This window comes from Bacillus sp. XF8 (genome assembly GCF_017498755.1).
GTDB classification, from domain to species: domain Bacteria; phylum Bacillota; class Bacilli; order Bacillales; family Bacillaceae_G; genus Bacillus_A; species Bacillus_A bingmayongensis.
The window spans coordinates 403453-518795 of the sequence record NZ_JAGDQK010000002.1 but is presented as its reverse complement, the minus strand read 5'-3'; the positions used below and the strand labels follow the sequence as shown (position 1 = coordinate 518795).

Below are 115343 nucleotides of genomic sequence, written 5' to 3'. Positions count from 1 at the left end.
GCTTACAGCACACGTTGATAAAAAAGGGGTAATCAAAAGTATTTCAGGAGATAGCGCTCAAAACTTACAACAACAAAGTGATTAAAAAAACCCTGTTAAACTATCAAAAGATGATGCAAAGCAATATATATATAAGAAGTATGGTAACGATATCACATTTATTGATGAAGCTGAAAGTAAGTTAGTAATTTATGTAGATGAGAATACAAAAAAAGCAACAACTGCTTATCAGGTAACATTTAGCGCTGCCACACCACAGTATGTATCTGGAACATACTTAATGAATGCTTTTAATGGTGAAATTTTAAAAGATATGGTACAAGAATCAAATTTAAAAGTAGATAAAAAATTAGTTCAAGTGTTACAAAACGACAAGAAAAAGAGTCTTTCTTCACTAACTGGTACAGGTAAAGATGATTCTGGAAATACTCGTACATTTGGAATTTCACAACAGAGTAATGGAAAATACGCATTAGCTGATTACTCACGCGGAAAAGGTATTGAAACATATGATGTCAATTATAAAGATATTACAACACAAGACTGGGCATATCCTGGGAATCTAGTAACAAGTGCTTCTACAACATTTAACGATTCTAAAGCTGTTAGTGCACATTACTTGGCAACAAAAGTGTATGACTTCTATAAAGATACATATAAGCGTAATAGTTTTGATGATCTTGGTAAAAAAGTAGTTTCTGTTGTACACGCATGGGATTCTACAGAAACAAATGATCCTAAACAATGGTTTAATGCACTAAGCTCTAACTCTAGTACGAGTAGCATGCTTGTGTATGGAGATCCTCTTGTAAAGGCATATGATGTCGCTGGACATGAATTTACCCATTCCGTTACTGCCAGTGAGTCTAAATTAAAATATGAAGGACAATCAGGAGCCATTAATGAAGCTTTATCAGATATCTTTGGTGTAGCTGTTGAAAAGTATGCAAACAACGGAACATTTAACTGGACAGTAGGTGAACAAGCAGGAGACGTATTTAGAGATATGGCAAATCCCTCTTCTCTTTCTACTGGCTTTGGAGCATATCCAGATGATTTTAAAGACTATAAAAACCTACCGCTAACTAGTGATGGTGATTATGGCGGGGTACATATCAATTCTAGCATTATTAATAAAGTAGCTTACTTAATTGCAAATGGTGGTACTCATAATAACCTAGCTGTTCGAGGAATTGGTGAAGATAAAATGTTTGATATCTTCTACTATGCAAATACAGATGAATTAAATATGTCATCTGATTTCAAAGAATTGAAAACTGCCTGCATTCGTGTTGCCACAAATTTATATGGGCAAACTCTTCTGAAGTTCAGGCAGTTCAACAAGCTTATAAAGCAGCTTTTATTGATTAATACTAGAATTAAAGTTTTAACAACATATCAATCGAATTATTCGCTTTAATAAGTTCCTTTTTAGAGAAAAATAAAGAGCTAACTGGATGTAGTTAGCTCTTTATTTTAAACAAACTATCACCCTATTATTCAAATTATCTTTCATAAAAACTTATAATAATAAAAAAATAATTTAATCCACCTTCGCTCCGTAACACCTCGCCACAGCAATTGCCTGCGTTATATCCAATCTCACATTTTTTAATTCAAATTCCCTAAAATCGATTCTATCAATTACTGCTCCCCTTAAGTCTGCCCCCATAAGCTTTGCTTTCCCTAATTGGGCGCCCGTCAAATCAGCTTCTACTAAACGAATACCCTTTAACTTTTGTTTATTTAAATTTGTATACAATCAATCTCCTGCTACAATTGTCAAACCGTCTAAGTTTGCCTCTTCAAAATCAGATCCTGTCATTTTACATTCTTCAAATTTTGTCACAAATAAATTCGCTCCAGAAAAATTACAATTCGTAAAGGTCGATTCTATATAAATAGAAGCATTAAAGAGAGTACCTGTAAAATCACACTGGATGAAATTACAATTTTTTAATTCCTCTTCTTTTATAGCAACATCTGTAGCTTTGAAATAAAATTTGTTCAAAAATACCCCACAATCTAAATTTTTACGATAAATAAAAAGAATACATTTTGAAAAAAGATTGATCAAAATGTATTCTTCTCCAGCAGATTTAAGTGTGGTTTTTATAAAATAGTTGAATCATTTCTACCTATGTTGTTCCACAATCGCGCCCGATTGCTGAAGATCAAAACTACCCCAAGGGTATTCGCCGCAAACGTTTGTGCTTTCGCATTCCACTTTCGGATAACTTCCTCTCCTTGGGATTGATGATTCTTGAGCGTTTCTTGCCACGCTCGATCCCATGAGGTGTAATCCTAATATTGACAATTGTCATAACACTCAACTCCTATTTTTTGATTTACTTGCTTGCACTCGATTCTTTCAATTGCCCTGAATACCGGAGCCGCAGACTCATAAATACTAAGAACAATGCAATGACCGTGAGGAAAACCCCGAGCAGTCGAAATCCTGCGAAGTTGAACGCACCTCCCATGATGATGCCTGTCAACAGTGAAGATAGAATCGTACCCAAGTATCTCAAGGTATTAAATAGTCCAGATGCAACACCAGCAATTTCTTTTGGAGAACTTTTAAACAAAGCCGCCTGCATACCCACAGCGTTCAACCCGTTGCTAAAACCGAATGCAGCTAACGCCAAGCTCACACTGATTACCGGTGAAGTTTGAGTCAATGTCACGATCCAGACCGAACCCAATGTCATCAGTATTGCGGATACGATCAATGCGGGTCTGGGTCCTGATTTATCGACCCATTTTCGAAATGACATGTCGTGTGTAACCGTTGCTGCCGGTCCGTCCTTAGGAATCATCTTCCAAGCTAATAGAAAGCTTGCCACTATGAACGGAATATTGACGATAAAGATCGCAGGCCAGTCCCACCATTGGATCAATACCCCGCCGGCAAAAGGTCCTATAGCTGCCGCACCGGATAGGAAAATCGACAAACCTGCCAGTGCAGTCGCTTGCTTTTCCGTAATATGAACGCGTACAATAGCCGTTCCAACTGCAACCAGCATACTAGTTCCGATCGATTGCACGATTCGGGACACGATAAGCCATCCAAAATTCGGAGAAAATGGAGCCAGTATAGAAGAAATCAAGGATACAACTAGACCGGCCAGAAATATCTTCCTCCGCCCGAATAAATCACTAGCCTTACCCATTACAGGTTGGGCGATAGCACTGGCAATGTAAAAAGAAAAAATAATCCAGGATACATCGGTAAAATCAATGCTATATACATGTTGCAACCTGGCAATAGCAACAGAAATCATTGATGAATTTAATGGGTTTAATAATATCCCAAGTCCAACGGATATCATTAACCACCTGCTGCGAGCATTCATTTTTGAGCCCCCTTATGTTTGTTATATTGTTATCTTACTTGAAAATTTACATTCTCTCCAATGCATTTTATGTTATGATATCATTGATCCAAAGGAATGATTGGAGAGTGAAAAATGGAACTTCTTCAACTGCAATATTTTTTGGCGGTAGCTCGATTGGAACATGTAACCGAAGCTGCACGAAGTCTGCATGTTACGCAATCGTCGCTAAGCAAAACGATTCAACGCCTGGAGGAAGATTTGGGGGTCCCTCTATTCGATCGATCAGGGAGGAAACTGCGATTGAATGAGTTTGGAAACAGATTCCTTCGCCGCGTGGAAAGGGCTTTGTTTGAATTGGAACAGGGGAAGCAGGAGATTAACGATTTGTCCAGTGCGGAATCTGGTACACTCGAGTTGGCGGTTACAGCCGCAAGCACATTACCCCAGATTCTTCGGGAGTTTCGTAATAAGCGGCCCAATATCCAATTTCATGTGCAAATGCTGACCACACAGGAAATGGTTACGCTTTTACATCGAGGAGAGGTCGATTTCTGCTTGTCCTCGCCTCCTGTACAAGGGGACGACATTGAATGCCAAGTTGTCTTCATTGATCCCATTCTTGTAGCTGTTCCTATGGGACATCGTCTGGCAGATCGAAGCAGCGTAGCCTTGACAGAACTAAGGGATGAATGTTTTGTCGGTGTAAAGAGAGGCTACGGTACTCGCGATTTAGTGGACTCTGTATGCAAATCGGCTGGATTTGCACCTAAATATGTATATGAGGGAGATGAACCTACACGGCTGATCACTCTTGTAGAAGCCGAAATTGGCCTTGCTTTCATACCAAGCACGGCAAAGATTTCATGGGATAAGATCAAATATCTGCAAGTTGAGGATCACGAATTGGTACGAGAAATCGCTTTATTATGGCATAAAAGTCGGTACATGTCGCAGGCTGCTCTGGAATTCCGCGAGGTCGTTCTGGACTATTTTGAGGCGAAATCCAAGCAGAACATTTAATCATACTGCATGAATCAAACTGATTCGTTTGGCCATCAAGTTAAGTATTGAGGACAGTTGGTAATACCGACAGATTAGGGAACATCTATAGATATCGGACAGACACCGAATTTAGATATGGATGAGGAACTACAAGTAGCATGGTGAATTCGGACTGATAAATCAACGAGGTCGACGTAAGAGTATGTGGACCAGGAGCGGCTATTATGCCTATAAAAAGCGGAAAGAAATAGACGAGACAAGACACTTAATGACTTGATCCCGGTTGAGTACAACAATTACGACGGTAAATATGGTTGATGCAGGAGATGAACTTACGTTCCCGAATCCGCCGCAAGCATCGTTGCAACTATAGTTCATCTGTAGAAGGTCGGGTTGCAAAGAATCTCTTACGGCAAAACTTTAAGGCAAGTGCCCTTAATCAAAAGTGGATAACGGATGTAACTGAATCCGAGTAGGCGACCACTGGCTGTATCTATTGGCATCAAAGATTTGTTCAACAATGAAATCGTAGCTTACCAGATAAGTTTGCGTAACGACAATCAGCTTGTCCTTCAAACGTTTACTAAAGCTTTTGAAAAGACGAAAGACGTGACTGGTTTGATCGCTGTTAACGATCAAACCAATCACGTCTTTCGCTTACCACTAAGTCTTTGAGGAGCTTATAACAAAGTTATTCCTCACAATTATGAATAAATTGGACTAGAATATTGGTTTATAGGCTAAAGTTGAGTTTAATAATTTCAATTAATTCAAATACATAAATAAACCGTCCCTTATATGATTGAATAAAACCATAAACGAGAATTAAACATATCTGAACCTTTGTAATATCGGTCAACTTAACTTCTTTAAAAACCTTCATCACTCCATTAAAAAAGGCATTTTACGATAAATTCTTTATAAGGGAAAAAACCCCTTCTTCCCTGAGTACATTTCTTTACAATTCCACACAAAAAATTAACATAAATATCTAATTTTGTTTGGTAGTCTTATTCAATTAAATGGCCCGATTATTGAAGAAGTGACAATTACTATCGAGTATTTCCTAATGATATTTATTGTATTTTATCTTTGGAATGTGCAATATTATTAATTCCCATTCAAATGATAGATTAGTTGCACAACGCCAGAGGAGAACGTTCTTGTATTAACCATTTTTAAATTCAATCTCTGTTTTATATCAATAAACAACGGTTTTCCTTCTCCCAAAATAACAGGGTGAACAGATAATCTAAATTCATCAACAAGCCCTAAATTGATAAAAGTTGTAATAAGACTTGCTCCACCATATAGCCAGATGTCTTTACCAGGCTTATTCTTTAATTTATTTACTTCTTCAAGAATATTATCATTTATGAATATTACTTTATTATCGGTCCCTTTTTGCGTTCTGGAAAACACATATTTTTCTTTACTATGAATTAATTCCCAAATTTCTTTTTCAGTATCAGTATCTTCAATTTCTGGAGTAAATTGTCCCCATAAATCGTAGCTTTTTCTTCCATATAAAATAGTATCAATTTGATTTAAGAAATTAATAAACCCCATCTCAGAGTCCATGATACACCAATCAACTTCCCCATTTTTCCCTTCAATAAAACCATCTAAAGTAACTGCTAAATCTAAAATTATTCTTCTTGGTCTTACGTTATTGGACATAATTCTTCCTCCCTTTAATCATTTAGATATTGTTTCTCCCGCCAAGTTTTTTATATTTTCATTATTTGCAGCACTTATTTCTGAATAAAGTTACTGATGTTATTAAACTAACCTGCTCTTTAACTTAATAACAATTATCTCAAATTTCCATTATTTCCACAATTAGTTATACAAGAATGTAGCCCAATACATAAAGAATGAGCACAATTCTTGCTACAGAATTGCGCCCGAGTGCAGAAGTTACTTTTTTAGGAGGTATTGTTTAAACCCTTAAGCTCATCGAAATCTGCCGGTCTACAAACCCAAATTCTAAATATAATTTGCAATCGCGCCTCATGAACTGACCTAGGATCTCCAATCAGCTAGTTTTCTTTACCTGCTTGGTGAAAGCTGCTCTCCAGGAATCTCCTGTAATTTTTCAGTATGAACGAACATGTTCGCTGTTGGCATTTGTACTTGATTCTTATGGAATATAGACATTAGTTCAAACCTTACTTGCCTGGAAGTTTCAAAATACTCTTCAGGTTTAACCAAGCCTATAATACAAAATTCGTATCCAACATATTTAAGGTTTGGATTTAAGTCTGTAATACCAATATATTGAAATGGTTCAACAGCCTCGTCCTCTATCCTATATAGGCTTTGATCCAATTTTTCATTGCAGATAACACTTACTTTTTCTAACAATTCCTTTATTCTTGTAGGATCTTCCTGATAACTTACCGTAATCCGTTCAATAACCCGCATCCGGCCTTTATTAAAATTTTGTATCGTTCTAATCTCTCCATGTGGGATGGTAAGGAGTTTTCCCGACCATTCACGAATTTGCATAAAGCGAATACTGATTTCCTCAATGGTACCTGAACTTGTTCCGTTAAAAGTAACAAAATCGCCGACACGAAACTCTTTGTCCGTTAATCTTGCGAACCCTAATATAACATCTTTTAGCATCTGTTGTGCAGCAAAACCGACGACAACTCCGGCAATCCCTGCACCTGCAAGAATACCTTTTATATCTACAAATTGACTAATTAGATAAATAACAAGGCTAATCATAATTCCATACCTAAAAATTGATCGAATTACACTTTGAATCGTCTGTTCTACTTCTTCATCAAAAAAACTTGACTTCCTAAAGAACCAATCAATAATACGGTTTATGACAAAGGAAAAGGTCATGAGAACCAAAGCAAATAGTGTAAATCTTAAAAGTAAAAACTTCCTTACATAATTAAAAAATTCCTCAGTAAAAGTTAATAAATCCATCCATCCACTTCCTTAAAAATGAAAATTTCATGCAAAGCTGATTTATTGTAAATACCTTTTAATCATCTCAAAATTTCTTCCAGGATCATCTGTTACTTTGACCTTAAATATTGTTTCCTTAACTGTGTATTTTGATTTTTATTCCCAGTTCATCTTCAACAATCTGGCCCTTTAGCGGAGTAACTTTATCGCTACTCAACGGTTCCTTAATCCGCCTTTCAGTTCAGATCTTCTTTTCACTTTTCACTATAAAAACACCACTTTAGATAAACAGATCCAAAGGGGTGTTTTTATAAACGTCGCGACTTTATTCAAACTTCGCGTCTTTTTTATAAACACCGTGACCTTATTTAAAAGCGACAACATCACGAAAATCTATTTCTATATACTCTTTATTTACAAATTCACTCATGCTTTCCCTCCAAATTTCCAAAAAGAAAACCCACTTCGGCAAAAGTGAGGTTTCTTTTTATATAATATGTTCATCTAACCAAGAAATCAAATCTTGGAATACTTCATCTCTATTCACTTCATGGAACATTTCATGCCTTCCATTTTCATATAGACGAAGTGTTACATCTTTTACACCACATTTTTTATACATCTCGTATACTTCTCTTACACCTTTACCCATATCTCCAACTGGATCACGATCTCCAGAAAAAATATGTATCGGAAGGTCTTTAGGCGTTTTTTTATATTCCTCTAGTTTATTCACTTCAAGCACACCATTAAATAATTCACGGTAAAAACTCGTTGAACAAATAAAACCACATAATGGATCTTCTATGTATCTATCAACTTGATTTGTATCTGAAGAAAGCCAATCAAACTTTGTCCGATTCGGTTTAAAGTTCGAATTAAAATTCCCAAATGATAAAAAGTTCAACATTGGACTTTTTGTTTTTGCACCGCGAAGCTTCATTTCAATCGTTGCTACTTGATGACCTATTACACCTAAAAATCCAGGATTTCCGCCTGTTCCAGAAATGAGGAATCCATCATATAGTTCACCGCGCAGTTGCACAGCACGCCTTGATAAAAAAGAACCCATACTGTGCCCTAATAAAAAGAGCGGACAAGTATGTTCATTACGAATCAGTTCCGATACAAAGACTACGTCAGAAACAGCCTGATTCCAGCCAACATTAGGTTCAAAATGACCATAATCCTCTTCTTGTTTTGCTGTTTTTCCATGTCCCCGATGATCATGAGCCATCACACCATAACCAGCTTTCAATAAGGCATCAATGCATTCTGTATAGACACCAGCATGTTCCGTCATACCATGTGCAATCTGTACAATTCCACGTGGTTCATTTTCCGGCAGCCACTTACGTAAATAAATTTCCGATCCATCCAATGCCGTAACAAAGCTTTCCTGTATGTCCATTTTGACACCCTCCAAATCCATTATGTATACCTTTATAAAATGAATGAGCATTCATTATTCTTACTATGTATTATATGCAATTGTTTCCATTATGACAAACACTGTATTTTTTATTTATCAAATGATTCTCTTGACGAAAATAAAATAAAATTATATAGTTACTTACATAAAGTAATTTATATATTTTAGGAGGTTTCACTTATGATGCCATCATTATTTTTAGCACACGGCTCACCAATGCTTGCTATTCAAGATACAGATTATACACGTTTTTTAAAAACACTTGGAGAAACATATAAACCAAAAGCAATTGTTATTTTTACAGCACACTGGGAAAGTGAAGTATTAACCATTTCATCTTCAGATGATGAATATGAAACAATTTATGATTTTGGCGGGTTCCCTCCCGAATTATATGAAATAAAATATAAAGCAAAAGGTTCTTCAACCATTGCAACAATGCTAGAAACAAAATTTAAGAATAAAGGGATTCCAGTTCGCAAAGATACAACTCGAGGATTAGATCACGGTTCATGGACACTACTGCATCGTATGTATCCAAAAGCTGATATACCTGTCGTTCAAATTTCAGTACATCCTTTCCTTCCCGCAAAAGAGCAATATGAAATTGGACAGGCGATTCAAGGACTTGGACGAGAGGATATTTTAGTAATCGGCAGCGGTGTTACTGTGCATAATTTACGCGCGCTTAAATGGGATCAAACAACGCCTGAACAATGGGCTGTCGAATTCGATGACTGGATTATAAATCATATGCAAAATAACGATAAAGATGCATTGTTTAACTGGGAAAGTGCTGCTCCTCACGCACATTTAGCCGTTCCAAGAGCAGAGCATTTTGTCCCTCTTTTCATCGCTATGGGAAGTGGTAATACTGACGGAAAAGTCATTCATCGTAGCTATGAACTTGGAACATTAAGTTATCTTTGCTTTCAATTTTAATTGATTTCAACCAAAAAGGATGAAGCACCACTCGCTTCATCCTTTTTGGTTTATCCAGCATTAACGCTCTATATAATTCACCTCATTAACTAACTTTCAAATGCTCTTTTTCTGATATCTCGGCGCTTTTACTATTGAAATATACCCAAATGCAGGCCATGAATAAAAGCGATGCTGTAGAGAAAAATACATATTGAAATCCAGCATGTGCAGCAATTTGTCCACCGAGTACTGGTCCAATCATATTCCCTAAAAACTGAAAGGATTGATTATAACCAAAGATACGTCCAGTTACATGATGTGGTGTATGTTGTTTTAGTAGAGTTTGTACGGAAGGTAACAATCCAGCTTGTGCAATCCCTAATAGAAAACGCAGTATTAATAATTGCCAAGCAGCTGTCACAAATGCTTGAGGGATAAAGATAATTCCTGCAACAAACAATGCTACAATTAAAGTTTTTTGAGGACCAATATGATCCGATAATCTTCCTAGTTTAGGAGCTGCTAAAATCACAGCTAAACCTGTCGCAGACATCACTGCCCCCGCAATTATTTCAATATGAGCTGTATGAGGACCCGCTAAATGTTTCACATACAACGTAATAATAGGTTGTATTGACATATTTGCAAGTTGAATCATAAAAGTTGCTACAAATAAACTGATAATAAAGTGTTTTGCCGGAACCATCGTCCATACTTTTTTTGGTTGCTCTTTTTTCGCTTGAACAGAATGATTCGATTCATGTAAGAAGAAAAAAACAATTAAAAATGAAAGAAATAAAAAAGCACCCGTTATAAAAAATACGTGGCGCATTCCGATTAATTCAGACAAATACCCACCAAGCATTGGTCCAAGTAATGAACCACTTACACCGCCAGTTGATATAGTAGAAATCGCCCAACCTGAATGTTCTTTCGGTGTTTCTGCTGCAACGAATGTCATTGCAGTGGAGAGAAAACCAGATACAGCTCCCATTAAAAAACGGAGTGCAACTAATTGATACACATTTGTGACAAAACCCATGAGTGTCATAATAATCGCCATCCCAAGGCTTGCACGAATAAGCATCAATTTCCGTCCATGTATATCACCGAGTTTCCCCCATATTGGCGATACAATCGCGCCCATTAAAAAAGTTACACCGAATGCAATTCCCGACCACTGTGCAATTTCGGATGTACCCGTTACGCCTAGATCCTCAATATAAAAGGATAAGAATGGTATCACTAAGCTCATACCTGCTGCCGTAGTAAAACAACCGAGCCAACAAATCATTAAATTTCTTTTCCAGCTGGCCATTTTTACACCTTCTTTCTTAGATACCCATTCTACACCCTTCCGTTAAAAAAGTTTAGTAATATGATTCAAAGCTCAAACATCATTCATTTAAAGGAAATTTAAGAAAAATAAAAATTGCTAATAGAGGGATATACCTTTATTAGCAATTTTTATTTTTAACTAGAATGTACTGTATCTTCTATCATGAACGATTCGAGTTTATTCAAAATTTGTAGCAATTTATGAATCGCTTGCTCCATAAATTCACCATAAGATATCCCATTTGACATAGAAACTAAAAACTCCTCCGTACGATACGTCCTATTTAATAAAGCCTCTTGCATTTGAATATCTTTCGGAATCCTTGATATCACTTGTTCGCAACATAAGCCGATTGCCAATAAATAAGCAATTGGAGGTAAAACGTGATCTCCAAATTCAAAAATAAATGAAGTCTTCAAAAGTGGATTTAAATAGGAGTATGTTTCATTTTTAAATTGTATATCTTCAAAAAATGGATGCTGATCATACTCTTCTCGAATTCTCAAAAAGTCTGTTATACAAATCTCTCCATGATTCTGCACATATTGTATTAAACTCGTTTCAAATAGATGAACCCCATATGTAGATAAAACAACTTGGTGTATTCTTTTTACATACTGACTTGCAATTTCTTGCTTTAATTCTAAACTTATATCCTTATTACGTAAAATAGCTTGAATACAAGTGATTTCAAAGTAGTATGCCAAAATTTCATTTAGTAATTGAGTGCTATCGTCAAAAAATGTATGTCCATAACTTTGATTAAAATACGCATGTCCTAACTCATGACATAATATAAATAAACTATCTACATCTTCATGATAATTAAACAAAATTCTACTTTCTTTTATATTTGGAAAGTAGTATGTTTTATTCACTTCAATTTCATTGTACACTTGTACAAAATCATATTGAAACATTTTTTCAATATGATTAATCCAGCGCTCTTGTCCGATTTGTTCTAAACTGCTGAGTATTATTTCTTTTGCTTCATCAATAGAAATGACACTTCGTTCTTCTTCATTATAAGCTAAAAAATCAGCATGAATTTCTCCTTTTGGATTTGGAAATATGAGCGATAAACTTTTCGTAATAAGAGCATGGAAATTCTCCTGTAATTTCTCCTCAAATATATGTAACGTCTCTTTCTTCACTCCAAATACTTCCAGATAATATTCAGGTGTTTCCATAGATAAATATGCTTGCTTACTCTTTGTAAAAAACTGAAGAATTTCATTTCCTTTGCTTTGCAATAACTCGTAAACTCTTCTCTGCAATTCTTTCTTTTCCTCATAATTCTTTAAGTCACGCATCATCCCGAAAATTTCAGATATAGCATATGTCTCACCTTGATAGACAATTTTAAGGTCTCGAATGATTTGTAAGTACCGCTCATACTCTGTTGTATTTCCCTCCTGTTCTTCTAAATCATGTAGAAGTCTAACAAAATCATGATACCTATCCTCGAGTTCCAAAATAGACAATTGATTCATATGAAGTAAAATGTCGAAAGCTTGATGCATAGATAAAATATCAATTTCAATTACTTTCGGAAGTATAGCTCCTTCAGCATAAGTTATGTTAGAAATTTCATCTATCTTACGCTTCATTTTTTCTTGTTGTAGAGGCATAATTGTTTGCAGCGATTGAATAAATGGATTGCGGGGAATGAACTCGTCATCGGCTGAAGTACGGAAGTTTATAAAATCGAAACTATACGCGCTTTTCATTGTATGCTCATCATTGGCTATATCAGCAAATATAATTCGACTAATAATAAGCGAAACAGCTAAACCTTGAATAATGGTTCCTCTATTTTCTCGAATCACATATTCTGTATCGTAATTTTGAAAACTATCCTCAAGTATTAAAGCACTATCATTGCTATTACTTACATGCAATACTTTTACAAAATCATTATGGTATCCCATTAGAAAATACTTAATTTTCTCTTCATCACAATAATTCATGATGTCTTTATGTAGTTGTAACGAAGATTCATCAAAACATCCAAAAATATAACTTATCTCATTTAATTTTAATTGTAATAAATCATTAATTGTTTCTATTTTCTTATCAAACACTTGAACTTTTACATAAGGATCCATTTTACCCACTCTCTCTTGGATAACATGGATTTTTTTCTTTTTAATATCGTCTGTTTGAAATATCGTTTGTGCTCTAATATTTTTAGGATGAACCGTATCAAAATCAATTACAATAATCTCACCAACACCAAGTTTCGATAGCGTCATGCACAATGTTGCTCCAATCGTACCAACTCCGATAACAACAGCCCTTATCTTCTTCATCTTATGAACAATTGTATCTGCATGTTTAGTGTGATCATGGGTACTGAAATAGTTAAAATTTCTAAGATTAAATAACTGTTCTTCTTTATCTCCATCACAACGCTTTTCATATAGAAGTTGATTCTCATTTATAAACTGAATAATACTTTGTAATTCTTCATCATCTATTCCATTCATGTTCTTCCATGCATATATTTCTTCACGAACATCCCCTACAGGATTCTCTAAAATTTTTAATAATGACCATAGTTTTTGGAACTCATTTACTTCAATAATACGCTCTTCCCCATCATAATAAACAACTTCATTTTTGTTAGGATATCCCCTAAAATTTAAACTTGTTTTCAATCTCATATTCTTCTCTCCATTTCATTGAAAAAGAAGGTGTTTTCACACCTTCTTCTTTTTAAAACTAGCATAATAATAAACAAACACATTGATTCTCTCGTTGCGTAGCTTTTTTAATTTTCACAGTTAGTTTCATTTGAAGACCCCCTTTTCAACATATTGGTAATACAAGGATATATTAACAATCATTCTTCACTAACTTCAACTCAATTCCACATATTCAGAATTTTCAGAGGTTGAGAAAACGCTTTCTAATGCCTATTACTTCTTCCGTTCTACCATTTATTTCCCAATTAAAAACCATTGGCACAATAGCGTTTTATATTTTATCAAATGAAATATTTTATTCCGAAAATATAATATTTCCAAAATATTTTACTTCAAAATCATTATTCTCTATCTGTTAAAGAATTGAATCAATACCACATTTTTCAAGTTGAAAATAAAGTTTATAGAAGACCGTTATGTAACGAATTGACAAAATGATAAAATACAATGTCAAGGAGAAGTGGTGATATACATTTTAATTTAAAAGAATCTATTAAAATACTGGAACGAGCACCACATACATTGGAGTATTTTTTTATCTGGTCTATCGGATGAGTGGATATAATGTAATGACATCGATGGAACCTGGAATATTTCAGAAGTAATTGTTCACCTCATTGAAGGGGAGAAAAATAATTGAATACTAAGGTTGGAAATGATTCTTCAAGAAGATAAAAGTAAATCATTTCCAACATTTGATTGTTATTCTTGCCTAAATGAAGCTTGCGAAGGCTCAGTAGAACAAAAATTACTTCAGCATTAAAACTCCGCATTTTCAATTTTCTCCCCTATGTTTAGGTATTACTTGTGCACGACAGCTCTTTTCATAAAATTCAAGCGGACCTGCTTGACCAATAATTGCATATTCATAACCAATTTGCTTCATGTCAGACAAGCATTGATGTAATAATTCTTTCCCCACACCTTTTACACGATTATGTTTAGCTGTTCCCATTGGTCCAAACAGTCCTTTTCTTCCTCTTACAATATCATAACAAGCAAAACCGATAATTTTTTCATTTTGCTTTGCAATATAAATTGGTGGTTCTTTATATTCTTGAAAACCTTTACTCACCGTTTCAATCCATCGTTCACCAAATTCATACTTAACAAACTGGAGAAGCTCTTCTAAATCAGATTGAGTTACTCTTCTAATGTTATAAATTTGGTGATTCATCATTGATATTTCATCGTTTTTCAAATTCACAATCATATCTCTTGGTACTGATACAATCTGTAAAATACTTTGTTTCACACCTTCACTTATTACATTTTGAATCTCCTCATCTAGCTGAAGAATCGCGCTTAAAACATGGCCTTCATTTACATATACTTGATTAAACTTTTCCATCTTACGCTTAGCTAATTGTAATATTTCTATTGTTTTATAAGAAACTTTATATCCTTGTACTTCTATATATCTTTTATCTTGAGAGTCCGTTTGTTGTAATTGTACGAATTTCGTTACAAAATCTATCCCTATATAATGAAATAAACACATATGCAATTCACTACAAACCCCTGTTCCTTCTTTATAAGCTCCTATAAATAAATCTAACGGACGAATGATATAATCATTATATTTAGATTCTTTGCTTGCAATTTGAAACATTCTATCTACTCGTTTTGTGAACTGGAATTCTCTCATACGTATTCTCCCTTTTACAGCAACTTTTTAAATATATACTTAACTCCCGTATCATCAGATTCTATATCCCATTCAATATCCATCTCTTTCGTCATAACTGCAATAATGGATAATCCAATTCCCGCACCTTTATTTGGCGAATGAGTATTTTGAAAACCTGGTCCATGGTCAACAACTGTAATTGTTTTTTCCTCATGGTTTACATATACTCCTATAAATTTCCCATCATCTGCATGCCTAACTACATTTTGAATTACATTATCTATAATTCTTTGAAACCAATTTTCATCAATATTCCAAAACAAATGCTTTTCTGGAATCACAATGTCAACCTCAAAACCTTTCTCATCTAATATGTCATACCATGATGCAACAAGCTTTCTCATTAAACGTGTCATATCCATTCGTTCTGGATGATATGGATATTTCTTTGCCGTTATTAAAGAATAAGATAATAAATTCTCAATTAATTCTGCCACATAATTAATTTTTTCGTCCATTAGCATCATTGTTTGATACCCTTTTACCGAAATAACTTCTTCTTTCAATGAATCTATTTGTGCACGCATTATCGTTAATGGTGTCCGTAAATCATGAGAAAGATCTGCAATTAATTTTCTACGAAATTGTTCCTCTTCCTCCTCCTTCAATCGACTTTGCTGTAAAGCCTCTACCATACGATTAAACGACTCTTCTAATAAGCCGATCTCGTCTTGCTTTGATATAGAAATTTTTGACGGAAGTGTCTGGTCTTGCGGAAGTTCCATTGCTTTTTGTAGCTTTAATAATCTTTTTCTAATCTTAAGAAAAAAGATGATAGAGAAAATGATAAATACCGTAAAGCATCCAATAATAACCATTTCAAAAACAATTTCATATCTTTCACGTATTTGAGCAATTGGTGCCTTTACATATTTCCTCGGAATTTGAAATACCATAAATGCCCCTTGCTTCTCTTTTCCAATATAAGATACAACTGTAAATGGATCCCCTTCAAAACTCCTTTTCATAAATGCAACTGCATCACTTGCACTCCACTCCTGTGGAATATTTTGTTTTTCAGGAATTTGAAGGTTCGTTTTCCCTTGACTATCTAACCAAAACATTGATCCTTCTGGATATTTTTCTTGAAACTCTCGAAAGGTTCGCTCAATTCCTTCAGGATTTTTTTCGTGTAAATCTGTCGCTTTATTTCTCCATTCCTCTTCTATTTGCACACTCGAATACGCAACATTAAAATCTTCTATCCACTCGATATATTTAATGAAGAGAAACGAACTGAGTGGGACAATGAGAGGTAACATTATAATCGCTATAAATATGATAAATAGATATTTTCGTAACAGTGATGTACTTTTTATCATACTTTACACCGATAGCCTATTCCACGTATTGTTTCTATTATTTGAGGACTACTTGGATTTCTCTCTATTTTTTCGCGTAAATGACGGATATGAACCATCAATGATTTATCCCCTTCTATGTAGGATTCATTCCATACCGCCTCAAAAATTTGTTCTTTCGTTAATGTACGATTCATATTCTTCATCAAATAAAAAAAGATTTGATGCTGCTTTCCTGATAAAACAATTTCTTCACCCGTGTCTGTATCAACAATCCGGTATTCTTTCATAAATACTTTTAAATGTTTCACATGTTGCACTTCTGCTCCATCTTTGTTGTACCGCCTTAATAAAACTTCAATACGTGCCATTAACTCTTTTGGGTGGAATGGCTTTATTATATAATCATCAGCAAATGTTAATCCATATATTTTATCTTCTAATGTTGTTCTTGCAGTCAGCATAATAATAGGGGTATCTGGATATTCCCTTTTAAACCGTTGACCAAGTGTAAAACCATCAAGACCTGGCAACATAACATCTAAAACAATAACATCTGCTATTTCACATACTTCATTCGTACCATTCTCTGAAGTAAACCATGCAACTTCATACTCTTGTTTTTGCAGTTCTCTTTTGACCCATTCCCCAATCTCGAGATCATCCTCAACATATAAAATGTGTGTCATTTTTTCACCTTCATATATAAATTTAACCTTTCTCTTCCATCATAAGGAATACAACACGATTTGAAAACTAGTACACTCCAAAATTAGGGAATACTGTATAAATTTAAACAAATCTTAAACTCTTCTAACATTATCATTAACCTTTATTTCCTATACTTGATTTGAGGTGATAGGAACATGAATTATATTTTGAAAACGACAGGGTTAACAAAAAGATATCGAAATGATTATGTAGTACATAACGTAGATTTAAAAATTCCAAAAGGAGAGATTTATGGATTTCTTGGGCCTAACGGAGCTGGTAAAACAACTAGCATTCGCATGTTATTAGGCCTTATTAAACCAACGCAAGGAAAGGTCGTGATATTTCAACAGGATTTGGCTAAAGAACGCTTATCCATATTATCTAAAATTGGAGCTCTCGTTGAAAATCCATCTTATTATGCCCACCTAAATGCCATTGAGAATTTAGAGGTTTACCGGATTTTAAGAAATGCTCCGAAAGAAAAAATTGAGGAAGTGCTACAAATTGTCGGTTTACAACATGCCGCCAAACAAAAGGTAAAAGAATATTCATTAGGAATGAAACAACGGTTAGGAATTGCCATTGCCTTACTTGGTGATCCGCAGCTATTAATTTTAGACGAGCCGACAAATGGACTTGATCCAGAAGGGATTCATGAAATTCGTATGCTAATTAAACAACTGGCAAAAGAAAGAGGAATTACCATCCTTATCTCTAGTCACTTATTAAGTGAAATTGATCAAATGGCAACTTATGTTGGAATCATCGCAAAAGGAAAGCTTATTTTTCAAGATAAAATAGAGATATTGCGCCAGCATGCTCAGCATTCTATTACACTCATGACAGACAAACCGAATGCAGCTTGGAAGCTCATTCTCGCTAAAGGGATTCCTTCTATGCAAGAGGAGAATCAAATTATTCTATCAAATGTATCAAATGAAATTATTGGCGAAATTGTAAAAACACTTGTAACACATAACATTTCTGTATTCCGAATTGAAGAAAATAAAAAGTCACTCGAAGAGATATTCTTACAGCTTATAAAGGAGGAAGAGACACATGTACAAACGCCTCTTTCAATCTGAGCTTTTAAAAATAAAAAGGAAGTGGATTTGGTTTTTAATCTTTTTAGGACCAATAGGTGTTATTTCTCTTCAAGCATGTAACTTTTTTCTTCGTTATGATTTTTTGACCAATAAATATGCGAAGGACTTATGGAGCGGCCTCATTTCTGAAGCTCAACCGCTTGCTCTCACAACTCTTATATTAGGAATTACGATTGTTACTTCTTTAATTGCACACATAGAGCATCATTCTAGTTCATGGAAGCATCTCTTATCCTTACCTATTAATAAACAACATATTTTTCTAGTAAAATTCATACTGGTATTTTTTCTGCTTACTGTATCTTGTTCTTTATTATTGATTGGCATAGTTGGATTGGGCTTATCATTACAATTCGATGCTTCAATTCCATGGCTTTCTATATTTAAAATGAGTTTCTATCCTTATTGGTCGGCACTGCCAATTGTAGCGCTACAACTATGGATTGCTATCATATTTCAAAACCAAAGTATCGCATTTACAATCGGACTTTTAGGAACTATTTTTACAATGTTTTCAGTAGCTCTTCCCAATTGGTTCATATGGAGATGGCCAAGCCTACGTATTGACTGGGGGTCTCCACTTCTATGTGTAGCAATAGGCCTAATCGTTGGTATATGTATGTTATGTATTGAAACAGCAGATTTTATTAGAAGGGATGTGCATAAATAATGCTTTGGCTTAAAACCATACAAGCTGAATTTTATAAAATTAAAAAAACCAAAATATGGACATTACTATTTTTAAGCCCGATTTTAGCAGGAGTAATAGCTTATGCAAATGCCTCAAACTATTCCGATTATAAACATTGGGAGTTGATTTATAATATCATGATAATGGTACATGGTATGTTGCTTCTTCCATTATTAACAGGCATTTTCACTGCATTTATTTGCCGATATGAGCATTCAAACGGGGGATGGAAACAACTTTTGGTGCAACCGATAGCAAGGTATCATACCTATATAACAAAATTTTTCTTTGTTCTCTTATTTGTAGGTACAATGCAAATTCTCTTCATTATAAGCTATGTTGGTGTTGGACAACTTTTACATATATCTGGTCCATTCCCTCTCATTCCTACAATTAAAAGTATTATAGGCGGTTGGATTGCTACTCTACCTTTAATTGCCTTACAATTATGGGTTTCAACCATCTGGTCTAGCTTTGCAGCACCGATTGCTTTAAATGTTATAGCTTCCATACCCGCTATGATAATTGCAAATTCTGCGAGGTTTGGTCCCATCTATCCATGGTCCCAACCTTTTCTCGCAATGCTTCCTAAGGAAGGCTCTGGACTGTTTTATATCTCTTTTCAAACATTAGTATTTGTCGTAATTGGGAGCTTTGTGATTTTATTTATAGGTGGCTTTGTTCATTTTATGAAAAAAGCATATTAATTTTTTTATACAAATAACCCAAAACTGTTTCAAAACAGTTTTGGGTTATTCAGCCTAACTAAACATACAAATTATATCCATATATAATAGACACAATTATTCCAACTACAAATATTCCAGGCAATAAATTTGCCACTTTAATCTTTATAAATCCAAGCAAATTGAGTCCAATTGCGAAAATCATAATTCCACCAGTCGCAGTCATCTCTACAATAAACTGATTCATTAGCCTTTCTGGTACAAAACTATTAATTTGCGTCGCAAAAATCGCAATACCTCCCTCATATAAAATGACTGGTATTGCTGAAAATAGTACACCTATTCCAAGCGTTGTCGTTAAAATAAGAGAAATAAATCCATCAATAATTGCTTTTGTAAATAGCACATCATGATTTCCACGAATACCGCTATCTAAAGCTCCAAGTATCCCCATTGCTCCGATAGCAAAGATTAGTGTAGCTGTTACAAATCCGAGGGATATACTACCTTCTCCTTTTGAGCCAACCTTTTTTTCTAACCAATCTCCTAAACTCTTTAATTTCTCTTCTAACTCCAACCATTCTCCAATCACTGCACCAATGACAAGACTTATAATTACAACCAGAAAGTCTTCACTTTTCAGTGCCATTTGAAGACCAAGTACAGTTACAGCTAAACCGATTGTATGCATAACTGTCCCCTTCATGCTTTCTGGAATATTGCTTAATAGTTTACCTAATATAGTACCAATTATTATACAAATTCCGTTCACTACTGCTCCTAATATAACCATTATGCCTTCTCCATCCTCTTCAACCATTATTTTTTTAATTTTTATATCTACCATACAACAAAATACAAGGAATTTTAACAGAATTTTCTAAACTTTATAAGTGAAATTGAGTTATGTATTGTATTCTTTCATCGTTTCATGTTACCGTAATATTGCATACACCATGAGAGGAGCTCTCAATACATGCCTATAATCTAACAGAAGTATCTTTCATCCTACATATCATGTCTAGCATACATAAACTAAACTATTAAGCACTTACTCATTTTCTTACACATTATATGAAACTCTTATCAGCAGATTTTCTAAAAGTCAGTCATTATATAAAAATGAAAAAAGGAAAGATAACTATGACACCTTTATTTAAACGATTTATTTTAATAGTAATTCTTATTACACCGATTGTTTTATTGATAAATAACTCCTTTACATCAAAAGCAAAAGATGCAGCTGGAGTAGAAAATAAAAAAGACAAAACAAAGACAACTGAAAAAAAGAAAAAAGAAAATCCTGAAATTACACTTACTTTCTCTGGTGATACAATGTTTGATTGGCAATTACGCCCGGCTATTCAAAAGAACGGTGCTGATTATCCATTTCAACATGTAAAAGATGAAATAACAAAAGCTGATATTTCCTTTATAAACTTAGAATCTGCCTTTACAACACGTGAGAACAAAATTCCTGGCCAGCGATTTTGGATTAAAAGCGATCCTTCCACTCTACAAGCAATTAAAAATACTGGATATGATATTGTCAATATTGGTAATAATCATACGCTTGACTATGGACAAGATGGGCTTATGGATACGATATCTCACGTAGAAAAACTGAAACTTCCTTATATTGGGGCTGGAAAAAATGCGGATGATGCATACACATCCAGGGAAATCACAGTAAAAGGAAAAAAGTTCAAATTCCTTTCCTTTGTTCGTTTTATGCCTGACTTTACCTGGGTAGCTGGTAAAGATAAGCCAGGTGTTGCAAATGGATATGATATCAATCTAGTAACAAAAACAATTAAAGAACAAAAAAAAGACGCCGATTATCTGATTGTCTATATGCATTGGGGCGTTGAAAAATCAAATAGACCTGTAGACTATCAAAAACAATATGTACCGAAAATAGTCGAAGCTGGTGCTGATGCGATTGTTGGAAGTCATCCACATTGGTTACAAGGATTTGAATACTACAATAAGGTTCCTGTCGCTTATTCGTTAGGAAACTTCTTGTTCCCTAACTACATAAAAGGAAAAAGTGCTGAAACAGGTGTATTAACCCTTACCTTTAAAGGAAAAGACGTACAAATGTCATTTAATCCTTACATCATTCGTAATGATCAAATTTCACCAGTCACTCCTGAGGAAAAGAAAAAAGCATTACAATATTTACAAACCGTTTCAACTGATATAGAAATTGATGAAACTGGAACAATTAAAAACAAACGTAGTTAGAAAAAAGGAAGCTTTTTCGTAAAAAGCTTCCTTTCTTTTTGTATATTAAATTAACAGATCAAACAAAACAGGATTTTTATTTAGCTCCATAAATTGAATATTATTTTCTTGGAAACGGGTAATTAATGGTTCATAATCTTCTTTATGTTTTAGCTCCACCCCAACAAGTGCAGGCCCATTTTCTTTATTATGTTTTTTAATATACTCAAAACGAGTGATGTCATCCTCTGGTCCTAAACCTTTATCAAGAAATTCTCGCAATGCTCCTGAGCGCTGCGGAAATTCAATAATAAAGTAATGTTTTAATCCTTCGTAAATGAGAGAGCGTTCTTTCATTTCTTGCATTCTATCAATATCATTATTTCCACCACTTAACGTACAAACGACAGTTTTCCCTTTAATTTCGTCCTTATAAAAATCGAGTGCCGCAATTGAAAGAGCACCAGCTGGCTCAGCAACAATTGCATTTTTCTTGTACAATTCTAAAATTGTTGTACAAATTTTCCCCTCAGGAACTAGTACAATATCATCCAACACTTCTTTACAAGTTTCAAAAGTTAATTTCCCTACTTTTTTAACCGCTGCCCCATCAACGAAACTATCGATTTTTTCTAGGGCCACATTTTCATTTTGTAAAAAAGCTTCCTTCATCGATGCTGCACCCTTCGGTTCTACACCGATTACTTTTGTCGTAGGGCTCACACCTTTTACATATGTACCAATCCCCGATGCTAAACCACCACCGCCAATTGCTGTGAAAACATAATCAACTGGTTTCTCCATATCATGTAAAATTTCAACAGCGACCGTCCCTTGCCCTGCAATTACAAATGGATCATCAAATGGATGAACAAACGTCATGCTATTTTCCTCACAATAGTGCTGTGCTTCCTGAAAAGAACCATCAAATGTATCACCGACTAATACAATTTCCGCAAAATCGCCGCCAAAGAACTGCACTTGTGATACTTTCTGCTTCGGTGTTGTGGTTGGCATGAAAATCTTAGACTGAATCTTCAATAAATTACACGTATAAGCAACCCCTTGCGCATGATTACCAGCACTCGCACATACAACCCCATTTTGTAATTGTTCTTTCGATAAACTTTGAATTAAAGTGTAAGCACCACGAATTTTAAACGAACGAATAACTTGTAAATCTTCTCGCTTTACATACACATCACATTCATACTTCTCAGACAAAACCGAATCACGCTGAAGCGGTGTTTTATTAACGATATCCTTCATATGATTATGAGCCACAAGGATATCTTCGATTTTCACTCTCTCCCTTACATTTTGCACCATCTCGTATCATTCCTTATCTCTTTTTATATAGATTCAATCAAAATTTTGCATTTTTAGCACTGCACCTGTATTCGCTGATGTTACCATTTGTGCGTAGCGTCCAAGCCATCCTGTTTTCACCTTTGGCTCTGGTTTTTTCCACTCTTTCCTGCGCTTTTCTAGTTCTTCATCACTAACTCTCACTTCAAGTAAACGTTCCTCTACATCAATACATACAATATCCCCTTGCTCGAGAAGTGCAATTTCTCCACCAGCAGCAGCTTCTGGTGAAATATGTCCTACTGAAATACCTCGTGATGCACCTGAAAAACGGCCATCTGTTAACAGTGCAACATCTGCACCTAATCCCATACCTGCAATTGCTGAAGTCGGCGCTAACATTTCCGGCATACCAGGTCCACCTCTTGGTCCTTCATAACGAATAACAACAACATCTCCTTTTTTTACTTTCCCAAGCATAATACCTGCAAGTGCCTCATCCTGGGAACCAAAAATGACACATGGTCCTTCAAATCGTTTTACCTCTGTTGCACCACTTTTAATGACAGCACCATCTTTGGCAAGGTTTCCTTTTAATATACGAAGGCCTCCTTCTTTACTATGAGGATTTTCAAGAGAGTGAATGACTTCTTTATCCTGAATTTTTGCTTGAGCAATGTTTTCTCTTAGTGTTTGACCAGTAGCTGTAATACGGTCGAGATGGAGGACCCCCTCTTTTCTACTTAACTCTTTTAAAATAGCACTAATACCACCCGCACGATCAATATCTTCCATATGCCAATTAGAAGCCGGACTTACTTTGCATAAATGTGGAACGCGCCTTGACACTGCATCAATTCGGCTCATATCATAATCAAGCCCCGCTTCCTGTGCGATTGCTAGCGTATGTAATACCGTATTGGTTGATCCTCCCATCGCCATATCTAATGCAAATGCATCATCAATCGCTTCTTCTGTCACGATGTCACGCGGTTTAATATCTCGTTCAATTAATACTTTTAATTTTTCAGCTGCCTGTTTAATTAGTTCCTCACGCCTTGGGTCTGTTGCTAAAATACTGCCATTCCCAGGAAGCGCAAGCCCTAATACTTCGCATAAACAATTCATTGAATTTGCGGTAAACATGCCTGAACAGGAACCACAAGATGGACAACCATGATCTTCAATATCCTTTAACTCTTCTTCTGAAATTCTCCCAGATTGATAAGCACCTACCCCTTCAAAAACGGAACTTAAGTCGACTACTTCTCCTTTTGATGTTTTCCCTGCAGCCATTGGGCCACCGGAAACAAATACGGTCGGAATGTTAACACGTAGTGCTGCCATCATCATACCCGGTGTAATTTTGTCACAGTTCGGAATACAAATCATCCCATCAAACCAGTGTGCATTTACTACTGTTTCAACTGAATCGGCAATAATCTCGCGGCTTGGGAGCGAATAACGCATACCAATATGTCCCATCGCGATCCCGTCATCTACCCCAATTGTATTAAACTCAAATGGTACCATTCCTGCCGCTCGTACAGCTTCTTTCACAAGACGACCAAATTCATTTAAATGTTTATGACCTGGAATGATTTCAATAAAAGAATTACAAATCGCTACAAATGGCTTATCAAAATCCTCATCTTTTAAACCAGTTGCTTTTAATAAACTTCGATGTGGTGCTTTGTCAAACCCCTTTTTAATCATGTCACTTCTCATCTTTTCAAGTCCCTTCTTGTTCATTTTCCTCTATCTATTTTCTACTATTTTTTTACTAAGTCTTTTCCCTCTGGCTGCGGAATCCAAGTCATCATCTCTCGTAATTCTGCTCCTACTTTTTCAAGCTGATGATTTTGCTCTGCCTTTTTCATCGCATTGTACGCCTTACGCCCTGCTTGATTTTCTAAAATCCATTTCTTTGCAAATTCTCCTTGTTGAATCTCCGTAAGAACTCGTTTCATCTCTTTCTTCGTTTCATCTGTAACAATTCTAGATCCTGTTACATAGTCACCAAACTCTGCGGTATCTGAAATAGAATGGCGCATATTCGTTAAACCGCCTTCGTACATTAAATCAACGATTAACTTCAGCTCGTGTAAACATTCAAAATACGCAATTTCTGGGCGGTATCCACCTTCTGTTAACGTTTCAAAACCCGCTTTTACAAGTGCAGTTACCCCGCCGCACAGTACAGCCTGTTCTCCAAATAAATCCGTTTCTGTTTCCTCTTGGAATGATGTTTCAATTACACCTGCACGTGTACAGCCAACCCCTTTTGCATATGCAAGAGCTACATCAAAAGCATTTCCGGTCGCATCTTGATGAACCGCAACTAAAGCTGGAACCCCATTTCCTTCTTGGAATACACGACGAACAAGATGTCCAGGACTTTTTGGGGCAACCATCGCTACATCTACGTAACTTGGCGGCTCGATTTGTCCAAAGTGAATATTAAATCCATGTGAGAAAAGTAACATTTGTCCTTCGCGAAGATTCTTTTCTACTTCATTTCGATATACATGCGCCTGCTGTTCATCCGGTAGTAACACTTGCACAACATCTGCGGTTCGTACCGCTTCTGAAACGGACATTACTTCAAAACCATCTGCTTTCGCTACATTAAAAGATTTTCCAGGACGAACACCAACTACAACACGAACACCGGAATCACGTAAATTTTGTGCTTGTGCATGACCTTGTGATCCATAACCAACTACCGCCACTGTTTTCCCTGCTAATACCTCTAAATTTGCATCTTGTTCATAATATGTTTTCATTTTTCATACACTCCTTATAATTTATTTACTTGCAATACATCAATTAACTTTTTTAACTGATTTACGAGCAGCGTTGCTTCATTTTCGGTACAAACTGCTGTAAGTTTCATTTCCGAAACATCTCTTGTTTCTCTTTCATTTAAGTCTAAAGAAGAAATATTATAGCCACGCCGGGCAAATATCCCACTTACTCTTAGTAAAACACCAGGATCATTATTGACAACGAGAGAAAAAGTATGACTCATTCTTCCCACCTCTTCATAATCATTTCATGATTCCCTTTATTAGGAGGAACCATCGGAAATACGTTTTCGCCCTCCTCTACACAAAAATCAACAACAACGGGTCCTTGATGACAAAATGCTTCTAACATGACTTGTTTCGCTTCAATCGGATTTGTAGCACGCAAACCTTTTACTCCGTATGCTTCTGCTACTTTTACAAAATCAGGTGACCCAATCTGTGATTCAGATAAGCGATTTTCATAGAACATCTCTTGCCATTGCCGTACCATGCCTAAAAATTTGTTATTGATAATAAAAACTTTCACTGGAATATTATTTTCAGCAATTGTTTGCAATTCTTGAATGTTCATTTGAAATGAAGCATCTCCTGCAATACAGACAACTGACTTATCCTCAAAGGCAAGCTGAGCACCGATTGCTGCAGGAAATCCAAATCCCATCGTTCCTAGTCCACCAGATGTAAGAAATGTTCGAGGTTTCTTCGCCTTATAAAAATGCGCTGCCCACATTTGATGCTGCCCAACTTCTGTGGTCACAATTGCTTCACCATTTGTTAATTCACTTACTAAATGAATCACGTGCTGCGGCTTTAATTTTGATTCATTCTGTTCATATGAAAGTGGGTATTCTTCTTGCCACGCTCTTACTCTCTCTACCCATGCATCAGTTTGACACTCCACTCTCATATTTCTTAGCATGTGTAACGACCGCTTCACATCCCCTACAACCGGGTATTCTACCGTTATATTTTTATGAAGTTCAGCCGGATCAATATCGATATGTACCTTTTTCGAATGAGGTGAAAATAACTCTAGCTTTCCTGTGACTCGGTCATCGAAACGAACTCCAAATGCAAGAAGCAAATCACATTCCGTTACTGCCATATTTGCAGCATACGTCCCATGCATACCGAGCATTCCTAAAAACAGTGGATCTCCCGGCGGATAAGCGCCGAGTCCCATTAAAGTCGAAACAACTGGAATCCTGTTCTCTCTTGCAAATATTAGAAGCTCTTCGGATGCACCTGCATGAATGACACCGCCGCCGATATATAGTAGTGGGCGATTCGCTTTTGAAATTGCCTTCGCCACACTCTCCAGCTGCATCTTGTCTGGTTCGATCCGTGGCTTATAACCTGGAATTTGAACTTCCCCTTCGAAAAAGTTCGTTACAATAGAATTTTGAACATCCTTTGGAATATCAATTAATACTGGGCCTGGCCGTCCGCTTTTAGCAATATAATATGCCTCTTGCAATATACGTGATAGCTGATTTACATCTCGTACTTGGTAATTATGTTTTGTAACCGGCATTGTAATTCCCACAACATCCGCTTCTTGAAATCCATCTTTTCCAATGAGAGGTGTCGCTACTTGACCGGTAATTACGACTAAAGGAATCGAATCCATATACGCATCTGCTAAACCAGTAACTAAGTTTGTAGCTCCTGGTCCGGAGGTAGCAAATACTACCCCGACCTCCCCAGAAGCTCTCGCATATCCTTCTGCACCATGAATTGCAGCTTGTTCATGACGTGTTAATACATGTTTTAAGCCACTGCCATACAGTGCGTCGTAAACTGGTAAAATAGCTCCGCCCGGATAGCCAAACACTGTTGTGACACCTAATTTCTTTAAACATTGAATCACATGTCCGGCACCTGTTACTTTTTTTACTTCTCCGCGATATGCTTCATCACACACTGCATGTTGCTTTACCATTTCACTAACTCCTTCCCCTGTTTGTTAAGCTAAGCTTTCTGCTAGTCCCGGAACGCGCACTCCTCGCTCTCTCGTTAACTTTTTAAATTCTTCCGTTAACTGTTTTGTTACTTCTCCTGGTTTTCCATTTCCGATTTCTCTTGAATCCACTTTTACAACTGGAATTAATTCCGCTGCAGTTCCTGTTAAAAATACTTCATCTGCTACATATACATCGTGACGAGTAAATGGTCTTTCTTCACAAGGAATATTTAGCCGTTCACAAAGTTCAATGACACTATTTCTTGTAATCCCTTCAAGAGCCCCTAAATATGCAGGTGGCGTTACTACTTTTCCATCTTTCACAACGAACACATTATCTCCTGATCCTTCACAAACATACCCTTGCTGATTTAACATAAGCGCTTCTAGCACACCTGCTTGTGCTGCTTCAATCTTTACTAATACGTTATTTAAATAATTCATCGACTTAATACGTGGATCCAGTGCATCTGGCATATTTCGGCGAGACGCAACAGATACAACGCTAAGACCGTTATCATAAAATTCTTGCGGGAACAACTTTAATTGTTCAGCAATGATGATGACACTTGGTTTCGTACAGCTTCTTGGATCCAGTCCTAAATCCCCTTTTCCTCTTGAAACAATTAATCTAATATATGCATCTGCATATTCATTTTTCTGTAGTGTCTGTAAAACCGCTTGCTCCATCTCTGCGATTGTCATCGGGATCGTTAGTAAAATCGATTTCGCAGATTCATATAAACGCTTTAAATGCTCTTTTAAGCAAAATACATTTCCGCCGTAGCTACGAATCCCCTCAAATACGCCGTCTCCATATAAAAAACCATGATCGTAAACAGATACAACAGCCTTTTCTTTTTCTACTAATTCCCCATTCATATAGATATACTGGTTTCCCATCCTACATCGCTCCTCTTTTTTATCTCTTTATGTGCAACCCATATTTTTTATCGATTGCTGAGAAGAATATATTTTATCTAAATCTTCTGTAAATTAACTATAAAAATATCCTCGCCTCAGCAATCGATTTTCTACAAACGTGTAGCAATCCATTGCTGAGACGAGGGAATCGTGGTACCACTCAGCTTTCTTATACTTCTCGCGAAATACAAGCTCTGTAAGTCCTATTAGACTTTTGTTCTTTTATCGTGAACAACTCCGCTGCTTTCTACTCAGTTTTTTCGAAGGCAGTGCTCTGAGGTGATCTTCAACCGATACAATTGTTACCACCCTCTCAGCCAAGGGGCAGCTCTCTGAAACAATTTATATCGTTTACTCTCCTCTTCTTTGCATTCTTCTATTCTCTTTTCTAAAGTAAAAACTCTCGCCTCAGCAATCAATCACTACATCATAGTAGCTTTGATTGCTGAGGCGAGAGTTTCGCGTTACCACTCAGCTTCCTTATACTTCTCACGAAATATAAGCTCTATAGGTCCTGTCAGACCCTCGTCCATTTACCGGAGACGATACCGCCGCTCTCTACTCAGTTTCCCTTTCGCAAGCGATGCTCCGAGGTGATCTTCAATGATTCGATCGTTGCCACCCTCACAGCCACGGGGTAGCTCTCTGAAACTTTCATAATCATCTACTTTCCTCTTCTTTGCACATACCATATATAAAAGTTAGAAAATTCTTAATTAACTTTTAAGTTGTTACACGTATTATAGGACTTTGTTCTTTTCATTGTCAACATGTTTTTCGAAAATTTATATTTTAAATTATAATCCGAACATTTTAAGCTAGATATTTTTTATCAAAACAAAAAAAAGGAATAAATCTCAATCAAACACTCATATATTACTTAAGGCTTGTCTATTCACATAAGAAAAGACAGCTTCATACATATGTAAAATTATTAAGGAGATGATGTGAATATGTTAAAAGGAAAAATCGCATTAGTTACTGGAGCAAGCCGTGGAATTGGACGTGCTATTGCAAAACGTTTAGCAAGTGACGGAGCATTAGTTGCTGTTCATTATGGAAATCGTAAAAGTGACGCGGAAGAAACAGTGCAGGAAATTCAAGCGGATGGCGGTTCAGCTTTTTCTATTGGGGCAAATCTTGAATCATTGCATGGTGTAGAATCTCTTTACAAATCTTTAGATTCTGAATTACAAAACCGTACTGGTGAGACTCATTTTGATATTTTAATAAACAACGCCGGAATTGGTCCTGGAGCTTTCATCGAAGAAACAACTGAAGATTTTTTCGATAGAATCATTTCCGTAAATGCCAAAGCACCATTCTTCTTAATACAGCAAGCATTACCTCGATTACGTGATAAAGGGCGTATTATTAACATTTCATCTGCTGCAACACGAATTTCTTTACCCGATTTCGTTGCCTACAGCATGACAAAAGGTGCAATTAATACAATGACTTTCACGCTAGCAAAGCAGCTTGGAGCAAGAGGGGTAACAGTTAATGCGATACTACCAGGCTTTATTAAAACAGATATGAATGCTGAACTCTTAAGTGATCCAATGATGAAACGATATGCAACTGAAATCTCTGCTTTCGGCCGTTTAGGAGAAGTAGAAGATATTGCAGATACCGCTGCATTTCTTGCTTCCCCTGACAGCCGTTGGGTTACTGGTCAATTAATTGATGTGAGCGGTGGTTCTTGCTTATAAAAAAACATATAGTTTCAAATCTTTTTTATTGCGCAATAAAATAATTTATATAATACTAGATAAAACATATCTATTTAGGAGGATTACAGCAATGACAGAAAAAACATACGAACTCGCAACCTTTGCAGGCGGCTGCTTTTGGTGCATGGTAAAACCATTTGATGAACTTCCAGGCATTCAAAAAGTTGTTTCAGGCTATGCTGGCGGCCACATCCCAAACCCAACATACGAACAAGTAAAATCTGGAACATCTGGACATTTAGAAGTTGTTCAAATTACATTCGATCCTTCTATTTTCCCTTATCAAAAATTACTAGATTTATATTGGCCACAAATTGATCCAACTGATGATGGTGGACAATTTTTTGACCGCGGTCCATCTTATCGCACAGCTATTTTTTACCACAATGAAAGTCAAAAAGAGCTAGCTGAAAAATCAAAGCAAACACTAGCAGAAAGCGGTATGTTTAAAGCTCCAATCGTAACAGAAATTCGGCCGGCGGCTCCTTTCTATGAAGCAGAAGAATACCATCAACATTTTTATAAAAAGAATCCTGAGAAATATGCTCAAGAACGTAAAGAGTCTGGTCGTGAAGATTTTATTAAGGAAAATTGGCAACAGAAATAATACATGGACACCTTTAAGGCCGATGAAAAATTGTTTCATCGGCCTTTTTGTATTTCAGTATAATAATTAACTTCTTACTTATTTCATTTCATTTTTCAACTGCAACGCGATTAAACTAGCAAAATCATGCACAAGTGTTGCAGCTAAAAGAGATGTGATTTGCGCTTGATCATATGGCGGTAATACTTCTACTAAGTCGAAACCAATATAATTAAAACCACTTAATGAACGCACCATATTTAACGTCTCTCGACTATTAAATCCTCCCACCTCTAACGTCCCAGTACCAGGCGCACAAGATGGATCTACAAAATCAATATCAAACGTTAAGAAACATGGCGTATCACCAATCGTTTCTCTCATTTGCTGAAGAACGCTTTCAAAACCACGATCACATAATTCGGCTGTTGTAATGACGTTATATCCCAAATCATTACTAGCTTCTATATCACCAGGGTGATTCAATGTTCCTCGAATTCCAATTTGGAATACTTTGTCTGGTTGTAGCAATCCCTCCTCATGCGCACGTATAAATGGTGAACCATGCCAATATTTTTCTTCATAATATGTATCCCATGTATCTGTATGTGAGTCAAAATGAATCATTGCAACTGGGCCATGAACTTTTGCTGCTGCACGAAGACTTGCTAATGTAACTGAATGATCTCCACCAAGCCCTATTGGAATAATCCCTTGCTTCATTAATCCAAAAACAGCTTCTTCAATTAAATCATAGCTGCGATGAATATTATGTGGGATAACAGAAACATCCCCAATATCAATCGCATTTGTATCATCAAACGGGTACACATGATGAATTGGATGATATGGAAACAGTGTCATAGATGCTTGACGAATAGCTTGCGGAGCAAAACGCGCACCAACACGAAAAGAAGCAGCAGTATCAAAGGGCATTCCTAAAATAGCAACCTTTGCTTGCTCATTACTTGATGATAATCTCATAAATGTACCTGTCGTACAAAACTCTGGTTTTACATCTGGCGTTAGTGGATATTTCATTCCTTATTTCCCCTTTATAAACATGATTTTTACATCCAAAAGAAAATTCTTAATATAAAGCAAGATTATTTTTCTTTTATACATGCAAAAATCATGCCAAGTAGAAAGTGAAGTATTATCCATTAAGCATTCCTTACCTTTGTCCATTCTATCTATGCAAATTTGAATAGCCCATGCCTTACAGCATAAAAAGGACGAAAAATAGTTTTTATGACAGAGTCTATAACATTTAGGATTATAACTAAAGATGATTTAGGGATTTCTATCCATCATAAAGAGACAAATTATATCCATACCGGTAACTCCCAAGCACTCTTTACCCTTCAAACTATTTCAAAAGTAATTACACTTGCACTTGCTCTTCTAGACCGTGGTGAAGACAGAAATCATTCATTTACTTCCAATGTTTTCGAATCTGTTCGGTTAATTTTGGATATTGATGAATCCAACATATAATCGTTGTATGAGCAATGGTAAATCCTCTTTTCCCCATCTTTCCACCGAATTATAGAAATTCAAAGTGTACTGTAGGTACTATTTTACTATTAACAACATAACATTAGGTTGTTAATATTTCTACTTGAATAGATTTTACTTTTTCATACTGACCACGTTCTTTATTTATAAATATTTTTTGTGTATACAATGACAGTATTTTTTGCACCAAAAACAGAGATGCTTCAGTTCATTGGACTATAATGCATTTATAAGAAAGAATTCACAATTCCTATAAATACATATTTTTTGGTCATTTTCACTCTACTCTCTAGTAGTTCCTGTATTATGAATTTTGATATGTGTATTTACATGTATTTGAGCCTCAGATAAAACATGAGGCCAATTTTCTTTTACTTTTTTCCATTCTTTATATTGATATGCTCTAGCGTATAAAGACAAACCAATCGGATCGATTTCATTCTTTTGCATATGACGAAACATACTCATCAACTCTTTATCGAGTTTTTGTTTCATTGCGTCCTCTAATTTTATAACTTCTTGTTTATGTTTGTTAGAATGTTTTATAAGTTTTTCATTGATTTTCTCTATAAGGGCTACATTCATATATATATCGATATTGAATACGAATTTTCCTTTGTGATAGTCAACATTTATTTTTCGTTTTGCACCTTGCACTAACACAGAAACATTAGGCTGTTGCTTGTTTTGTAAAGGATCAAGGAAAAGATGTAATATCATACGCCCTTTATTTTTATTGTTATTTATAAGATTAAAGAATCCCACATCTTTTTTAGAAAACTCCGTTACATACTTTCCTTGATGGTCTAAAAAGGCTATTCCTATTGTATCTATTTCGTTGTTTTTTCTTTTAATTATTGGAACCGTTTGAGTCATTCCTTGTTCATTTTTTTCTCTTATTAATTGTTGGATTGTAGAAGAGACAGATTCATTATTTTGAATAGAAGATTCTATTACATCATTTACATAAGTAGGAAGAGGTGGTTTATCTGGCCTTTTAATGTTAAAGATTTGTTCTATTGAACCATCAACAAGCACCACTTTAGCATTAAGTGTACTGTAAGGGTCACGAGAAGAGGAATCCAGTTCCTTCATCCAATTCTCCTTTTGAGCAAACTTTTTCCCAATTAAAATAACCTCAGCTTTAGACGATGTAACATAGCCTGTTAGTTTCGTACTAATTTTGCTAAATCCATTATACACAGATGATGCCTTGACCAAATACTCAACCGTATTTCTTTGTTTTTCATGATGAAAAAGTGGTATACTTGTTCCCACCATCATTTCGCCGTTAGAAGTTCTATCCAGTGCAATTAATAAAATTAAAGTAGCCTTTTCTAATGGTATTCTTTGACTACAACCAATTAAATATATACAACAAATCATAATCCATATCCCTCTGCGAATCATAGCTGTTTCCTCCTAGTAACCCAGTTAATAAGAGTGATGTAAATAAAAAAGAACACTGGAAATAAAATAAAAAAAGTACTATTTAAATTATCCATAAAAGAATAAATGAATAAAAGTTGGTTAACGTCTGGATTAAAAAACATAAATATTAAGATAATAAAAAAGATGAAACTAATAATACTCCAATTGCGTGAAAGTCTTTTAAACACATTCGTGACAGAGTATATACTGAAAAACAAATAAGGATATACGGTAGTAGAAAATACAATTAAATAGTAGGCAATATAAATGATTTCTAAGCGTTCTAAAAAAGAAAAACGAATACCCTTTAATAATTGAAAGACTGGCCAGATAATTTCTTTTACACCTTCTGGACTAAAGTAGACATAGCAAAAAAGAGTAACATATAAGTATAAAAGCATGGTTCCTGTATTAGCTATAACAATACCTATTTGGGCTTTCTCTTTTTTTTGTAAAAGCGGATATATAAAGTATACAATTTCTAATCCAGCGTAAGGGGTAACCGTTTCTTTTACAGCTTGTAAAACAGGATATATCCCATCTTTTAAAACGGGTAAAAGGTGTAAAGGATGAAAATTATGTTTTAATGCAAAGATAAATACTAACGGCATCCAAGCAGTGAAAAAGAACACAATTATAGAATACCTAGTAATTGCTTGTATTCCATTCCATGCCAAAATATAAAACGGAATTAATAATAAAATGGCAATTTGATAAGAAGGAGTAGAAGGGAAAATCCATATTTTCACAACCTCGATTGTTTTTAGTATCGTATTAAATCCAGCAAAAAATAAATAAAACGCATATAAAATAATAAGTAATGTCCCTAACCATTTGCCAAAGTAACGTCTAAGAATTTGAAAAAAATTCATATTAGGATTTGTTTGAAAGATTGAAACAATCAGTATTCCAATTATTGAGGAAATTATCCAACCTAAAACTATAGAAACCCATCCATCTGTTCCTGCGATATTTGCAATTGGGCTTGGCATTGTTAACACACCAGATGCTATTTGTAGTGAGTGAATAAACACAATATATTCGAATAATGTTAGGTTTCTAATAACGCTATTCCTCATCGGGATCACCTTTTTTCGATTCAACATCTTTCCTCTTTTTTTGTTTTGGTTGACCTGTACTAGAGCGCATTGTGAGCATAGGAATAGGAAATCGTACGAAAGCATCTTTTAAATCTTGTAGACGAAATGGAGCAATTGGAATCCCGTACGGTGTGCCATAAGAGGTTAATGTAACAAAATGTGCTAATAAGATCATCAATCCACTCACAATCCCCACAATTCCATAAAAATAGGCAAGTAGCATCATAGGAAATCGTATGAGACGAATACAGTTTGCTAAATCATAATTGGATATTATAAATGATGCAATAGCAGTAATAGATACGATAATTACCATAACATTACTCACAAGGCCTGCCTGAACAGCAGCTTGTCCAATTACAATCCCTCCAACAATCCCAATAGTTTGTCCGATAGGCTGAGGTAACCGAATTCCAGCTTCACGAAGCATTTCTAATGTAAGTTCCATAATAAAGGCCTCCATTAAAGGGGAGAAAGGAACTTTAATTCTCGATGTCGCAATAGACATGTATAAATCTAAAGGAACTACTTCAAAATGAAATGAAACCATCGCTATATAAATAGCAGGTAAAAACATCGCTATACAAAATCCTACAAAACGTAATAAACGTAAAAATGAAGCAACCAACCAATTCATATTGTAATCATCTGGAGTCTGAAAGAATCCAATTAAATTCATAGGAATAATCATTACACTAGGAGAACGATCAATTAACACAGCTACTTTTCCATCAAGTATATGATGCGCAATAGCATCTGGACGTTCACTTAAATAAGCTTCTGGAAACGGGGTCCAATTTTGCTCCTTTGTAAAATTGGATAACTCTCCAATACTTAAGATGGTATCCGTTTTAATCTTAGATATTCTGCTCTCTGCCTCTTGAATAACACTCTCATTAGCTACATCTCCTAAGTAAATCAAATATACAGAAGTTGCTGCTCGCTCTCCTACCGTTAACTTTTTGATTTTCAATTGAGTGGACGAAATATATCTTCGAATCAACCCCATATTTTTTGAAGCATTTTCAATAAACCCATCATGAGAGCCTTTAATTGTAGCCTCTGACAAAGGTTCTTGAATAGATCTTTCTGCCCATCCTTTTGTATTAATGATTAACGCTCTCTTTTCTCCCTCCATAAACAGTACACTTTGTCCTTCTAATAAGCCTTCGACAACTTCATCCCATGTATACACTATTTTTGTATAGGCAGCAATGACATGAGAATCGAATACTTGTATGGTTTCATGAACATGCTTTAATAAAGGTGTAATAACATTATCTCTTAATGCTATACCGTCTGTTAAGCCTTCAAAATAATATATCACTACATTGGTGTCTGTTTTTAATGTTAAAGGATGCTCAATGAGATCCGCACTGTGATCAAAAATTTGCTTCATTCTATCTTTTTGATCTTGTAAGTTATTTGTTTGAATTTGTTCATCACCTTTAATACTTTTTGCTTCTCGATTCTCTTGGGTTGCAGACATTGTATTCACCTAATTTTTTTTCGTTTTCAATTCAGTATTTGTATTATTTTTTTATATTGGAAATTTATACATAAATTTTATTTTATTGGAATTTGAGCATGACCTATATGATAAAAAGTGAAGTGACTAATGTCTAAGTACTCTTTTACTTCATTTGTAGTCATATTGATTTCATGCGTGCTAAGTTTTCTCCTAAGCTTACATTTCATTAGAGTTAACGAATCCACTGCCGTTATATTTTATAAACAGAAAAAAGGAACCCGTTATGGATTCCTTTTTTCTGCTTTACAGCCCTTTTTCATGTAGTGAGGAATAAATAAATTGATTTGCACTACAATCATTATACATCTAAATATTATAAATTTTAATTTAGTCCCAGGTAATCATTGTTAGATGATTGTTGTAACATCTGTAAAAGGCTCTTTATTACATAGATGCGTTTTTCATAGTGTTATAACCCATCATAATAGAGGTATACCTTTTCGAACATAATAAAAAGAAGAATTCACCATGGATTCTTCTTTCATTTGAATTACAATCATATTTTGTTTCTATATTTACCTCTTTCGCAATAAGTTATTTTCTCAATCGCTCAATAAAATCATCTAATTTATCAAGCGATTTCATATTCTGATTACACGCTATACTATCTTGACAAATATAATTTCCTTTTTTAACAAAAGTACCTGGTACATCCCCTTTTATTTCAACTAGAAACATACCTACTTCTTCATGCCCATGGCACAATGCACAAATGCCTTTTTTATTTATACTTTGGAACGTTCCTTGCAAGCCAACAAACTTATTCTTATTTCTTGCTATAATAAACTTTCTGCCCGTTCCTTTATCAATCCAACCTAGATACGACATTTCTTTCATATTTATTGCTTCCATTTCAGGAAGCTTCAATTTTTTAGCCTTAGGAAATAATTTTTTTAACATTTGCTGCGTAACTTCCTGAAACGGAATGACATACGGATTTAACTTGAATAAAAATGCTTCCGCATCCTCTCTATTTTCAACCGTCAAAATCGTATCAATTAATTCTTTTTGTTCAACAGTAAGATTTTCAAAAACATGTAACACTTTTTCTATCGCAAGAGACTTTAGAGCAGCAATAACACCTCTATCATTTGCTGTTGCATGCCCATTCGCTAGAATATGAGCTTGTGATTTTATAAAATTATATTGATCACTTCTAATAAACGCTTCCATTGTTATCACTCCATATAAATTGTTAATCTCTTATTATTTTATACAATGAATTCATTTTATAAAATGCAGAAAATAATTTAGAAACAAAGTTTACATAAAAAGCACTGATTATTTCATATGAAATAATCAGTGCTTACGTCATTTTTATTTAGAATACACTATTTTTTTAATTGTTTCACTCGAAAGAAAATATTCTTCAGCTAATTGATGAATAGATACTCCGCTTTTAAATGCATATTTAATCGCTCGATTCCGCTCATCAAGTTGCTTTCTTCCTCCAGATCGTGTACCCCATTTATAATGTGTATTTTCCTGTTTTGGAATATAGATTGTTTCACCTTGCACATACTTTTGAATTTCTATAATTAAGTTTTCCGGTAAAACAGCCGCTGCTTTTACGTATTTCATTTCTGCTCGCCCCTTATTTTTTATGGTTCATTTCAATAAGGTGCAAAGCCAAATATAAAAGAAATGATACGAGCTCATTTTGGCGATTGTATATTACTTGTCTACCTCACGCAAAGTATCGCCATTTTCATACTTGGCTTTGCATGAGACGCTGCAGTGTCTGGCAATTGTATTGTAATCGCCATATCAACACCTCCTAATATACCTTTTGATTCTTATTATATGACAACTTTTTCTTTCTTGCATCCTAATGATTTTTAAACAAGCAGCAATTTATTCTTTTTGATATAATACATACGAATGAAAATGAAAAATATTGTGAGGTCGCTTTATGAAAAAAAGAATCATTACTTCATTAATTATACTAATCACTCTTCTTATCTTACTATTCGGAGCCTATAAACTCATGAATTCACGATCGTATCAATTATTTGGTGAATTAACAAATCGAGTAGAAACAAATCAGAAAGTCGTTGCTCTGACTTTTGATGATGGGCCTACAAAAAATGTAGAACAAATATTACCACTCTTAGATAAATATAATGCTAAAGCTACTTTTTTTGTAATTGGAAATGAATTAGAGAAAAACTTACAATTAGGACAAACTATCGTACAGTCCGGACATCAACTTGGAAATCATACGTACTCTCATAACCGAATGGTTCTCAAAACACCTTCTTTTATTAAAGATGAAATTGAAAAGACCAATACACTCATTCGTAAAACAGGTTATACAGATCAAATTGATTTTCGGCCACCAAATGGGAAAAAATTAATTGGTCTACCCTATTATTTAAACAAGCAGCACATCGAAACAATTACATGGGATATTGAACCTGATACTTATTATGTTTCTACTTCTGATAAAGTAGACTATGTAAACAACAATGTAAAACCAGGTTCTATCATTTTGTTACATTCTATGTATGATGATTCAGGTAATGCCTTACAAACTATTGAAGATATTTTAGATTCTTTATCTAAAAAAGGATATCAATTTGTTACAGTAAATGAATTGCAGAAAAGATAATTTAAAATTATCCATTCAATAAAAAGGCCCTAACATATGTTAGAGCCTTTTCTATTTCTTTTTATCCCGCATTAACGGGCAGTAAGCCCCCCCACCTCAAAATTTAGCGAAAGCAAAGAAGTTAGGTGGAGGATCAACCGCCCGTAAAAGCCCGATTGGTGCGGGCTGATAATCAGTGGGGGATGAAGAAAATCCCCACTGATTAAAGTTTCACTTTATATAATTCCAATCACATCTAAAAATACGATAATAATGGCGATTGGTGCTACATAGCGCAGTAAAAACAACCACAATACAAATAGTTTATATCCTTTGTTTTTACTTACTCCCAGTTCTTTTATTAATACATCCTTCTTCATTTTTAACGGCACGAAGATTGCAACTAATAATACGCCAAGCGGCATCAGAACGTTACTTACTGCAAAGTCTGCTAAATCAAAAATGGTTTTTCCAAACAGTTTCATATCACTTAACACACCATATGATAGTGCCGATGGAATCCCAACAACAAAAATTAATAATCCAACAATCAATGCCATTTTTTCGCGTTTCCCTTTACCTTTTGTTGTTAAAGAAGCAACGCTAATTTCTAACATAGAAATTGCTGATGTTATAGTCGCAAAGAAGAATAGTAATAAGAAAACAATGAAGAATAGTTTTCCGAATGCCATTTTGCTAAAAATAGCTGGCAATACGATAAATAGTAATCCTGGTCCTTGAGACGGCTCCATTCCAAATGCAAATACAACCGGGAAAATTGCAAGTCCAGCAAGCAATGTAATAACGAGTGTCAAAGCAACAATTGAAAATGCGGAACGCGGTAAGCTTTCTTCTTTCGGTAAGTACGAACTATACGTTACCATTACTGCTACCCCGACAGATAACGAGAAGAACGATTGTCCCATCGCGTATAAAACAATCTCAGACGTGACATGTGAGAAATCCGGCTGTAAGAAGAATCGTACCCCTTCTCCTGCTCCATCTAATGTAAGTGCACGAACAATTAATACAAAGAATAAAACAAATAGTGCTGGCATAAAGTATTTATTTACCTTTTCCACACCGTTTTGTACGCCTTTACTTACGATAAAAATAGTAATAAGAATAAATAATAGCTGTGATCCAACTGCTAAATATGGATTGGAAATGATTTCACCAAATGTTGCTTCATATGCACCATTTCCTTCCCATAGTCTCCCTGTAATTGCATTCCATAAATATAATAAAATCCATCCTCCGACAACACTGTAGAAAGAAAGTAATATGAAACATGTTACAATTCCTAATTTACCAAGCCACGGCCATAATGTTTTCGGAGCAATTTCTCTATACGCATCAACAGCCTCTTTTTGTGTACTTCTTCCAATCACAAATTCTGCTAATAATAAAGGTAAACCAATCAGTAAAGTAAAACCGATGAAAATAAGAAAGAACGCACCGCCCCCTCCAATACCGGCCATATATGGGAACTTCCAAATTGCGCCAAGACCAATTGCTGAACCTGCTGCAGCTAAAACGAAACCTAATTTCGATGTCCATTGCTGTGAATTCATCTTTTTATCTCCTCTCTTCTTCTATTTTTTCCTTTTATTACATTTCATTCTTAATCGTATTGTTCTAGCCTCTTCCCTTTCTAATACAACCACTTCCTTTCAAAAATAAAAAATCGCCCCTACAAAACGTAGGGACGATGAAAATATCGCGGTACCACCCTAGTTGTGAAGAATACTAAGAAACCACCGAAATAAAAAACGTCCCTACGTAAAACGTAGGGACGATAAAATATCGCGGTACCACCCTAGTTATGAAGATACAACAAGAATAACCCTAAAATAAAAAACGCCCCTACGTAAAAACGTAGGGACGATATATATCGCGGTACCACCCTAGTTGTGAAAAAATTCTTCACCACTTTATTTGATAACGGTATACACTACCGTCTTTCATTTCCTCACAATGTGAGATTTATGAAAGATGCTCCAGGACGAACTTCATGAATAATCTATATACTGATTCACACCAACCATCAGCTCTCTGACATAGGGAGATTTTCACTACTTTACCCTTTCATTGCTCAACTATATGTTTTCCGAATTGATTACTATCATTTTTATCACACATTAAAAATAGTGTCAACTAGTTTTTTGAATATTTATGTATCACAATCTTATTTTTTCACTATAAAAATTCAAAATATGACTTTTCTATGAATACTATTGCACCACTTACGTTTTATACTTTATTAAATACACTGACAGGTTTATAGTAATATAGGATGATTGTAACAGAGTACGAGTAGGAGGAAAGGTTTTGTCTACTTCAAAAGTTTTAAAAGGGACTGCTTTACTAAGCGGTGCCACAATGATTTCGCGTATTTTAGGTTTTATATACTTCTTCCCTTTTCAACTTTTAGTTGGTGAACAAGGGGTTGCATTATATGCATATGCATATTCTTGGTATGGTATCTTACTTAGTTTTTCAACAGCTGGTATTCCAATTGCTGTATCGAAATTTGTTGCTAAGTATAATGCACTGGGTGACTATAATACAAGTAAAAAACTATATAATTCTAGTGTAAAAATCATGATGCTTATGGGGTTCGCCGGATTTTTAATCTTATTTATCGGAGCTCCTTATGTATCTCAGTTTATTATTCGTTCAAAAACCCCGGATCCGGGGTTTATCGCTGATGTAACACTTACAATGCGAGCACTAAGTTTTGCGCTCATTATTGTCCCAGCGATGAGTGTCACACGTGGATATTTCCAAGGATTTCAACATATGAAACCAAGTGCTGTTTCTCAAGTTGTAGAACAGATTGCACGTGTCGTTTTCATTTTAGTTGGTAGTTTTATCGTTTCAAAATTACTAGGTGGGTCTGTTGCTTCTTCCGTTGCAGTTGCTACATTTGGAGCGGTTATTGGAGCAATTGCTAGTATCTCCATTTTAATCATGTATTGGAAAAAATATAATCATTTAAAACCACCTACAGGCGAACTAAAAACAAGGTCTTCAAACGTTTCATTAAAAAACATTTACATGGAGCTACTTCGTTACGCAATCCCAATTGTTTTCGTAGGGATTGCCATTCCACTTTATACTTTAGTGGATCAATATACAGTTGCTGATGCACTAAGAGCAATTGGAACACCGCTTGAAACAGCAAACGCAATTTTTGCTTATATAACGAACTATGCTCAAAAATTAATCATGATTCCCGCTTCACTCGCGACTGGATTTTCACTTACGATTATTCCAGCGATAACAAAATCATTTACAAGCGGAAAGCTAGAGGAATTACAAGAACAAATCACAAAGATTTTCCAAGTTTTATTATTCTTTACAATCCCTGCTGCATTCGGACTCGCTAGCATCGCATACGATGCATTCCGCATGGTGTATATGAGCCCCGATACAGCTTTAGGCGGATCTCAATATTTAATTTCTTATGCACCATCTGCTGTATTAAGTGCAATTTTCACTGTTTCTGCAGCTATTTTACAAGGGATTGATTATCAGCGAAAAACAATGATTGCCTTCTCCGTTGGTATTCTTGTAAAAGTTGTAGTGAATACGCCACTTCTATACTTATTAGGTGGACATGGGGCGGTGCTTGGAACTATTCTTGGATATCTCGTTTCTGATATCATTATGCTATATTGCATCGTCAAGTTTGCAAAATTTGATATTGCAGAAACAGCTAAAACAGTATTTCTTATTACAATTTACTCTGCAGCAATGTCCGCTGTCGTAATGGGATTAAAAGCGATTATCGGATGGCTCATCCCTGGACAACCTTATATCGAATCACTATTAATCGTTATCATTTGCGGCGCGGTTGGAGGAATTGTCTACCTTTTATTCGTATTAACAAGTGGCCTTGCTTCGCACATTCTCGGTGATCGTATTCAACGATTACCTGTACTAGGAAAGTTCATAAAATAAAAATAAGAGATGTAACTTTACGAATAGTTACATCTCTTATTTTTTATTTTGCATACTGAATACGCTTTTGTTGTTCGGCAATATTGCATTCAGGAGCATATGTACGAACTAATTCCAATACTTCTTGGACTAATATCTCCAATTCTCGCACGCTATGCTCTGGATTCCCAATCAATATATTCGTCATCCGCTCATATAAATTTGTAGGTTTCATATTCATTCTTTCAGTATTGTAAGACATCCACTTAAAAGATGGATGATGCACATATATTTTATTTAAACCGAATAAAACGCCAAATAAATCTCTTTGGACCTCACAAATGACATCATAAAGCATAAGCCAATCGTTTCGTTTCAAAAGTGCCTCGCGATTATGCCATCGGTTACTTAACCAAAGGTTTTCTGAAATCATTCGGTTCGTTAGTTTTTCCGGATATATCGCAACTCTATCTTTTAGCTCATTCACTTTCATTTTTCCATACAAACTAACACCATCAGCAACGGATGATGTAATACATTGTTTCTCATAATTTATATCATATTGATCTACAACATCTGAAATAAACCTTTCTACTGTCTCTGTTAAAAAGTTACTGATTTCTAGTTTAATTCCTTCTTTCGTCAAATACGTTTCCGACCATTCTTCCTCTTCATACGGATGATAAGATAATATAGTTCCATCAATACTATGAATCGGATGTTGACGATCTTCATCCTCTGGTGGAACTGACCAGAGAATATGTAACTCAATGTCCGAATGTTCGTCCTCTAATTTTCTTGCTACAGACCCTGCTAAAATAATAGCTTCTACTTTAGAATTTTGCTTATAAATCTCTGCCATTTCTATTGCTTTCTCTATTAACTGCATTCTTTTTCTCCTTTCACCTCATTTTATTATTTCTATATCAAACTTCCATTTTCCTTTTCTTACAAAAAAGAGTATGCACGACGCATACTCTCTCAATATATATTATTCAAACAACCCCATACTCAAATATCGTTCACCTGTATCAGGTGCAATACATAATACTTTCTTACCAGCACCTAATCGTTTCGCTATCATGATTGCGGCATAGACTGACGCACCTGAAGAAGGTCCTACTAATATTCCCTCTTGCTTTGCTAGATTTCTCATTGTACTAAGTGCTTCTTCATCCGCGATTTGAATGATTTCATTATATATTTCCGTATTTAAGTTTTTCGGAATAAACCCTGGGCTTGTTCCAACTAGTTTATGAGGCCCCGGCACACCACCAGATAACACAGGAGAGCCTTTCGGTTCCACTACCGCAATATATAAATTTGGTAGTTTCTCTTTCAATGTTTCCCCTGTGCCAGTAATGGTTCCACCAGTTCCAGCAGTCGCTACAAACGCATCTAACTCTCCATCCATTTGTTCATAAATTTCAAGAGCTGTTGTATAGCGATGAATATTCGGGTTTGCTGGGTTTTCAAATTGCTGCGGAATAAAACTGTTTGGTATTTGTTTTTGTAATTCTACCGCCTTCGCAATTGCTCCTGGCATTCTTTGTTCTGCCGGCGTCAAAACAACTTCTGCCCCATATGCCTTAAGCAAATTAATCCGTTCTTTTGACATATTATCCGGCATAATTAAAATGGCTTTATATCCTTTCGCGGCTGCATTCATTGCTAAACCAATTCCTGTGTTTCCGCTCGTTGGCTCAATAATGGTATCACCTGGCTTAATAAGACCTTGCTCCTCCGCCATATGGATTAAATTATAAGCAGCGCGGTCTTTCACACTCCGAGACGGATTAAACATTTCAAGTTTCACATATACGTCTGCTGCATCTTCTGGAACAAATCGTGATAATCGTACGACAGGTGTATCTCCAATTAATTCTGTAACGTTGTGACATAGTCTCATAGCGCATCCCCTATTCTATAATGATTTTCGATCGCTTGGCAGTAACCATGACGTAAGTCCAATTAATGGTAAACAACTACATAATACCATAATAAATTGCAAACTATACACGTCTGCTAATTTTCCAAGAACAACGGCTCCTAATGCTCCAAGGCCAAATGCAAGACCCACAATTAACCCTGACACCATTCCAACTTTTCCCGGAACAAGTTCCTGCGCATACACAACAATAACACTAAAGCTACTAGAGCTAATAAAACCGATACATAGAAATAACGGTACAACCCACGCTAGAGAAACATGTGGTAATAAAAGTGCAAGCGGTGCAGAACCTAGCATTGAAAATACAATAATAGTTTTCTTACCAAATCGATCTGCTAATGGTCCACCAAAGAATGTACCTAGTACCCCAGCAATCATAAAGGCAAATACGAAGTACTGTGCATTTTTAATAGATAAACCGTAATGCTCGATTAAATAAAACTGATAGAAGTTCCCAATGCCAGCTCCATACCAAGAACGAACAAAGGTTAAGAAAACAAGAAGAACAATTACAAATTTAATATGCGTACTAACAATTGCATTCTCAGCTTCAAGTGCAGCTCGTTTCTTTCTTCGCACCGCACCATTTATTAACTCATTTTTGTACCAATTTGAAACAAAAATTAATAACACAATGCCTACTGCCGCAAAACCTGTAAATCCAAGTGCTCCCATTTGGCCAAGCGGAACAAAAATTAACGCTGTAAAAATCGGTGCAAGAGAATTCCCTGTATTCCCTCCTACTTGATAAATGGATTGCGCTAACCCCCGCTTTGCACCAGCAGCCATATAAGCAACACGTGCTCCTTCAGGATGAAAAACAGCTGATCCTAATCCAATAAATAAAACAGAAATAATAACGATAATAAAGTTTGGCGCAAACGCAAGCCCAATCATTCCAAGCATACTTGAAAACATACCCAGCGGTAATAAAAATGGCGATGGCTTCTTATCTGAATACATCCCAAATACCGGCTGCATAATTGATGACGTCATATTTAACGCAAATGCAATCCATCCTACCTGCATATAGGATAAATTCATCGATTTTTCCAAAATAGGAAACAGTGCCGGTACAACAGCCTGCATCGAGTCATTTAAAAAATGACCGAAACTAATCGCAAATAAAATACGATAAATCGTAGGTGAGGCTACTGTATTTCCCTTTGAAACTGCCTGCATATTTCACTCTCCCCTTTCCTAAAAACAGAAGATATAACTAATTAACATTACACTTACTGTAATAATTTCTGATTTTTAAATATTTTCTATTCTATAATGGTTTTATCTCTTTTTCCAGCAACACAACTTCGATTTCATATTCGCGCCTCAAACAATTGCATTTATATAGGTTTTATAGGAATTAATTGTAGAAATTTTCTTTCTCTTCTTATATACTGAAATACAGATGAAGGGAAAGGATGGAAACTATGAAGAAAAAGACAAAAGGGATAGTTGCACTCTCACTCACGTTATCAGTATTTTTATCCTCATGTGGACAAAAACAAGAAACGACATCTAGCTCCGAAAAGAAAAAAATAGCTTCAAAGCAAGTCCTAAATATTGTAGAATCCGGGGAAATTTCCACGCTTGACTCATCGATTGCATCTGATGGCTTCTCTTATGCGGCATTAAATAATGTGATGGAAGGACTATACATGCCTGGCCCTGATAACAAACCCGTGCCAGGTGCAGCTGAATCTTATAAATTAAGCGAAGATGGAAAAATATATACATTTAAACTTCACGACTCAAAATGGTCAAATGGGGATCCTGTAACTGCACATGATTTCGAGTATGCATGGAAGCGCGCTGTCAATCCTGAAACTGGCTCTGAATATGCACACATTATGTTCGACATTAAAAACGCTGAAAAAATTAATAAAAAAGAACTACCAATCGATTCATTAGGCGTCAAAGCTCTCGACGATAAGACGCTTGAAGTGAAACTAGAGCACCCTGTACCATACTTTTTAGGTTTAATGGGGTTTGCAACATTTTATCCTCAAAATCAAAAAGTAGTCGAAGCACAAAGGAAAAATTATGGACTTGAAGCCGTGAATGCAGTCTATAATGGACCGTTCGTTTTAAACGAATGGAAGCATGATGTGAGCTATAAAATGAGAAAGAACCCAAATTACTGGGATAATAAAAACGTAAAATTAAATGAAATTAATGTAAATATCGTGAAAGATACTTCAACGGCTGTTAACTTATTTGAAAGTAAACAAGTAGACCGTATCATTATTAATTCAGAGTTCGTAGATAAATATCAAAAAGACCCAAGTTTAAAGAAAAAAGCACGACCTTCTATGACCTTTTTCCGATTCAATCAAAAACATCAATTATTAGCAAATAAAAATGCTCGAAAAGCTATCTCTCTTGCATTTGATAAAAAAGGCGTAGCAAACACGATTTTAAACAACGGCTCTTCTCCAGCAAACGCCCTCATTCCAAAAGGATTTGTAAAAGGGCCTAACAATAAAGATTTTCGCAGTACGAGTAATGTAAACCTTGAAACAAATGTGAAAGAAGCAAAAAAACTATGGGAAGCAGCAAAAAAAGAAACCAATATACAAAATGTTTCTCTTTCTATTTTAACAACTGATGAATCGAATGATAAAAAGATTAGTGAATACCTAAAAGGTGAACTAGAGAAAAACTTACCTGGTTTAAAAATTACACTAAGTCCTCTTCCAGTAAAAGCGTTCTTAGACCGGGAAGGAAACGGCGATTTTGAAATTTCACTTTCTACATGGGGTGCTGACTATCCAGATCCAATGACATTTTTAGACATGTTTGTAACAGATGGTTCCTTCAATAGAATGAACTATTCAAACGAACAATACGATGAATTGATTCAAAAGGCCGGCTCTTCTTTAGTAAATGACTTACCAGCAAGATGGAAAGCGTTTCAAGATGCTGAAAAGATTTTAGTTGAAGACGATGCCGCAATCGCTCCAATCTTCCAATCAGGACTTGTTTACTTAGAACGTCCAACTGTACAAGATGTTGTTGTTCGTCCATTCGCAGGAATTTACTCCTATAAGTGGGCTTACATAACGGAATAAAGAAAAAGGCGATCCTAATAAAGGATCGCCTTTTTCAATTTAAACGACAAAACGCTTATACTTCTCAAAATCGCTCGTCTTACATTCAAGTGAAATCTTCGTACCTTCATTTTCATAACTCGTTGATACAACATATGCATGATCATTGAAATAAGAAACAATTTGCCCTTGATCATACGGTATTAACATTTCACATTTTGTATACTCTTTGTAAATATGTGAACGAATCATTTCTACAAGTTCTGTAATCCCGATTTGTTGTTTTGCAGATAGATAAACTCGATCCTCCTGGGTTTTCGGGATTTCAACATCCATCATATCTGATTTATTATAAGCATAAATCGTCGGGATATTTTCAACCCCAATTTGTTTTAGTGTTTGGTTTGTAATCTCAATTAATTGTTCATAATTTGGGTTTGCATAATCGACCACATGAATCAATAAATCTGCCTCCGCTACTTCTTCTAATGTAGAACGGAATGCTTTCACAAGATGGTGCGGTAACTTGCTTACAAAACCAACTGTATCTGTTAATAAAAACGATTTATTATCTGGAAGTTCAATATTTCGCACTGATGTTTCCAGCGTCGCAAACAACATATCTTTTTCAAATACTTGTTTCTCTACGGAACCGTTAAAAATCTCAAGCATCGTATTCATAATCGTTGATTTACCCGCATTTGTATATCCTACTAATGAAACAACAGGAATTTCATTTTTCTTACGCTGTTTACGCTGCGTTTGACGCTGCGCAACAAGTGCTTCTAACTCTTTATTTAATACTGCAATCTGCTCTTCAATCTTACGACGGTCGAGTTCTAATTTTTTCTCACCGACACCTTTGTTTTTCGTACCAACACCGCCGCTTTGTCTTCCTAAAGATTCACGAAGACCAATTAAACGTGGCATCATATATTGCAGATGTGCTACTTCAACTTGCAACTGTGCTTCTTTCGTCTTAGCACGCTGCGCGAAAATATCTAAAATTAAAATGGTACGATCAATTACTTTACAATCTAAGTCAGCTTCTAAATTTCGAATTTGTGAAGGTGATAACTCATCATTAAAAATAACCATATTCGCATCTACTTCCTTCACAAAAGCGGAAACTTCTTCAATTTTTCCTTTCCCAATATAATGTGATGGATTAACGCGGTGTAAATTTTGCGTAACTTGCCCTACAACTTCCACATCACAAGCTTCCGCAAGGTTTGTTAACTCCTCCATCGAATATTCAAAATCACTTTCATTATTTAAATTCACTCCGACTAATATCGCTTTTTGTACTAGTTCTTCCATATATTAATTCCTCCATTTCGATTACGTAAAATAAAAAGCACAGGTCACTGCCTGTGCTTTTTGTAAACGGATGAGAGTACGACAAATAAACAAAAGAGAGCATCACTTTCCAATTGTTACATGGTCAATAAATCCCAAATGATATACGTATCCAAAGGAACATACACATATATCACATCATTCTATTTATAAAGGCAAAACAAAAAGAGGGCTATTCGTCCCTCCCTCTTTTCACATATCTGTTCAATAAAGGGTTCCTTTAAAATAGGCAGACCAATCCCGTTCACTCTGTACACAGACAGAGCCTTTGAGCGCTATTCAATTATCGGCACAAAGTATTGAGACGTAATCTGATTAAGATCAAAGGAGACCCCTCCGTTCATTAAAAGTTATCTACAGTTTAGCATATGTATGGTTGTTGTACAATGGGAATATGTTTTGTATTGGAATTTTTTGTTTTCGCATCACATTATAGATATGACTACATGTAAGCCTTTTTAATAAAGTGAAACTTTAATCATTGGGATCTTCTTGCCTGTAAAAGATAAATCAGCAAAACTTTCTGGACTTCTATTTTATTTCATGTTCTTCACCTTTTCTAGACCATATCACAACAGGAATGAGCAATAAGGCTAACGCTCCTCCAGCTAATGATAATGCTGCATAACTTGAATTCGCTACCACCATGCCGGACATCGCTCCCCCAGAAGCTCCTGCTAACGCAATTAAAACATCTACTTTTCCTTGTGTCTTTGCACGCGTTAAAGGTTCTGTTGCATCAACAATTTGGGCAGTACCACTTATTAATCCAAGGTTCCATCCTAAGCCAAGTAAAGAAAGAGCAATGACTAAGAATATTAAAGAATCGCTCGGTGCTATAGCAGCTAACACACCCGCGCTAAGTAATATAACCCCAGAAGCAATACTCATTGCCATTCGGCCAACCTTATCGACTAGGATTCCTGTAATAAGTGATGGAAGGTACATTGCTCCTACATGAAATCCAATAACAAGGCCGACTTCATTTAATCCATGACCATGGTGTTCCATATGTACGGGAGTCATCGTCATAATTGCGACCATAACAATTTGAGTAAGTATCATAACAATTGCCCCAACTGTAACTCCTCTTGTATTTTTTGTTGATTTCTTAGTTATCGAATGCCCTTTATTTGTCTGTTCCTGTTTATATGTTTCTATCATATTCGCTATCATTAATGGATCTGGACGAAGCATAACGAAAAGTACGAGACCCGCTAACAAAAACGCAGCTGCTGATAATAGGAACGGACCAGCAAGTTTAGGAATACCAATAGAGAGAGCAAAGTTCCCCATTACACCCACTAAGTTTGGTCCCGCTACTGCTCCAAAAGTCGTCATAACCATCGTAGTACTAATAGCAGTTGCCCGTTGCTTCTTATTCGCTAAATCCGTACCGGCATAACGAGCTTGTAAATTTGTAGCCGTACCTGCACCATATATGAGTAAGGAAGCAAGTAAGAGGATGATACTATTCGTTAAAGCTGCAAGTACAACCCCAATAGCACCAAGCCCCCCTACCATAAATCCTGTAGCAAGCCCGACCCGGCGCCCATACCGCTGTGAAAGCCTTCCTACTATTAAAGCCGCTCCTGCAGACCCCATTGTAAACATAGCCGTTGGCAATCCTGCGAATGCATCTGTCCCAAGCATTTGCTGTGCAAGTAGCGCACCTACCGTAATTCCAGCTGCTAACCCCGCACCACCAAACATTTGTGAAATACTTACGATTACTAACGTTCGTTTATATAGCTTTTGTTGTTCTTCTGCTGTATACATATGACTCCTTATTGAACCATCAACTTTATCAAGCATTTTCTCACCATCCTTATCAAAATCCCCTTTTTTAAATGTACTATGGTTAACGTTTCATATTCAATAGCATTTTCATCTGTTCTTTTAGTCCTAAAAGAGAAAAACAAAAAAAACGCCCTAAATACTTTGATTTAGGACAGTTTTTTCTTAGGAACAAATATTTTCAATTTATAAAACTAGTTTTCCCCTTGAAAAATAGGTTTTGTAATGAATGTAGCAACAGGACGTATTTTAAATACAACATACTGTGTAAATAATGCTATTAATACCCCATGTACAATTCCTGCAATTACATCAAGTGGATAATGTACTCCTACCCATATTCTCGAAAAAGCAACACCAAGCGCTAAGAAAAACCAAGTATATTTAAAACGATATGCAGATAGCAATAGTGTAGCTGCAATTACAACAGCTGATGTTGCATGATCACTCGGAAAAGAAGAATTAGCAGCATGCTCTACGAGTTGTGTGATGTTATGTGAGATAAAAGGACGGTCTCTATAAATAAACATCTCAATAATTCTATTTATGGAGTACGCTAAAGTAAACGCAACCATTGATTGAAAAGCCATTACACGAAAATTAGGTTTATTCTTTATCCATAACAGGGCGAGTAATAATATGAAAGCATATTGTACATATTCTGCAAATAGTATCATTACATTATCTATTAATGGATATTGCTGTACCTTATTATTTATAAAATTGAACCATTCATAATCTAAATCTTTAAAATTCATTACATAATCTCCTTTGATACTTTAGTCCACGCTACATTTTAACAAAATATACTTTAGTTATGTTTTTCTATTGGTTTTTTATCCATAAGTGATAATCTATTCAATTTTAAAAGGATTACTAACAATGTACTATCTTATTTTGTGACATTAACATTACATTTTTGTAAGGTTCTTTTTTCATTTTGATCGTTCTACTTATCTATAGTTTTATATAAAAAATTCAATGTTAACAAATACACTAAGATTCACATTTATTTTTAATAAAAAACAAAAAGAACTTGTGAAATTTTCACAAGTTCTCATTTACTATCCAAATGTGTATTTTACAATTTTTCAGCAAAATCGAAGAATAGAACTCAATATGACTTATTCTCAAGCTGTATATGTAGTATACGATGTACCAGCATACTTCTTTTAATTACTACATCTAGTTCATCATTTTGTGGCCGTACTCCATATTACTAAATAAAAATGAAAAAAGATGCCATTGGCATCTTTTTTCATAACATGTATCTACTATTATTTTTTATCTCTAGCCAAATTACTTTTATTTTTTCCATATAACATATAAATAACTAGTCCAAGAATCATCCAAATCATAAAGCGAATCCAGGTAATTTCAGGAAGGCTGATAATAAGATAAAATGAAAAACCAATCCCAATTAAAGGAATCAAAGGAACTAAAGGTGTCTTAAATTTTCTTTCTAAATCCGGTCGTTTTTTTCGTAACACAATGATAGATGAACAAATTAAAATAAACGCTGATAATGTACCAATATTAACCAATTCCGCCACTTCATTAATAGGAGTAACACCTGAAATAATTGCAGTAATAACTCCAATTATTAAAGTTGGACGATGTGGTGTCTTATATTTTGGATGTACTTTTGTAAACCACCTTGGTAACAAACCATCTCTACTCATAGCAAACCATATTCTTGAACCAGCAAGCATAAAGGAGAATAAAACAGATAAAATACCAGTAATAGCTGCAGCAGAAATGAATAAAGTAATCCACTTTAATCCAGCATCACTAAAAATTTTAGCTACCGGTGCGGCATTATTCAATGTATGGTATGGTGCCATACCTGTAATTACTAAAGACATCCCAATATATAGACATAACGCAATAACTAAAGAAATTACTACAGCTCTTGGTAAATCACGTTGTGGATTTTTTGCTTCTTCTGCCGCTGTAGTTAATGTATCGTAACCAAATACAGCAAAAAATACAAGAGCTGCACCACTCATTACACCATTGAAGCCAAAAGGCATAAAAGGATGCCAATTAGCAGAATCAATATAGAAAATTCCTACAGCAATTACTACTAAAATAATACTTAACTTAATGATAACCATAAGGGTATTAAATTTAGATCCCCACTCCATACCTAATGTTAACAAACCGGCAATAGCAAGACTTATTATCATTGCAATTAAATCTACTCTATGACCAGCACCTGTACCTGGAGCGCCTTGAGCCCAAACAGGAATATGAATTCCAATTTGTTGCAGCAATTCTTGCATATAACCAGACCACCCGATGGCAACTACTCCAACTACTAAAATATATTCGAGTAAAAGATCCCATCCAATTAGCCAAGCTACACCTTCCCCCAGTACAGCATAGCTGTAGGTATAAGCACTTCCAGCAACAGGAATTAATCCGGCAAATTCCGCATAACATAATGCAGCAGCTGCACTAGCTAATCCCGCAATGATAAAAGATAAAATAACTGCAGGTCCTGCGTGTTCAGAGGCCGCTACACCAGTTAATACAAAGATACCTACCCCAATAATACCTCCTAAACCAATTGCAGTAAGTTGCCACAATCCTAGAACTCGATTCAATCCACTACTTTTGCGACCTTCTTTTTGTAATTGGTCTATAGATTTCCTTCGAATGAAAGCGTTCATTCTATTTCCTCCTACGATGATTTTAATAAATATGTCGAATTTCAATTATTTTAGCACAATTATGTATTTTTATTCAATTCTTTTTATTACTAAATATGATATGAAAAATATTCCAAATTATAACATTACCAATATTCATATGTATTACTCCTTCTGTACAATGCTATAAGAATAAAAAACGCATATTTTTTCAAAAATCGCACATATTAACTAAAAACTACTATTTTCAATGAATTGGAGACCTATCTATTATGAAAAGAAAAATAATACCCTTAGTCATTGTTATATGTTTAGCACTTCCTTTGCAAACAAGTGCTTATACATTTCAAGAACTACCCGTTGCCTCAAAGTCTAAGCAATGGTATATCGAAATTGATAAATCTAGCAGCACCAATCCAAAGACTTTACAGCCAAAACAAGGCATTTTTGATACATACTACCTACTTGTAAAAAATATCGGTAAAGACGTATCTAATGTATCAGTTGAAATACGCCACAATAATCCAAAATCAAAATCCGCTTTCAAGCCATTCAACAAGTCTGATATGAGTGTGTCATACAGCCGAACGAGTTTTACAGAAATGAAATTCCCATTATATGAAGATACCAATTCATTTGAAGTTGTTATTAGCTGGGAAGAAAATCAATTTAGTTATAACGGTCACCCAGAAAAAGCAGAACAGCAATTTACACAAACATTCGTATTTCACGAACAGTAAGCTCTGCCATTTAGCAGAGCTTACTTATTTTTTTGTAAACATATATTAATCAAATTGGCGAATACTCGGAACAAGTAGCGCGATTGCTACTACTACAATGGCTGCAATGGCTAGAATAATAATTGTCACAACGCCCCCGATTATATTCGCCAACCAGCCAACGACTAAATATCCTAACGGTAATAATGCAAAAGACCCTAACATATCAAGACTTGCCACTCTTCCAAATGCCTCTTCTGGCACGAGTTCTTGCAAACTCGTTTCCCAAATTAAACCGAAAATCATGATCCCAAACCCTTCAATTGCCATTAATCCAATTAATCCGGGAGCCCAGGAAACAAACGGCATTATTAAAAGTGCCGCCCCACTAATAAGGACACCTCCATAAGCGAACAATCCTCGTCTATGCCATCTCTGTCTCCCGCCAAAAATAAGAGCTGCAACCACAGCACCTCCTCCAGAACATGCCATTCCAAGTCCATAGACGAAAGGTTCAAAGTGATGATGTACATTAAATAGCCATGGGATTAATACAACTATAATTCCTGCGTAACAAATATTAATAAATGAAAATGCTAAAATTGTAATCCATAACCATGGATGGCTTTTTAAGACAACAATACCTTCCGTAAAATCTTTTTTAAAATTCATTTTATGATCTGCTGTTTTCTGTACCTTTTTAGCTGTTACATCTTTTAAAAATAATAAACAAATAAATGACAGCAAATAAGTTAATGCATCTAAGCCAAATCCGACCCCAGCCGATGTGACCGAAACAATAAGACCACCAAGCGCCGGACCAATTAAACGGACACCTTGATTACTCATTTGTGTTAATGCGTTAGCTGCATTACGGATTTCCGGTACAAACACCCTCGCCCGCACTGCCGAATATGCAGGTTGAAATAATCCTTCCATTAGCCCATACATTGCTACTAATACATATAAAATAGTGATTGTTAAAGTTTCTTTAAAAATAAGTACCGCAAGAGTTGTCATTAATATGCATCGAACAATATCGGTAAATAACATTAATTTAACTCGATTCATACGATCAACGATTAACCCTGAAAACGGTAAAACAAGAATATTCGGCAGCATATACATAGCCATCGTCATTCCCATAACAACTGTTGAACCTGTTAACGTATATACTACTACCGGAAGAATTACCATTGTAATAGAACTTCCCAGAACGGAAAGCAGTTGACCAATCCATAAGAAAGTAAAAGGACGTGATTTTGTAACAGGTAACAATAAATTGCTTACATAACTCCCCTTATTTTCCGTTTGTATCTCTCCTTGCATATGTATCCCCTTCCTCTAAGCATCTTCCTTCTTTTTCCTTACATTATAACATTTAATTTTCTTTTTTTTCTTATAATTAAGACTTTTAATACACAAAACATCAATACATTTCAATATCAAATAACACTTATAAACGATCTATTTCTATATTTTTATTCAGATTAAATAGTTTTAATTTTCTAAATATTAACGAAGTACTTGATTTCCTAAAATATTTTAATTATTATAAAACAAATGTTACCAATAACTTCATAAACCAAACACTCTCGCCCAAAACGTGAGATAGAGGTTGCAGCGCTTATAAGTATTCTAAAGGAGACACAGAGATGTCGATGAGTTTAGAAAAAAGGAAGTGTTGCCGAAATTGATAAATTTCTCTGCATTTATCAATTGGGGCTGTTTTCGAATAGAGACAGAACTGTCATATATACAGACGTGTATGTATGAAGAGCTATCTACAAAAAAGAGATATCATTCTTTATATGATATTCCTTTTTTGGCGGTTTTTTTATTAGCTCCTTTTTCTGTTTCCCTTTTCCTGTAACAGCACCATCCTCACCTATTTGAGATGGTGTTTTTTGTTTTTCTTTGTGGTAACTACAGGAATATTGGGGATTTATACTTTTCCTCCCATATGTGTTTTACACACCTTTCCTGCTCTATTCATAAAAATGGACGAAAGAAGGAATTTATAATGGAAACAATTGTGCAAAAATTTGGTGGTACTTCTGTCGGAAGTATCCAACGCATTCAACATGTAGCAGATTTAATTATTGAAGAATATGAACGAAGTCATAGCGTTGTTACAGTTGTCTCTGCAATGGGAAAAAGTACAGATGAACTCGTTGCACTTGCTACCGCTATTACAGAAAATCCGAGTAAACGTGAAATGGATATGCTTCTAACAACTGGTGAACAAGTTACTATTTCTTTATTAACAATGGCACTGCAAGCAAAAGGATACGACGCTATTTCACTAACTGGTTGGCAAGCTGGTATTACGACAGAATCTGTGCATAGTAGCGCACGGATTACTGATATTAATACAGAACGTATTCAATCACATTTACAAAAAGGTACGATTGTAATTGTTGCTGGTTTCCAAGGATTAAGTGAGGAAAACGAAATTACAACACTTGGTCGCGGTGGTTCTGATACAACTGCTGTTGCATTGGCCGCTGCGCTTAAAGCGAAAAAATGTGATATTTACACAGACGTAACAGGTGTATACACGACTGACCCACGTGTCGTAAAAGACGCTTATAAACTCGATGAAATTTCTTATGATGAAATGTTAGAACTCGCAAACCTTGGTGCTAGTGTACTACATCCACGTGCTGTTGAATTCGCAAAAAATCATAACGTAGTTTTAGAAGTTCGTTCAAGTATGGAACAAGAAAACGGAACAATTGTAAGGGGAGAATGTAACATGGAACAACAATCAATCGTAAAAGGTATTGCATTTGAAGACAATATTACACGCGTAACAATTAAAGGATTAGAACAAGGATCACTTTCAACTGTTTTCTCTACATTGGCCGCTGCTCATATTAATGTAGATATTATTATTCAAAGCATTACAAATGAAGGCACTGTACATCTATCCTTTTCTATTCATTCTAATGACTTAAGAGAAACGCTAGAAGTATTAGAACAAAATCAAGAAGCACTTCACTATGAATCTGTAGAATATGAAAATCATCTAGCTAAAGTATCTATTGTCGGATCTGGCATGGTATCCAATCCAGGTGTTGCCGCTGACATGTTCTCTACATTAAAAGACGAAAATATTCATATTAAAATGGTAAGTACATCTGAAATTAAAGTCTCTGTTGTCATTGATCGCCTTCATTTAGTAGATGGTGTAGAAGCACTTCATCAATCGTTTATGGCCAAAATTGAACCATTAGTACAGATGAATTAAATTTATTTTCATAATAACAACAAAGAGCATAGTCTTTGTTGTTATTTTTTATCTAGCAAAATAGTATTATGTTACACTATTACATGTGAAATATTTTCCAAATATCTTTCTAACAGATTCGAAAAACATGTAAAGGTGGATCCATAATGAGAACAGAAAAAATCCTTTTAGTAGATGATGAGCAAGGCATACTAGATATGTTAGTACTTACCCTAAAGAAAGAAAGCTTCATTCATATAACAACCGCTCTAAACGGAACGGACACGTTAAATCTAGTTAAAAATTGTTCATTCGATATCATCTTACTCGATGTTATGCTACCAGATATAGACGGCTTCGAATTATGTAGACAAATACGAAACTATACAAATACTCCTATTCTATTTGTGACAGCGCGCTCTAGTGACTTAGATAAATTAACAGGTTTAGGGATTGGCGGGGACGATTACATAACAAAGCCATTTAATCCTTTAGAAGTCGCTGCACGAATTAATGTCCAACTACGTAGACAAAATATGATAAAAGAAAATCGCAATGAAGAAAATTTGAACCTACATTTTGAATCCTTTTCTCTATATCCTAGCGAGGGACTGATAACTGTAAACGGAGAATCTGTACATTGCACTGCTAAAGAACTAGAATTACTTACTTTCTTATGCACACATCCAAATCGAATTTTCACTGCTGAACAATTGTACGAACAAGTATGGGGACTGACTTCCATGGGTGATGATAAAACAGTAGTAATGCATATTTCTAAATTACGTAAAAAAATAGAAGAAGATCCTAGATCCCCTACATACATTGTTAATTTGAGAGGAATTGGCTATAAATTTATCCCGCATACTAAGGAGCAACAAAAATGAAAATCGGTTTCAGGCTAGGCTTTCATTTTATTCGTAGTTTATTTATCGGTACTTTTTTTATGGGGATCTTCATGGCAATCTTAATGGAAGGTATACTACCTCTTATTGGAATAAATAAAGATGACAAAGACACGGAAGCCCTTATCGTTTTTAGTCTATTTATATGTACTCTTATTTTAGGTGCTATTATATATGGATGGCATATCGGGAAACCTTTATTTCGAATGATTTCATGGATTAACCATCTAGCAGAAGGTTCTTACGTGACACCAGAAAATACGAAACAAATGTACAATAAAAAAACAGGGAAATTAAAAGGCCCTTATCGCTTATATAAAGATGTCTTTCTAAATATAGAACATTTAACAAACAGATTACGAGAAATAGAGAATGAACGAGAACAACTTGAGAAAATGAAACGCGAATGGATGGCAGGAATCTCTCATGATTTAAAGACACCCCTCACTTATATTACAGGGTACAGTGCGCTTATGCTATCGCCAGATCATAAGTGGAGTCAGGAAGAACAAGAGAAGTTTTTGCAAGAGATTCAGCAAAAAGGTGATCATATGAAAGAGTTAATTGAAGACTTAAATCTTTCATTCCGTCTTGAAGGTTCACAGATTCCATTAAGAAAAGAAGAAATAAACATTGTTGAATTTACTAGAAGAATGATAGCTGATATAACAAATGATCCACGGTCTGAACACTATCATTTTAGTTTTCAATCAGATGAAACAAAAATAATGATTCCCATTGATACAAAATTACTCTACCGTTCTTTACAAAACTTATTTATGAACGCCGTTTTACATAACCATAAAGGAACGAAAATTCATACCACTATCTCATTACAGGACGATGTACACATTATAATAGAAGATACTGGAATCGGCATGGATGAAATGACAGTTCAAAATCTATTTAAACAATACTACCGAGGTACAGCTACAAACGTTTCAAGTGAAGGCACTGGTCTTGGAATGGCGATCGCTCATAAAATTATAACTGCACACGGCGGAACAATTCATGTAGACAGCGAAATAAAGAATGGGACAACAATTCATATTACTCTTCCAATTTTATAGTAATTCTTATCGATCCAAAATATAGTTTGATTAAAGTAAGGATTCTTTTCGTTTCATTTAACAACATAAAATTTAATCCAACACTAAAAAAACCAATTTCTCTTTTTTTACACATGAGAAATTGGTTTTTTCTAGTTTTTTAGAAATTGAATCGGTCTAAAAATTTCAATCTGTTACCTATATTCAGCTCCCGAAAAAAACACCTATAAGGGAATAGATAATAATAGTTGAAAATAAAATTGTCATATGGAAAAGCGAAAAAATAAACAATGATTTTGCCCATTTCTCTGAATCCATTTTTTTATAACCATAAATACTTAAGGCAAGCCATAAAATGCTTAAAAGAAGTGATACTAACATAAGACCAATGCTTAATGAACCTAAAAGAACACTTATTATAATTAAAATAATTAAATACACATTCGTTTGTACATATGTCCTTTTAATCCCTTTCACTACTGGAAGCATTGGAACATTTGCAGCCTTATACTCATCATGTTTACGAATAGCTATCGCATAGAAATGAGGCATTTGCCAAATAATCATGATAATAAAAAGACCGATGATAGCTGGATGCGTTATATCAGGATACATAGCGGCCCAGCCAATGAGTGGCGGCATTGCCCCTGAAATACTCCCTATCTCTGTGTTATAAATTGTTCTTCTTTTACTCCACATTGTATATGGTACAACGTACAAAAATAAACCTAAAAATCCTAATAATGCTGCTAAATATGTAGTTAGCGCAAGAAATACTAAACCGGAGATTGTCATCAATATGCCAAGCCATAGTACCGTCTTAGGACTTATGTCTCCGGTTACAGTTGGTCTATTTTTTGTTCTCTCCATGATAGAATCAATATCACGATCATACAGATTATTAAATGCTCCTGCTGCTCCTATTATTAAAATCGAGCCGATTATAGCAAATATAATCTCCGGAATTTTTTCAAACGGGCTAAGCTTATATTTATATAGAGCCAATGTTAACCCTGCAAACATTGGAACCAAATTCGATTTAATAATTCCGGTTTTAACCGTTTGGGCTAAAATGTCCGATAGCTGTCGTTTCGAATTTGTTAATTCTTTTTTCCTTCGCATGACACCCCGTACTCCTTTTCATTAGATGTTTCCTACAATGTATATAGTATTAATATACTCCCCGGTATATTAATACTATATGATATCCATGTCAAGAGAAGAGGCTTTACGGTACACCGGTGAAGAGTAGCATAGAAAGATTAGAAAATCCTCAAACAAATAATTTATACAGCAAAAAATGCATTCTGAACAGATCAAAAATATTCATTCAGGATGTGTTTTTTATAATCGAACTTTATTTCTTCAAAACCACTTTATATTCTCATTACTCATCACGTTTTAATTCAATCGTCCCTGTCATAGACTGTGCTGTTAACTTTGTATCATTTTCTTTTCCACTTCCTATATGCCCTCTTACTTTATGGTCGTTTCCTTTTTCACCCGATGAAAGTGAAAATTCATTTTTGATTTGACCCGCACGTGTTGACAAGTCAACCTCTAGATTTGTTGGCTCTTTCTTAAAGTTTATATTTATATGAGATGATTCGGTTTTTATTTTACTTTCATTTTTTAGATTTGAAGCAGCGGATACATTCACCTCTCCCGTATTGTTTTGAATATCGAAGCTTCCCTCCACTCCCTGTAACGTAACCCCTCCTGATTTGGAAACTCCTTTTATATTGTTTCCTTTATATTCTTTTATTGTCATATCACTTGAATCGCTGTACAAATTCAATTGTTCAGATGCTATATTTTCACCTATTACCTTACCCGACTCTGTTTTAACATCTATTTTTTTATATGTTTTTTCAGGAAGGTATATATGTACAGTAGCTGTTTTAAAATTTACAATGGATGAAGAGTTTTCTGTAATAACTTCTAATTTCTCCCCAGTCTCTTTCATTTTTACATCTTTTATCTCTTCTATATCTACTCTAATATCTTTTTCTACTGTAGAATGAAGTTTAATATTTTCTCCTACTGTTTTTATATAAATCTCATTTATATTTTTTGCGGTGAACTGTTTGGAAACTGACGACTCATTCTTTTTTGTATCACATGCAACTAGACTAAGAATCATTAAGGTTATAAATGAACATACATATATTTTCCCTTTCATAACTTCTCTCTCCCTTTAACTACTTACTTGAATAATAACCGTAACCTTCCCATTTGCTGCAACTGTCCGACCAATGCGATACATAGTAATAAAATAGATAGCGTAATATACACAATCACATATGATGTTGATATTCCTAAAAAATCCACATATGGAAGATGGTTTATCGGTCCTAAATACCATAAAAGTATATACAGGACTTCAAATAATTTACGCGTCTTACTCCATACCCCAAGTGTCAACGCTAATGTTGGAATAAATACGATACCGCTAAGCCAAGAAAGTAAGAATGAAATATCTTCAATTAATATAAATTGAATGATAAGACCGCTGGAAATAATGAGGCCCACTATCATACCTGAGATCCACGTTGCAAAAAACTTATACAAGGGAGAACAACTTGAAGAAATAATTTGATCCGTACCATAGTATGTTTCTCTCGTCATCATCTGCGACCAAATGGCAATTGGCCAAATCATAATAATAGGTAGCCATCCTTTTGATATATCTACTGGACATATCAATCCAAATGCAATAAGCCCAATCGCAATTACGTACCACCAAATCGTAAAACCTTTTAACATAATCAATAGCTCAGCTACAATTAAACGAAACATATTAATACTTTTTGTTCTCATTATAGAAGTGAATATAAAAGAGTTTTGATTTTGTTGGTTCACAGCGATTGCTTTCATACTCCCCTCAAACCGCCTTACCTTTCCCTTTGCTTTAGGAAACGTACAAAACCTATTAAATACAAGGGAAGTTATCCAAATAAATAACAGCGCTATCCCAAGCCAAGTCAAACTTGTTACAAGTATTTCATCATTCCAAGTTACTCCATCCCAGTGAAATGTTTTTATCTTTCCTTCTACTGGGTTATAACCAAAACCTCCGCCACCAGCTCCTCTTAAAAATTCATACTCTCTGATTGCATCATGTATCATATCTGAACGAATAATCCCCAAACCAAATATATCCAAATAGCGATTTGGGACTTCAAATGACATAATTGCTAATAAAACCCATAAGAAAAAGAATACAATATTGCCTATTACACCTTTCAAACCAGGAAAGACATCAAAAAAAGTTGTCAATGCCGTAAGAAGAACTAGCGAAGGAAATACAATATAAAAAAGTGGATACAAATAACTACCTAATTGAAATGAAAGGTCTTCCCCACGTATAAATTGCATCGCTATAAAAGCAACGATACATACCGTCTCAATAGCTACTAAAACAATAAAATTAGAAATCGTTTTACTAAAAATATATTGAAATTTACTTATAGGTGAAGCTGCAATTAATTGTCCTACTCCTAGCTGTTGATCGTCTGAAATTTGACTTCTTAACATATAAAAACCAAACAACCAAATAAACAAAGTAGACGTCATTGCTCCCATTCCACCAAGCCAATTTGAATTATATACACCTCTAACACCGCCAAGATAAAATATTTCATATCCTGCTGAAGCTGCTGGTACACAAGCATATCCAAAAAGAGTGGTTAATCCGATTACAATTAAAAATGGATAACTTCTCATTTGTCTAATTAAATTATTTTTAATAAAATAATATAGATTATATACATTGTTCAATTTTATGTCCTCCCTTCGAAGAAACATAATAAAGATAAGCATCTTCAAGAGAAGCTGCTATCATATGAGCCTCAGCATTAGGAGCATGATCTGAGACAATACGCGTATAAACCCCATCACCGCGATGCATTGCGCTACTTACGATATATTTTTTTTGAACACTATGTAACTTAGAAGTTGGTATAACCCATTCCCATACTTTTCCCTCTACATGTTTTAATAGCTGTTCAGGACGCATATGCGCTAGTACATTCCCTTTTGATAATAGAGCAATATCAGTCGCAATCGATTCAATATCCGTTACAATATGTGTCGATAAAATCACAATTCTATCAGAAGAGAGACTAGATAATAAATTTCTAAATCTAATTCGCTCTTCAGGATCTAATCCTACTGTTGGCTCATCTACAACCAGTAATCTCGGGTCATTTAATAATGCCTGTGCAATCCCAACTCTTTGCCTCATTCCACCAGAATAACCACCTAATAATCGTTTCCGATCATTCGTTAAGTTCAGCGCTTCAAGCAGTTCATTGATACGCTTTTTAGAAGAATTCATTGATAAACCTTTCATCGCTGCAATATATTCTAAAAATTCTACTGCATTCATATTTGGATAGACGCCAAAGTCTTGCGGTAAATATCCGAGCTCTGAACGTAACAACTTCGGTTTCTTTTGAATATTTTCCCCATCCCATATTACGCTACCAGTCGTCGGTTGTTCAATTGTGGCTAGTATACGCATAAGTGTAGACTTCCCCGCACCGTTCGGGCCTAAAAGCCCTAACACTCCCGGTTTTAAATGTAAACTACAATCATTCAATGCTATTTTCCCGCCGTATTTTTTTGTTACATGGTCAATTATTAATTCCATCACATTTCCTCCTAACCTTATGAAACAAGCATAAATTTTTATCATTTACGTTTTCTTGTTTTCATTGTAGGCGGTGAAAGTAAAATCTAAGTAAAATCTAGAGAAAATTAGCTTAAAATATACAGTGAAACTTTAATCAGTGGGGGTTTTCTTCATCCCTTGTTGATTATCAGCCCGCGCCAATTGGGCTTTTACTGTCAGTTAATGCGGGATAAACTAGGAAATAAAATTCCAAAAGCTCAATTCGTGTTCAAAAAAAAGATTCCAAAACAGATTATATTTGAATCTGTTTCGGAATCTTTTTTTACTCTTTATTCCCTTCAACAATAACTCTTAAAAACCAAAGTACAGGAGGTAATAAAAAACCTACTAACAACCAGAACATTCCTATTTTTTCCTTCGTAAAACTCTTTTCAATTATATAATAACATGCGGTGATGATACCTATTGAGATATATGCAAAACCTATGATTTGATCTGTTTGTTCCCACATACATATTCTCCTTATACTTTTCCTCATATTTGATCATATGTATAATAAAGTGAAACTTTAATCAGTAGAGAGCTTACCGCCCATTAATGTGCAATAAAATTCAAACATCAAACAAATTTATATTTTCTCAAATACAAGTAAACATGTACTATTTGGTAATGCCATTTGTTCGCCTTGCTCATCATACAATGTAACTTTTGATGATAAATGTTCTATGTAACCTTCTAAAAGATACTGCTTCGCTTCGATTACTTTTACATTCTCTGAACCGATAACACTCTCTACAAAATCAATATATTCTTGAAGTGTGAATACACCAAACTGTTCCTGCACTTCGTGTGGGTACGCTTCCTCCCCCCACGTGTATGTATATAAAAATTCCATTGCATCATTAACCGGCATCCTTACCCGATCTACATCTAATATATTTAACCTAATTTGTCGTCCTTTGAAATCACGTTGATAGTTTTTTAAGAAAGGTATTGCGGTTTCATCATGAAAATGCAATTCACACCATTCTTCACTTTCTGTTTTTACTCCATCACGAATAATCCAACGTCCACCAGGGGTCAATACTTGAAATACACTCTTCACCAAACGTTCCATTGTTGCAATATTAAACTTCTTACCTTCTGTTTCTCCATAAGAAAAGATCTCATGATTCACTGAACCACAATGAACTGTAGAAATACTTTCTGGATGAAACGTTTCTGCAAGATGTAAAGCATCTCCTAATGTAACTTCCCAGGCGTAGCCTTTTTCGTATTTATCATTTGTTAATTTCTCAATTACATTTCGCGATAAATCTACCCCAATAACCGATTTATTCGGATAAGTCTCTTTGAATTTATTCATCATCGCACCCCCACCAGGGCCAATTTCTATTATTGTATCTCCCACTACATATGGAAGAACTACAGCCTTATCATCGACGCTACCATTCATATGTGAAAGATATTCTTCTTCATTTTCCAAGCGATCAAATGCATCCCGGCGCAATCCAAATATTTCACATAACATCATGACAGCTTGTTCATAATGAGCATTATTTTCTTTTTTACAAGCTAAACAAAATTCGATGAGCGTTTTTCCAACTTCACTTGTTCCAAAACCAATTGTTAATACATTTTCAGTTTCCTTTAATTCAGGATACATTTCTGATTTAGGAATTTGACTCATATTTAGTAATTCTACTACGGACACACTTCGCAATACTTTTTCAATTGCTCGTTTCGTATAAATATTTAAGTATTTTTCTCCATCTCTCTCATAATACAATGCGTCCATAAGAGGCTGGAAACTGATATGATCTATATTCTTCTGAGTAATATGTTGATAGGCTAATGCAAATACTTTCACGAATTCTTCGAAACTAAAATGAGTTAATGCTGCTTCTACATACCAAAGATCATAATTAAATAGAACTGTAAACATTCCTTCTAACCTATCATTCATAATTGAATCATACTCTTGAATAAAATATGTATCGTTAGGTGAGGCATTTGTACGTAACTGCCGAATTCTTTCCTTAACACTATATTCAATCAGGTCTCCGTAAAGTATTTGTTCAATACGTTCATATACCTCTTCTTGTACTCTTTTCCATAACTTATCAGACACCCCAGTAATAATACATTCATTTAAAACACGAAGCATTTCACGCAGTTCATCTTTTGGAATTACACCTTGTTGCCATAATCTTACTAATTCGTTATGAGAAGTCATGGATACTTCTCCTCGTAAAACTTGTCCTATTAATCCATGTGTACGAATGAGCGTAAACGTTACATCATCATATGGAAAATAGCGTCTATAAATATAAGCTGAATCTTCGTTATGTGCTAAAAACGATACTCCTAAATCCTTCCACTTCTTGCGCTGCGTTACAGAACCACACTTCGATACTTCACTCCAACACAATACAGTTTCTACACGAGCACGAATACCGTATGAAACATTCATCTTTTCTAAATGCCTTAGCGTTCGTTCCACATACTCTAATACACTTCGGTAATTCCTTTCTATACTTACTGTCCCATATTCCTCCAATAAAAACCCCAACCATATATTTGCTTCTTTCGTATACATGTTTCCGTTTCGTGCTTCTTCTATTGCATGTAAACTATGTAACATACTTTTCTCCCCTTTTGGTTATCTAAAAAACGTTCTGTCACAGACATCTATAAATGAAATGCGTAACCTGTATCTTAATTGGCTAATTACTACATACATGTTATTTCAAATTCCAGTCTACCATACAATTAGCTGTTATTTTTTGATAATGTACGTATTTACGAAACGTAAAAAACATCCAAAAATATCATGTGCCTCTTTTCCTCTGCTCTACCTTCAGAAAAAGATATCCTTTGATATTTCGGATGTTTTTTAAATCTTTACACTTCAAAACTAATGAATAAGTAAAGCTAGTTTAAATCATTCTTTTTGTAGACTTATAAATCGTCAATCCTCGTTCAAAAAGTAGTTCCATTCATTCTTCATTAAAATAAGTGAATATTTTCCTTCTTACACGCTTCACGCATATCATCAGGCCACACAGAAGATTGAACTTCACCGATGTGCGCCTTACGTAAGAAATACATGCACATTCTGGATTGTCCAATACCGCCACCAATTGTAAGCGGAAGCACGTCTTCTAAAATTCCTTTATGGAAATCGTACTCACGTTTGAAATCTTCACCTGTCTTCGTTAACTGTTCATCAAGTGATTTACTATCAACACGAATCCCCATTGATGATAATTCAAATGAAGATTGTAGTACTGGATGCCAGAATAAGATGTCCCCGTTTAATTTCCAATCATCATAATCAGATGCGCGTCCATCATGTTTTTCACCAGAGCGAAGTGCATCGCCAATTCCAATAATAAAGACTGCACCATGTTCTTTCGCAATCGCATGCTCACGATCTTTCGGTGTTAACTCTGGATATTTATCTTCTAATTCTTGAGATGTAATAAATACGATTTCTTCTGGTAAGAATTTCCCAAGGAACGGATATTTTTCAAACAAATGATCTTCTAAATCTTTGAATATTCCATAAATTGTTCGTACAGTTTCTTGTAAGTAATCTACTGTACGCCATTCTTTTTGAAGGATTTTTTCCCAATCCCATTGGTCAACATAAATGGAATGTGTTGCATCAAGTTCCTCATCACGGCGAATTGCGTTCATGTTTGTATATAAACCTTCACCAACTTCATAACCATATTCATGTAATGCAAGTCGTTTCCATTTCGATAGTGAGTGAACAATTTCTAGTTCTTCTCCTGAATGAAGCATATCAAATTCAATTGGGCGTTCTACACCGTTTAGATGATCGTTTAAACCTGATTTTTTCGTTACGAATAGTGGTGCAGATACGCGGAATAGTCCAAGTCGTTTTGCTAATTGGTCCTCAAAAAATGTTTTAACTTCCTTAATTGCGATTTGTGTCTCTCTTACTGTCATTAATGATTGATACATGTTGGTTTCCTCCTAAAATGTTTGGATGTAGTGGAAAGAAGCCAACAAAAAAAGCCCTTCTTTCCCAAAAAACTGGGACGAAAGGCTTTGGTTCCGCGGTACCACCCAAATTAGCAACAGAGGTTGCTCACTTATTCAGTACGGAGAATGAAAAATCTCGATACTGTTCTTCTTGTAACGGCGAAGTTCCCGGCTAAGTCTACTTTCCTCTAAAGGATTTCGGTTAGCGACTCCAGGAGGTTCTTCATAACAGGCTTCGTATCAGGCTCACACCACCCCTGACTCGCTTTGACTACATCCTACTACTACTCGTCCTTTCACAGTCGTTTTGTTGTCACATCTCTGAAACATTTTATTAATGATTATTCTATACAAAAAAATAAGAAAGTCAACAAAAAGTTTAAAAATATTTTTCAATTCTTTATTTTATGGCTTTATCGATTCTTTAAAACCTTATGAGAGTTAGCGATTCTTTTGTGGTTTCAATCCCAAAAATGCTTTACTCAAAGTAACCATCATGTATATCACAAAAAGGATGATTGTCCGAAAAACAGAATCTACTGTATTTCTCATATTTTAAATTCCTTTACTACATTTTTTATATTTCGTATGTAGTAATGTTCTACAAATCGAATAGATCTATACAAATTTTAATAATGATTCATAATGCAACAAATTTCTGTCCATTTTGTGATATACTATAACATTCTGGTTGTTCGTCTTATAGGCAACTGATAAGAAGTAACATAGTCATGGATTAAAATTTTATTTCAAAGACATTGACTACTATCGAAGTAGATTTTCTATAGAATAGTAACGGAGTGATGATATGAGTAAAACGAAAGCAAAAGCAAAAAAGGGAACAGGACAAGGAACAGGTAGTAAAGGTTGGAACCGTTGGCAGTCTAGCGCTAAGAAAAAAAAGAATGCCAAACCTTATAAAAGTAAAGGTACTAAAAAATAACTAAAAAACATGGTAGTAGCAAGTAATCCGAAACATGATAACTAGCGCTAATAGCCACTTACTTTAAACGAAGAAAAATGTGATTATTACGTTCCTAATGAAAAAAGCTATTCTTTCGCATTTAGGAAAGAATAGCTTTTTATTTCCTCTAAACCCTCCAACGGTTACCATGTTAGATCATAAGAATATCCCGAATTTCTTCCTCCGTAATTGAAGACAACTTCTCTTGTCCTGGCTCAATGATTTCTGCAATTAAATCCTTCTTTTTTTCCTGAAGCTCATGCATTTTTTCTTCAATTGTGCCATGTGCTACTAATTTAATAACTTGCACAGTATTTTTTTGTCCCATTCGATATGCACGGTCTGCCGCTTGCTGTTCAACAGCAGGATTCCACCATAAATCGTACAGTATAACCGTATCAGCACCCGTTAAATTAAGTCCGGTTCCACCAGCCTTTAAAGAGATGAGGAATAACTCACTTTCTCCCTTATTAAATCGATTGCATAGTTCTACACGATCAGCTGATGGTGTATTCCCATCTAAATAAAAATACGGGACAGCTTGACGATTTAACTCACGTCCAATAATGGAAAGCATCTTCGTAAATTGTGAAAAAATAAGAATTCGCTTCCCTGTACTTCTGCACTCCTCAACAATTTCGAGTAGCTGTTCAAATTTGGCTGAGCTCCCCTTATAATCATCAACAAACAACGCCGGGTGGCAACAAACTTGCCGAAGCCTCGTTAAACCAGCCAAAATTCTAATTTTATTTTTACGCAATGTATCTTTGTCTAAATGTTTTAGCGTTTCTTCTCTTAGCTTTGCTAAATAAGCTGCATAAAGTTTTTTTTGATCTGGTAGTAGTTCAGACGATTGTAAGTGCTCTATTTTCTCCGGTAATTCTTGCAAGACATCTTCTTTTAAACGACGTAATACAAACGGCTTCACCCGTTTTGCAATGTTTTCACGCCTCAAGTCTCCAAACTCTTTTCTTCCTGGAAGCAATTCCGGGAATACTACATGAAAAATGGACCAAAGTTCCTCTAATGAATTCTCTACAGGAGTTCCGGTCAGTGCAAAACGATACTCTGCTTGAATCGTTTTCACTGCCTTTGCAGTTTGCGTCGTATGATTTTTAAACGCTTGCGCCTCATCCAAAAATAACGTATGAAATGGCTGTGCATATAGCCTTACATCTCTTCGCAATAAAGGATATGACGTAATAATAACGTCAAACTTTGTAACATCTTTTAAAATATTTCGGCGCTCTGTTTGATTTCCATCGACGATAACAGCTCGTATATCAGGACCAAATTTCTTTAGTTCGCTCAGCCAGTTATAAACTAAAGAAGACGGCGATACGACTAATACAGGTAGTTTCTTATCTCGAATTTCAGGCAAAACGGAAGCGATAAAAGTAATACTTTGCAGCGTTTTACCAAGTCCCATATCATCTGCTAATATGCCACCAAAACGATAATATGCGAGTGTCTTCATCCATTCAAACCCATATTTTTGATACTCTCTAAGTACCGTAGTTAAGCTGTCCGGTACAGTAAACTTTAGATTTCTAGGATTTTGAATGTTTTCCACCAATTTTTGAACTGTTTGATCTACACTCAAAACATTTCCTTCCTGAAGCGAACTCATCCATTCCACACTGCGAATTAGTGGTACATCCACTTCCTCGCCTTGTAATATGTCTTTTCGAATACCCGATTCCTTTATAAACTGATTGATTTCATTAAACTCCTTACTCTCTAATGATAATAATGAACCGTTTGCTAATCGATAATACTTACGTTTCTCTTCAAGTGCAGCCAATACATTTTTAATATCAGATTCAGGAATCCCCTTTATATCAAAACGGAATGATAACCAATCTATTCGGTCTTTCCGCCTTACCCTTATCATAGGCCCGCTATTCCCTCGATGAATTCGTAACTTAATAGCAGTTGTCGCATAAATCTCCAGTAAACTCTTTAACTTCGGAACGACATGATATAAGAAATTATATTCTGCTTCCTCATTATGCATAAAATAACCACCTTCTGTCTTCGCGAAGGCACTATTATTCATAATTTCTAAAATTTCTTGTTCTTTTTTCTCATCTCGATTGAAAACTGATGGTTGTCCATCCCCTTCTAACGGATTGATAACAACATTTCCATATTGGAATTCTAGTCCGGCAAGCAATCGATTCTTGACTCGATCTAAAAACAACTTGGCTTTAAGAGGTGTTTTTTCAATACGTTCCGATACAACCTCATCAATTCGGACGTTTCCAAGCTTCATTAAACCTGGCACTACTTTCGCTACAAAATGCTCCATTTTCCCAGCTGGAATATGACATTGATTACTTCGAGACCGATCCATCATTCTCTTTAATTCAATAAGCCGATTACAATCTTCCGCATTTAGACGATATAATCTTCCTCCAAAAAGAGCATAACTATATGTATCCATTACTTGAACTTGTTGTAACCCATCAATCTGAAGTGTATATCCTCCGTTACTGCTTTTATTGAACTCAAACTCTAGAGGTAATAGCTCTTTTGAAATATATATTCCATGGAATGAATGTTCATCATATTCAAACGTTACAAGTGGAGTAGCAGAAAGCAATGTAAGAATATGTTCCCATGAAGCAGGTGGAATTAAAATCATCCTTTCATCTTGCTCGGAATTCATTTGCAACGATTCTACATACATTTTTTCATTTCGATACATTTGAATCAACTGTTGAATAACAGCATCTGTTTCCGGACGAAAGCTATAAGCATCTGGCGTGTAGGTAAAATCATTTGAACATATGAAAGGCTCTCTTTGTTCCACTTTATTAAGAAACTCTCTAATCTTATATACAGGATATAGCTTCTCAATCTTCACCTGGATCCCAAACAAAGCTCCCCCGTTTTTTGAAACAACTGGAATACAAATAAATTCCACATCAAGTATCTTTCGTGTATCAAATCGATGCTGCTTACTTTTCGGACGCAGTGGCTTATCATCAAATAAATCCAACATTCCATTCGCTAATTGAACATCTTGAGACATACTATTTATGGAAACGCTAGACTCCAATGATTTTCCTGTTCGTTTAAAATTATTGATATATAGTAATACAGCTGCGATATGTTGGCAATATGAAGCAAAAGAAGCTAACGAGGGACAACTGCATTTCCCAACAATATCACCATTGTCAGCAGTTTCTATCGTGACATAAAAATCTTCATTCCCTTTCACCGTCGCTCCGCAAATATTTCTCTCAGCATCATAATCCGTAATATTCACTTTGTTTGTCCTATAATACGCCTCACCTTTTTTATATGAGGTTTTTCCGCACAACTGGTTAATTATTGTTTTATTCAATGTAAAGCTCATTATTTGGACCCTTCCCTAAAAATAATCATTCTCCACTCTATATGTTATATAAAAAAAACATTAAAATACAAACATTTCTAATATCCCTATCTACTCTCATACAACATTTTACATGTATACACATCAATATAAAATAACAATTACTTAAAAAAACAAAAAGGATTGCGTCCTAATAACGCAATCCTTCTCTTATATGATTTCTCTTAACCCTTTAATTGCTTCATATCCAAAATACATCCCAAATCCAACTAAAACAATTCCCGCAAAAATAGAAATCCATTTCATCATACGGTTATTTATAAATCTTCTTCCAAAATGAATAGAAGTCGCCATAAATAAATCCCAAATCATAATCCCAACAAATATTGTAATACTGTACAATAGCGCCTGTTCTTTTCCTACAGTACCAATCGCACTTGTCAAAACCGCCCCATAAATACCAATCCAAAATACAATATTAAGTGGGTTAGAGATTGCAATTAAGAATCCTGAAGCAAATGATTTCATCGGATGTTCTCTTTCTCCATCCTCTTTGCTTTCCACTTGCTTAGAAGCATCCTTTATGCTTTCATACCCAAGATACAGTAGCGTAAAAAAACCGAATATCCAAATGATCAATTTCGCAGCAGGTGTTGTTAAATAGACGGAAACCCCAAAATAAATTAAGAGCATCATAATGACATCTGCTGACATCGCTCCTACTCCAACAAGCCATGCACTTAAAAAACCATTTTTGATTCCTTTATTAATTTGAGCAACATTGATAGGTCCAACAGGTGCTGAGAGAGAAATTCCAAGTAGTAAGTAACTAAAAATTGTGCTTATCATTTTTAATTCACATCCTTACTTATGTACTCCACAGTATTTTTTACAATTAATTATAACCTTTTATTACCATTAAATAAAATAAAATTCAGAATTTAAGAACAAAAAGAAGACGCCCATTTCTAAGCATCTTCTTTCTTATTCCATCTCCATCAACCGCTTTGCCTCAAAATACAATACTTGGATAAACTTCTTCGTGTTAATTCTCGTATGCCCAGATGTTGTTAGTTCTTCTTTTGTCATTTCTGTCATACGCTTACGAACAATTGTAAAGTCAAAAAATTTCGGAGCATAGCTTTCAAATTTCGGATTTGAAAAATCAGTTAAACCAAGGGAAGCTAGATGATTTAAAGATTGATAAATCGCTCGGCGCACCCTTTGTTCTGAAGCTTTTCTTTCTTTATCAATTTCTGCTTCAAAGGTACTTTCTCCTAATTTTTTAACCGTAATATGGTGAAAAATATCTTTTAAAGCCGGAAATCCGTATGCAAAGGTTTTCTCTTTTTCTTGTCCACATAAATATTCCAGCATACTAAGTAAATCTTTACTTCCATTTTCTCCTGCAATCCCGAGTTCTGATAATAAAAAGCGTCCTGAGTCCGTTATTTTTTTCTCTTCTACTACCGATTCATTTCGCACTTGCGGTTGTTCCCATTGAAAAACGTTATTCAATGATTTTTGGATATCTTGTATGGATCGTTCCAATCGAATGCGTTCCATCACTTTTCGCACAACAGATACAACTTCAATCTTATTCAATGGTTTTGTAATATAATATTCAACCCCAAGTGAATAGGCCTCTCCAATCAGTTGCTTTGATTCTACTTGAGAAATCATAATTATTTTCCCTGTAAACGAGGGTGCAATGTGCCGAACTGTTTCGATTCCATCACGAATCGGCATTAGCAAATCAATAAATAATATATCTACCTTTTTAAAATTCAATTGATCTACTTCAACGAAAGTGCCATCTTCAACTTCTCCTACTACTTCTCCAAGATCTTCATCTTCAATGATTTGTGATAACATGGAGCGAAATACTTCGTCATCATCTACAATATAATAAAACACCTTATGCCTCCTCCCTCATTAAACTACACTTCGGTAGCCTTACAATAAACTTACAGCCTCTTTCATAATCTCCGCTCTGAAGCGTTACTTCTCCTCCCAGTTCCGTCACCATTTCCTTTATATAGGAAAGACCAATTCCTGTCGACGGTGTTCCTGTTTGATCATATTTTGAAGTAAACCCTGGTTTAAATACTAGCTCCTTATACTTTGGTGTAATACCAGGACCATTATCTATCACTTCAAATATCACAGTTTCATCTCGTTGATTAGCCGTTATCGTAATTGTACCTACATTTTCAATTGCTTCAACAGCATTTGCAACTAAATTATTTAAAATCGACAATACAGTATAAACATGGTATTGCCCATGCTCACCTTCTATCTTTTTAGAAAATGTTATTCCTTTCCCTAATAGCTGAGCGTACTTCTCATTTATCCTGACAATCATTTCAGTAAGCTCATGACCTTCTATGTATTCAGAAAGATTTTTATCTAATAAAAGTTTTGATAATCCCGCAAAAATCCTTTGATTATCTTTTTTTATTTCGTGTACTTCTCCAGCAATTTTCAACACTTTTTTACTATGCATTTCTATGCTACTTGCATCATTACTAGCTTGCAAATTCCGATATAATTGATATGCTTCTTGTGTAATTAATTCTGCATTTTGAAGTGTCTTTTTTAAATGAACAGATTCCACATATAAATTAGAAAGATGCATCAACATTTTTTCATTTTCTTTCCGAACCTGCGCTTCTTTTAATCTTGTTTCATATAAACTCATCATATTTAAGAACCCAAGGGCAAAAAAGCTTCGAAAAACAGCGATAATAATCAGTTTATTTACTTCTGAAACTGTGATCGTTGTACCAAGTACCAAAAAGTGATTAAAAGCAAGTTCTGACATACTTGATATAATTTCAATTGAAATACCAAAACATCCTATGATGAACGGTTTTTGATGAAACCTATTTACTCTACATAAAGAAAACAGACTTCCATAAATAAAATAATAAAAGAAGACTGGATAACGCAAATAAAAAGACTCTGCTAAATCAAAGGTTCCTTGCAACATCCAATCAAGGCTAATTCGAAATATGGCAACGGATAGCCCAACGAGTAAACCTGCTACAATAGCTGGTATTCTCCGTAAAAACAATAGTAAAAAGAAAAAAATCGGTGTCCCAAAACTAACACGGAATGTATCATTAAACGGATGAAAATTCAGTTCTCCAGCTATTGGAACAATTAACACTAAAATGATTAAAAGGGACATATCTTTCTTCCACAATTGATTCCAATTCAAAGATGCCACTTCCTATTTATGAATTATATTTACAAAGAAAGCCCGCTTATCATATAAACGGGCTTCATTTCTATAGCGTTACCTGTTTTGCTGCTTTTACTTGTCGATATACAGGATGCCACATTGCTTCTTTAACAGCTTTTCTGATATCGTTATCACTGAGTTCCTCGCGAGCAACACCTTCAGCAACTGCTGCTTTGGCTACTTCAACTGCTACTATCTCTGAAATGTTACGGAGTTCTTCTACTTCCGGAAGAATAGGTGCTCCTGGCTGACTCGTATCTACCATGCTTGCTACTGCTTCTGCCGCTGCTGCAAACATACCATCTGTCATTACACTCGAACGAACAACAATTGTTCCAAGACCAAGCCCTGGGAAGATCAGCGCATTATTGGATTGTCCAATTACATACGTAACACCATCATATGTAACTGGCTCAAATGGACTTCCAGTTGCCACTAACGCTCGTCCTTCTGTCCAATGGATTAAATCTATTGGTTTTGCTTCTGCAAGTGGTGTTGGATTAGACATTGGTAAAATAATTGGTCTGTCTACATGAGAAGCCATTTCTTTAATTATTTCTTCTGTAAAGGCTCCAGCTACCGTTGATGTACCAATTAAAATTGTTGGCCTTACATGCTTTACAACTTCTGCAAGTCCAATTGTTTCATTTTGTTTCCACTCTCGCACTTCTGATTCTTTACGAGCGTATGGATTTTGGAAATCCAGAAGATCCTTCATGTTATCTGTAAGTAAACCATTTCGATCAATGCACCAGAAACGCTCATTTGCTTCTTCTTCTGATAAACCTTCGCGAACCATTGCATCTCGCACTTGATCAGCAATCCCGATTCCAGCTGTTCCAGCACCAAATACTACAACACGATGTTCACATAAAGGAACATTAGAAGCTTTCACTGCTGATAATACAGCTGCAAGTGAAACTGCACCAGTTCCTTGAATATCATCGTTAAATGTACATACATGATTACGATATTTATCTAAAATTTTACGTGCATTACGTGAACTAAAGTCTTCCCAATGTAGTAATGCTTTTGGGAACTTGTTACATACAGCTTTTACAAATGTATCGATAAATGTATCATAGGCCTCTCCAGTTATACGAGGATGACGGTTTCCAATATAAAACGGATTATTTAAAAGATCCTCTCGGTTCGTTCCTACATCTAAAATGACAGGTAATACACGACTAGGATCGATTCCAACCGCCGCCGTATAAACAGCTAGCTTTCCGATAGCGATATTAATACCTCCAACGCCCCAGTCACCAATTCCTAATATTCCTTCTCCATCTGTTACAACGACCAGATCAATATTTTCAGCCGTTGCACCAATATTAGAAAACGCTTCTTCAATACCAGAAGGATCATTAATGGATAAATAAATTCCACGCGGTTTGCGATACTCATGACTATATCTTTGAATGGCTACACCAACAGTTGGCGTATATACAATTGGAAGCATTTCTCGTAAATGATCTGTCAATAGTCGATAAAATAATACTTCATTTCGATCATGGAGTGCTGTTAAGTATACATTCTTTAATAAGTCATCTGGCTGTGAACTAAATTGTTCATATGCACGGCGCGCTTGCTCATCTAATGTTAATACCGCTGGCGGTAATAGCCCTTTTAATCCTAGTTCTTCTCTTTCTTCTTTTGTGAAAGCGACACCTTTATTTAAAAGTGGTGTTGCTAATACTTCTACTCCTCTTAATGTTGTTTCTAATGCGCCATTAGAGGAAACCGTAAATTTACTCATACCATCCCTACCTTTATTCATATATACCACTTCTATATTGTAAACAAAAAAGAGGGGAATGTCCCCTCTTCTTTTAATTTTTCTTTAGAAGAGCTGCTCCCGCAATCCCCGGATGTGTCATTTCATATGGATCTAAAATTAAATCTAATTCTTCTTGTGATAAAACACCATTTTTCACACAAAGCTCCCTGACAGACTGTCCTGTCGCAATTGCTTCTTTCGCAACGCGAGCTGCTGCTTCGTATCCAATATGCGGATTCACAGCCGTGATAATACCAACGCTTTTCTCAACATATTCTTTCAAGCGTCCCTCATTCGCTTCAATTCCTTTTAGGCAATTATCTGTAAAGGCACGGAAACCATTATTCATAATGCTAATCGATTGAAGTAAATTAAAGACAAGTACTGGTTCCATAACGTTTAGCTCTAATTGGCCTGCTTCTGAAGCAAGGCAAATCGTATGATCATTACCGATTACTTGGAACGCGATTTGATTAATCACTTCCGGCATAACAGGGTTTACTTTCCCTGGCATAATAGATGAACCCGGTTGACGAGCTGGCAACATAATTTCTGCTAATCCAACACGTGGGCCTGACGCCATTAAGCGAAGATCATTTGCAATTTTAGACATATTCATCATACATACTTTCAGCGCAGCTGATACTTCCGTATATGCATCTGTATTTTGCGTTGCATCTACTAAATCTTCCGCTCCAACAAGAGGTAGCTCACTAATTGAAGCTAAATGTTTCACTACCGCTTCAATGTACTCTGGATCTGCATTTAATCCTGTACCTACTGCTGTTGCTCCCATATTTACTTCATATAAATGTTGACGAGATTGCTGAATTCGTTTTATATCGCGTTCAATTACACGAGCATATGCTTTAAATTCTTGTCCAAGACGAATTGGTACAGCATCTTGTAAATGTGTGCGTCCCATTTTAATCACATGATCAAATTGCTCAGCTTTTAATTCAAACACATCATGCATATAACCCATCGTTTGTAGTAATACTTCTAATGCATTTAATGTTGCAATATGAATTGCTGTTGGAAATGCATCATTTGTTGACTGTGCCATATTCACATGACTATTTGGGCTAATATAATGATAGTCTCCCTTTTCCATCTCTAATAATTCAAGGGCACGATTAGCAATTACCTCATTTGCATTCATATTCATTGAAGTTCCTGCTCCGCCCTGAATTGGATCGACGATGAAATGATCATGCCATTTCCCGTCAAGAATTTCTTGTGCAGCTTCGGCAATAGCACCGCCTTTTTTCAATTCCAATCTTCCTACATCTATATTAGCAAGTGCAGCTGCCTTTTTAACAATCGCAAATGCTTTAATTAAACCATCATGAATTTTATAGCCTGTGATCGGGAAGTTTTCTACAGCACGCATTGTTTGCACTCCGTAATAAGCATGCATTGGTACTTCTTTTTCACCTAAAAAATCTTTTTCAATTCGTACATTTTTTGTAGTTTCAGTTAATGTTGCCACCATTACCACTCCTTATCTATTTCTTATGCTGCTTCTGTTTGTTTGACAGTTTCTACATATTGTTTTGCTTTCTCATGATCAAATTCGCCTTCCCATTTTGACATAACAATAGCTGCTAGTGCGTTTCCTAACACGTTGACAGATGAGCGAATCATATCTAAAATGCGGTCAATACCAGCAATTAAGGCAATACCTTCTAATGGTAATCCCATTGAACCTAATGTTGCTAATACAACAACAAATGAAGCACCTGGAACCCCAGCCATACCTTTTGACGTTAACATTAAAACGAATAATAATGTAACTTGCTCCGTTAATGACATGTGTACACCGTACATTTGGGCGACAAACAATGCTGCTAATGCTTGGTAAATGGCCGAACCAGTTAAATTAAATGTATACCCTGTTGGAATAACAAAAGAAGCAACCGCCTTCGGACAACCGAACTCTTCCATTTTTCTCATAATATTAGGTAAAACAGCTTCTGAACTTGCTGTTGTAAACGAAAGGATAAGTTCTTCTTTTAAAATTTTCATTAATGTAAAAATGTTTACTCCTACCATACGTGCATTAATACCTAATACAACAATAACAAATAGTATAACAGTTACATACACAGCTAGCACTAATTTTCCTAAAGGAAGTAGTGTTGCCACACCAAACTTCGCAACCGTAACAGCAATCAGTGCAAATACACCAAACGGAGCAAATTTCATAACTTGGTTTGTGACCCAAAACATCGCTTCGAGCACACCTTCAAAGAAATTAAAAACTGGCTTTCCTTTCTCACCAATTGCTGCAACTCCTAAACCAAATAGCACTGAGAAGAAAATAATCGGTAATAAATCACCTTGTGCCAGTGATTCAAATACGTTTGTCGGTACAATGTGAACAATCGTTTCTGCAAAGCCTTTTTTCTGCGTTGCATCAGCAGTTTCTTTGTATGATGAAATATCACTTTGTTGTAGGCTATTCATATCAACGCCCGTTCCCGGATGGAACACGTTCGCTGCGATTAATCCCATTAAAATTGCGATTGTCGTAATAATTTCAAAATAAAGAATTGTCTTACCGCCCAGCTTTCCAAGCTTTTTCATATCCCCTACACCAGCTACCGCAACAACCAGTGCTGAAATAACAATTGGTACCACAATCATCTTAATTAAATGAATAAATATATCCCCAATTGGTGTGATATAAGAAATCGCTGTTTTATTGCCATAAAAGATTGCCCCTACTACAATCCCTAAAACAAGTGCAACAAATATTTGTGTTGCCAATCCGAATTTTTTCATATTATTTTCATCCCCTTCATGCGAACGCTTTCAATTTATAATGATAAAAGCTTACTCACATGATATAGGCGAACCTACAAAATCAGACAAAAACCTACAAGTTTGTCACAAAAGATTTGAATTTTTTTCTCTAAATATTCATTGACACATTCTGACGATAAAGAAATAAAATAGTATTGGTAAAACATCAGATTATTTTGTATAATCTAAAAGATACATTTATTCAAAACTAATTGAAATGAAAAGGAGTGGATGTTATGAAGAATCATACAAAAGATTTCATTATAGATCTTCCTTTTCTATTTCATTTTCTCGTAAAGGAGCAAAGGCATTCGCCTCTGCTCCTTTTTTATTGCACCTTGATACGCAAAAATGCCACATGAGCAAAGTAATTAGGTCAGGAATAAACTACCTATAAGAACCCAATATGATGAGGACTAATTCTCAGTGATGGTTACGGACCCCACTGAGAAAAACTTTGCTTTAAATAAGGAGTGATGATAATGAAGCCATACAATCGTGTTTTAATTAAACTCAGCGGCGGCGCTCTAGCTGACCAAGATGGAAATAGTTTCGGTTCCAAACGTTTAGAACATATCGCAACTGAGATTTTATCAATTGTCGATTTAGGTATTGAAGTTTCTCTTGTCGTTGGCGGGGGTAACATTTTCAGGGGCAATTTAGCTGAGGAATGGGGGATTGACCGCGTGGAAGCGGATAATATAGGGACATTAGGTACAATTATGAATAGTTTAATGCTACGAGGCGTACTCACAAGCAAGACAGATAAAGAAGTGCGCGTTATGACATCTATCCCGTTTACAGCGGTGGCAGAGCCCTATATTCGTTTACGAGCCGTTCACCATTTAGAAAAAGGATATATCGTCATCTTTGGCGGTGGAAATGGGCAACCGTTCGTTACAACAGATTACCCAAGTGTCCAGCGAGCAATTGAAATGAATAGCGATGCGATTTTAGTCGCAAAACAAGGTGTAGATGGCGTCTTCACAAGTGATCCGAAACGAAATAAATCAGCAAAAATGTATCGGCATTTAAATTATAATGATGTTGTTCGGAACAACATCAAAGTGATGGACCAATCAGCCTTATTACTTGCTCGTGACTATCATTTACCAGCTCATGTTTTTAATTTCGATGAACCAGGGGTTATGAAGAAAATATGTTTAGGTGAGCATGTTGGCACATTAATTAATCACGAATTAACAGAACTCGTAGACGAAAAATAGCTTTCTCCAACTACTGTTGTATAGGTGTGGTATTTCGCCACACCTTACACTTTCTAAAAAATACTATCATAACGGTATATAAAAAATAACACTCCTATTATCCACAATTCATGAAATACTCTTATACTAACTGCTACTAATACCATTGCTAAAATCACAAATTCTGAAATACAACCCTCGGAGCTTCAATATCATTATTCATAAAAACTACATCTGCACATTGCTTTGGTGCGTGCTCTTCCATGTACATATGACAAGCCGCATGATATCTTTGTAAAAACATTTCCTCTGCCTTCTCCTTATTCCCAAAGGCTTTCGCTTCACGACTTGAACCACGTTCTCTCGCGATTTCAAAATCCGTTTCTACAAATATTTTATAATCAAATAAATGTTGAAGCTCTTTTTTTAATAAAAAAGTACCATCTATTATAAATACCATATCTTTTGAAGCGAGTATGGATTCCGTTTTAATATACATATCCGTTTCTAAATCATGTGATTTCATCACATATCGCATATCTCCATCAGGTCCTAACGGAATCAATAATCGCTCAGCAAATGCTTTATAATCATGAGCATCTTCATAATATCCTTTAGCTGATTCTTCTCCTTGTGAATATCTAACTATCCTTGGATTGTGGAAATTATCTATACTCGTCCGGATTACTTTTCTTCCTTGCAAATGAATTTCTTTCTGCAACTCATTTGCAAATGTTGTTTTCCCTGAGGCTGTTATACCACTAACACCTACTCTTATAGGATGATTTAATTGAAGTATGAACATACGCTCTACAATCTCACGAATAGCAGTTTGACGATTCACTCCAATTCCTCCTCAACCATCTTTATTTATCCTTCAAAGGATATTTTAATTGAAAAACACGGTTCTGAGTGTGAAATTTCATATAGTTTATTCTCGCTTTTTAAATGTTATATGGTTTGAACAATTAAAATAATACTCTAAATGGTATTACTTTCAACACATTAACAATAGATGTTGAATACCTAAATTGAAGGATAGTTTCAGTGGCTATTTTGGATATAAAAAAAACAGAATATTAGGAAACTCATGTTAGAATAAGTATATTGAGATGATGACGATACTTATTCAAGAAAAGTTGTAGGAGGAGAAATGAATGGATTTACATATTACAAAAGAATTAAGTGGAACGGATAAAAATTACATTAACAATCAGCTTTATGAATATAACTTAAAGCATTTCCCAGTAGATTTAAGAGGCAGATACCAAGAGATTCATTTATTTCTTAAGGATGAAAACAGTAAGATTCACGGAGGAATATTAGGTGAAATTTGCTGGAATTGGTTAGAGATTCATACTTTTATGATTGATGAAGACATACGTCAACTAGGATATGGAACTAAACTCTTATTAGAAATCGAACAAATAGCTTTAGAAAAGAATTGCGACTTCATAAAAGTAGATACTTTAAGTTTTCAAGCATTAGATTTTTATAAAAAGCACGGTTATCAAGTGTTTGGTGTCCTTGATAATGTCGGCAGAGACTTTAAGCATTACTATTTAAAAAAAGACTTATAGATTATTTAGGCTTGGACTGAAAATATCCTACAATAAAAATTAAAACGCTCCGAGTTTATTCTCTGAGCGTTTTTGAATGCTAATTCCTTTGTTATTTCTACTAAGAATTACAATATTATTTCATTTTTCTATTAAATAAATTCCTCGCATCATTATTTCTGTCAAACTTATAGATGGCAATTAAAAAGAAAGCAATCGCAAAAATGAATAAAATTAAAATGTTTAAATATAAATCTGTAAACTGCATACCTTGCTGTAACTTTGCCACTGTGTCTAGTAACCAGCGCTGCGGCAGAAAACCAGCGATTTTTTGTGCAGAGGCTGGCAGAAGTTGAACTTTTAGCAAAAGATACCATCGCTAACGATAAGCCAATTGCGATTAAACCAAACAGCAGGAATACTCCAACTAGGACCATTCACATTGACATGGAGTACTTGGATCATAAATATAAAATAAAAAACACCTTCATAATAAAGCGAAGATGTTCTCTTTTCCAATACTACATATATAACTATATAATCGCCTTCAATCCTTCTAACACCAACCCAATCATAAAACCACAAACAGCACCATTCACTCGAATCCACTGCAGATCTTTACCTACGTTATTTTCAATCATTTCAATTAGCGTTTTATCATCTAACTTATCAAGATTTTCTTGCACAAGTTTTCCAATCTTAGAATGATTGTTTTCAACAAGGTTTACAATTTGCTTTTGCAACCAGTCTTCCATTTTTTGAACTGTTACTGGATCTTCTTTCACTTTGTTCATTTGTTTCGTTACAAACGGAAGAAGATATTGATCTGCAAATTCTTCTTTTTTAATAAAAGCAACTGCTTTTTCTTGTGCTTGTCCTAACAATTCCTTTATCTTCTCAGCAGCATTCCAATTTTCAATCCAATTTTCTTTCCACTTCTCTAGTTCTCGTAATACTGCTTCATTTTCCTTAACATGAATAAGTTCTTGACGAATTTTCATTAATATAAGCTGTCTTGTACTATTATCAGGATTTTGTAAGCTACTGATATTACTAATTACAAACTTCTGTAAAATCCCTCCAATTTTATCTTCATCCACAATATTCATGAACGATTTAAGAGTAAACTGCAAAAATCCATCTACCTTTATATTTTCCATCGCTTTCATTCCTAAGCTTCCAAGCTGATAACGAGCCTCCTCTTGGGCCGTCCACTCTTTCGCTTTGACTAACATATAATCAAGTGTTTTTTCATCGTATTCTTGCACAACCAATTGATCAATAAGCACTTGCAGTATATTTCCTGTATTAATCGTATGTAAATATGTTTTTAATTCTTTTTCAATTACAATAGCTAACTTTCCGGTATCAATTTGAAGAATCGCTTTTTCAGCAATTGTAACAATCCCTTTTTTCACAGCATCGGATTGTAATTCTTTTTCTGCAATCTGCAACACCATTTGTGATAACTGCATTTCTTTCACTTTACTTGTTATACTTTCCTTCGTTAGCCACTCATTTTCTAGTGTAGAAATGAGCCCTTTTGTAACCCGTTTCCGATTTTTAGGGAGCAGCGCTGTATGCGGAATTGGAATCCCCATCGGATGGCGGAATAACGCTGTAACTGCAAACCAATCAGCCAGTCCACCTACTAATCCCGCTTCAAATCCACCTTGTATAATCTCTCCTGCTATCGTTCCTTGAAACGGGATTGTTGCAGCAAAGCCAATTCCCATCACCCCAAGTGAAATACCCGCTAAATATTTTGACTGTAATGACATTGTATATACACATCCTCTTATTATGTAAAATGAAGCTTCTTAATTGTATTCGATTCATATTAGTAACTCTTTATATTTTATAAAAGCTTATACCTATACTATAATGAACCACGTTAAAAATAACAAAGAATTTTAGCATTTATTAGAATGACTAATTAAATATACAGTAAATTGAACTGCTTTTCATCTAATCTTAAAGGTAATCTTATTTAAATAAAAAGGAAAGATTACAGTGTATTTAGATGAAGAAGGGTATATATTAGAAACTGGTGATAGTGTAAAAATACCAGCGTATTTAAAACATAAGTGGATAAATAATTTTAATCAAAATGCAGTTGTCTTATTTTCAGTTACCCCACCTATTTTCTAATACATTCAGCTCAAAACACAGTAAAAGGGCAATACATAAGTAATATGTATTGCCCTTCTTTTTTGCAGCAACGTAATTATGATATGGTCAGAGATTCGGCAATTGGTCCAAGCACGAGCACAGGCAAAAATGTTAGTGCACCGATTATAAATATAGTACCTAGTAAAATCCAACCAAATAACTAATCGTCAGTTTAAAAAGTTCCTAAAGTGGATTAAGCGATTTATTATTTGGCTGTAAAATCTACATTGAGCTATTCTGATTGTTAATGTACTCCTCTAAATGATGGTTGCAAAGAGAGATAAAATAAGAAGATACCGATTCATACAATCTATAAAAACAGCAACACACTTACATCAGTTTGTGTATGTTGCTGTTTTTTTTCGGAAGTAACAAAATACCTGTACTAATCACAGCAAAAATAAGTATCTGCTGCATAGACAGACCGAATAATAACGGAACTTGCTCACTTATAAGTGAAATGAATATATGAGCAATCCCTTCTACAATTAGAAAATAACTCATGTATTTTCTAGTTCCTAATCTCTCGTTTTTTATCCACAGCCATCCCATTATGCAGATTGCAATCATAATTTCATACATATATATAGGATGATAGGAAAATTTCGAATCATACAGTTTCATTCCCCACGGCATTGTAGTGCTCACACCAACGTGCTGATGAAATAGAAAATAAAAAATAATCATACTGCCAATCCCAAAAGGAAGTGCATCTAGTAAAACGAAAAGTGAAAAATTAACCTTTTTCCTTCTCCATATAACATATCCACTAGCAATCAAGCAACCAATTATAATGTGTTGGGCACTTCCTACAGCGAGTAACGCTTGCCATGGTGATTGAAATGCCCAGCCTGGATTCAAAATTGTCGGCATAAATTTCCATGTTAGTACGATAATAAAAACTCCATTTGTTACTGCATCCATTATTCTCTCATATGGGATACCTTGACTTTTCATTTTTAATTTCATGAACATAAGTCCAAATAAACTTCCCACTATAAGAGAAATCGGCTGTACTTTCACCATCCAGTCCATCATCATTAGGATGTCCCCTTTTACTTCTCAATTAATTGTTTAAATTTCTTTTCTAATTGATCTGGAGGTAATACTCCTCGTGTTTGATCTACAATTATCCCATCTTTATCAACAAAAAACGTTGTTGGTAATGAAACAATTTTATAATCAAGTCCAGCCACTCCATCCATATCTAATAAAACTGGGAACTTAAATCCGAAACGATCTGCAAACGCCTTTGCTTCTTGTACTGGATCCCCAATTGTTGCATTTACCGCAAAAATTTCAACGTCTTCTTTATACTTATCATAAAGACGAACTAAATCTGGCGCTTCCATTTCACATGGTCCACACCATGATGCCCAGAAATTAATAATGTACGGTTTTCCTTTTGCATCATTTAATGAATACAGTTTCCCATCTAGTCCTTTAAGTGTAATTTGCGGTGCTTTAAATCCTACTTGAGGTAATATTTCTTTCTCTTGCAGCGTTGCTTGTTTTGCTTTCCGTTCTTTTTCTTCTTGTTTTGAATTGTAAAAATTAAATCCTGCCCACAGAAGTGCCCCCGCAAGTATAATTGTAATTAGTTTCTTCACTTTCTCTCCCCCTATTTTTAAAATCCTGTAAAGCCATCAAATAATCGAATAAAGAATGCTGTAATTTTCGTCATTTGATTCGTATAAAGTAAAACTCCGGTCAAAATCATCATACCGCCGCCAATTTTCATCATGACACCAGCATATGTAACAATCCATTTTACCTTACCTATAAAAAATGCCATAACAAAGAATGGAACCGCAAAACCAAGTGTATAAGCTGTAATATAAAGCAGCGCCTCATCTGGGTTTGTCGCACCTAACATTAACACTGCGGAGAATATCGGACCTACACATGGTGTCCACCCAGCTGCATAAGTCATACCGACAAAAATAGATCGAATATATCCAGTCGATTTACTTTTATAATGAAATTTCTTTTCTGACATGAGCCATTTCGGCTGAATGATCCCTGCCATAAACAAGCCCATGATAATGATAAAAATTCCACCGATTTGTTGAATCAGCCTTTGATTAGATACAAATGTTACACCAATCCAACTTACAGATAGGCCTAATGCGTAAAATATGACGGAAAAACCAATTATGAAAAACAATGTGTGTATCAAGGCTGATTTTTGCATCATACCGCGATTTTCTTTTAAATCTTGAATAGAAACACCTGTAATATACGATAAATAAGATGGATATAGTGGCAGCGAACATGGTGATACAAATGAAAGAATCCCTGCGCCTACTACAAGCCATATTGTTAAATCTGCTGCGTTCATTTTATTCCTCCTATAAAACACTACACGAAGTAGTGTTATGGATTAAAAAAAGAGGCTATATGCACTCTCCGATAATAAGTACAAACGAAATGAGGAATAGCCCCATTGTCACATAAACTGAATTTGTATGTAACGGCATGCTAAGCTTTATAGATGACGAGCTAACAATTTGCTCAATACGCAAATTGATTGCCGTCTTCGCAAAAGAAGCTGTTATAAACGGATTAGATGCTGTTTTTATTTTAATTAATTTTAACAATGCACTACTTAATTCAAACGATGATTTCATTTGATCCATCGCATATTTGTCCGCCAATAGCTCCTGATACGTATGATAACGCTGTAACATCCCTTTCAATACCGGAATATACATCATTCCTTCAGCTAACACCGTAAAAAGAAACAATTTTAACGGATCACGATTTTTTTGATGATATTCTTCATGCAAAACAATCGCATCAATTTCCTCTTCTGCAAACGATTGAAACACACCTTCTGAAAGAACAATCTTCGGCTGAATCAATCCAATTGTAAACGCCGTAACTTCTAATGATGGCAACAAGTACAGTTGTTTCTCTTTACGAGTAATCTCAACTAGACTTCGCTTTAATCTTTGGCTATAGAAAAACTGCCGCCACACTCTTTTACACACAATAAATAAGGTGAATAATAACAAGCCCCCCATTACGATGCGAATGATCGATAATTCTCTCATATGCTTTTGCAACTCAAATAGACAAAACTGTGATAGAAAAAATGCCTTATTTCCAAAGAAAAATGGATATGTAACGTAATACACTAACATACCGAAAAAGAGAATGCCAATGATGCTTGCAAACAATACTAATTTTCGTATTTGCCACCTCATCATACTAGTCCTCTTTTTTCAGTTGATTTAGTTTTTCTTCTAGCTTTTTTATTAAAGTCGGGTCCGCCTGATCCAGCTCATCTAACATATGATTCACCACAAGGTTACCAAACTCCCCCATTAATTCCTGTGTCATTTTCTTTGTTTGATTTGATAAAAAGGATTCCTTCGTTTGTACAGCACGGTATACACCGCTTCTTTTTACCGTTTGTTTTTGTAAGTGTCCTTTTTCTACCAACCGATTCATCACAGTCATTACTGTATTAAAATTCACTGGAGATTCTTCACTGAGCTTTTGCTGAACTTCTTTAATCGTAATAACCGGGGTATTCCAAATAATCTCCATAATCTTCGCTTCGAGCGGTCCAAAGAAATGGTTTAATCCTTGTTCATTTAATTTATAGTTTTGGGTAAACATACTATGTCTCCTTTCACACTACGAATTGTAGTATAAAATAAACGAAAGGTCAAATATAGAATTACAATTTACTTAGACATTATTTCCTTAACTTGCAAAAAGTCCCCTTCTATTGAATCTCTTTTACTAAACTTCTATAACTTACATTCCTTCCCTTTATTCATGCATGCTTTTTCATTTTCATCTTTTGTTACAGAAGGAAAGAAACTTCTCTACAGCGAAACTTTATCAATAACCAAAATCTATTAGGTGGTGATTCATTATGAAATTAGCTGTAATTGGCGGAGGTTACTTTGAACAAATAGATCATTTCCATATAAATCAACGACTTATAGAGTTAACTGGGAAACAATCTCCAAGAGTATTGTTTATCCCAACGGCAAGCAATGATGATGAAGATTATATAAAAGACTTCAGAGAAACATTTGAAAAGCAGTTACAATGTAATGTTCACATTCTACGTTGTATAAAAGAAAGTCCTAACGAAGATAAAATAAGTGAAATGATCCATTTTGCTGATTTCATCTATCTAGGCGGAGGAAATTATATCAATATGCTTGAAAAGTGGAAAGAAAACAAAATAGATGAGAAATTAATAGCAGCCTTGCATAATGAAACATTCATTGCAGGATATAGCGCTGGTGCTATGTGTTGGTTTACAACTGGACTTCGTTCAAATTACAAAGGAGAAGGCTATATAGAAAGCCCCGGCTGGAATATGGTAAACAAACACTTCTGTCCCCATTACAATCAACCGGATAGAGCGACTGCTTTCCATCTATTCTTACAAAACTATGCATGTGATATAGAAGGAATTGCTTTAGAGGATAATTGCGCTCTTTATATAACAGAAAATTCCTTTGAAATTATCGGGGATCCAGAGAAAGCCTGGGAATTCTATATGAATAATGGAAAACTCATGAGACACCATTTTGATGTGACTTTGAAAAGTTATTTATGAGTTCGTTGTACTCATACAAATGAAAATGTCCCTAAGCCTTCATCTTAGGGACATTTTCATTTACTTTCTAACTAACAAGACGAGTAATTCGCTTCTTCTGCCACGAAAGCTTATAATACCCGTATTGTAAAATTAAACTTACAATAAATGCTGCTGGATAGCCAATCCATATACCTTCTATACCAAGATCCGTATGGTATGATAAGAAATAAGCAACTGGTACTTCTACAAGCCAAATCGATACAACACCGATAACGGTTGGCCATAGTACGGTTCCGCTTGCTCTCATTGTCGCACCAATAATTTGTGCATGACCGAAAATTAAATAGCTCCATAGTGTAATCATAACTAAACTATGCGCGATTTCAATTGTATCGGGACTTGTGAGGAACAGTGATAGAATCTCTCTTGAGAACATGTAAATAAGAGCGATTAATACACCGCCGATGATATAGTTCATCACAATTCCTGCTCGAACGACTTTCTGTAATCGATCAAATTGATTCGCACCAATGGATTGTGCAGCGAAAATGGATACTGTAATTCCAAGACTGACCGCTGGCATTTGTACATAACTTGCTACTTGGTTCACGACTCCATAGGCTGCGGTCGCATCAGAACCGAAGCGATTTACAAATGCAATTACTGCAATTTCAGATAACGAAACTAAGATCATATTGATACTTGCCGGAATACCGAGGCGTAATAATAACTTTAATAAATCCCAATCCATACGAAGATATTTCCGTACTGTTTCATCCAATTGTAATGGATGATTTTTCTTCTTTAAATAAATAAGCATAACAACAAATGTTATAACTGTTGATATTACAGAGGCATAAGCCGCTCCATAAACATCAAGTTTCGGCATTCCTAACCACCCAAAAATAAGAACAGGTAATAATAGCATGTTCAATACTGTACTAACTATTAAAAAATAAAATGGCGTTTTAGAATCTCCTGTCCCTCGCATAAATGTTGTATATGCAAAATATAAGAATAAGACTGGCATTGAAATAAATAAAATGCGTGCATAGTGTACACTCATATCAATAATGTTTTCTGGTGTCCCCATTAGACGCATAATATCCATGGCGAATATACTTCCTACTACTGCTAAAACGGCTCCAATAATAAATGTAAATGTGAGTGTTGTACCAACGACCGCTTTCACACGATCTTCATTACGAGCACCAAATGCCTGCCCGATTAAAATAGAACTACCCGAACCAATTCCAATTACAAATGAAACAAGTAAAAAGAACAATGGGAAAAACGCAGAAATGGCAGCTAAATCATTTACACCAAGCCATCGCCCTACTACTACCATCCCAAACAACTGTCCAACTGATTGTAATACATTACTTAAAAGTAAGGGAACTAAAAACATGGACATTGATTTCCATATCGGCTTCCCTTCCTTTTGTTGATCTTGTGATTCTACACCTTCTTGAATATTATCTGCCGGTGATTTCAACTTTCATTTCTCCTTTTATTAAGAGACTGCTCGGTTGTACCCGCGCTCTCCATATGGCTGTAATTCCTTCAGCCACTTCTCTTCTAATTTTTTCAATTCTTCCTTAGCATTAAAATACCCAGTCTCTTTCTTTTTCAAGACTTCTAACACTTCAAATTCAAAGGCATCTGCACCGTACTGCTTCCAGTCATCTTGTAAGGCTCTATTTGTATGAGAACCTACATTGAGTTCAAAACGTCTTCCACTCATTGTCTTTAAATTCATTGTACGCTCGACATACATTTTCTTATTTTTTGTATTTGTAATACGATAAACACCAGCTTCAATCTCTGTTTCTTTGTATAATTGTTTTAATTCTGCTCTTCTATTCATTTTCCTTTCTCCTTTCTTTATCTTCCCTTATAACTTGACCCAATATTTCCTTCCATCAGGTGTTCGATCTAGAAAACCGTATTCAATTAAGTATCTTCTTAAAGTTACAAAATCTGGATACACTTGTTCTAAAATTTGATTCACTTCTTTTTCTGTATACTTTTCACTGCTATCAAACTTTTTCACTAAATGTCTCAATATAATAAGTTTGCGTTTTTGTTTCTTCGGAAATTTAACAAGTGGCCCATCTAATCCTTCTGTAAAATGCAATTTCAGTACTTCATCATTCTCTTCTTCTGTAATGTTATATCTGTCATCCACCATTGTAGCTGTTCGATGAATTGGTAAAAATTTAGACTGCACTTTTGATTTTCCTTCTGATAATTCCATTAGCGCTAAAAACACCTTAGCCTGTTTCATCTTCTCTCGTAATGTAAAGCGATGATTTCGAATTGTTGATGTGCTTCCACCATCCAGTTCTTTCACAATTTCTTTATCATTTAAACCCATATAAAAAAACTGTACCATCTTCTTTTGTAAGTCAGTTAAACCTGTAAACTTCTTATCAAGACTTAATAAATAGTCGAACATAGATGTATGTTCCTTTTCAATATGCAACTGTGCGAATTTCTCTGCTTCATACAAAACATTGTAATCTTGATAAATAACACCTTTAATAAATTTTTCTCCACAAGCTAAACAAATGTATTCTTCTGTTTCCTTTTCAAATACATATCCATTTTTCAGTTCCTCAACTGTGGCTTCCCAAAAGCGCTCTGAAATATCACTCATACTAAACAATCCTCCAAATAGTTTGTTATTAATGCAAACAAATTACGATATCGTTTATCGACTTCATCATATTACCATAAACAATACAAACTTTTCAACATTATGTTTACTTATTTTATAAACAAATACAAAAACGTTTGTATTTGTTTGAAGAGAGGTGTTTACTTATGATATAAAATGAAAGAATCTTATCTTTTTACAGGTACTCCACTCCATTAATGAGAATTATCTTTTGATAAAAAATTCTAAGGGTATGTTTAAAACGCTATAGTAATCATTCAAAAACCTTTGTTTACTATAAAACCATTGGAAGATATAAAATGAACAGTGCCATATCTACGCGAAAATGATTTTGTTAAACATGGGACTCGTGTTCATTTTTTGAAAGAATTTTATAGTTAATTAAAAAAACAAAAATCTATTAAAAGATTTTTGTTTTTATTACACCCGATTATGTCACTTTATTTACTCTCCATTTCTATTGCCATATCATCATAAAAAAACAAAGGCTTATTGTTTCGTCACAACGTGGATCAAAGTCTTACTTACTTTTATGATTTCTTTTTTATTCGTTAGTGGGTTCCAATCCCCTTGAAATCCATTCGAATATTCACAACCATTCAAAGTGAAAAGACATACAAATAGTACACCTATCATCATACCTTTTTTATAACTTACTCTAAACCACCCTTAATATTAAAAACTAAACAGCATACACATTCCCTATCAAATCCCAAATAGAGATATCATAATTCACATTTTAAAATTTCACATGAATTCTCTGAGAACAAAATATGCAATTATTTAATAAAGCAAAATTTCAGAGGTGATTAGAAATGAAGTTCAAAGTTTAAAAAAATCCTGTACACGTATTTATCTTTATATTAGTAAGCATTATTGGATGTGCACAAATTTTCATTCAAGGTGATGATCATATTTATTTTAGTTGTATTATGCTATTGAATCTATTCAACTTTTTCTCTCTGTATAGATCTACTTATGAAATAACTAATGGTTCACTAGTCGTTAAGTACTTTTTTACAAATACTGAAATCCCCTTTGAAAATGTACGTCACATAAAATATTATGGAAAACAATTAGGTTCAAAAAAATGGACAAGACAACGATTAGAAATTATGTATGGACTATTTGATACTTTAACAGTTTGTTTGCCACAAGAAGAGGGAAAATTTATCAGTTTATTAAAAGACAAATGTCCAAACCTAAAAGTAATTGACAAACCTACCAATTAATCATATTAGCAAGTTTGTCTATCATATGAATTGTCAAACTTGCTAACTCTCTTCTTTACCTCTAATCTTTCATGACATTCTATACATTACGATTCCATCATTAATAACATTTTCTTAAAAAAACAACTATGCGAATTCACAGTACGTAAGGGTATCAGATGTACCTTTATTCTTTAATAAGAAAATAATCTTTGCGGTTAGTACTAATTAAATAACCTTTTCTCCCATTAATCTTCATGATTTTTCTATATAGTGAGTTAATCGCCTTTGCTTCAATATATTTACCAGTCACAACATTATCTTTATTTAAATAGGACAAAATTAGTGCCCCATCTTCTCTTTTATCACATTCTACACAAAACGAAAAAACACGCGTTTCATTTTCTACTTGGAGTTTCCCGTTTTCAGTATCGTAATGCCCTTCCTGTAATACAATACTTAAATCCCCCATACCATATTTTCCTAAATCCATATATATTTTCCCATGGCTATATTTATCAATATTCCAATCAAGCACTCTCACTACTTGACTTAGAACTGTGTTTATTGCAAGTTCTAAAGAATTCATTTAACTCACCTACCAACTATTATAATTAATTTTGTTTAATAATACGATAATCACTTCTTCTCGTATTAATAATATAAGTGTCTTTTCCATTGACTTTAATCGATTTTGTTAATATCCTATCAATTTCCTTCGTTTCAATATAAATTCCTGTTACTTCTTGTCTATCTGTCACCCAAGATAGTATTACTCCTTGCTCTCCATTAATTCGAGCATTAAAATGATCTCCTACCATTTCTTGATCTATTGAAAATTCTTTTGTATAAAAAGAAAGCATTCCCTTTTGAATAACCACCTTTTTTTTACAAAAACCTTTCTCCCCTAAATGATTTGCAATAACTGCTTGTTTCCTATCTCCTACATCATCAAACATACTCTCTAATAACTCTTCAAGCATATGCAATCCCCTTTTTCTTCAGTTAATTATTTAATTCTCATTCATAATACACTTAAATTTTACCATATTAGGTTAACGCTTCCGTTATTGTTTTTTAACTCTCTCTAAACTGAATGTATAGTAGATATAAAGTGAAACTTTAATCAGCCCGCACAAAAACAGAATCCATTGCACCGTTAATTTTTTTATAGACTATAATCAAAAACGTTTGTTATAATTCAAACAGAAGATAACTACGTTTATTTTAAAGATCCATTTAAAGATGAAATACACATCCAAAAAATGAAAATAGAGATCTTATTACACAATATTTCTCAGCATAATAATCTACTTTATGATTATAACCATCATATTCTGTAATTCGCACTGCTACAGGAATCATTACTGATAAAACTTGTATTCTCTTCGCTAAGATTTGTATCAAACTATATTTACTGGAGGGATAAATATGAAAAAATCACTTTACATCAACATAGGTGGGGAAGGACATGTAAATCCAACATTGGAATTAGTAAATGATTTAGTAAAACGCGGAGAACATATTGTCTATTATTCATCAAATCATTTTGAAGAAAAAATCAAAAAAGTAGGTGCTCAGTTCCGTCCCGTTGATCAAAAGGCACAAAGAAATCTTGCAGAGAGTATGGGGCTTATGGCTTCCCAACCTAAGGAATATTTATTGCAATTTCTAAATGCAATGGAAATGATCACCGACTCCATTCTAGAGGAAATTTCCAAAGAAACGTATGATTACATCATATACGATGCACAGTCTCTACCTGGAAAATGGATTGCTCACCAAAGCAAGTTATTATCTATTGCAACTTGGGCCACTTTCGCATATTCACAAGATCCAAAAGTAAATATGTCTCTGACAGGAATAGATGATATGGAACAAAAACAAAAGCGTTTGGCCATGTTAAAAGCATTTTTGCAATTAGAAGAAATCGCCAACCGCAAACTATATTTAGAAAATAAATATGATATTCCGTTACCTGATAACTTTTTACTTTGCCCTGGTTCAGGAGATTTGAATATCGTCTTTACTTCTTCCTATTTCCAAAGAAATAGCAATGCTTTTCAAAATGACTATATTTTTGTCGGTCCTTCCATTGCTGAAAATGGAACTTTAAACGATTTTCCAATTGACCTATTAAAAAAAACACGTGTAATTTACATTTCTATGGGGACGATCATGAACAACCAGCCTGAATTTTATCAAAAATGCTTCGCCGCTTTAAAAGATTTAAATGTTAAAGTGGTGCTTAGTATAGGCAAGCAATTAACAGCGGAACAGCTAGGAGATATACCAGATAATTTTATTGTTCGTAACTATGTTCCTCAATTAGATGTACTTCACCAAACTGATGTCTTTATTAGCCATTGTGGAATGAATAGCACCAGTGAATCACTTTATTTTGAAGTACCCTTAGTCATGCTTCCTATCATAAATGATCAACATACGATTGCTGAACGAGTAAGAGAACTTGGTGCAGGAATGATGTTAAATATTCAACAATTATCGGTGGAGGATATCAAAGAAGCCGTTAGTAAAATGTTAATAAATCCCATTTACAAAAAGAATACAAAAAAAATTAGTCAATCATTTCGTAACGCGGGTGGTTATGCTAGAGCCGCTAATGAAATTTTTAAATTTACTCGTTCATGAAAATTATGAAAGCTCCATGTTTTCACTAATATGAAGCTTTTTATAGCACATAAGCGTTATCATGTGAAACTAATTACTAGATTTACTTTGATCTTGCCCCCTTTCTCTTCTTTCAATAAGTTTAAGAGTTGCAAATCCTACGATGGAAGATAAAAAAACAAAGAGTAATTGTATGTATTCAATCTCAAAGAAGTGATTCGTAGATACTGCTGGGGTTAGCATTGCGACGCTCGTCCACTCCGGTGAATCCTGCATATAAAAGTATATGATAGTACTTGATGACAATTGTAATACGATATATGTGATAAGCACTGATAATGTAGAAATGGCATATTTCATTCTCCTCACCTCCCTTTCATTTCAAATATTTTACCATGAAAAAAGAGCCAAGATTTTAAAATTAAAACCTTGGCTCTTCATTATTCATTAAGATTATTCTTTCGGTGCAATCATTTTCTTCGGATCTACAATTTCATCGAACTGTTCTTCTGTTAATAATCCTGATTGTAATGCTGCTTCTTTTAACGTTAATCCTTCTTTATGAGCATGTTTCGCAATTTTCGCTGCATTTTCATAACCAATATGTGGGTTTAATGCTGTAACAAGCATTAAAGAACGATTTACATTTTGGTTAATCACTTCTTCATTTGCCTCGATACCAATCGCACATTTATCATTAAATGAAACTGTTGCATCTGCTAATAAACGAGCAGATTGTAAGAAGTTATATGCAATTACTGGCTTAAATACGTTTAACTCAAAGTTACCTTGGCTCGCTGCAAATCCAATTGTTGCGTCATTTCCCATAACTTGCGCCGTAACCATTGTTAATGCTTCACTTTGCGTTGGATTTACTTTACCTGGCATAATAGAACTCCCTGGCTCATTTGCAGGAATAATAATTTCACCAAGACCACTACGTGGACCGCTTGCAAGCCAACGTACATCATTTGCAATCTTCATTAAATCAGCTGCTAATGCTTTTAACGCACCATGTGCAAATACAACCTCATCATGACTTGTTAATGCATGAAACTTATTCGGTGCTGATACGAATTGTTTACCTGTAAACTGGCTAATTTCTTCCGCTACCATCGCACCAAATTTTGGATGCGCGTTAATGCCCGTGCCAACAGCAGTACCGCCAATGGCAAGTTCTTTCATATATGTATTGCTATCTGCAATCATACGCTCTGTTTTTTCAAGCATACGGTGCCAGCCACTAATTTCTTGACCTAATGTTAGAGGCGTTGCATCTTGCAAATGCGTACGACCAATTTTAATAATCTGTTGAAAAGCAGTTACTTTTTCTTGTAATGTCTCTTTTAATTTCGTAATTGCTGGTAACACTTGATTTTCCACCGCAATTACACAAGCAACGTGAAGCGCTGTTGGGAATGTGTCATTTGAACTTTGAGACATGTTCACATCATCATTTGGGTGAATATGTACATCAAGCCCTTTTTCTTTTAAAATTTGATTCCCGCGATTTGCGATTACTTCATTCACATTCATATTCGATTGTGTACCGCTACCTGTTTGCCATACAACAAGCGGGAAATGTTCATTCCATTTTCCTGCCAAGATCTCATCGACTGCTTCTACAATCGCCTGAGCTTTTTCTTCTGATAACTTCCCTAATTTCTGATTACTAATTGCTGCACTTTTCTTTAAAATCGCAAATGCTTGTACAATCTCAAGCGGCATATGCTCAGTTCCAATCGGAAAGTTTTCTTTACTGCGTTGTGTTTGTGCTGCCCATAATTTATCAGCTGGAACTTTCATTTCTCCCAATGTATCTCTTTCAATTCTGTATTCCATGTTTTCATCCCCTTGAAAATAAAATAGCTACGTTTTTATTGTAACAGACTTTCATTTAAATGATAAGGATTCTCACTCTTATTTATTAAACATTCTACATTTAAAAATTATGTCTCAGATGGATCAGGAGATAAAAACCATCCACAAACGCCAATCGCAATTAATACGATATAAAAAATCGCTTTCCAAGTAACTGACTGCGGGAAATCCTTGTCAATGATTCCAACCATAGGATGTGCTAACGTTGAAATAATCAGCTTCACACCGACCCAGCCAACAATCATAAAAGCCGCCGTTTCAAGACCAGGTCTTTCACGCAATAACTTTACGAAGTAAGTAGCTGCGAATCGCATAATAATTAAACCAATCATTCCACCCGTTAAAATAACGAAAAACCTTCCTGCGTCAAGACCACCTATCATCCCTTTATTTAGTGGTGTAATTGTTAATGTAAGAGCTACTGCAGCTAAAATTGAATCAATCGCAAATGCAATATCTGTAATCTCTACTTTCAGAACTGTTAACCAAAAACCACTTTTCTTTTTCGAGGTATTTTCTTCAATCTTGTTTTCCTGCTCTCCATGCTCTACTCTTTGCCATTTCTTTTTTCGATACACTTTAACTAAACTTCTAGCAGAAAGAAACAATAAATAAACCGCACCAATCGCTTGCATCTGCCATACATTCACAAGAAATGAAATTAAAAATAATGATCCAAATCGAAATATGAACGCTCCAAACAATCCATAAAACAACGCTTTTTTACGATCATCTTCAGGTAAATGTCTAACCATAATAGCAAGTACAAGAGCATTATCTGCAGATAACACTCCTTCTAATGCGATAAGAATTAATATAACTCCCCCATACTCCAGCAGTAGCGATTCAGTCATATTTCTCCTCCTGTTTTTGATACTATATATTTTGCTTTTTGGTATGGGAAATATACTAATATCATCGGAAACTGAACAACCCGTAAGTTCGAATCGAACTTACGGGTTGACTTAGTACTATAAAATAAAAATTTCTAACAAGTCAACGAAAGAGATAGTTTTATATTTTGCTGAAGTGTTCAGACTTCACACCCTTCTTACATAATACTATCGAACATCATAATAGATATCCTGATTCCTTTATTTGCATTCTATTTTTCACCTGATGTATTTTCTAGTAATCTAAACGCTAAACATCCAGAAACAATATATAAAACTCCTGGAAACAACAATGCATCAAATGAAAAGAGTATAGAGACGATACCAATAGTAAGCATTACACTTCCATATAACCTATTGTTCATTTTATTGACAAAACAAGAAATAACAGTAGCTAAAATCTGTATAAGAAAAACCACGAGCGCCCCATCGGCTTGAGTTTTCCAAGAATCATCAATAACTGACCTAAAACCATACATAATAAAAAGAAAAACTGATATACAAGCTCCTACTATAGAAGCAACTAGTCCTGTTACCAATTCAACAGTACGTTTTTTCAACCTATACGCCCTCCAATATGTAAAAATTGCATAATTCCCAAATAAACATAACAAACTAAATTACAATAATTTGTTATGTTTTGTCGAATAAAGAAATAAAAAAACTAAAAATTCAACCATATAAATTACAACCGTGCATCATATTAAAGTGGGTTTGCTGAAAAAAGCATATCTTATTTGTTATTTCAATCCGTATATCTCATTTGGTTTTCATTTAACTTTACAAATTATAGAAATTTTATTTTTTAGCAGTTTATCTATCACATAGTTTATAAAAAAAACCATCCTCTGCTATACGCAAAGGATGGTTTTTTCTTATCTTATGACGCTTGTTTTCCTTTTTCAGCATCATCAACATACCAAATGAATTTCCCTGTATATCCGTATATAACTGCTAGCGCTAATGATACGAAGCTCATCCACATGAATGGAATGTATGATAATGTTGCAACGCCTAATATACCAGCCATGAAAATCCCGTTATCAGACCATGGAACCATCCCGGAAGTTAGCGTTCCACCCACTTCTGAGTTACGTGCTAATATACGGCGATCGAGTTTTAATTTATCATAGCTGTCTTGCATAATTTTTGGAGTTAAAATAAGTGATACGTACATCGCACAGCCGAATACGTTTGCCAGAAAAGCAACGATTAATGTGGACAGCGTTACATTTCCTGCAGAGTTTAGTTTCTTCTCAAATTTTGATACGATTACTTTTAATACACCTAGTTTTTCAAGTAATCCTCCGAAACCTAATCCGAAAATAATAACAGCTACTGAACCAAGCATACCATTGATTCCACCGCGATTTAACAACTTATCAATAAAGTCTACACCCGACTCAATAAAGAAGCCATTATATGCTGTTCCAATTGCATCCCCAAAGTGCATTCCTTGGAAAAGAGCTGCCCAAATTGCGCCGAGAAGTGCTCCCATTGCAATTGTTGGCATTGATGGTTTTTTCATTGCTAATAGCACAATAACAACAACCGCTGGAACAAGCATCCATACTTTAATATCAAATTGCTTTAATAAAGCCTCTTTTAAAAATTCCACTTTGTTTAAATCAACATTATCTCCGCCATACATCCATCCGGCAACTGTAAACATAATTCCAGTAATAATATATGCCGGAACATCTAGTACAAGCATTGCCCGAACATGTGCGATAACATCTACTTTCGCCATTGAAGCAGCAAGTACTGTACTATCAGAAAGTGGGGATAGCTTATCTCCAAAGTATGCCCCTGAAAGTACTGCTCCAGCAACTAGTGGAAGCGGTAAGCCAAGACCTTCACCGATTGCCATCATGGCAATACCAGCTGTACCAACTGTTCCCCAAGATGTACCTGTTGCAATGGAAGTAATAGAGCATATAATCAAGGTTGCTAATAAGAATATACTCGGATGAATAAACTCTAATCCATAATAGATTAATGTCGGTACAACACCACCGGCAATCCATGTTCCGATTAGTGCTCCGACAGCAACTAAAATAAGAACGGCTTCTAATCCGTTGGAAATTCCTTTCGTAATTGCATCTTGCAATTCTTGATAACGAAACCCTAACCTTAGCCCAAGCGCAATTACTAAAAACCATGAAATAAATAGCGCTAATTGAATTGGCAGATTAAAAATCGTTTGAAAGGAAAAGACAACAGCAAGAAACAGTAATAAAAGAATAATGATTTCTGGAATCGATGGTAATCTTACACTTTTCATTTGCTTCTCTCCTTACAAGTCGATAACATGATGTATGTCGTCTAACACGTACTTTTGTATACAATGCATAAAGACAGACTATAATTTTCATATTATTCCGATTTGTTTTTTTAGTATAATAAATATACACCTTTTCTATTGTAAAAGTAGCGCAGATATTTCGCAATGAAAATTATAAAAATGTTATATTTTTATTTATAATTTACAAACATAAATATAAAAATTAATAAACAAAAGCTTATGAAAAACATACCATCGAACTACATTATGATTTGAATTTTATTTTTGAAAATATAAAAGCCTTCTATACTCATTAGGGTATAGAAGGCTTTTATCGATTAATGCACAAGGTCTTTCCTTTTAAAATCATACAAACTTAATATAAGGAAAAGTGCAAAGTGTACCAATAAAATTCCCACTCCTAAAAGCACACCATCATGATTCAAAATTTTCTCATGAAACTTTGTATAACCGAAGATGAAATATGGATTAACAGATAATCCCAAACTTCCGATAATATTCATTGCTAATAATAGGCCAACGCCAATCCCAATTGCATTTGCTGTACTGTTCATTTTTATCGAAATATACATGACAATCGCTGCGGCAGCAAGCAAAAACAAGAATGTTGCACCATTCATTTGAAGAAGCACTCCTATTCCTTCAAATATTGATAATTCTACCTTTCCATAGCTAGGGTGATGCAGCATAAATTGTTCTCCAAGGCCAAATAAATAGGAACCACTTGCACTAGAAACGATAAAATTAAATACTAAAAAGAATACTATTATAAAACTTAATGCTATCAATTTACTAAGAATGATAGAATTTCTCTTCATTCCTTGTAACAATGGTAATTTTAATGTTCCATCTCTATATTCATCGGTTATACTACTCGCCGCCAATACAATGATATATACCACTAATAAAAAACTTGATATCCCATCTAATGTAATAACACTTGCCGAAAATCCATTTAATGAAATTTCAGGAACAGGTGGTACATTTAGATTTGCAGGAATATTATCTTTAATCGTATCCATATTCGATATCATATTCTTCGTAGAAACGAGTGTAACAATTACATAAAGAAGAGAAACAGCAATAAACACATACATTCTTTTTCCAGAAAACATTTTTATCAGTTCATTTCCAACCATTTTAAGCATAAACCATCACCCCTTCTACTGTGTCAAAGAATAAATGTTCTAAAGAGCCTATTTCTTGATCGAGGTTCTCTCGTTTACAATCTAATAATAATTTTCCTTTATCTAAAATAAGAAATCGCGTACATACCTGTTCAAGTTCATGCAAAATATGACTTGATATAAGGAGTCCTATTTTCTCCTTCTCCGCTAATTTTTTAATCATCGCTCTCATATCCCGTATTCCTTGCGGATCTAATCCATTTGTTGGCTCATCTAGAATTAATAAATCAGGTTTTTTCAATAAAGACATCGCAATACCAAGACGCTGTTTCATTCCTAATGAATATTCTTTTACCTTATCTTTAGCTCGTACTTGTAGCTGCACAAGATTGAGAACTTCCCAAATCCTTTCCTCTGATACACTATTTAAATTGGCTACTAACTTCAAATTTTTATATCCTGAAAGATTCCCATGAAAGCTTGGATTTTCTACAATTGCTCCCACCTTTTTCATCGCTTGACTAAATTCACTATCAATATTATGTCCACTAATTGTTACTGTTCCATCATCACGATGAATTAAGTTTAAAATCATGCGGATTGTTGTTGTTTTTCCAGCACCGTTAGGTCCAATAAAACCGGCAACATCTCCTTCATAAATTTTAAAACTTATATCTTCTACAACCTTCATATTTCGAAAAGACTTATGTATATGAAAAACTTCCAATAGTACACGTTTTGAATTCATTATTAAGCCCCCTAATTAAATTATTTTTTCTTTTGATACTTTTTACCTAGTGAATTATTTTCTGCTGTACTTAGAAGCTTTACTTTTAACTTTAAAATTTAATAAAATGTGCTGTACCACCTACTTCCTAATTTATACAAAGAAAATTTTACCATTTACAACTACATATTATCATTTAGTATTATTCATTGCAAGGTACTGTTTTATATTTCCCCAAAAATAAATAAGCATGTATCTTCTTTTGAATTTAGTAGATGCATGCTTATCTTCTATTAAACTTGAAAACTTACTACTTGTTCTGCGATCATTTTTCGATTAAGAGCTTTCACAATCTTTGTCGTATGTCTCTTTAGAAAGAAAATACAATGGTTATGCCTTCACCCTTTATTCCTTGACAAGGCTAATAGCTGTTTCAAATTATCACTGCGGCAAAGCATCATACACATACGGATTTTTCGGCTTTTCCACTTTTTCTACTTTACTTACTTTTACAAGTGGAAACAGCGTCCCTTTATATGTCGTTTCATCTAAAATCCCTGTGACTTTCACCCACGTCTCTTCTGAAAAAGTACTTATTTCGTTTCCAGAAACAATCATCCCCCACACAGAAGCATCTGCAACACAACATGTAATGCCGTACCGAGCAACTACTGTTTTATCCCCTTTCACTTCTTTATCATTATAGGTAAACCCTGTAAACGTAATTTGTTTTCCTTTAAATCCGAGAACGTCTTGACCAATTATATTCATCGTTTGAATGTAATTTTTATCATCCACCTGTATGGTCTTTTGTTTTATTATGTTTCTTTCTAATTCTTCTGGTGACTGCTCTGATGAGGGAAGATTTTGAATCGGTTCTTCTTCTTTGTCAACTAATAACTCCCTCCAATCGGAACTGACCTGTTTCGTTTGTGGTACTTTCTGCTCTACACTCTTTGCCTGTGCACTCTGATTCATTCCTCTGTTTGATGCGAGACTACCATCAATTGTTACGTTCGAGAATAAAAATGCACTAACAATAGGAATAAGAAATAAGGAGTATAACAGAAAAACACCCATTTTTGATTTCGGCGCTGTATGATGCTCACAACAATGACAGGCATTTTGTTTCTCTTCACCATTTTTCCATACTTGTAAACATCCAAGAAGAAGTGACACTGCAAAGGCTACATATGTAAACTTTATCATTTTAGGTGCAATGAAGTGATCAATATTCCCTGTTACAAGAAGTTTAAATAAAAGCATTGCAAAACCGATTAAAATGATGCCACGAATGTAACTATGGAATTTTCTTTGTTCATGATTACGCATTTTTCTCCCTCCTTAATCACATTGTCAGCTGAACAACAATATACACAGTCATGATTACAATCCCAATAAACGCGAATACAAATTTCTTTTGGAAATGAGCAAATAACATAAATGTATTTTTAAAATCAAGCATTGGACCAAATACAAGGAATGAAAGAAGAGCTTTACTAGAAAATATATGACCAAACGATGCCGCAATAAAAGCATCTGCAGCTGAGCATAGAGATAAGACGTAACCAAATCCCATCATTACAAATGGTGAAAATACTTCACTATGTGCTACTGCGTCAAGAACATTTCGATCTAAAAATGTTTGAAATAAACTTGCCAAGCATGCACCGATTAATAAATATTTCCCTGTATCAAAAAACTCATCAACTGTATGATTTACAACATCTTTCCAACTCTTTTTTTGCTTTTCATGTGCTGGAACTGTTGTATCCTTTAATACATTTTTTCCACGGTAACAGGAGTACACAATAAATCCAATGAGAAGCGCAACTAGAAAAGTGATACCAAAACGAGCATATACAATCGATGAATTTGTTTGAAACGCATAAAAAGTAGACAAAAAAACAATTGGATTCATAATAGGGGCACTCACTAAAATGACAATCCCAACATGAAGTGGTAACCCCTTTTGAATGAGCCTTCTTACAATAGGGATGATGACACATTCACACATTGGAAATATAATACCTACAAATGCTGCTGGTAGCATCATAACGATAGGTGACTTTGGTAATACCTTTTGAATCATATCTTCCGTCACAAATACTTGAATAATGGAAGAAACGATAACTCCTAATAAAATAAACGGTACTGCCTCAAAGAAAATACTTAAAAAAATTGTATTTACGTTCAACCATTCTTTTGGAATACTTTTTTGTAAAACTGCTAGATTTGTAAAATCTACAAAAAATAATAAAAATAAAAATAGTACAATAAGAAGCGTACCGATTAACTCTTTTGAAATTCTAGTAAATACCAACTTTCTCGCCTCCATTTTATTCATATTTAAGCGTATGCTTGTCCTCTTCTTCTATGACAATTTCCAAACATTTTTTATACTCTATTTCTATTCACAAATCGTAATGATTATGATTTATTGTTGATTTTCTTTTCAATGTCATTTATTATAAAACGTAATGATTACGATTTAATAGGAGGAATATACAATGAAAAAAGTACCCATTACCGTTTTAAGTGGTTTTTTAGGTTCTGGAAAAACCACATTATTGAATCATATTTTGACAAATAGAGAGAGCTTAAAAGTAGCTGTCATTGTAAATGATATGAGCGAAGTAAATATTGACGCTGCTCTTGTGAAACAAGGAGGTTTTTCTCGTACAGAAGAAAAATTAGTAGAAATACAAAACGGCTGTATATGTTGCACACTTCGAGAAGACTTAATCATTGAAGTAAATCGCCTTGTAGAGGCAGGAGATATTGACTACATTGTCATTGAATCTTCCGGCATTAGTGAGCCTATTCCTGTTGCACAAACATTTACGTATATAGATGAGGCACTAGGAATTGATTTAACGAGCAAATGTCGTCTCGATACGATGGTTACTGTAGTCGACGCAAATCGATTTTGGGATGACTTTGCCGCTGGGGAAAGTTTACTAGATCGAAAGCAAGCAATTGATGACACAGATACACGAGAAGTTATCGATCTACTAATTGATCAGATCGAATTTGCAAATGTTATTCTTTTGAACAAAGTGGATTTACTAGAAAAAGAAGATATTATCGAACTCCATTTTCTATTACAAAAATTAAATCCTAGCGCAAAAATTATTGAATCTTCATTTAGCGCGGTACCACTAAATGAAATTTTAAATACGAATTTATTTAACTATGATGAAGCAAGTCAAGCAGCTGGTTGGATTCAAGAGTTAAATAATACTCATCATACGCCAGAAACAGAAGAATACGGCATTAGTTCCTTTGTTTATCGCCGCAAACGTCCATTTCATCCTATTCGACTTATGAATTGGTTAAAAAACTGGCCACTAGATGTTGTAAGAGCAAAAGGATTTTTCTGGCTCGCATCTCGTAACCATATGATGGGACTTCTGTCTCAAGCTGGATCTTCCATTACTATCCAAGGAGCTGGTGAATGGATTGCAGCATTACCTGAAGCTGAGCAGCAGCAAATCATTGCGGAAGAACCAGAAGTCTTAAAAAATTGGGATAAGCAGTATGGAGATCGAATAACAGAACTAGTCTTTATTGGAGTTGAAATGGATCAATATGAAATTGAACGCTCTTTAGATACATGCTTATTAACCGATGAAGAAATGAGGCAGGAGTGGGATGGTTTTGTTGATCCAATTCCCCCTTTTACTGTTGTCTCATAATGCAAAATTTTCAAGATTACTAACTATAAAATGATTTCAAAAACAAGATGGTCTCCTCAAAAGGTTACCACCTTGTTTTTAGTTTATATGAATTTGGTATCCCAGAATAATTATTATCATACCTACAATAAAACAGATTATAAAACCGCCGATCATCAAACCCCTCCTTTACAATATTTCACCATAATTATACCTATCACTTGTCTGTATTTAATATTAAAAAATTCTGTTTATTTTTAATATTACTCGTGATATATTACATATTGTATTCAATATTTCAATTAGATTTTCTTTTTGAAAGGAGGCCCCCGCTATGGATTCAGGAAGATTGAAAGGCATTATTATGGTCATTACAGGTGCTAGTTTATGGGGATTGTCTGGAACCGCTGCACAACAACTTTTTCAGCAAGAAAATGTTTCTACAGAATGGTTAGTTACAATTCGATTGCTTATATCCGGAAGTATTCTGCTCTTCTTCTCCTCATTTGGCAGTAAAAAATCAGAAGTACTCGGCATTTGGAAACAAAAAGGCGAGGCAAACAAAATGATTCTGTTTGGATTGTTAGGCATGCTTGCAGTCCAATATACTTATTTTGCTTCTATTAAAGAAGGAAATGCTGCAGTCGCAACATTGTTACAATATTTAGCACCAATATTTATAACTGTTTATCTCATCTTTAAATGGAATATTCGTCCTACTAAAATCGATTTTATTTCTATTGCACTATCTTTAATCGGAACCTTTTTCTTACTAACGAATGGCTCCATTGATAATTTGGCTGTTTCAACACCGGCTATCATTTGGGGTATTTTATCTGGTCTATCACTAGCATTCTATAGCCTTTATTCAAAGGAATTATTAGAGAAATGGTCTTCATCTGTTATTGTTGGATGGGGGATGATTATTGGAGGAGTTGGTGTAACCGTCTTACATTTTCTCTCCACGAACAAGTTTATCTTATTATCAGGCATGAAATATTTACAGCCTAACAATCTTTTTCTCATTACATTCGTTGTTATTTTCGGAACACTCATCGCATTTTATTTATATTTAGACAGCATACGATATCTTACACCGAAAGAAACTACATTATTTGGTTGTACAGAACCGCTTGCAGCTATCATTTCTTCTATTTTCATTTTGCATGTTCCGTTTCAATCATTTCAATTATTAGGCGCTCTTTGTGTTATTGTAATGGTACTTGTACTAAGCCAAAAGCCAGATGAAGGAAAACCGAAACTACGACTTGTCGATACGAAAAAACAAAACATAAAATGAAAGGAACTGTTCGATCATGCCTATTCCTCAAAACTACCGAAAGCAAGAAAGAGTATCCGCTAAGTCACTCGTGTTAAATCAATTACAAGATTGGATTATTGAAGGTGTTTTGCAACCTGATGAAAAAATTAATGATGGGGAGCTAGCTGAAGCTTTAGGTGTGAGCAGAACACCCGTTAGAGAAGCGCTTCAAGTGTTAGAACTTTCAGGACTAGTCGAGATGATTCCAGGACAAAAAACAAAAATTGCTCCTATAAAATTAGAAGATGTATCTGTCATTTATGAAACAATTGCTGGTCTTCATACCATTATTGGAAAACAAGCGATTCATCAAATAATAGAAGATGACCTGATAAGACTTTCTGAAATAAACGAAGCATTTCAAAATGCCATAGATGAAAAAAATTCAAAACAAGCATTACACTTAGATATACAATTTCATAATACAATCGTAGCAATCGCTAAAAATACATATATCGAACCTTTCTTAGCAAACATTCAGCTTCATGTATTACGTCTCGAATACCTTTTTTTCCAAAACTTTATTCCTGCACGTCAATCTATTGAAGAGCACAATTTAATCATTGAGGCATTAAAAAACCAGGATGCAGCGCAAATAGAACAAATCATGTCTCAAAACTGGTTACGACCAATGAAAGAAATACAAAAAATAATCTCTATGAAATAATGAAAAGAGCCGTTTACGTTTTCTACAACGTAAACAGCTCTTTACTTACAATTCTATATGACTATGCACGAATATCGGCATATTTCTCAATGTCCCTATACTCTTTTTCTAGTTCCTCTAAGGAAAGCTCGTATAATTGTCGGTCGAGAACTTTAAACACACCTGCCCCAATTAACTGATCAATTAACTGCCTCTTACGATTTTCAACAGCAAAACGGAGTTGACTACTCATCTTTTAAAAAACTCCTTTCTACAATAATTGAAAATGATAATCTCTATCAATTACCACTTTGATTGTAAAAGATGATGTTTTAGAAGTAAAGTAATGTGATGAAATATTTACCTTACAAACTGTTTGTGGCCACATTATATATATGTATGTTTCCTAAGATTGTTTATGACACTTTTTATCATCTTTTTTCTTTCATACTTTGCAAAGTAGTTCTTTATGGATAGATTCTACTTCTACTTGGATCGTAACATGATCTGCATGAAACCTTCCCTTCAACAAACACGTGGCTTCTACTAATACACCTTGTGTCTCCTCACCTTTTTCTATCACAAGATGACACATTAAAACTTGAAAATCCGATGTAACCGACCATATGTGTAAGTCATGTACCTCTTTTACAATTGCAATGTTTAATAATGTATCTTTCACTTGTTTTACATCAATACGTTGTGTCGTACCTTCCATCAATACATGAACGGTATCACGCGTTACACGCCAGCCACTTATAATGACTAATATAGAAACGAGTATACTTGCAATTGGATCGGCAGCCGTCCAGCCAAAAAATTTAATAAGTAACGCAGCAATAATTCCCCCCAATAACCTCAGCAATCATTAACTCTTTTTTATTTTGTGAATGTCCCATATAGATCCCCTTCAAAAATAATTACTGCATTCTATTATGTTACAAACCTTACCAATTTATCCCGCATTAACGGGCAGTCCTATCCCACGATCCATCCCTTCACTCATACACCTTTCGTTATACCTAGCACCAGTTCCTTTTTTCTCAACAAAAAACAAGACTACTTCTTTTTCTTTCTCATATTGTTTAATACTGTAAAAAATTAAAAGGAGGCTATAAAATTGAAGCGATTATTCCTTTGTATGGAACGTGAACTTATTGTTGCGGAAGAGAGAAATCAAGAGTTTCAAGTTCAATATCACTTACAGAATATGCAGCCTACTTGTATTGCGGTTGATTCATTCCAACCCAATCGCATATATTGCGGTACCTTTGGACGAGGACTATGGGTAAGCGATGATAGAGGTGATTCTTGGAGACCAATTGGAGATTCTTACCGTTACTTTGACTTCCCTAAAGAAGATGGTATTTTACATTCTTCAATTACTTCTATTACTATAAGCCCTATTAAACAAGTTAACGGCTATGGCGTCGTTTATGTAGGCACGGAACCTAGCGCTTTGTTTTACTCAGAAAATGGCGGTGAAACATGGAAGGAATGTAAAAATATGAAATCATTACTTTCTTCATACACATGGGCATTCCCACCACGACCTTTTACGCATCATGTTCGCTGGATTACAGTTGATCCAAATAACCAAAATAATCTCCACGTATCAATTGAAGCAGGGGCTGTCATTCAAAGTAAAGATAATGGACAAACATGGGAAGATAAAAAATTTGGGGCTCCTATCGACGCCCATCAAATTCTTATGCATCCACAGGCTCCTAATCGCCTTTATGCGTCATGCGGTGATGGATTTATGAGTGGACCCGATCGTGCATACCTTGAAAGTTATAATGGGGGAAACAATTGGACCTCATGTAGCGAAGGCTTAGAACATCACTATTTATACAGTATGGCCATCGATCCTACTGATTGTGATACCATCCTTGTCTCTGCTGCACCAAGTGCTGACTTAGCTCACCACCGTATACCTTATGAATCTTATATTTACCGAAAAACGAAGGATACCCCCTTCCAACAAGTACATCACGGGTTACCATCCGCAATTGGTACAGTCATCTCTATGCTTGCAACAAACCCGGCAGAACCTCATACATTTTATACTTTAAATAATAATGGCGTATTCCAATCTTTAGATAGCGGACAAACTTGGGAGCAATTACAGATTCCATGGAAGGAAGAATATAAAACACAACATCCACATGCTTTACTGATTACTACTTCTTAATAAAAAGAAAAGGACTGTCTATTTATCAAGACAGTCCTTTCGTCTTTTACTTTTTCAAATCAATTACGATATCATCTAACACAATATCTTTACTTTTTGCTTCTTTTTTAGGTACCTCAATTTTCTTCTCTTTTCCACCGCTCATTTCTACCCCGCCATGATTTTCAGGGGTATGAATTCGTAAGTTAACACGAGGAGTGATAATAAGTTTCGTTGCATTTTCATTGAGCTTTTGAAATGTATCACTCCAATGAATATTGTAAGAATCCTTACCTGATCCACCATTTCCTTCTCCAGAATAATGATTACCTAAATCATCTTTAACTTCCAACTCAACATCTACAGCATCCCATTCCTTCCTTGTATTTTTAGAAACTTCTTGATTGTAATAAAGAATAAACGATATCGGTGACACTGCCACCTTTTCCATATTTACTTTTACGCCTTCTTTTTCAGAACTTCCATTAATTGTTCTTTCTTTACTATCCATTGCCTTTACAGTAAGAGCAAAATTCCAATTCCCTTTTATTTCTTTCTTTTTATCCGGTGTTTCTATTTTGTCTATATTCCATCTAAGGTTTATTTTGTCTCCTTTATTACTGTCATGATGTGTCGTTGTCACCATACCTACATACTTTTTATCTGCAACTTTAGAAATTTGAGAACTTCCTGTTCCTCCATCAGACTCCATTATATGTAACCCACCTAATAAAATTGGATCATCTCCTAAATCTTGCTCACTTTCCATTGAATATGTTATTGATACAGTTCGCCCATCAGAAATTACATCATTAATCGTGATTTTAACCCCATTACTTTCCCTCGTCATATTTAACTCCGTAGAAAACTCTTTATAATTTTCATAAAGTCCCGTTCTACCATTATCTAAAAATCGAAAAATATCCCCTACTATTGGAAGACTGCCAGCGTAAGTAGGAAACCCTATCCCAAGTGTTGCGACTGATAACCCTACTAAAACGGATGCAGCAGCAGTCCTCTTTTTCCAGTTTCTTGTCTTTTTCTTTTTATGGATAGCTTGTTTCAAATTACGTTTCACTTTTTCCTTTTCAAATTCAGAGGCTTCCATTTCCTCAAATTCTTTTTCATCTATTTCAATACCATTAAATAACTCATAAATATCTTTCATATTACACTACCCCCAAAACTAATATTCGTAGCATTTTGTTGTAGTTTCTTTTTCCCACGATAAATTCGATTATCTATTGCTGCCCGAGTTAAACCTAATTTTTCTCCTATCTCCTCTGTCTTTAAACCAAGAAGATACTTCATAATGAACACCTTTTGGTCTACAGGATCTAACTGGTTAATAAGTTTTATCAATCCTTCTCTCTCTTCCATAACGATTAATTCATCTTCTACCGACTTTTCTGTTCTTAAGTTGAATTCATCTGAAATAATTTCTACTTTTTTACTAGCTTTTCGGTAGTAATCAATTGCTTTAAATTTAGCAATCGCTGCAATCCATTTCTTAAAGTCTTCTGGATTACCATGAAACTTATTCGCGTTATTCCAAACTGAAAGAAAAACATCATTGATACATTCTTCTATAAGCCCATCGTTTTTAAGCGGAATGAGAACTTTATGTGTTATTCCCTTTATTAATGGCAAATATGTATCGACAATAAACTCTAGCGCATCTTCTTTTTGCCGCTGCAGCCTTTTTATAAAATTTTTCTCATTTGATTTCATTTCACAATTCCCCTTATTTTTTTGTAAAAGCTTTTACACCTTATATAACGTACTGGAAAAATTTTTCTCTCATATTTCCAATTATTTTACAAAGTGAAATTTCCATTAGAATAAAAACTTAATCTATTCAATGGCATACCTTTCATTGTTACTCGTATATTTATCCCGCATTAACGGGCAGTAAGACCCCACCTCAAAGTTCAGCGAAAGCAAAGAAGTTAGGTGGTGCCCATAAAAGCCCGATTCATTCAACTAATAATCAGTGGGGGATGAAGAAAACCCCCACTGATTAAACTTTCACTTTACCTGATGCAAATATTCATGAAAGAGAAAATTTTCTCTAGTCTACATTTTATTTCACATAGTATACTATTTATATAGTTACCTTTTACCTAGCTATACATTTTACTTAATTAATCTATCATTATTTTACAATTTTAATGTAGGAGATGAGATGTATATGTGTGGAATTACAGGTTGGGTAGATTGGCAAGAAGATCTTTCAAATCAACATAATATTTTAGAAGCTATGGCGAAAAGTATTGAACATCGTGGTCCTGATGCGCAAGGTTTTTGGTTTTCACCACGGGCTGCATTTGCACATCGCCGATTAATTGTAATTGATCCAAAAGGCGGAGCACAGCCGAAAACATTTAAAGCTGATGATGATACGTATGCCATTACATACAATGGGGAGATTTATAATTTCCGTGAGCTGAGAGAACTATTACAACAGCGTGGTCATACATTTGAGACGCATTCAGACACAGAAGTATTATTGCATGCTTATTTAGAATGGCGAGAAAATTGTGTACAACATTTAAATGGAATCTTTGCATTTGCAATATGGGATGGTCACAAACAACAGCTCTTTCTAGCAAGAGATCATTTAGGTGTCAAACCCCTCTTTTATACAGAACGCACTAACAGTATTATTTTTGGATCTGAGATTAAAGCACTATTGGCTCATCCATCTGTCCCTGCTGAAATTGATACAGATGGGATTAATGAAATATTTGGATTAGGGCTATTTCGAACTCCAGGATGCGGTGTATTTAAACATATAAAAGAAGTACGTGCTGGACATTATATAACATTCACTCGGGATAAAAAAGAAATAAAAAAATATTGGAATTTGGACAGTAAACATCATACAGACACTCCAGAGCAGACAGCTTCACATATTCTGTCCATCTTGCAAGATACAGTAAAAAGACAATTAATTGCCGATGTTCCCCTCGTTTGTATGTTGTCAGGAGGATTAGACTCCAGTGGCATTACTGCTCTAGCAGGTAAAGAATTTGAGCAAGACAACAAAACTTTACACACATATTCAATTGATTTTGTAAACAGCGCCAAAGATTTTGAACTAACATTTGCACGTACTGGTTTGGATGCTCCTTGGGTAAAACGCGTATCCAAGCATGTGGGGACAGCTCATCACAATATTATTGTAAATGCAGAAGAATTAGCAAATCATTTATTCGTTCCGCTTCATGCAAAAGATTTGCCAAGTGCTGGTGAAATGGAAACTTCACTATATTTACTATTTCGTGAAATGAAAAAGGACGCAACCGTTGCTCTATCTGGTGAATCCGCTGATGAAGTATTTGGCGGATATCCTTGGTTCCATCAAGAAGAGCTTTTATATGTAAATCAATTCCCATGGTTAACAAATTGGAAAAATACATCCTCCATATTATTGGATGAGGTTAAACAACAGTGCAATCCTGAGCATTACATAAATGAGCGATTCCAAGAAGCCATTCTTGAAGTTCCAATCCTTCAAAGAGAAAGTAAAA

Annotated in this window: 95 protein-coding genes, 7 pseudogenes, 1 riboswitch and 4 other annotated features (2 of these 107 only partly in view); of the genes and pseudogenes, 29 read left to right on the top strand and 73 right to left on the bottom strand. The window is 34.9% G+C overall.

What is annotated here, in order from left to right; genetic code table 11:
• Window positions 1–1371 (top strand): annotated as a pseudogene (locus J4P91_RS03105) (M4 family metallopeptidase) (it extends 346 nt beyond the left edge of the window).
• A 172-nt stretch (window positions 1372–1543) separates the two neighbouring features.
• On the opposite strand, the pseudogene J4P91_RS03100 reads toward J4P91_RS03105, so the two are convergent.
• Window positions 1544–2044: pseudogene (locus J4P91_RS03100) on the bottom strand (pentapeptide repeat-containing protein).
• Between the two features lie 304 nt (window positions 2045–2348).
• Window positions 2349–3356, bottom strand: coding sequence for an MFS transporter (locus J4P91_RS03095; protein ID WP_207992909.1), 1008 nt, complete (start codon window positions 3354–3356; stop codon window positions 2349–2351).
• A gap of 114 nt (window positions 3357–3470) precedes the next feature.
• Here J4P91_RS03095 and J4P91_RS03090 point away from each other — a divergent pair, with 114 nt between their 5' ends.
• On the top strand, window positions 3471–4358 hold the full coding sequence (locus J4P91_RS03090; protein WP_207992908.1) for a LysR family transcriptional regulator: 888 nt from the start codon (window positions 3471–3473) through the stop codon (window positions 4356–4358).
• Window positions 4359–5450: 1092 nt separating this feature from the next.
• Here J4P91_RS03090 and J4P91_RS03085 read toward each other — a convergent pair.
• The 3 genes from J4P91_RS03085 to J4P91_RS03075 all read right to left on the bottom strand — a co-directional run bounded on the left by J4P91_RS03085 (window position 5451) and on the right by J4P91_RS03075 (window position 8679).
• A complete protein-coding gene (locus tag J4P91_RS03085; protein WP_207992907.1) occupies window positions 5451–6020 on the bottom strand; it encodes a dihydrofolate reductase family protein in 570 nt (189 codons plus the stop codon).
• A 372-nt stretch (window positions 6021–6392) separates the two neighbouring features.
• A complete protein-coding gene (locus J4P91_RS03080; RefSeq protein ID WP_207992906.1) occupies window positions 6393–7286 on the bottom strand; it encodes a mechanosensitive ion channel family protein in 894 nt (297 codons plus the stop codon).
• Between the two features lie 469 nt (window positions 7287–7755).
• Window positions 7756–8679: an alpha/beta hydrolase gene (locus J4P91_RS03075; protein ID WP_207992905.1), complete on the bottom strand. Its 924-nt coding sequence runs from the start codon at window positions 8677–8679 to the stop codon at window positions 7756–7758.
• Between the two features lie 201 nt (window positions 8680–8880).
• Here J4P91_RS03075 and J4P91_RS03070 point away from each other — a divergent pair, with 201 nt between their 5' ends.
• Window positions 8881–9642: a DODA-type extradiol aromatic ring-opening family dioxygenase gene (locus J4P91_RS03070; protein ID WP_207992904.1), complete on the top strand. Its 762-nt coding sequence runs from the start codon at window positions 8881–8883 to the stop codon at window positions 9640–9642.
• A gap of 85 nt (window positions 9643–9727) precedes the next feature.
• Here J4P91_RS03070 and J4P91_RS03065 read toward each other — a convergent pair whose 3' ends face one another.
• The 5 genes from J4P91_RS03065 to J4P91_RS03045 form a co-directional block, all read right to left on the bottom strand.
• On the bottom strand, window positions 9728–10942 hold the full coding sequence (locus tag J4P91_RS03065; protein ID WP_207992903.1) for a multidrug efflux MFS transporter: 1215 nt from the start codon (window positions 10940–10942) through the stop codon (window positions 9728–9730).
• Window positions 10943–11097: 155 nt separating this feature from the next.
• Window positions 11098–13629 (bottom strand): ThiF family adenylyltransferase, encoded by a 2532-nt coding sequence (locus J4P91_RS03060; RefSeq protein ID WP_207992902.1) that lies wholly within the window; start codon window positions 13627–13629, stop codon window positions 11098–11100.
• Window positions 13630–14446: 817 nt separating this feature from the next.
• Entirely contained in the window at window positions 14447–15319 is an 873-nt protein-coding gene (locus tag J4P91_RS03055; RefSeq protein ID WP_207992901.1) for a GNAT family N-acetyltransferase, read from the bottom strand.
• Window positions 15320–15333: 14 nt separating this feature from the next.
• Window positions 15334–16683, bottom strand: a complete 1350-nt coding sequence (locus tag J4P91_RS03050; protein ID WP_243763675.1) for a sensor histidine kinase — start codon at window positions 16681–16683, stop codon at window positions 15334–15336.
• Window positions 16680–17351: a response regulator transcription factor gene (locus tag J4P91_RS03045; protein WP_207992900.1), complete on the bottom strand. Its 672-nt coding sequence runs from the start codon at window positions 17349–17351 to the stop codon at window positions 16680–16682. The genes J4P91_RS03050 and J4P91_RS03045 overlap by 4 nt, the downstream gene beginning before the upstream one ends.
• A 177-nt stretch (window positions 17352–17528) precedes the next feature.
• Between J4P91_RS03045 and J4P91_RS03040 the strand changes: the two genes are divergently transcribed.
• From J4P91_RS03040 to J4P91_RS03030, 3 genes are read left to right on the top strand one after another with little or no spacing between them, the layout of a single operon-like run.
• Window positions 17529–18461 carry an ABC transporter ATP-binding protein gene (locus J4P91_RS03040; RefSeq protein WP_207992899.1) on the top strand — a complete coding sequence of 311 codons (933 nt, stop codon included), beginning with the start codon at window positions 17529–17531 and terminating at the stop codon, window positions 18459–18461.
• The gene (locus J4P91_RS03035; protein WP_207992898.1) at window positions 18436–19152 is read left to right on the top strand and encodes an ABC transporter permease; all 717 of its coding nucleotides are present in this window, start codon (window positions 18436–18438) and stop codon (window positions 19150–19152) included. Before J4P91_RS03040 ends, J4P91_RS03035 begins: the two co-directional genes overlap by 26 nt.
• Entirely contained in the window at window positions 19152–19880 is a 729-nt protein-coding gene (locus J4P91_RS03030; protein WP_207992897.1) for an ABC transporter permease, read from the top strand. Before J4P91_RS03035 ends, J4P91_RS03030 begins: the two co-directional genes overlap by 1 nt.
• A 58-nt stretch (window positions 19881–19938) precedes the next feature.
• On the opposite strand, the gene J4P91_RS03025 is transcribed toward J4P91_RS03030, so the two are convergent.
• The gene (locus tag J4P91_RS03025; RefSeq protein ID WP_207992896.1) at window positions 19939–20652 is read right to left on the bottom strand and encodes a DUF554 domain-containing protein; all 714 of its coding nucleotides are present in this window, start codon (window positions 20650–20652) and stop codon (window positions 19939–19941) included.
• A gap of 350 nt (window positions 20653–21002) precedes the next feature.
• Here J4P91_RS03025 and J4P91_RS03020 point away from each other — a divergent pair, with 350 nt between their 5' ends.
• The gene (locus tag J4P91_RS03020; protein WP_207992895.1) at window positions 21003–22106 is read left to right on the top strand and encodes a CapA family protein; all 1104 of its coding nucleotides are present in this window, start codon (window positions 21003–21005) and stop codon (window positions 22104–22106) included.
• A gap of 45 nt (window positions 22107–22151) precedes the next feature.
• On the opposite strand, the gene ilvA is transcribed toward J4P91_RS03020, so the two are convergent.
• The 6 genes from ilvA to ilvE are packed head-to-tail and all read right to left on the bottom strand — an operon-like array spanning window position 22152 to window position 29069.
• Window positions 22152–23414 (bottom strand): threonine ammonia-lyase IlvA, encoded by a 1263-nt coding sequence (ilvA, locus tag J4P91_RS03015; protein WP_207992894.1) that lies wholly within the window; start codon window positions 23412–23414, stop codon window positions 22152–22154.
• Between the two features lie 33 nt (window positions 23415–23447).
• Window positions 23448–25121, bottom strand: a complete 1674-nt coding sequence (gene ilvD / locus J4P91_RS03010) for a dihydroxy-acid dehydratase (RefSeq protein WP_207992893.1) — start codon at window positions 25119–25121, stop codon at window positions 23448–23450.
• 44 nt (window positions 25122–25165) lie between these two features.
• Window positions 25166–26179, bottom strand: coding sequence for a ketol-acid reductoisomerase (locus J4P91_RS03005; RefSeq protein WP_207992892.1), 1014 nt, complete (start codon window positions 26177–26179; stop codon window positions 25166–25168).
• A gap of 14 nt (window positions 26180–26193) precedes the next feature.
• Window positions 26194–26424 carry an ACT domain-containing protein gene (locus tag J4P91_RS03000; protein WP_017152296.1) on the bottom strand — a complete coding sequence of 77 codons (231 nt, stop codon included), beginning with the start codon at window positions 26422–26424 and terminating at the stop codon, window positions 26194–26196.
• Window positions 26421–28145: an acetolactate synthase large subunit gene (gene ilvB / locus J4P91_RS02995; protein ID WP_207992891.1), complete on the bottom strand. Its 1725-nt coding sequence runs from the start codon at window positions 28143–28145 to the stop codon at window positions 26421–26423. Before ilvB ends, J4P91_RS03000 begins: the two co-directional genes overlap by 4 nt.
• A gap of 24 nt (window positions 28146–28169) precedes the next feature.
• Complete coding sequence (ilvE, locus tag J4P91_RS02990; protein ID WP_207992890.1) at window positions 28170–29069, bottom strand: branched-chain-amino-acid transaminase; 900 nt, start codon at window positions 29067–29069, stop codon at window positions 28170–28172.
• A 153-nt stretch (window positions 29070–29222) separates the two neighbouring features.
• Window positions 29223–29466: a binding site (T-box leader), on the bottom strand.
• Window positions 29467–29533: 67 nt separating this feature from the next.
• Window positions 29534–29779 (bottom strand) — a binding site (T-box leader).
• A gap of 264 nt (window positions 29780–30043) precedes the next feature.
• On the opposite strand from ilvE, the gene J4P91_RS02985 reads away from it, so the two are divergent.
• Window positions 30044–30802: an SDR family oxidoreductase gene (locus J4P91_RS02985; RefSeq protein ID WP_207992889.1), complete on the top strand. Its 759-nt coding sequence runs from the start codon at window positions 30044–30046 to the stop codon at window positions 30800–30802.
• 91 nt (window positions 30803–30893) lie between these two features.
• Window positions 30894–31430 (top strand): peptide-methionine (S)-S-oxide reductase MsrA, encoded by a 537-nt coding sequence (gene msrA, locus J4P91_RS02980; protein ID WP_207992888.1) that lies wholly within the window; start codon window positions 30894–30896, stop codon window positions 31428–31430.
• A 78-nt stretch (window positions 31431–31508) separates the two neighbouring features.
• Here msrA and speB read toward each other — a convergent pair whose 3' ends face one another.
• Window positions 31509–32450: an agmatinase gene (gene speB / locus J4P91_RS02975; protein ID WP_207992887.1), complete on the bottom strand. Its 942-nt coding sequence runs from the start codon at window positions 32448–32450 to the stop codon at window positions 31509–31511.
• Window positions 32451–32696: 246 nt separating this feature from the next.
• Between speB and J4P91_RS02970 the strand changes: the two are divergent.
• Window positions 32697–32831 (top strand): annotated as a pseudogene (locus J4P91_RS02970) (glutaminase); the annotation flags it as partial.
• Between the two features lie 378 nt (window positions 32832–33209).
• Here J4P91_RS02970 and J4P91_RS02965 read toward each other — a convergent pair.
• From J4P91_RS02965 to J4P91_RS02945, 5 genes are all read right to left on the bottom strand, one after another.
• The gene (locus J4P91_RS02965; RefSeq protein ID WP_207992886.1) at window positions 33210–34337 is read right to left on the bottom strand and encodes a Ger(x)C family spore germination protein; all 1128 of its coding nucleotides are present in this window, start codon (window positions 34335–34337) and stop codon (window positions 33210–33212) included.
• The gene (locus tag J4P91_RS02960; RefSeq protein ID WP_207992885.1) at window positions 34334–35437 is read right to left on the bottom strand and encodes a GerAB/ArcD/ProY family transporter; all 1104 of its coding nucleotides are present in this window, start codon (window positions 35435–35437) and stop codon (window positions 34334–34336) included. The genes J4P91_RS02965 and J4P91_RS02960 overlap by 4 nt, the downstream gene beginning before the upstream one ends.
• Window positions 35427–36947, bottom strand: a complete 1521-nt coding sequence (locus tag J4P91_RS02955; RefSeq protein WP_207992884.1) for a spore germination protein — start codon at window positions 36945–36947, stop codon at window positions 35427–35429. The genes J4P91_RS02960 and J4P91_RS02955 overlap by 11 nt, the downstream gene beginning before the upstream one ends.
• Window positions 36948–37523: 576 nt before the next feature.
• A complete protein-coding gene (locus J4P91_RS02950; RefSeq protein ID WP_207992883.1) occupies window positions 37524–38162 on the bottom strand; it encodes a FusB/FusC family EF-G-binding protein in 639 nt (212 codons plus the stop codon).
• A gap of 144 nt (window positions 38163–38306) precedes the next feature.
• Complete coding sequence (locus J4P91_RS02945; RefSeq protein WP_017152303.1) at window positions 38307–38570, bottom strand: CD3324 family protein; 264 nt, start codon at window positions 38568–38570, stop codon at window positions 38307–38309.
• Window positions 38571–38901: 331 nt separating this feature from the next.
• Here J4P91_RS02945 and J4P91_RS02940 point away from each other — a divergent pair, with 331 nt between their 5' ends.
• On the top strand, window positions 38902–39600 hold the full coding sequence (locus J4P91_RS02940) for a polysaccharide deacetylase family protein (RefSeq protein ID WP_017152304.1): 699 nt from the start codon (window positions 38902–38904) through the stop codon (window positions 39598–39600).
• Between the two features lie 215 nt (window positions 39601–39815).
• On the opposite strand, the gene J4P91_RS02935 is transcribed toward J4P91_RS02940, so the two are convergent.
• A complete protein-coding gene (locus tag J4P91_RS02935) occupies window positions 39816–41153 on the bottom strand; it encodes a sodium-dependent transporter (protein WP_207992882.1) in 1338 nt (445 codons plus the stop codon).
• 303 nt (window positions 41154–41456) lie between these two features.
• Window positions 41457–41680, bottom strand: a binding site (T-box leader).
• A gap of 230 nt (window positions 41681–41910) precedes the next feature.
• Between J4P91_RS02935 and J4P91_RS02930 the strand changes: the two genes are divergently transcribed.
• On the top strand, window positions 41911–43545 hold the full coding sequence (locus J4P91_RS02930) for a putative polysaccharide biosynthesis protein (protein ID WP_207992881.1): 1635 nt from the start codon (window positions 41911–41913) through the stop codon (window positions 43543–43545).
• Between the two features lie 43 nt (window positions 43546–43588).
• On the opposite strand, the gene J4P91_RS02925 is transcribed toward J4P91_RS02930, so the two are convergent.
• The 3 genes from J4P91_RS02925 to J4P91_RS02915 form a co-directional block, all read right to left on the bottom strand.
• Window positions 43589–44413, bottom strand: a complete 825-nt coding sequence (locus tag J4P91_RS02925) for a DUF4037 domain-containing protein (protein WP_207992880.1) — start codon at window positions 44411–44413, stop codon at window positions 43589–43591.
• A 102-nt stretch (window positions 44414–44515) separates the two neighbouring features.
• Window positions 44516–45433, bottom strand: a complete 918-nt coding sequence (cysK, locus tag J4P91_RS02920; RefSeq protein ID WP_207992879.1) for a cysteine synthase A — start codon at window positions 45431–45433, stop codon at window positions 44516–44518.
• Between the two features lie 15 nt (window positions 45434–45448).
• Window positions 45449–46657 carry an MFS transporter gene (locus J4P91_RS02915; RefSeq protein ID WP_207992878.1) on the bottom strand — a complete coding sequence of 403 codons (1209 nt, stop codon included), beginning with the start codon at window positions 46655–46657 and terminating at the stop codon, window positions 45449–45451.
• Window positions 46658–46905: 248 nt separating this feature from the next.
• Here J4P91_RS02915 and J4P91_RS02910 point away from each other — a divergent pair, with 248 nt between their 5' ends.
• Complete coding sequence (locus J4P91_RS02910; RefSeq protein ID WP_207992877.1) at window positions 46906–48546, top strand: peptide ABC transporter substrate-binding protein; 1641 nt, start codon at window positions 46906–46908, stop codon at window positions 48544–48546.
• 39 nt (window positions 48547–48585) lie between these two features.
• Here the strand turns inward: J4P91_RS02910 and hflX are convergent, their stop codons facing one another.
• From hflX to J4P91_RS02890, 4 genes are all read right to left on the bottom strand, one after another.
• Window positions 48586–49845 carry a GTPase HflX gene (gene hflX / locus J4P91_RS02905; protein WP_207992876.1) on the bottom strand — a complete coding sequence of 420 codons (1260 nt, stop codon included), beginning with the start codon at window positions 49843–49845 and terminating at the stop codon, window positions 48586–48588.
• A gap of 570 nt (window positions 49846–50415) precedes the next feature.
• Entirely contained in the window at window positions 50416–51699 is a 1284-nt protein-coding gene (locus J4P91_RS02900) for an MFS transporter (protein ID WP_207992875.1), read from the bottom strand.
• Between the two features lie 176 nt (window positions 51700–51875).
• Window positions 51876–52439, bottom strand: a complete 564-nt coding sequence (locus J4P91_RS02895; RefSeq protein WP_207992874.1) for an undecaprenyl-diphosphatase — start codon at window positions 52437–52439, stop codon at window positions 51876–51878.
• A gap of 519 nt (window positions 52440–52958) precedes the next feature.
• Window positions 52959–54356, bottom strand: coding sequence for an amino acid permease (locus J4P91_RS02890; protein WP_207992873.1), 1398 nt, complete (start codon window positions 54354–54356; stop codon window positions 52959–52961).
• Window positions 54357–54607: 251 nt separating this feature from the next.
• Between J4P91_RS02890 and J4P91_RS02885 the strand changes: the two genes are divergently transcribed.
• Window positions 54608–55075 carry a hypothetical protein gene (locus J4P91_RS02885; RefSeq protein ID WP_207992872.1) on the top strand — a complete coding sequence of 156 codons (468 nt, stop codon included), beginning with the start codon at window positions 54608–54610 and terminating at the stop codon, window positions 55073–55075.
• Between the two features lie 45 nt (window positions 55076–55120).
• On the opposite strand, the gene J4P91_RS02880 is transcribed toward J4P91_RS02885, so the two are convergent.
• Window positions 55121–56383, bottom strand: coding sequence for an MFS transporter (locus J4P91_RS02880; protein WP_207992871.1), 1263 nt, complete (start codon window positions 56381–56383; stop codon window positions 55121–55123).
• A 275-nt stretch (window positions 56384–56658) separates the two neighbouring features.
• Window positions 56659–56845, top strand: a riboswitch (Lysine riboswitch).
• 232 nt (window positions 56846–57077) lie between these two features.
• Here J4P91_RS02880 and J4P91_RS02875 point away from each other — a divergent pair.
• From J4P91_RS02875 to J4P91_RS02865, 3 genes are all read left to right on the top strand, one after another.
• Window positions 57078–58307, top strand: coding sequence for an aspartate kinase (locus tag J4P91_RS02875; RefSeq protein WP_207992870.1), 1230 nt, complete (start codon window positions 57078–57080; stop codon window positions 58305–58307).
• 146 nt (window positions 58308–58453) lie between these two features.
• Window positions 58454–59173 (top strand): response regulator transcription factor, encoded by a 720-nt coding sequence (locus J4P91_RS02870; RefSeq protein ID WP_207992869.1) that lies wholly within the window; start codon window positions 58454–58456, stop codon window positions 59171–59173.
• Window positions 59170–60261, top strand: a complete 1092-nt coding sequence (locus J4P91_RS02865) for a sensor histidine kinase (RefSeq protein WP_207992868.1) — start codon at window positions 59170–59172, stop codon at window positions 60259–60261. The genes J4P91_RS02870 and J4P91_RS02865 overlap by 4 nt, the downstream gene beginning before the upstream one ends.
• Window positions 60262–60444: 183 nt before the next feature.
• Here J4P91_RS02865 and cyoE read toward each other — a convergent pair whose 3' ends face one another.
• The 7 genes from cyoE to asnA all read right to left on the bottom strand — a co-directional run bounded on the left by cyoE (window position 60445) and on the right by asnA (window position 68869).
• Entirely contained in the window at window positions 60445–61362 is a 918-nt protein-coding gene (gene cyoE, locus J4P91_RS02860) for a heme o synthase (protein ID WP_207992867.1), read from the bottom strand.
• A gap of 265 nt (window positions 61363–61627) precedes the next feature.
• The gene (locus J4P91_RS02855) at window positions 61628–62422 is read right to left on the bottom strand and encodes a DUF4097 family beta strand repeat-containing protein (RefSeq protein ID WP_207992866.1); all 795 of its coding nucleotides are present in this window, start codon (window positions 62420–62422) and stop codon (window positions 61628–61630) included.
• Window positions 62423–62445: 23 nt separating this feature from the next.
• Window positions 62446–63966, bottom strand: a complete 1521-nt coding sequence (locus tag J4P91_RS02850; protein ID WP_207992940.1) for a hypothetical protein — start codon at window positions 63964–63966, stop codon at window positions 62446–62448.
• A 37-nt stretch (window positions 63967–64003) separates the two neighbouring features.
• Window positions 64004–64894 carry an ABC transporter ATP-binding protein gene (locus tag J4P91_RS02845; RefSeq protein ID WP_207992865.1) on the bottom strand — a complete coding sequence of 297 codons (891 nt, stop codon included), beginning with the start codon at window positions 64892–64894 and terminating at the stop codon, window positions 64004–64006.
• Between the two features lie 304 nt (window positions 64895–65198).
• Window positions 65199–65387, bottom strand: a complete 189-nt coding sequence (locus J4P91_RS02840; RefSeq protein WP_207992864.1) for a hypothetical protein — start codon at window positions 65385–65387, stop codon at window positions 65199–65201.
• A gap of 117 nt (window positions 65388–65504) precedes the next feature.
• Window positions 65505–67520, bottom strand: a complete 2016-nt coding sequence (locus J4P91_RS02835) for a class I SAM-dependent methyltransferase (protein WP_207992863.1) — start codon at window positions 67518–67520, stop codon at window positions 65505–65507.
• 365 nt (window positions 67521–67885) lie between these two features.
• On the bottom strand, window positions 67886–68869 hold the full coding sequence (gene asnA / locus J4P91_RS02830; protein WP_207992862.1) for an aspartate--ammonia ligase: 984 nt from the start codon (window positions 68867–68869) through the stop codon (window positions 67886–67888).
• 70 nt (window positions 68870–68939) lie between these two features.
• Window positions 68940–69199 (bottom strand) — a binding site (T-box leader).
• 499 nt (window positions 69200–69698) lie between these two features.
• Between asnA and J4P91_RS02825 the strand changes: the two genes are divergently transcribed.
• On the top strand, window positions 69699–69833 hold the full coding sequence (locus J4P91_RS02825) for a DUF3934 family protein (RefSeq protein ID WP_017152329.1): 135 nt from the start codon (window positions 69699–69701) through the stop codon (window positions 69831–69833).
• Window positions 69834–70005: 172 nt separating this feature from the next.
• On the opposite strand, the gene J4P91_RS02820 is transcribed toward J4P91_RS02825, so the two are convergent.
• The 7 genes from J4P91_RS02820 to J4P91_RS02790 form a co-directional block, all read right to left on the bottom strand.
• Window positions 70006–73218, bottom strand: a complete 3213-nt coding sequence (locus J4P91_RS02820) for a DEAD/DEAH box helicase (RefSeq protein ID WP_207992861.1) — start codon at window positions 73216–73218, stop codon at window positions 70006–70008.
• A gap of 189 nt (window positions 73219–73407) precedes the next feature.
• Window positions 73408–74046, bottom strand: a complete 639-nt coding sequence (locus J4P91_RS02815; RefSeq protein WP_207992860.1) for a LysE family translocator — start codon at window positions 74044–74046, stop codon at window positions 73408–73410.
• 135 nt (window positions 74047–74181) lie between these two features.
• On the bottom strand, window positions 74182–75114 hold the full coding sequence (locus J4P91_RS02810; protein ID WP_207992859.1) for a response regulator: 933 nt from the start codon (window positions 75112–75114) through the stop codon (window positions 74182–74184).
• Between the two features lies 1 nt (window position 75115).
• Window positions 75116–76429 (bottom strand): ATP-binding protein, encoded by a 1314-nt coding sequence (locus tag J4P91_RS02805; protein WP_207992858.1) that lies wholly within the window; start codon window positions 76427–76429, stop codon window positions 75116–75118.
• Between the two features lie 61 nt (window positions 76430–76490).
• Window positions 76491–78224: an oxaloacetate-decarboxylating malate dehydrogenase gene (malS, locus tag J4P91_RS02800; protein WP_207992857.1), complete on the bottom strand. Its 1734-nt coding sequence runs from the start codon at window positions 78222–78224 to the stop codon at window positions 76491–76493.
• 52 nt (window positions 78225–78276) lie between these two features.
• Complete coding sequence (gene aspA / locus J4P91_RS02795) at window positions 78277–79719, bottom strand: aspartate ammonia-lyase (protein ID WP_207992856.1); 1443 nt, start codon at window positions 79717–79719, stop codon at window positions 78277–78279.
• 20 nt (window positions 79720–79739) lie between these two features.
• A complete protein-coding gene (locus J4P91_RS02790; RefSeq protein WP_207992855.1) occupies window positions 79740–81011 on the bottom strand; it encodes a cation:dicarboxylate symporter family transporter in 1272 nt (423 codons plus the stop codon).
• Between the two features lie 503 nt (window positions 81012–81514).
• Here J4P91_RS02790 and pyrH point away from each other — a divergent pair.
• Window positions 81515–82258, top strand: coding sequence for a UMP kinase (pyrH, locus tag J4P91_RS02785; protein WP_207992854.1), 744 nt, complete (start codon window positions 81515–81517; stop codon window positions 82256–82258).
• 154 nt (window positions 82259–82412) lie between these two features.
• On the opposite strand, the gene J4P91_RS02780 is transcribed toward pyrH, so the two are convergent.
• Window positions 82413–83081: a nucleoside/nucleotide kinase family protein gene (locus J4P91_RS02780; RefSeq protein WP_207992853.1), complete on the bottom strand. Its 669-nt coding sequence runs from the start codon at window positions 83079–83081 to the stop codon at window positions 82413–82415.
• Window positions 83082–83394: 313 nt separating this feature from the next.
• On the opposite strand from J4P91_RS02780, the gene J4P91_RS02775 reads away from it, so the two are divergent.
• On the top strand, window positions 83395–83817 hold the full coding sequence (locus tag J4P91_RS02775) for a GNAT family N-acetyltransferase (protein WP_207992852.1): 423 nt from the start codon (window positions 83395–83397) through the stop codon (window positions 83815–83817).
• Between the two features lie 115 nt (window positions 83818–83932).
• On the opposite strand, the pseudogene J4P91_RS29660 reads toward J4P91_RS02775, so the two are convergent.
• Together J4P91_RS29660 and J4P91_RS02765 are read right to left on the bottom strand one after the other, a co-directional pair.
• Window positions 83933–84130 (bottom strand): annotated as a pseudogene (locus tag J4P91_RS29660) (hypothetical protein); the annotation flags it as partial.
• Window positions 84131–84329: 199 nt separating this feature from the next.
• On the bottom strand, window positions 84330–85577 hold the full coding sequence (locus tag J4P91_RS02765; protein WP_207992850.1) for a DUF445 domain-containing protein: 1248 nt from the start codon (window positions 85575–85577) through the stop codon (window positions 84330–84332).
• 220 nt (window positions 85578–85797) lie between these two features.
• On the opposite strand from J4P91_RS02765, the pseudogene J4P91_RS02760 reads away from it, so the two are divergent.
• Window positions 85798–85947: pseudogene (locus J4P91_RS02760) on the top strand (cupin domain-containing protein); the annotation flags it as partial.
• A gap of 76 nt (window positions 85948–86023) precedes the next feature.
• Here the strand turns inward: J4P91_RS02760 and J4P91_RS02755 are convergent.
• The 6 genes and pseudogenes from J4P91_RS02755 to J4P91_RS02730 all read right to left on the bottom strand — a co-directional run.
• A pseudogene (locus tag J4P91_RS02755) lies at window positions 86024–86128 on the bottom strand (potassium-transporting ATPase subunit KdpA); the annotation flags it as partial.
• Window positions 86129–86298: 170 nt separating this feature from the next.
• Window positions 86299–87006 carry a prolipoprotein diacylglyceryl transferase family protein gene (locus tag J4P91_RS02750; protein WP_207992938.1) on the bottom strand — a complete coding sequence of 236 codons (708 nt, stop codon included), beginning with the start codon at window positions 87004–87006 and terminating at the stop codon, window positions 86299–86301.
• Between the two features lie 17 nt (window positions 87007–87023).
• Window positions 87024–87578, bottom strand: coding sequence for a TlpA family protein disulfide reductase (locus J4P91_RS02745; protein ID WP_207992849.1), 555 nt, complete (start codon window positions 87576–87578; stop codon window positions 87024–87026).
• A 17-nt stretch (window positions 87579–87595) separates the two neighbouring features.
• Complete coding sequence (locus tag J4P91_RS02740; RefSeq protein ID WP_207992848.1) at window positions 87596–88309, bottom strand: cytochrome c biogenesis CcdA family protein; 714 nt, start codon at window positions 88307–88309, stop codon at window positions 87596–87598.
• Between the two features lie 55 nt (window positions 88310–88364).
• Complete coding sequence (locus tag J4P91_RS02735; protein ID WP_207992937.1) at window positions 88365–89177, bottom strand: M56 family metallopeptidase; 813 nt, start codon at window positions 89175–89177, stop codon at window positions 88365–88367.
• Window positions 89178–89181: 4 nt separating this feature from the next.
• On the bottom strand, window positions 89182–89595 hold the full coding sequence (locus J4P91_RS02730) for a BlaI/MecI/CopY family transcriptional regulator (protein WP_207992847.1): 414 nt from the start codon (window positions 89593–89595) through the stop codon (window positions 89182–89184).
• 262 nt (window positions 89596–89857) lie between these two features.
• On the opposite strand from J4P91_RS02730, the gene J4P91_RS02725 reads away from it, so the two are divergent.
• Complete coding sequence (locus J4P91_RS02725) at window positions 89858–90556, top strand: Type 1 glutamine amidotransferase-like domain-containing protein (protein WP_207992846.1); 699 nt, start codon at window positions 89858–89860, stop codon at window positions 90554–90556.
• A 67-nt stretch (window positions 90557–90623) separates the two neighbouring features.
• On the opposite strand, the gene J4P91_RS02720 is transcribed toward J4P91_RS02725, so the two are convergent.
• From J4P91_RS02720 to J4P91_RS02710, 3 genes are read right to left on the bottom strand one after another with little or no spacing between them, the layout of a single operon-like run.
• Window positions 90624–92033, bottom strand: coding sequence for an MATE family efflux transporter (locus tag J4P91_RS02720; RefSeq protein ID WP_207992845.1), 1410 nt, complete (start codon window positions 92031–92033; stop codon window positions 90624–90626).
• Between the two features lie 18 nt (window positions 92034–92051).
• On the bottom strand, window positions 92052–92405 hold the full coding sequence (locus J4P91_RS02715) for a GIY-YIG nuclease family protein (RefSeq protein ID WP_207992844.1): 354 nt from the start codon (window positions 92403–92405) through the stop codon (window positions 92052–92054).
• Window positions 92406–92432: 27 nt separating this feature from the next.
• Window positions 92433–93197 (bottom strand): DUF2087 domain-containing protein, encoded by a 765-nt coding sequence (locus J4P91_RS02710; protein WP_207992843.1) that lies wholly within the window; start codon window positions 93195–93197, stop codon window positions 92433–92435.
• An 875-nt stretch (window positions 93198–94072) separates the two neighbouring features.
• On the opposite strand from J4P91_RS02710, the gene J4P91_RS02705 reads away from it, so the two are divergent.
• Window positions 94073–94450, top strand: a complete 378-nt coding sequence (locus J4P91_RS02705; protein WP_307802522.1) for a PH domain-containing protein — start codon at window positions 94073–94075, stop codon at window positions 94448–94450.
• A gap of 166 nt (window positions 94451–94616) precedes the next feature.
• On the opposite strand, the gene J4P91_RS02700 is transcribed toward J4P91_RS02705, so the two are convergent.
• Both J4P91_RS02700 and J4P91_RS02695 read right to left on the bottom strand, forming a co-directional pair.
• Complete coding sequence (locus J4P91_RS02700; RefSeq protein WP_207992842.1) at window positions 94617–95018, bottom strand: hypothetical protein; 402 nt, start codon at window positions 95016–95018, stop codon at window positions 94617–94619.
• Window positions 95019–95043: 25 nt separating this feature from the next.
• The gene (locus J4P91_RS02695; protein ID WP_207992841.1) at window positions 95044–95412 is read right to left on the bottom strand and encodes a hypothetical protein; all 369 of its coding nucleotides are present in this window, start codon (window positions 95410–95412) and stop codon (window positions 95044–95046) included.
• A 448-nt stretch (window positions 95413–95860) separates the two neighbouring features.
• Between J4P91_RS02695 and J4P91_RS02690 the strand changes: the two genes are divergently transcribed.
• Window positions 95861–97081, top strand: a complete 1221-nt coding sequence (locus J4P91_RS02690) for a macrolide family glycosyltransferase (RefSeq protein WP_207992840.1) — start codon at window positions 95861–95863, stop codon at window positions 97079–97081.
• A gap of 69 nt (window positions 97082–97150) precedes the next feature.
• On the opposite strand, the gene J4P91_RS02685 is transcribed toward J4P91_RS02690, so the two are convergent.
• From J4P91_RS02685 to J4P91_RS02645, 9 genes are all read right to left on the bottom strand, one after another.
• Complete coding sequence (locus J4P91_RS02685) at window positions 97151–97420, bottom strand: hypothetical protein (protein ID WP_207992839.1); 270 nt, start codon at window positions 97418–97420, stop codon at window positions 97151–97153.
• Between the two features lie 93 nt (window positions 97421–97513).
• Window positions 97514–98902 (bottom strand): class II fumarate hydratase, encoded by a 1389-nt coding sequence (gene fumC, locus J4P91_RS02680; RefSeq protein ID WP_207992838.1) that lies wholly within the window; start codon window positions 98900–98902, stop codon window positions 97514–97516.
• 107 nt (window positions 98903–99009) lie between these two features.
• Window positions 99010–99795 (bottom strand): TerC family protein, encoded by a 786-nt coding sequence (locus J4P91_RS02675; RefSeq protein ID WP_207992837.1) that lies wholly within the window; start codon window positions 99793–99795, stop codon window positions 99010–99012.
• A gap of 251 nt (window positions 99796–100046) precedes the next feature.
• The gene (locus J4P91_RS02670; RefSeq protein ID WP_207992836.1) at window positions 100047–100394 is read right to left on the bottom strand and encodes a hypothetical protein; all 348 of its coding nucleotides are present in this window, start codon (window positions 100392–100394) and stop codon (window positions 100047–100049) included.
• Between the two features lie 320 nt (window positions 100395–100714).
• Complete coding sequence (gene nhaC, locus J4P91_RS02665) at window positions 100715–102118, bottom strand: Na+/H+ antiporter NhaC (protein ID WP_207992835.1); 1404 nt, start codon at window positions 102116–102118, stop codon at window positions 100715–100717.
• A gap of 338 nt (window positions 102119–102456) precedes the next feature.
• Window positions 102457–103287 carry an ABC transporter permease subunit gene (locus tag J4P91_RS02660; RefSeq protein WP_243763673.1) on the bottom strand — a complete coding sequence of 277 codons (831 nt, stop codon included), beginning with the start codon at window positions 103285–103287 and terminating at the stop codon, window positions 102457–102459.
• A complete protein-coding gene (locus tag J4P91_RS02655; RefSeq protein ID WP_243763672.1) occupies window positions 103280–104014 on the bottom strand; it encodes an ABC transporter ATP-binding protein in 735 nt (244 codons plus the stop codon). The genes J4P91_RS02660 and J4P91_RS02655 overlap by 8 nt, the downstream gene beginning before the upstream one ends.
• Window positions 104015–104434: 420 nt before the next feature.
• Window positions 104435–105325, bottom strand: a complete 891-nt coding sequence (locus J4P91_RS02650) for a TIGR03943 family putative permease subunit (RefSeq protein ID WP_207992834.1) — start codon at window positions 105323–105325, stop codon at window positions 104435–104437.
• 16 nt (window positions 105326–105341) lie between these two features.
• Complete coding sequence (locus J4P91_RS02645) at window positions 105342–106331, bottom strand: permease (protein ID WP_207992934.1); 990 nt, start codon at window positions 106329–106331, stop codon at window positions 105342–105344.
• Window positions 106332–106503: 172 nt separating this feature from the next.
• Here J4P91_RS02645 and J4P91_RS02640 point away from each other — a divergent pair, with 172 nt between their 5' ends.
• The 3 genes from J4P91_RS02640 to J4P91_RS02630 all read left to right on the top strand — a co-directional run bounded on the left by J4P91_RS02640 (window position 106504) and on the right by J4P91_RS02630 (window position 109658).
• Window positions 106504–107691, top strand: coding sequence for a GTP-binding protein (locus J4P91_RS02640; protein WP_207992833.1), 1188 nt, complete (start codon window positions 106504–106506; stop codon window positions 107689–107691).
• A gap of 313 nt (window positions 107692–108004) precedes the next feature.
• Window positions 108005–108970, top strand: a complete 966-nt coding sequence (locus J4P91_RS02635; protein WP_207992832.1) for a DMT family transporter — start codon at window positions 108005–108007, stop codon at window positions 108968–108970.
• Between the two features lie 16 nt (window positions 108971–108986).
• The gene (locus J4P91_RS02630) at window positions 108987–109658 is read left to right on the top strand and encodes a GntR family transcriptional regulator (protein ID WP_207992831.1); all 672 of its coding nucleotides are present in this window, start codon (window positions 108987–108989) and stop codon (window positions 109656–109658) included.
• A 61-nt stretch (window positions 109659–109719) separates the two neighbouring features.
• On the opposite strand, the gene fbpA is transcribed toward J4P91_RS02630, so the two are convergent.
• On the bottom strand, window positions 109720–109890 hold the full coding sequence (gene fbpA / locus J4P91_RS02625) for a Fur-regulated basic protein FbpA (protein ID WP_017152373.1): 171 nt from the start codon (window positions 109888–109890) through the stop codon (window positions 109720–109722).
• A 192-nt stretch (window positions 109891–110082) separates the two neighbouring features.
• Window positions 110083–110502: pseudogene (locus J4P91_RS02620) on the bottom strand (cation diffusion facilitator family transporter); the annotation flags it as partial.
• Window positions 110503–110757: 255 nt separating this feature from the next.
• Between J4P91_RS02620 and J4P91_RS02615 the strand changes: the two are divergent.
• Window positions 110758–111831: a WD40/YVTN/BNR-like repeat-containing protein gene (locus J4P91_RS02615; RefSeq protein ID WP_207992829.1), complete on the top strand. Its 1074-nt coding sequence runs from the start codon at window positions 110758–110760 to the stop codon at window positions 111829–111831.
• A 46-nt stretch (window positions 111832–111877) separates the two neighbouring features.
• Here J4P91_RS02615 and J4P91_RS02610 read toward each other — a convergent pair whose 3' ends face one another.
• Together J4P91_RS02610 and J4P91_RS02605 are read right to left on the bottom strand one after the other, a co-directional pair.
• On the bottom strand, window positions 111878–112978 hold the full coding sequence (locus J4P91_RS02610) for a DUF4179 domain-containing protein (RefSeq protein ID WP_207992828.1): 1101 nt from the start codon (window positions 112976–112978) through the stop codon (window positions 111878–111880).
• A complete protein-coding gene (locus J4P91_RS02605) occupies window positions 112975–113541 on the bottom strand; it encodes a sigma-70 family RNA polymerase sigma factor (protein ID WP_207992827.1) in 567 nt (188 codons plus the stop codon). The genes J4P91_RS02610 and J4P91_RS02605 overlap by 4 nt, the downstream gene beginning before the upstream one ends.
• A 460-nt stretch (window positions 113542–114001) precedes the next feature.
• Here J4P91_RS02605 and asnB point away from each other — a divergent pair, with 460 nt between their 5' ends.
• Window positions 114002–115343 carry the 5' portion of an asparagine synthase (glutamine-hydrolyzing) gene (gene asnB / locus J4P91_RS02600; RefSeq protein ID WP_207992826.1) on the top strand. It continues 482 nt past the right edge of the window, so the window shows 1342 of its 1824 coding nt (coding positions 1–1342); the start codon lies at window positions 114002–114004; the stop codon falls past the right edge of the window.

Coding starts and splice junctions, on each gene's coding strand:
- J4P91_RS03095 (WP_207992909.1), bottom strand. CDS start 3,356: ATGAATGCTCGCAGCAGGTGGTTAATGATATCCGTTGGACTTGGGATA.
- J4P91_RS03090 (WP_207992908.1), top strand. CDS start 3,471: ATGGAACTTCTTCAACTGCAATATTTTTTGGCGGTAGCTCGATTGGAA.
- J4P91_RS03085 (WP_207992907.1), bottom strand. CDS start 6,020: ATGTCCAATAACGTAAGACCAAGAAGAATAATTTTAGATTTAGCAGTT.
- J4P91_RS03080 (WP_207992906.1), bottom strand. CDS start 7,286: ATGGATTTATTAACTTTTACTGAGGAATTTTTTAATTATGTAAGGAAG.
- J4P91_RS03075 (WP_207992905.1), bottom strand. CDS start 8,679: ATGGACATACAGGAAAGCTTTGTTACGGCATTGGATGGATCGGAAATT.
- J4P91_RS03070 (WP_207992904.1), top strand. CDS start 8,881: ATGATGCCATCATTATTTTTAGCACACGGCTCACCAATGCTTGCTATT.
- J4P91_RS03065 (WP_207992903.1), bottom strand. CDS start 10,942: ATGGCCAGCTGGAAAAGAAATTTAATGATTTGTTGGCTCGGTTGTTTT.
- J4P91_RS03060 (WP_207992902.1), bottom strand. CDS start 13,629: ATGAGATTGAAAACAAGTTTAAATTTTAGGGGATATCCTAACAAAAAT.
- J4P91_RS03055 (WP_207992901.1), bottom strand. CDS start 15,319: ATGAGAGAATTCCAGTTCACAAAACGAGTAGATAGAATGTTTCAAATT.
- J4P91_RS03050 (WP_243763675.1), bottom strand. CDS start 16,683: ATGATAAAAAGTACATCACTGTTACGAAAATATCTATTTATCATATTT.
- J4P91_RS03045 (WP_207992900.1), bottom strand. CDS start 17,351: ATGACACACATTTTATATGTTGAGGATGATCTCGAGATTGGGGAATGG.
- J4P91_RS03040 (WP_207992899.1), top strand. CDS start 17,529: ATGAATTATATTTTGAAAACGACAGGGTTAACAAAAAGATATCGAAAT.
- J4P91_RS03035 (WP_207992898.1), top strand. CDS start 18,436: ATGTACAAACGCCTCTTTCAATCTGAGCTTTTAAAAATAAAAAGGAAG.
- J4P91_RS03030 (WP_207992897.1), top strand. CDS start 19,152: ATGCTTTGGCTTAAAACCATACAAGCTGAATTTTATAAAATTAAAAAA.
- J4P91_RS03025 (WP_207992896.1), bottom strand. CDS start 20,652: ATGGTTATATTAGGAGCAGTAGTGAACGGAATTTGTATAATAATTGGT.
- J4P91_RS03020 (WP_207992895.1), top strand. CDS start 21,003: ATGACACCTTTATTTAAACGATTTATTTTAATAGTAATTCTTATTACA.
- ilvA (WP_207992894.1), bottom strand. CDS start 23,414: ATGGTGCAAAATGTAAGGGAGAGAGTGAAAATCGAAGATATCCTTGTG.
- ilvD (WP_207992893.1), bottom strand. CDS start 25,121: ATGAGAAGTGACATGATTAAAAAGGGGTTTGACAAAGCACCACATCGA.
- J4P91_RS03005 (WP_207992892.1), bottom strand. CDS start 26,179: ATGAAAACATATTATGAACAAGATGCAAATTTAGAGGTATTAGCAGGG.
- J4P91_RS03000 (WP_017152296.1), bottom strand. CDS start 26,424: ATGAGTCATACTTTTTCTCTCGTTGTCAATAATGATCCTGGTGTTTTA.
- ilvB (WP_207992891.1), bottom strand. CDS start 28,145: ATGGTAAAGCAACATGCAGTGTGTGATGAAGCATATCGCGGAGAAGTA.
- ilvE (WP_207992890.1), bottom strand. CDS start 29,069: ATGGGAAACCAGTATATCTATATGAATGGGGAATTAGTAGAAAAAGAA.
- J4P91_RS02985 (WP_207992889.1), top strand. CDS start 30,044: ATGTTAAAAGGAAAAATCGCATTAGTTACTGGAGCAAGCCGTGGAATT.
- msrA (WP_207992888.1), top strand. CDS start 30,894: ATGACAGAAAAAACATACGAACTCGCAACCTTTGCAGGCGGCTGCTTT.
- speB (WP_207992887.1), bottom strand. CDS start 32,450: ATGAAATATCCACTAACGCCAGATGTAAAACCAGAGTTTTGTACGACA.
- J4P91_RS02965 (WP_207992886.1), bottom strand. CDS start 34,337: ATGATTCGCAGAGGGATATGGATTATGATTTGTTGTATATATTTAATT.
- J4P91_RS02960 (WP_207992885.1), bottom strand. CDS start 35,437: ATGAGGAATAGCGTTATTAGAAACCTAACATTATTCGAATATATTGTG.
- J4P91_RS02955 (WP_207992884.1), bottom strand. CDS start 36,947: ATGTCTGCAACCCAAGAGAATCGAGAAGCAAAAAGTATTAAAGGTGAT.
- J4P91_RS02950 (WP_207992883.1), bottom strand. CDS start 38,162: ATGGAAGCGTTTATTAGAAGTGATCAATATAATTTTATAAAATCACAA.
- J4P91_RS02945 (WP_017152303.1), bottom strand. CDS start 38,570: ATGAAATACGTAAAAGCAGCGGCTGTTTTACCGGAAAACTTAATTATA.
- J4P91_RS02940 (WP_017152304.1), top strand. CDS start 38,902: ATGAAAAAAAGAATCATTACTTCATTAATTATACTAATCACTCTTCTT.
- J4P91_RS02935 (WP_207992882.1), bottom strand. CDS start 41,153: ATGAATTCACAGCAATGGACATCGAAATTAGGTTTCGTTTTAGCTGCA.
- J4P91_RS02925 (WP_207992880.1), bottom strand. CDS start 44,413: ATGCAGTTAATAGAGAAAGCAATAGAAATGGCAGAGATTTATAAGCAA.
- cysK (WP_207992879.1), bottom strand. CDS start 45,433: ATGAGACTATGTCACAACGTTACAGAATTAATTGGAGATACACCTGTC.
- J4P91_RS02915 (WP_207992878.1), bottom strand. CDS start 46,657: ATGCAGGCAGTTTCAAAGGGAAATACAGTAGCCTCACCTACGATTTAT.
- J4P91_RS02910 (WP_207992877.1), top strand. CDS start 46,906: ATGAAGAAAAAGACAAAAGGGATAGTTGCACTCTCACTCACGTTATCA.
- hflX (WP_207992876.1), bottom strand. CDS start 49,845: ATGGAAGAACTAGTACAAAAAGCGATATTAGTCGGAGTGAATTTAAAT.
- J4P91_RS02900 (WP_207992875.1), bottom strand. CDS start 51,699: ATGCTTGATAAAGTTGATGGTTCAATAAGGAGTCATATGTATACAGCA.
- J4P91_RS02895 (WP_207992874.1), bottom strand. CDS start 52,439: ATGAATTTTAAAGATTTAGATTATGAATGGTTCAATTTTATAAATAAT.
- J4P91_RS02890 (WP_207992873.1), bottom strand. CDS start 54,356: ATGAACGCTTTCATTCGAAGGAAATCTATAGACCAATTACAAAAAGAA.
- J4P91_RS02885 (WP_207992872.1), top strand. CDS start 54,608: ATGAAAAGAAAAATAATACCCTTAGTCATTGTTATATGTTTAGCACTT.
- J4P91_RS02880 (WP_207992871.1), bottom strand. CDS start 56,383: ATGCAAGGAGAGATACAAACGGAAAATAAGGGGAGTTATGTAAGCAAT.
- J4P91_RS02875 (WP_207992870.1), top strand. CDS start 57,078: ATGGAAACAATTGTGCAAAAATTTGGTGGTACTTCTGTCGGAAGTATC.
- J4P91_RS02870 (WP_207992869.1), top strand. CDS start 58,454: ATGAGAACAGAAAAAATCCTTTTAGTAGATGATGAGCAAGGCATACTA.
- J4P91_RS02865 (WP_207992868.1), top strand. CDS start 59,170: ATGAAAATCGGTTTCAGGCTAGGCTTTCATTTTATTCGTAGTTTATTT.
- cyoE (WP_207992867.1), bottom strand. CDS start 61,362: ATGCGAAGGAAAAAAGAATTAACAAATTCGAAACGACAGCTATCGGAC.
- J4P91_RS02855 (WP_207992866.1), bottom strand. CDS start 62,422: ATGAAAGGGAAAATATATGTATGTTCATTTATAACCTTAATGATTCTT.
- J4P91_RS02850 (WP_207992940.1), bottom strand. CDS start 63,966: ATGAGAAGTTATCCATTTTTAATTGTAATCGGATTAACCACTCTTTTT.
- J4P91_RS02845 (WP_207992865.1), bottom strand. CDS start 64,894: ATGGAATTAATAATTGACCATGTAACAAAAAAATACGGCGGGAAAATA.
- J4P91_RS02840 (WP_207992864.1), bottom strand. CDS start 65,387: ATGTGGGAACAAACAGATCAAATCATAGGTTTTGCATATATCTCAATA.
- J4P91_RS02835 (WP_207992863.1), bottom strand. CDS start 67,520: ATGTTACATAGTTTACATGCAATAGAAGAAGCACGAAACGGAAACATG.
- asnA (WP_207992862.1), bottom strand. CDS start 68,869: ATGTATCAATCATTAATGACAGTAAGAGAGACACAAATCGCAATTAAG.
- J4P91_RS02825 (WP_017152329.1), top strand. CDS start 69,699: ATGAGTAAAACGAAAGCAAAAGCAAAAAAGGGAACAGGACAAGGAACA.
- J4P91_RS02820 (WP_207992861.1), bottom strand. CDS start 73,218: ATGAGCTTTACATTGAATAAAACAATAATTAACCAGTTGTGCGGAAAA.
- J4P91_RS02815 (WP_207992860.1), bottom strand. CDS start 74,046: ATGATAAGCACAATTTTTAGTTACTTACTACTTGGAATTTCTCTCTCA.
- malS (WP_207992857.1), bottom strand. CDS start 78,224: ATGAATAAAGGTAGGGATGGTATGAGTAAATTTACGGTTTCCTCTAAT.
- aspA (WP_207992856.1), bottom strand. CDS start 79,719: ATGGTGGCAACATTAACTGAAACTACAAAAAATGTACGAATTGAAAAA.
- J4P91_RS02790 (WP_207992855.1), bottom strand. CDS start 81,011: ATGAAAAAATTCGGATTGGCAACACAAATATTTGTTGCACTTGTTTTA.
- pyrH (WP_207992854.1), top strand. CDS start 81,515: ATGAAGCCATACAATCGTGTTTTAATTAAACTCAGCGGCGGCGCTCTA.
- J4P91_RS02775 (WP_207992852.1), top strand. CDS start 83,395: ATGGATTTACATATTACAAAAGAATTAAGTGGAACGGATAAAAATTAC.
- J4P91_RS02765 (WP_207992850.1), bottom strand. CDS start 85,577: ATGTCATTACAGTCAAAATATTTAGCGGGTATTTCACTTGGGGTGATG.
- J4P91_RS02750 (WP_207992938.1), bottom strand. CDS start 87,006: ATGATGGACTGGATGGTGAAAGTACAGCCGATTTCTCTTATAGTGGGA.
- J4P91_RS02740 (WP_207992848.1), bottom strand. CDS start 88,309: ATGAACGCAGCAGATTTAACAATATGGCTTGTAGTAGGCGCAGGGATT.
- J4P91_RS02735 (WP_207992937.1), bottom strand. CDS start 89,177: ATGAGGTGGCAAATACGAAAATTAGTATTGTTTGCAAGCATCATTGGC.
- J4P91_RS02730 (WP_207992847.1), bottom strand. CDS start 89,595: ATGTTTACCCAAAACTATAAATTAAATGAACAAGGATTAAACCATTTC.
- J4P91_RS02725 (WP_207992846.1), top strand. CDS start 89,858: ATGAAATTAGCTGTAATTGGCGGAGGTTACTTTGAACAAATAGATCAT.
- J4P91_RS02715 (WP_207992844.1), bottom strand. CDS start 92,405: ATGAATAGAAGAGCAGAATTAAAACAATTATACAAAGAAACAGAGATT.
- J4P91_RS02710 (WP_207992843.1), bottom strand. CDS start 93,197: ATGAGTGATATTTCAGAGCGCTTTTGGGAAGCCACAGTTGAGGAACTG.
- J4P91_RS02700 (WP_207992842.1), bottom strand. CDS start 95,018: ATGAATTCTTTAGAACTTGCAATAAACACAGTTCTAAGTCAAGTAGTG.
- J4P91_RS02695 (WP_207992841.1), bottom strand. CDS start 95,412: ATGCTTGAAGAGTTATTAGAGAGTATGTTTGATGATGTAGGAGATAGG.
- J4P91_RS02690 (WP_207992840.1), top strand. CDS start 95,861: ATGAAAAAATCACTTTACATCAACATAGGTGGGGAAGGACATGTAAAT.
- J4P91_RS02685 (WP_207992839.1), bottom strand. CDS start 97,420: ATGAAATATGCCATTTCTACATTATCAGTGCTTATCACATATATCGTA.
- fumC (WP_207992838.1), bottom strand. CDS start 98,902: ATGGAATACAGAATTGAAAGAGATACATTGGGAGAAATGAAAGTTCCA.
- J4P91_RS02675 (WP_207992837.1), bottom strand. CDS start 99,795: ATGACTGAATCGCTACTGCTGGAGTATGGGGGAGTTATATTAATTCTT.
- nhaC (WP_207992835.1), bottom strand. CDS start 102,118: ATGAAAAGTGTAAGATTACCATCGATTCCAGAAATCATTATTCTTTTA.
- J4P91_RS02660 (WP_243763673.1), bottom strand. CDS start 103,287: ATGCTTAAAATGGTTGGAAATGAACTGATAAAAATGTTTTCTGGAAAA.
- J4P91_RS02655 (WP_243763672.1), bottom strand. CDS start 104,014: ATGAATTCAAAACGTGTACTATTGGAAGTTTTTCATATACATAAGTCT.
- J4P91_RS02650 (WP_207992834.1), bottom strand. CDS start 105,325: ATGCGTAATCATGAACAAAGAAAATTCCATAGTTACATTCGTGGCATC.
- J4P91_RS02645 (WP_207992934.1), bottom strand. CDS start 106,331: ATGGAGGCGAGAAAGTTGGTATTTACTAGAATTTCAAAAGAGTTAATC.
- J4P91_RS02640 (WP_207992833.1), top strand. CDS start 106,504: ATGAAAAAAGTACCCATTACCGTTTTAAGTGGTTTTTTAGGTTCTGGA.
- J4P91_RS02635 (WP_207992832.1), top strand. CDS start 108,005: ATGGATTCAGGAAGATTGAAAGGCATTATTATGGTCATTACAGGTGCT.
- J4P91_RS02630 (WP_207992831.1), top strand. CDS start 108,987: ATGCCTATTCCTCAAAACTACCGAAAGCAAGAAAGAGTATCCGCTAAG.
- fbpA (WP_017152373.1), bottom strand. CDS start 109,890: ATGAGTAGTCAACTCCGTTTTGCTGTTGAAAATCGTAAGAGGCAGTTA.
- J4P91_RS02610 (WP_207992828.1), bottom strand. CDS start 112,978: ATGAAAGATATTTATGAGTTATTTAATGGTATTGAAATAGATGAAAAA.
- J4P91_RS02605 (WP_207992827.1), bottom strand. CDS start 113,541: ATGAAATCAAATGAGAAAAATTTTATAAAAAGGCTGCAGCGGCAAAAA.